This window comes from Stenotrophomonas sp. MYb57 (assembly GCF_002966815.1).
Taxonomy (GTDB): Bacteria; Pseudomonadota; Gammaproteobacteria; order Xanthomonadales; family Xanthomonadaceae; genus Stenotrophomonas; species Stenotrophomonas indicatrix.
Map to the genome: position 1 here is coordinate 2,808,749 of NZ_CP023271.1, position 113,067 is coordinate 2,921,815.

General features: G+C 65.6%; 110 protein-coding genes, 7 tRNA genes and 1 pseudogene (1 of these 118 running past the window's edge). 54 read left to right on the plus strand and 64 right to left on the minus strand.

What is annotated here, in order from left to right; translation table 11 throughout:
- Positions 1–18: 18 nt before the first annotated feature.
- The 6 genes from dld to CLM74_RS12905 all read right to left on the minus strand — a co-directional run bounded on the left by dld (position 19) and on the right by CLM74_RS12905 (position 6,860).
- Positions 19–1,725 carry a D-lactate dehydrogenase gene (dld, locus tag CLM74_RS12880; protein WP_105164255.1) on the minus strand — a complete coding sequence of 569 codons (1,707 nt, stop codon included), beginning with the start codon at positions 1,723–1,725 and terminating at the stop codon, positions 19–21.
- Positions 1,722–2,861, minus strand: a complete 1,140-nt coding sequence (gene lldD / locus CLM74_RS12885) for an FMN-dependent L-lactate dehydrogenase LldD (RefSeq protein ID WP_033831370.1) — start codon at positions 2,859–2,861, stop codon at positions 1,722–1,724. The genes dld and lldD overlap by 4 nt, the downstream gene beginning before the upstream one ends.
- Before the next feature lie 4 nt (positions 2,862–2,865).
- The gene (gene lldR / locus CLM74_RS12890; RefSeq protein ID WP_032975263.1) at positions 2,866–3,630 is read right to left on the minus strand and encodes a transcriptional regulator LldR; all 765 of its coding nucleotides are present in this window, start codon (positions 3,628–3,630) and stop codon (positions 2,866–2,868) included.
- 53 nt (positions 3,631–3,683) lie between these two features.
- On the minus strand, positions 3,684–5,342 hold the full coding sequence (lldP, locus tag CLM74_RS12895; protein WP_025878506.1) for an L-lactate permease: 1,659 nt from the start codon (positions 5,340–5,342) through the stop codon (positions 3,684–3,686).
- Between the two features lie 177 nt (positions 5,343–5,519).
- A complete protein-coding gene (locus CLM74_RS12900; RefSeq protein ID WP_032975262.1) occupies positions 5,520–5,969 on the minus strand; it encodes an MgtC/SapB family protein in 450 nt (149 codons plus the stop codon).
- A 132-nt stretch (positions 5,970–6,101) separates the two neighbouring features.
- Positions 6,102–6,860 carry an SDR family NAD(P)-dependent oxidoreductase gene (locus tag CLM74_RS12905; protein ID WP_025878504.1) on the minus strand — a complete coding sequence of 253 codons (759 nt, stop codon included), beginning with the start codon at positions 6,858–6,860 and terminating at the stop codon, positions 6,102–6,104.
- 88 nt (positions 6,861–6,948) lie between these two features.
- On the opposite strand from CLM74_RS12905, the gene CLM74_RS12910 reads away from it, so the two are divergent.
- The gene (locus CLM74_RS12910) at positions 6,949–7,317 is read left to right on the plus strand and encodes a hypothetical protein (protein WP_158684148.1); all 369 of its coding nucleotides are present in this window, start codon (positions 6,949–6,951) and stop codon (positions 7,315–7,317) included.
- A gap of 91 nt (positions 7,318–7,408) precedes the next feature.
- Entirely contained in the window at positions 7,409–8,362 is a 954-nt protein-coding gene (locus CLM74_RS12915) for an AraC family transcriptional regulator (RefSeq protein WP_025878502.1), read from the plus strand.
- 407 nt (positions 8,363–8,769) lie between these two features.
- On the opposite strand, the gene CLM74_RS12920 is transcribed toward CLM74_RS12915, so the two are convergent.
- From CLM74_RS12920 to CLM74_RS12930, 3 genes are all read right to left on the minus strand, one after another.
- A complete protein-coding gene (locus CLM74_RS12920) occupies positions 8,770–10,680 on the minus strand; it encodes a CocE/NonD family hydrolase (protein ID WP_025878501.1) in 1,911 nt (636 codons plus the stop codon).
- A gap of 202 nt (positions 10,681–10,882) precedes the next feature.
- Positions 10,883–11,269, minus strand: coding sequence for a DUF4440 domain-containing protein (locus CLM74_RS12925; protein ID WP_105164257.1), 387 nt, complete (start codon positions 11,267–11,269; stop codon positions 10,883–10,885).
- Positions 11,269–12,627, minus strand: a complete 1,359-nt coding sequence (locus CLM74_RS12930; RefSeq protein WP_105164258.1) for an MFS transporter — start codon at positions 12,625–12,627, stop codon at positions 11,269–11,271. Before CLM74_RS12930 ends, CLM74_RS12925 begins: the two co-directional genes overlap by 1 nt.
- 104 nt (positions 12,628–12,731) lie before the next feature.
- Between CLM74_RS12930 and CLM74_RS12935 the strand changes: the two genes are divergently transcribed.
- Complete coding sequence (locus CLM74_RS12935) at positions 12,732–13,637, plus strand: LysR family transcriptional regulator (protein ID WP_032975257.1); 906 nt, start codon at positions 12,732–12,734, stop codon at positions 13,635–13,637.
- Between the two features lie 147 nt (positions 13,638–13,784).
- On the opposite strand, the gene CLM74_RS12940 is transcribed toward CLM74_RS12935, so the two are convergent.
- Positions 13,785–16,580, minus strand: coding sequence for a glycoside hydrolase family 3 C-terminal domain-containing protein (locus CLM74_RS12940; protein ID WP_105164259.1), 2,796 nt, complete (start codon positions 16,578–16,580; stop codon positions 13,785–13,787).
- 336 nt (positions 16,581–16,916) lie between these two features.
- Between CLM74_RS12940 and CLM74_RS12945 the strand changes: the two genes are divergently transcribed.
- A complete protein-coding gene (locus CLM74_RS12945; RefSeq protein ID WP_025878496.1) occupies positions 16,917–17,351 on the plus strand; it encodes a glyoxalase/bleomycin resistance/dioxygenase family protein in 435 nt (144 codons plus the stop codon).
- Positions 17,352–17,619: 268 nt separating this feature from the next.
- Positions 17,620–18,324: an AraC family transcriptional regulator gene (locus CLM74_RS12950; protein ID WP_105164260.1), complete on the plus strand. Its 705-nt coding sequence runs from the start codon at positions 17,620–17,622 to the stop codon at positions 18,322–18,324.
- 8 nt (positions 18,325–18,332) lie between these two features.
- Here CLM74_RS12950 and CLM74_RS12955 read toward each other — a convergent pair whose 3' ends face one another.
- Entirely contained in the window at positions 18,333–19,211 is an 879-nt protein-coding gene (locus CLM74_RS12955; protein ID WP_234003360.1) for a sterol desaturase family protein, read from the minus strand.
- 178 nt (positions 19,212–19,389) lie between these two features.
- On the opposite strand from CLM74_RS12955, the gene CLM74_RS12960 reads away from it, so the two are divergent.
- The 7 genes from CLM74_RS12960 to CLM74_RS12990 all read left to right on the plus strand — a co-directional run bounded on the left by CLM74_RS12960 (position 19,390) and on the right by CLM74_RS12990 (position 28,105).
- Positions 19,390–20,295, plus strand: a complete 906-nt coding sequence (locus CLM74_RS12960; protein WP_059064466.1) for a LysR family transcriptional regulator — start codon at positions 19,390–19,392, stop codon at positions 20,293–20,295.
- A gap of 92 nt (positions 20,296–20,387) precedes the next feature.
- Positions 20,388–21,038 carry a DsbA family protein gene (locus CLM74_RS12965; RefSeq protein ID WP_032975254.1) on the plus strand — a complete coding sequence of 217 codons (651 nt, stop codon included), beginning with the start codon at positions 20,388–20,390 and terminating at the stop codon, positions 21,036–21,038.
- Between the two features lie 34 nt (positions 21,039–21,072).
- Positions 21,073–22,080 (plus strand): cyclase family protein, encoded by a 1,008-nt coding sequence (locus CLM74_RS12970; RefSeq protein ID WP_105164262.1) that lies wholly within the window; start codon positions 21,073–21,075, stop codon positions 22,078–22,080.
- Between the two features lie 286 nt (positions 22,081–22,366).
- Positions 22,367–22,981, plus strand: coding sequence for a translesion DNA synthesis-associated protein ImuA (gene imuA / locus CLM74_RS12975; protein ID WP_033831381.1), 615 nt, complete (start codon positions 22,367–22,369; stop codon positions 22,979–22,981).
- Positions 22,982–22,990: 9 nt separating this feature from the next.
- Positions 22,991–24,400 carry a DNA polymerase Y family protein gene (locus CLM74_RS12980; protein ID WP_033831382.1) on the plus strand — a complete coding sequence of 470 codons (1,410 nt, stop codon included), beginning with the start codon at positions 22,991–22,993 and terminating at the stop codon, positions 24,398–24,400.
- Between the two features lie 5 nt (positions 24,401–24,405).
- The gene (locus CLM74_RS12985) at positions 24,406–27,516 is read left to right on the plus strand and encodes an error-prone DNA polymerase (protein WP_105164263.1); all 3,111 of its coding nucleotides are present in this window, start codon (positions 24,406–24,408) and stop codon (positions 27,514–27,516) included.
- Between the two features lie 82 nt (positions 27,517–27,598).
- Entirely contained in the window at positions 27,599–28,105 is a 507-nt protein-coding gene (locus CLM74_RS12990; protein WP_025879224.1) for a hypothetical protein, read from the plus strand.
- Between the two features lie 10 nt (positions 28,106–28,115).
- Here the strand turns inward: CLM74_RS12990 and ptsJ are convergent, their stop codons facing one another.
- Positions 28,116–29,399 (minus strand): transcriptional regulator PtsJ, encoded by a 1,284-nt coding sequence (ptsJ, locus tag CLM74_RS12995; RefSeq protein WP_105164264.1) that lies wholly within the window; start codon positions 29,397–29,399, stop codon positions 28,116–28,118.
- Positions 29,400–29,474: 75 nt separating this feature from the next.
- On the opposite strand from ptsJ, the gene CLM74_RS13000 reads away from it, so the two are divergent.
- The 10 genes from CLM74_RS13000 (at position 29,475) to CLM74_RS13045 (ending at position 37,917) form a co-directional block, all read left to right on the plus strand.
- The gene (locus tag CLM74_RS13000; RefSeq protein WP_105164265.1) at positions 29,475–30,248 is read left to right on the plus strand and encodes a YggS family pyridoxal phosphate-dependent enzyme; all 774 of its coding nucleotides are present in this window, start codon (positions 29,475–29,477) and stop codon (positions 30,246–30,248) included.
- Positions 30,245–30,958, plus strand: coding sequence for a glutamine amidotransferase (locus tag CLM74_RS13005; protein WP_105164266.1), 714 nt, complete (start codon positions 30,245–30,247; stop codon positions 30,956–30,958). Before CLM74_RS13000 ends, CLM74_RS13005 begins: the two co-directional genes overlap by 4 nt.
- Positions 30,943–31,167, plus strand: a complete 225-nt coding sequence (locus CLM74_RS13010) for a hypothetical protein (protein WP_025879228.1) — start codon at positions 30,943–30,945, stop codon at positions 31,165–31,167. The genes CLM74_RS13005 and CLM74_RS13010 overlap by 16 nt, the downstream gene beginning before the upstream one ends.
- A gap of 68 nt (positions 31,168–31,235) precedes the next feature.
- Positions 31,236–31,763 carry a hypothetical protein gene (locus tag CLM74_RS13015; RefSeq protein ID WP_105164267.1) on the plus strand — a complete coding sequence of 176 codons (528 nt, stop codon included), beginning with the start codon at positions 31,236–31,238 and terminating at the stop codon, positions 31,761–31,763.
- Entirely contained in the window at positions 31,760–32,299 is a 540-nt protein-coding gene (locus CLM74_RS13020; protein WP_099784561.1) for a hypothetical protein, read from the plus strand. The genes CLM74_RS13015 and CLM74_RS13020 overlap by 4 nt, the downstream gene beginning before the upstream one ends.
- Positions 32,300–32,440: 141 nt before the next feature.
- Positions 32,441–32,950, plus strand: a complete 510-nt coding sequence (locus CLM74_RS13025) for an RNA polymerase sigma factor (RefSeq protein ID WP_099784563.1) — start codon at positions 32,441–32,443, stop codon at positions 32,948–32,950.
- Positions 32,947–33,870, plus strand: a complete 924-nt coding sequence (locus tag CLM74_RS13030) for a FecR domain-containing protein (protein ID WP_105164268.1) — start codon at positions 32,947–32,949, stop codon at positions 33,868–33,870. The genes CLM74_RS13025 and CLM74_RS13030 overlap by 4 nt, the downstream gene beginning before the upstream one ends.
- Before the next feature lie 79 nt (positions 33,871–33,949).
- The gene (locus CLM74_RS13035; protein WP_105165020.1) at positions 33,950–36,424 is read left to right on the plus strand and encodes a TonB-dependent receptor; all 2,475 of its coding nucleotides are present in this window, start codon (positions 33,950–33,952) and stop codon (positions 36,422–36,424) included.
- On the plus strand, positions 36,411–37,211 hold the full coding sequence (locus CLM74_RS13040; RefSeq protein ID WP_099784567.1) for a ChaN family lipoprotein: 801 nt from the start codon (positions 36,411–36,413) through the stop codon (positions 37,209–37,211). Before CLM74_RS13035 ends, CLM74_RS13040 begins: the two co-directional genes overlap by 14 nt.
- Positions 37,204–37,917, plus strand: coding sequence for an energy transducer TonB (locus CLM74_RS13045; RefSeq protein WP_105164269.1), 714 nt, complete (start codon positions 37,204–37,206; stop codon positions 37,915–37,917). Before CLM74_RS13040 ends, CLM74_RS13045 begins: the two co-directional genes overlap by 8 nt.
- Here CLM74_RS13045 and CLM74_RS13050 read toward each other — a convergent pair.
- The 8 genes from CLM74_RS13050 to CLM74_RS13085 form a co-directional block, all read right to left on the minus strand.
- Complete coding sequence (locus tag CLM74_RS13050) at positions 37,914–38,348, minus strand: RidA family protein (protein WP_025879232.1); 435 nt, start codon at positions 38,346–38,348, stop codon at positions 37,914–37,916. The genes CLM74_RS13045 and CLM74_RS13050 overlap by 4 nt on opposite strands.
- Before the next feature lie 108 nt (positions 38,349–38,456).
- Positions 38,457–39,359, minus strand: a complete 903-nt coding sequence (locus tag CLM74_RS13055; RefSeq protein ID WP_025879233.1) for a cation diffusion facilitator family transporter — start codon at positions 39,357–39,359, stop codon at positions 38,457–38,459.
- 28 nt (positions 39,360–39,387) lie between these two features.
- Positions 39,388–41,676, minus strand: a complete 2,289-nt coding sequence (locus tag CLM74_RS13060; RefSeq protein WP_025879234.1) for an Orn/Lys/Arg decarboxylase N-terminal domain-containing protein — start codon at positions 41,674–41,676, stop codon at positions 39,388–39,390.
- A 20-nt stretch (positions 41,677–41,696) separates the two neighbouring features.
- Entirely contained in the window at positions 41,697–43,049 is a 1,353-nt protein-coding gene (gene adiC, locus CLM74_RS13065; RefSeq protein WP_025879235.1) for an arginine/agmatine antiporter, read from the minus strand.
- 78 nt (positions 43,050–43,127) lie between these two features.
- Positions 43,128–44,570, minus strand: a complete 1,443-nt coding sequence (locus CLM74_RS13070) for a DcaP family trimeric outer membrane transporter (protein WP_105164270.1) — start codon at positions 44,568–44,570, stop codon at positions 43,128–43,130.
- A gap of 520 nt (positions 44,571–45,090) precedes the next feature.
- Positions 45,091–45,933, minus strand: coding sequence for a thiol:disulfide interchange protein DsbG (gene dsbG, locus CLM74_RS13075; protein ID WP_033831389.1), 843 nt, complete (start codon positions 45,931–45,933; stop codon positions 45,091–45,093).
- A gap of 30 nt (positions 45,934–45,963) precedes the next feature.
- On the minus strand, positions 45,964–46,767 hold the full coding sequence (locus CLM74_RS13080) for a TlpA disulfide reductase family protein (protein ID WP_105164271.1): 804 nt from the start codon (positions 46,765–46,767) through the stop codon (positions 45,964–45,966).
- 85 nt (positions 46,768–46,852) lie between these two features.
- On the minus strand, positions 46,853–47,920 hold the full coding sequence (locus CLM74_RS13085; RefSeq protein WP_032975236.1) for a helix-turn-helix domain-containing protein: 1,068 nt from the start codon (positions 47,918–47,920) through the stop codon (positions 46,853–46,855).
- Between the two features lie 183 nt (positions 47,921–48,103).
- Here CLM74_RS13085 and CLM74_RS13090 point away from each other — a divergent pair, with 183 nt between their 5' ends.
- From CLM74_RS13090 to CLM74_RS13120, 7 genes are all read left to right on the plus strand, one after another.
- Positions 48,104–48,502 carry a MerR family transcriptional regulator gene (locus CLM74_RS13090; RefSeq protein ID WP_099842834.1) on the plus strand — a complete coding sequence of 133 codons (399 nt, stop codon included), beginning with the start codon at positions 48,104–48,106 and terminating at the stop codon, positions 48,500–48,502.
- A gap of 142 nt (positions 48,503–48,644) precedes the next feature.
- Positions 48,645–48,720 (plus strand) — tRNA-Ala (locus CLM74_RS13095).
- Positions 48,721–48,773: 53 nt separating this feature from the next.
- Positions 48,774–48,849 (plus strand) — tRNA-Glu (locus tag CLM74_RS13100).
- A 182-nt stretch (positions 48,850–49,031) separates the two neighbouring features.
- Positions 49,032–49,107 (plus strand) — tRNA-Ala (locus CLM74_RS13105).
- A 49-nt stretch (positions 49,108–49,156) separates the two neighbouring features.
- Positions 49,157–49,232: transfer RNA gene (locus tag CLM74_RS13110), tRNA-Glu, on the plus strand.
- A 43-nt stretch (positions 49,233–49,275) separates the two neighbouring features.
- Positions 49,276–49,351: transfer RNA gene (locus tag CLM74_RS13115), tRNA-Ala, on the plus strand.
- A 49-nt stretch (positions 49,352–49,400) separates the two neighbouring features.
- Positions 49,401–49,476 (plus strand) — tRNA-Glu (locus CLM74_RS13120).
- Between the two features lie 63 nt (positions 49,477–49,539).
- Here the strand turns inward: CLM74_RS13120 and CLM74_RS21535 are convergent.
- Entirely contained in the window at positions 49,540–49,956 is a 417-nt protein-coding gene (locus CLM74_RS21535; RefSeq protein WP_025879241.1) for a GNAT family N-acetyltransferase, read from the minus strand.
- 78 nt (positions 49,957–50,034) lie between these two features.
- Here CLM74_RS21535 and CLM74_RS13125 point away from each other — a divergent pair, with 78 nt between their 5' ends.
- Entirely contained in the window at positions 50,035–50,991 is a 957-nt protein-coding gene (locus CLM74_RS13125; protein ID WP_158684149.1) for an SOS response-associated peptidase family protein, read from the plus strand.
- Positions 50,992–51,000: 9 nt separating this feature from the next.
- Here CLM74_RS13125 and CLM74_RS13130 read toward each other — a convergent pair whose 3' ends face one another.
- On the minus strand, positions 51,001–51,381 hold the full coding sequence (locus tag CLM74_RS13130; RefSeq protein WP_105164273.1) for a response regulator: 381 nt from the start codon (positions 51,379–51,381) through the stop codon (positions 51,001–51,003).
- 138 nt (positions 51,382–51,519) lie between these two features.
- Here CLM74_RS13130 and CLM74_RS13135 point away from each other — a divergent pair.
- Positions 51,520–51,605 (plus strand) — tRNA-Leu (locus CLM74_RS13135).
- Positions 51,606–51,686: 81 nt separating this feature from the next.
- Positions 51,687–52,253 carry a GNAT family protein gene (locus CLM74_RS13140; RefSeq protein ID WP_059064458.1) on the plus strand — a complete coding sequence of 189 codons (567 nt, stop codon included), beginning with the start codon at positions 51,687–51,689 and terminating at the stop codon, positions 52,251–52,253.
- A gap of 19 nt (positions 52,254–52,272) precedes the next feature.
- Here CLM74_RS13140 and CLM74_RS13145 read toward each other — a convergent pair whose 3' ends face one another.
- Positions 52,273–54,108 carry a methyl-accepting chemotaxis protein gene (locus CLM74_RS13145; protein WP_105164274.1) on the minus strand — a complete coding sequence of 612 codons (1,836 nt, stop codon included), beginning with the start codon at positions 54,106–54,108 and terminating at the stop codon, positions 52,273–52,275.
- A gap of 254 nt (positions 54,109–54,362) precedes the next feature.
- Positions 54,363–54,656, minus strand: coding sequence for a hypothetical protein (locus CLM74_RS13150; RefSeq protein ID WP_105164275.1), 294 nt, complete (start codon positions 54,654–54,656; stop codon positions 54,363–54,365).
- Positions 54,657–54,816: 160 nt separating this feature from the next.
- Between CLM74_RS13150 and CLM74_RS13155 the strand changes: the two genes are divergently transcribed.
- Complete coding sequence (locus CLM74_RS13155) at positions 54,817–55,905, plus strand: DUF5694 domain-containing protein (RefSeq protein WP_105164276.1); 1,089 nt, start codon at positions 54,817–54,819, stop codon at positions 55,903–55,905.
- A 52-nt stretch (positions 55,906–55,957) separates the two neighbouring features.
- Positions 55,958–56,248, plus strand: coding sequence for a putative quinol monooxygenase (locus CLM74_RS13160; protein WP_105164277.1), 291 nt, complete (start codon positions 55,958–55,960; stop codon positions 56,246–56,248).
- Between the two features lie 32 nt (positions 56,249–56,280).
- Here the strand turns inward: CLM74_RS13160 and CLM74_RS13165 are convergent, their stop codons facing one another.
- The 11 genes from CLM74_RS13165 to CLM74_RS13215 form a co-directional block, all read right to left on the minus strand.
- Complete coding sequence (locus tag CLM74_RS13165) at positions 56,281–56,520, minus strand: hypothetical protein (protein ID WP_100436483.1); 240 nt, start codon at positions 56,518–56,520, stop codon at positions 56,281–56,283.
- 64 nt (positions 56,521–56,584) lie between these two features.
- Entirely contained in the window at positions 56,585–58,786 is a 2,202-nt protein-coding gene (locus tag CLM74_RS13170; protein ID WP_025879249.1) for a PAS domain S-box protein, read from the minus strand.
- Between the two features lie 200 nt (positions 58,787–58,986).
- On the minus strand, positions 58,987–61,380 hold the full coding sequence (locus CLM74_RS13175) for a Tex family protein (protein ID WP_105164278.1): 2,394 nt from the start codon (positions 61,378–61,380) through the stop codon (positions 58,987–58,989).
- Positions 61,381–61,587: 207 nt separating this feature from the next.
- A complete protein-coding gene (locus CLM74_RS13180; RefSeq protein ID WP_025879252.1) occupies positions 61,588–61,803 on the minus strand; it encodes a hypothetical protein in 216 nt (71 codons plus the stop codon).
- Between the two features lie 717 nt (positions 61,804–62,520).
- Entirely contained in the window at positions 62,521–62,973 is a 453-nt protein-coding gene (locus CLM74_RS13185; protein ID WP_025879253.1) for a hypothetical protein, read from the minus strand.
- Complete coding sequence (locus tag CLM74_RS13190; protein WP_025879254.1) at positions 62,970–63,173, minus strand: PspC domain-containing protein; 204 nt, start codon at positions 63,171–63,173, stop codon at positions 62,970–62,972. Before CLM74_RS13190 ends, CLM74_RS13185 begins: the two co-directional genes overlap by 4 nt.
- 50 nt (positions 63,174–63,223) lie before the next feature.
- Positions 63,224–63,607: a YfeK family protein gene (locus tag CLM74_RS13195; RefSeq protein ID WP_158684182.1), complete on the minus strand. Its 384-nt coding sequence runs from the start codon at positions 63,605–63,607 to the stop codon at positions 63,224–63,226.
- A gap of 34 nt (positions 63,608–63,641) precedes the next feature.
- Entirely contained in the window at positions 63,642–64,184 is a 543-nt protein-coding gene (locus CLM74_RS13200; protein ID WP_105164279.1) for an SMI1/KNR4 family protein, read from the minus strand.
- Between the two features lie 62 nt (positions 64,185–64,246).
- Complete coding sequence (locus CLM74_RS13205; RefSeq protein ID WP_105164280.1) at positions 64,247–65,314, minus strand: class III poly(R)-hydroxyalkanoic acid synthase subunit PhaC; 1,068 nt, start codon at positions 65,312–65,314, stop codon at positions 64,247–64,249.
- Positions 65,315–65,317: 3 nt separating this feature from the next.
- Positions 65,318–66,376: a class III poly(R)-hydroxyalkanoic acid synthase subunit PhaE gene (phaE, locus tag CLM74_RS13210; RefSeq protein ID WP_025879257.1), complete on the minus strand. Its 1,059-nt coding sequence runs from the start codon at positions 66,374–66,376 to the stop codon at positions 65,318–65,320.
- A gap of 22 nt (positions 66,377–66,398) precedes the next feature.
- Positions 66,399–67,013, minus strand: a complete 615-nt coding sequence (locus tag CLM74_RS13215) for a phosphatidylcholine/phosphatidylserine synthase (RefSeq protein WP_025879258.1) — start codon at positions 67,011–67,013, stop codon at positions 66,399–66,401.
- A gap of 345 nt (positions 67,014–67,358) precedes the next feature.
- Here CLM74_RS13215 and CLM74_RS13220 point away from each other — a divergent pair, with 345 nt between their 5' ends.
- Positions 67,359–68,009 (plus strand): class I SAM-dependent methyltransferase, encoded by a 651-nt coding sequence (locus CLM74_RS13220; RefSeq protein WP_033831406.1) that lies wholly within the window; start codon positions 67,359–67,361, stop codon positions 68,007–68,009.
- A gap of 95 nt (positions 68,010–68,104) precedes the next feature.
- Here CLM74_RS13220 and CLM74_RS13225 read toward each other — a convergent pair whose 3' ends face one another.
- The 3 genes from CLM74_RS13225 to CLM74_RS13235 all read right to left on the minus strand — a co-directional run bounded on the left by CLM74_RS13225 (position 68,105) and on the right by CLM74_RS13235 (position 70,095).
- The gene (locus CLM74_RS13225) at positions 68,105–68,593 is read right to left on the minus strand and encodes an 8-oxo-dGTP diphosphatase (protein ID WP_080148528.1); all 489 of its coding nucleotides are present in this window, start codon (positions 68,591–68,593) and stop codon (positions 68,105–68,107) included.
- A gap of 40 nt (positions 68,594–68,633) precedes the next feature.
- A complete protein-coding gene (locus CLM74_RS13230; protein WP_025879261.1) occupies positions 68,634–69,146 on the minus strand; it encodes a DUF1249 domain-containing protein in 513 nt (170 codons plus the stop codon).
- A 127-nt stretch (positions 69,147–69,273) separates the two neighbouring features.
- Positions 69,274–70,095, minus strand: coding sequence for a pyruvate, water dikinase regulatory protein (locus CLM74_RS13235; RefSeq protein WP_089236004.1), 822 nt, complete (start codon positions 70,093–70,095; stop codon positions 69,274–69,276).
- Positions 70,096–70,240: 145 nt separating this feature from the next.
- On the opposite strand from CLM74_RS13235, the gene ppsA reads away from it, so the two are divergent.
- Positions 70,241–72,619: a phosphoenolpyruvate synthase gene (gene ppsA / locus CLM74_RS13240; protein WP_032976195.1), complete on the plus strand. Its 2,379-nt coding sequence runs from the start codon at positions 70,241–70,243 to the stop codon at positions 72,617–72,619.
- Between the two features lie 150 nt (positions 72,620–72,769).
- Positions 72,770–73,663, plus strand: coding sequence for a mechanosensitive ion channel domain-containing protein (locus tag CLM74_RS13245; RefSeq protein ID WP_105164281.1), 894 nt, complete (start codon positions 72,770–72,772; stop codon positions 73,661–73,663).
- A 74-nt stretch (positions 73,664–73,737) separates the two neighbouring features.
- Here CLM74_RS13245 and CLM74_RS13250 read toward each other — a convergent pair whose 3' ends face one another.
- From CLM74_RS13250 to tadA, 4 genes are all read right to left on the minus strand, one after another.
- The gene (locus CLM74_RS13250) at positions 73,738–74,853 is read right to left on the minus strand and encodes an alkene reductase (RefSeq protein ID WP_105164282.1); all 1,116 of its coding nucleotides are present in this window, start codon (positions 74,851–74,853) and stop codon (positions 73,738–73,740) included.
- A gap of 167 nt (positions 74,854–75,020) precedes the next feature.
- The gene (locus tag CLM74_RS13255; protein ID WP_105164283.1) at positions 75,021–75,893 is read right to left on the minus strand and encodes an EcsC family protein; all 873 of its coding nucleotides are present in this window, start codon (positions 75,891–75,893) and stop codon (positions 75,021–75,023) included.
- A 114-nt stretch (positions 75,894–76,007) separates the two neighbouring features.
- Positions 76,008–76,580 (minus strand): oligoribonuclease, encoded by a 573-nt coding sequence (gene orn / locus CLM74_RS13260; RefSeq protein ID WP_025879267.1) that lies wholly within the window; start codon positions 76,578–76,580, stop codon positions 76,008–76,010.
- Positions 76,581–76,655: 75 nt separating this feature from the next.
- Complete coding sequence (tadA, locus tag CLM74_RS13265) at positions 76,656–77,180, minus strand: tRNA adenosine(34) deaminase TadA (protein ID WP_080148523.1); 525 nt, start codon at positions 77,178–77,180, stop codon at positions 76,656–76,658.
- Positions 77,181–77,402: 222 nt separating this feature from the next.
- Between tadA and CLM74_RS13270 the strand changes: the two genes are divergently transcribed.
- Both CLM74_RS13270 and CLM74_RS13275 read left to right on the plus strand, forming a co-directional pair.
- On the plus strand, positions 77,403–78,125 hold the full coding sequence (locus CLM74_RS13270) for a hypothetical protein (protein WP_199776050.1): 723 nt from the start codon (positions 77,403–77,405) through the stop codon (positions 78,123–78,125).
- Positions 78,126–78,230: 105 nt separating this feature from the next.
- On the plus strand, positions 78,231–78,668 hold the full coding sequence (locus CLM74_RS13275; protein WP_105164284.1) for an acetyltransferase: 438 nt from the start codon (positions 78,231–78,233) through the stop codon (positions 78,666–78,668).
- Positions 78,669–78,698: 30 nt separating this feature from the next.
- Here the strand turns inward: CLM74_RS13275 and CLM74_RS13280 are convergent, their stop codons facing one another.
- Positions 78,699–79,202, minus strand: coding sequence for an N-acetyltransferase (locus CLM74_RS13280; RefSeq protein ID WP_105164285.1), 504 nt, complete (start codon positions 79,200–79,202; stop codon positions 78,699–78,701).
- A gap of 335 nt (positions 79,203–79,537) precedes the next feature.
- Between CLM74_RS13280 and CLM74_RS13285 the strand changes: the two genes are divergently transcribed.
- Positions 79,538–80,191 (plus strand): hypothetical protein, encoded by a 654-nt coding sequence (locus tag CLM74_RS13285; protein ID WP_033831416.1) that lies wholly within the window; start codon positions 79,538–79,540, stop codon positions 80,189–80,191.
- Entirely contained in the window at positions 80,188–81,507 is a 1,320-nt protein-coding gene (locus tag CLM74_RS13290) for an XVIPCD domain-containing protein (RefSeq protein WP_105164286.1), read from the plus strand. The genes CLM74_RS13285 and CLM74_RS13290 overlap by 4 nt, the downstream gene beginning before the upstream one ends.
- Before the next feature lie 61 nt (positions 81,508–81,568).
- Here the strand turns inward: CLM74_RS13290 and CLM74_RS21760 are convergent, their stop codons facing one another.
- From CLM74_RS21760 to CLM74_RS13380, 18 genes and pseudogenes are all read right to left on the minus strand, one after another.
- Positions 81,569–82,963: a hypothetical protein gene (locus CLM74_RS21760; RefSeq protein ID WP_234003366.1), complete on the minus strand. Its 1,395-nt coding sequence runs from the start codon at positions 82,961–82,963 to the stop codon at positions 81,569–81,571.
- A gap of 96 nt (positions 82,964–83,059) precedes the next feature.
- A complete protein-coding gene (locus tag CLM74_RS13300) occupies positions 83,060–84,076 on the minus strand; it encodes an XVIPCD domain-containing protein (RefSeq protein ID WP_105164287.1) in 1,017 nt (338 codons plus the stop codon).
- Between the two features lie 57 nt (positions 84,077–84,133).
- Positions 84,134–84,670 (minus strand): hypothetical protein, encoded by a 537-nt coding sequence (locus tag CLM74_RS13305; RefSeq protein WP_032952144.1) that lies wholly within the window; start codon positions 84,668–84,670, stop codon positions 84,134–84,136.
- 360 nt (positions 84,671–85,030) lie between these two features.
- Positions 85,031–85,354 carry a DUF4189 domain-containing protein gene (locus CLM74_RS13310; RefSeq protein ID WP_105164288.1) on the minus strand — a complete coding sequence of 108 codons (324 nt, stop codon included), beginning with the start codon at positions 85,352–85,354 and terminating at the stop codon, positions 85,031–85,033.
- Between the two features lie 506 nt (positions 85,355–85,860).
- Positions 85,861–86,403, minus strand: coding sequence for a DUF4189 domain-containing protein (locus tag CLM74_RS13315; protein ID WP_100436494.1), 543 nt, complete (start codon positions 86,401–86,403; stop codon positions 85,861–85,863).
- 39 nt (positions 86,404–86,442) lie between these two features.
- Entirely contained in the window at positions 86,443–87,591 is a 1,149-nt protein-coding gene (locus tag CLM74_RS13320) for a type IV secretion system protein (RefSeq protein ID WP_033831420.1), read from the minus strand.
- A gap of 61 nt (positions 87,592–87,652) precedes the next feature.
- Positions 87,653–88,504 carry a hypothetical protein gene (locus CLM74_RS13325; protein WP_105164289.1) on the minus strand — a complete coding sequence of 284 codons (852 nt, stop codon included), beginning with the start codon at positions 88,502–88,504 and terminating at the stop codon, positions 87,653–87,655.
- The gene (locus CLM74_RS13330; RefSeq protein WP_105164290.1) at positions 88,501–90,948 is read right to left on the minus strand and encodes a VirB4 family type IV secretion/conjugal transfer ATPase; all 2,448 of its coding nucleotides are present in this window, start codon (positions 90,946–90,948) and stop codon (positions 88,501–88,503) included. Before CLM74_RS13330 ends, CLM74_RS13325 begins: the two co-directional genes overlap by 4 nt.
- Before the next feature lie 84 nt (positions 90,949–91,032).
- On the minus strand, positions 91,033–91,341 hold the full coding sequence (locus CLM74_RS13335; protein WP_081323733.1) for a VirB3 family type IV secretion system protein: 309 nt from the start codon (positions 91,339–91,341) through the stop codon (positions 91,033–91,035).
- Complete coding sequence (locus CLM74_RS13340; protein ID WP_234003481.1) at positions 91,334–91,693, minus strand: TrbC/VirB2 family protein; 360 nt, start codon at positions 91,691–91,693, stop codon at positions 91,334–91,336. The genes CLM74_RS13335 and CLM74_RS13340 overlap by 8 nt, the downstream gene beginning before the upstream one ends.
- Before the next feature lie 624 nt (positions 91,694–92,317).
- Positions 92,318–92,782: pseudogene (locus CLM74_RS21810) on the minus strand (lytic transglycosylase domain-containing protein); the annotation flags it as partial.
- Between the two features lie 15 nt (positions 92,783–92,797).
- Positions 92,798–93,841 (minus strand): P-type DNA transfer ATPase VirB11, encoded by a 1,044-nt coding sequence (virB11, locus tag CLM74_RS13350; RefSeq protein ID WP_105164293.1) that lies wholly within the window; start codon positions 93,839–93,841, stop codon positions 92,798–92,800.
- Between the two features lie 13 nt (positions 93,842–93,854).
- On the minus strand, positions 93,855–95,126 hold the full coding sequence (locus CLM74_RS13355) for a TrbI/VirB10 family protein (RefSeq protein ID WP_105164294.1): 1,272 nt from the start codon (positions 95,124–95,126) through the stop codon (positions 93,855–93,857).
- On the minus strand, positions 95,123–95,902 hold the full coding sequence (locus tag CLM74_RS13360; protein ID WP_033831428.1) for a TrbG/VirB9 family P-type conjugative transfer protein: 780 nt from the start codon (positions 95,900–95,902) through the stop codon (positions 95,123–95,125). The genes CLM74_RS13355 and CLM74_RS13360 overlap by 4 nt, the downstream gene beginning before the upstream one ends.
- Complete coding sequence (locus CLM74_RS13365; protein ID WP_105164295.1) at positions 95,899–96,975, minus strand: type IV secretion system protein; 1,077 nt, start codon at positions 96,973–96,975, stop codon at positions 95,899–95,901. The genes CLM74_RS13360 and CLM74_RS13365 overlap by 4 nt, the downstream gene beginning before the upstream one ends.
- A gap of 89 nt (positions 96,976–97,064) precedes the next feature.
- Entirely contained in the window at positions 97,065–97,511 is a 447-nt protein-coding gene (locus CLM74_RS13370) for a hypothetical protein (protein WP_025878721.1), read from the minus strand.
- 416 nt (positions 97,512–97,927) lie between these two features.
- Positions 97,928–99,607 (minus strand): type IV secretory system conjugative DNA transfer family protein, encoded by a 1,680-nt coding sequence (locus tag CLM74_RS13375; protein WP_105164296.1) that lies wholly within the window; start codon positions 99,605–99,607, stop codon positions 97,928–97,930.
- 36 nt (positions 99,608–99,643) lie between these two features.
- A complete protein-coding gene (locus CLM74_RS13380) occupies positions 99,644–99,901 on the minus strand; it encodes a hypothetical protein (protein ID WP_025878723.1) in 258 nt (85 codons plus the stop codon).
- 122 nt (positions 99,902–100,023) lie between these two features.
- Between CLM74_RS13380 and CLM74_RS13385 the strand changes: the two genes are divergently transcribed.
- Positions 100,024–100,476 carry a phosphohydrolase gene (locus CLM74_RS13385; RefSeq protein WP_105164297.1) on the plus strand — a complete coding sequence of 151 codons (453 nt, stop codon included), beginning with the start codon at positions 100,024–100,026 and terminating at the stop codon, positions 100,474–100,476.
- Positions 100,477–100,554: 78 nt separating this feature from the next.
- Positions 100,555–101,763, plus strand: a complete 1,209-nt coding sequence (locus tag CLM74_RS13390) for an MFS transporter (RefSeq protein WP_033831433.1) — start codon at positions 100,555–100,557, stop codon at positions 101,761–101,763.
- A gap of 91 nt (positions 101,764–101,854) precedes the next feature.
- Here CLM74_RS13390 and CLM74_RS13395 read toward each other — a convergent pair whose 3' ends face one another.
- The gene (locus tag CLM74_RS13395) at positions 101,855–102,142 is read right to left on the minus strand and encodes a barstar family protein (RefSeq protein ID WP_032976222.1); all 288 of its coding nucleotides are present in this window, start codon (positions 102,140–102,142) and stop codon (positions 101,855–101,857) included.
- Between the two features lie 177 nt (positions 102,143–102,319).
- Here CLM74_RS13395 and CLM74_RS13400 point away from each other — a divergent pair, with 177 nt between their 5' ends.
- From CLM74_RS13400 to CLM74_RS13410, 4 genes are all read left to right on the plus strand, one after another.
- Entirely contained in the window at positions 102,320–102,568 is a 249-nt protein-coding gene (locus CLM74_RS13400; RefSeq protein ID WP_025878727.1) for a hypothetical protein, read from the plus strand.
- 9 nt (positions 102,569–102,577) lie between these two features.
- Positions 102,578–102,754 (plus strand): hypothetical protein, encoded by a 177-nt coding sequence (locus CLM74_RS21665; RefSeq protein ID WP_199776051.1) that lies wholly within the window; start codon positions 102,578–102,580, stop codon positions 102,752–102,754.
- A gap of 144 nt (positions 102,755–102,898) precedes the next feature.
- The gene (locus CLM74_RS13405; RefSeq protein ID WP_025878728.1) at positions 102,899–103,168 is read left to right on the plus strand and encodes a hypothetical protein; all 270 of its coding nucleotides are present in this window, start codon (positions 102,899–102,901) and stop codon (positions 103,166–103,168) included.
- A gap of 128 nt (positions 103,169–103,296) precedes the next feature.
- On the plus strand, positions 103,297–103,545 hold the full coding sequence (locus CLM74_RS13410) for a hypothetical protein (RefSeq protein ID WP_105164298.1): 249 nt from the start codon (positions 103,297–103,299) through the stop codon (positions 103,543–103,545).
- 38 nt (positions 103,546–103,583) lie between these two features.
- On the opposite strand, the gene CLM74_RS13415 is transcribed toward CLM74_RS13410, so the two are convergent.
- A complete protein-coding gene (locus tag CLM74_RS13415; RefSeq protein ID WP_105164299.1) occupies positions 103,584–105,119 on the minus strand; it encodes an FAD-dependent monooxygenase in 1,536 nt (511 codons plus the stop codon).
- An 82-nt stretch (positions 105,120–105,201) separates the two neighbouring features.
- On the opposite strand from CLM74_RS13415, the gene CLM74_RS13420 reads away from it, so the two are divergent.
- Together CLM74_RS13420 and CLM74_RS13425 are read left to right on the plus strand one after the other, a co-directional pair.
- Positions 105,202–105,846 (plus strand): TetR/AcrR family transcriptional regulator, encoded by a 645-nt coding sequence (locus tag CLM74_RS13420; RefSeq protein ID WP_105164300.1) that lies wholly within the window; start codon positions 105,202–105,204, stop codon positions 105,844–105,846.
- A 73-nt stretch (positions 105,847–105,919) separates the two neighbouring features.
- Complete coding sequence (locus CLM74_RS13425) at positions 105,920–108,061, plus strand: TonB-dependent receptor (protein ID WP_105164301.1); 2,142 nt, start codon at positions 105,920–105,922, stop codon at positions 108,059–108,061.
- 57 nt (positions 108,062–108,118) lie between these two features.
- On the opposite strand, the gene CLM74_RS13430 is transcribed toward CLM74_RS13425, so the two are convergent.
- On the minus strand, positions 108,119–108,400 hold the full coding sequence (locus CLM74_RS13430) for a hypothetical protein (protein WP_059064492.1): 282 nt from the start codon (positions 108,398–108,400) through the stop codon (positions 108,119–108,121).
- Between the two features lie 211 nt (positions 108,401–108,611).
- Here CLM74_RS13430 and CLM74_RS13435 point away from each other — a divergent pair, with 211 nt between their 5' ends.
- The 5 genes from CLM74_RS13435 to CLM74_RS13455 form a co-directional block, all read left to right on the plus strand.
- Positions 108,612–109,286, plus strand: coding sequence for a response regulator transcription factor (locus CLM74_RS13435; RefSeq protein WP_080148505.1), 675 nt, complete (start codon positions 108,612–108,614; stop codon positions 109,284–109,286).
- On the plus strand, positions 109,286–110,635 hold the full coding sequence (locus CLM74_RS13440) for a HAMP domain-containing sensor histidine kinase (protein ID WP_105164302.1): 1,350 nt from the start codon (positions 109,286–109,288) through the stop codon (positions 110,633–110,635). Before CLM74_RS13435 ends, CLM74_RS13440 begins: the two co-directional genes overlap by 1 nt.
- A 210-nt stretch (positions 110,636–110,845) precedes the next feature.
- On the plus strand, positions 110,846–111,379 hold the full coding sequence (locus tag CLM74_RS13445) for a hypothetical protein (RefSeq protein WP_234003368.1): 534 nt from the start codon (positions 110,846–110,848) through the stop codon (positions 111,377–111,379).
- 136 nt (positions 111,380–111,515) lie between these two features.
- On the plus strand, positions 111,516–112,706 hold the full coding sequence (locus CLM74_RS13450; protein WP_105164303.1) for an efflux RND transporter periplasmic adaptor subunit: 1,191 nt from the start codon (positions 111,516–111,518) through the stop codon (positions 112,704–112,706).
- Positions 112,703–113,067 carry the 5' end (the start) of a MacB family efflux pump subunit gene (locus CLM74_RS13455; RefSeq protein WP_105164304.1) on the plus strand. Its footprint extends 1,600 nt past the window's final position, so 365 of the gene's 1,965 nt are visible here — the first part of the coding sequence; it begins with the start codon at positions 112,703–112,705; the stop codon falls past the right edge of the window. The genes CLM74_RS13450 and CLM74_RS13455 overlap by 4 nt, the downstream gene beginning before the upstream one ends.

A 113,067-nucleotide genomic window follows, 5' to 3' on the forward strand; every position in this document is an offset into this window, starting at 1 on the left:
CAGGCGCCACGTTGCGGCTCAGTGCCCGTCGCAGTCGCAGCTGCCCCAGCCCCTCGCCTTCGACGTCTGGCCGATGCCGGGGTTGAAGGTATTGCTCGGGTCCAGCGTGCGGTAGAAGCCGGCCAGCGCCGGCTTGGCCGGATACAGGTGGCCGACGTTGTGCTCGGCCGGGTATTCCGCGCCGCGCTGGTCCAGCAACGCCCACATCGCATGCTCGATGGCCATCGGATCTTCACCCTTGCGCGCGATGTAGTCCTGGTGGAACACATGGCACAGGAAATGGCCGTAGTACAGCTTGTGCAGCAGGCGCCCATCGATATCGGCCGGCAGCTGCTCGAACCAGTCGGCGTCATCGCGGCGCAGCGCGATGTCCAGCGCGACGATGTCCTGCACCTGCCGGCGGTGCACTTCGCGGTAGCGCACCGCCGCACCGGCCACCGCGAAACGATGCAGGAAGGCCTTGCGTCCTTCGTCCGCCGTGCAATGGAAGTAGCCGCCTTCGTGGTCGTTGAAGAAGCCGCGCAGCCAGGCCTCGGTGGCAGCCGCATCCTGTGCGGACACCTTCAGCAGCAGGTGATGCTCGTAACGCTGGCGGAACTCGCCCATGCGCTTGGGCAGGTGCGAGGGCAACAGGCCGGTCAGCGCCTGCATCATGCGGTCGGTGACACCGCGCAGGCCCAGCCGTTCGAACCAGCCATCAACCCGGCTCTTCAGTGCGAATGCGGCCGGAACGCGCGCGGTACCGAGCTTGTCGATCAGCAGGAAACTGTCCTTGCCGTAGCGCTCGCCGATGTCATACGCATCACGGTGGATGTACTCGCCGGCGATGGGCAGGCGCTCGAAGCCGGTCAGCAGCTGGCGGCGGATCGCGGTCAGGCTGTCGGTGCGGTTGCTGCCGATATAGAAGACCTCGGCGGCCTCCTTCTCGAAGGTATCCAGGCGCACGGCGAACACCGCCAGCTTGCCGGCAGATCCGGCCGCCTCGAAATGGCGGCTGGGGTCGGCGTTGAAGCGTGCCGGGGTATCAGCATCGACCTTGCGCACTTCCTCGGCATAACGCGGATCGGAGGCGGCACGGCCATCACCGTCGCCGACATCGGCGGCGCTGTAGTCACCGCTCTGCAGGCGTTGCAGGATCTGCTCGGGCGTGTCGCCCAGCGCGATGCCCAGATGGTTGACCAGTTGCAGTTCACCCCGCGCGTCGACCTGCGCATACAGCGCCAGTTCGGTATAGGCCGGGCCGCGGCGCACCAGCGCGCCACCGGAGTTGTTGCAGATGCCGCCCAGCACCGAGGCGCCGATGCACGACGAGCCGATCACCGAGTGCGGCTCGCGGCCCAGCGGCGCCAGCGTCTGCTCCAGCCGGTCCAGCGTCGCGCCGGGCAGGCACAGCACCTGGCGGCCTTCATTCAACAGCTGGATGCCGGTCAGGCGCAGGGTGCTGACCAGCACGATCGGCCGGCCGTAGTCATCGCCGTCCGGGGTGGAACCGCCGGTCAGGCCGGTATTGGCCGCCTGCAGGATGATCGCGGCCGCGCCCTGCACCGCCGCCTGCAACACACGCCACAGTTCCAGCAGCGTGCCCGGGCGCACCACCGCCAGTACCGGGCCGTCACCGAAGCGATAGCCGCGACGGAAGCGACGGGTGGCCTTGTCGCCGGTCAGTACGTGGCGGTCCCCCACCGCGGCACGCAACTGTTCCAGCACCGTATCGCGATCACTCATGGCAGGCGCACCAGCGAATCACGGCCGATGTCGGCAATGCGATGCGCGCCGGTCAGGGTCATCGCCACGCGCATTTCCTTGGCGATCAGGTCCAGCAGGTTGGCCACGCCGGCCTCGCCCTGCGCGGCAAGAGCGTAGACGAACGCGCGGCCCAGCAGCACGGTGTCGGCGCCCAGCGCCAGCATGCGCACCACGTCCAGGCCGGTGCGGATGCCGGAATCGGCGAGGATCTTCAGGTCACCCTGCACGGCGTCGGCGATGGCCGGCAACGCCCGCGCGGTGGACAGCACGCCGTCGAGCTGGCGGCCGCCATGGTTGGAGACCACGATGCCATCGGCGCCGAACGCCACCGCATCACGCGCATCGTCCGGGTCGAGGATGCCCTTGATCACCATCGGGCCTTTCCAGAACTCACGGATCCACTCCAGGTCCTTCCACGAAATAGACGGATCGAAGTTGCTGCCCAGCCAGCCGATGTAGTCCTCCAGGCCCGTTGGGTTGCCACGGTAGGTGGAGATGTTGCCGAGGTCATGCGGGCGTCCGCGCAGACCCACGTCCCACGCCCAGCGCGGATGGGTGATGGCCTGGCCGATGCGGCGCATTGCAGCGTTCGGACCACTCATGCCCGAGTGTGCGTCGCGATAGCGCGCGCCCGGCACCGGCATGTCGACAGTGAATACCAGGGTGGTTACACCGGCCGCCTGCGCGCGCTCCAGCGCATTGCGCATGAAACCGCGATCGCGCAGCACGTACAGCTGGAACCACATCGGGCGCTGGATCGCCGGGGCGACTTCTTCGATCGGGCACACCGACACCGTGGAAAGCGTGAACGGAATGCCGCGGCTGTCGGCTGCACGCGCGGCCTGCACTTCGCCGCGACGGGCATACATGCCGGTCAGGCCGACCGGTGCCAGTGCCACCGGCATCGCCAGTTTCTCGCCGAACAGCTCGGTTTCCAGGCTCAGGTCGGACATGTTGCGCAGGACGCGCTGGCGCAGCGCGATGTCGGACAGATCGGATACGTTGCGCTTCAGCGTGTGCTCGGCATACGCGCCACCATCGATGTAGTGGAACAGGAACGGCGGCAGCCGGCGTTCGGCTGCGGCACGGTAATCGGTGGAGGCGGAGATGATCATGGGGTCAACCGTGTGGGGAAGGTAGACGCGAAGCCCGCGCACGCCGGGCTTCGTTGTCATCGAGGGTGCGCAGCGTGGTGTGCACGAACTCGAGGTGGGCATGCGCAGCGGCGCGCGCACGTTCGGGGTCGCCGGCCAGCACCGCATCCATCATTTCGCGATGCTGGTCGGACAGCGGCGAGAAGGTCCTGGCCGAGGTGTAGAGCTTTTCGCGGCTCTGCGAGATATTGGTCTGCAGCAGTTCGAACAGGCCGCGCATCACCTGCAGCAATACCAGGTTGTGCGAGGCCTCGGCGATGGACAGGTGGAAGGCCGCATCGGCCTGCGCCTCACCGGCGGGGTCGTCCTTGCCATGTGCATCCATCATGGTCTGGAACGCCTGGGCGATGCGCGCGCGGTCCTCGTCGGTGGCGCGCAGCGCGGCGTGCCAGGCCGTGGCGCCTTCCAGCGCGTGGCGGATTTCCAGCACATCGAAGCGGTATTCCGGGTCCCCCTGGAACAGCGGCAGGTACGGCACCAGCGGTTCATCCAGCGCCTGCCGCGCACGTGCGGCGGGCTCGCTCACGTAAGTGCCACCGCCTACCCGCGCGGTCAGCAGACCATGGCTGGACAACTGCGCGATGGCCTCGCGCAGCGCGGTGCGCGAGACCCCCAGCTGAACGGCCAGCGTGCGCTCGGCCGGCAGCCTGTCGCCCGGCTGCAACTGCTGTTCCTGCACCAGCGCACGCAGCTGCGCGGCCACCTTGTCCGAAACCCGTTGTGTGCTCATGGCGCCATTGTGGCCCGAAGCACGCCGCTGTTGGTCGGCCTGTACTGCATCGCTCAGGGAATCATCCAGGTCAACCAGTAGGCCTGGGCCAAGGTGATCAGGCCGACCATCGTGGTGAAGATCAGGCTGTGCTTGACGGTGAAGCGGAACAGGTCCGACTCCTTGCCGGCCAGGCCCACCGCCGCGCAGGCAATGGCTATGGACTGCGGCGAGATCATCTTGCCGGTGACACCGCCGGTGGTGTTGGCCGCTACCAGCAGCACGTCGGACACGCCGATCTGCTGCGCGGTGGTCGCCTGCAGCGCCGAGAACAGTGCATTGGACGAGGTATCCGAACCGGTCAGGAACACGCCCAGCCAGCCCAGGAACGGCGAGAAGAACGGGAACGCCTTGCCGGTGTGCGCCAGTGCCAGCGCCAGCGTTGCCGACAGGCCCGAATAGTTGGCGATGAAGGCGAACGCCAGCACCATGCCGATCGAAAAGATCGGCATGCGCAGTTCGCGCACGGTTTCAGCGAAGGTCTGCAGCGCCGAGCGCGCCGGCATGCGCAGGGCGATGATCGCGATGATTGCGGCAAGGATGATCGAGGTACCCGTGGCCGAGAACCAGTCGAACTTGTACACCGCCTCATAGCTCAGCGGCGCATCGACGATCGGCGGCATCTTCTGCACCATCTGGTCCAGGCCCGGCACCGGAATCTTCAGCACCCAGCCTTCAAGCGGGCCACCGGCTGCGAACAGCGACTTGAACGGCTTGATGCTCCACACGGTGACCATCGCAGTGAGGATCAGGAACGGCGACCACGCTTTGGCGATCTGGCCGACGCTGTGGCGCGGCGCCTCCATTGCCTGTGCTGCCGCCTCAGCACTGGTTTCGGTATCGAAGCGGAAGATCCGTACCGGCTTCCAGCGGCGCAGGAACAGGGTCAGGCAGACCAGCGACGCCAGCGAGGCGGTGATGTCCGGCAGTTCCGGGCCGATGAAGTTGGAGGTCAGGTACTGGGCGATGGCGAACGAACCGCCGGCCACCAGCACCGCCGGCCAGGTTTCCTTGATGCCGCGCCAGCCGTCCATGATCGCCATGATCCAGAACAGCACGATGACAGTCAGGAACGGCAGCTGGCGGCCGGCCATCTGGCCGATCTCGAAGGCATCCAGGCCGGTCACCTGCCCCGCCACGATGATCGGGATGCCCATCGCGCCGAACGCCACCGGCGCGGTGTTGACGATCAGGCACAGGCCGGCCGCATACAGCGGCTTGAAGCCCAGCCCGACCAGCAGCGCGGCGGTGATCGCCACCGGCGCACCGAACCCGGCTGCACCTTCCAGGAAGGCACCGAAGGCAAAGCCGACCATCAGCATCTGCAATCGCTGGTCCTCGGTGACCGACAGGATCGAGGCACGGATGATGTCGAACTGGCCGGTTTTGACCGAAACCTTGTACAGGAACACCGCGCCGATGATGATCCAGGCGATCGGCCACAGGCCATAGACGAAGCCGAAGCCGGCCGCGCCCAGCGCCTGCGCCACCGGCATGCGATAGAACAGCAGCGCCACGGCAAGGGCGATGGCCACCGTGATGGTGCCGGCGATCCAGCCCTTCATGCGCAGCACGGCCAGGGCGATGAAGAAGAAGGCGATCGGCAGCAGCGCGATCAGGCTCGACAACCACAGGTTGCCGGCGGGGTCGTACACGTGTTGCCAGGGCTGCATAGGGCTCTCGACAGGAACAGGGGGTTCCCCACCGGGTGGGGGCGTCGGGCCCGTCATATATTGGTCGTACCACATTGACCAACAATCGGACCACAGGCGCGAATTGAACCTCCAATCCTGCCGACAGCCTATTAGACCATAGGGCTATGCGGAATTATTGGTCGTACCATTTAGCGATTACAGCTTCTTCTCCACCCGCCGTATCAACGCCAGCACCAGCACGCACAGCACGCTGACACCGAGCGCGATCACGTACTTGCCGATGCCCACGGCAATACCGATGGCCGCGGCCATCACCAGCGAACTGGCCGTGGTGAGCCCGCTGACCTGGTCTTCGCGATTGCCGCGCAGGATGGTGCCGGCGGCAACGAAGCCCACGCAGGCCACCACCGCTTCGATCAATCGCACCGGGTCGACCTGCAGCAGATCGCGGTAGCGTTCCTGCTGGAAGTGTTCGGCCACCGAATCACCGAGGCCGACGATCAGCGCAGCGGCACCGGCAATCAGCATGTGCGTGCGCAGGCCGGCAGCGTGCTTGCCCATCTCACGTTCAACGCCCAGCACGCCGCCAAATACCATGGCGGCGGCCACGCGCAGCAGAATGGACATGTCCTGGGTAAGTTCCATGGGGAGGCTCCGGAAGTTTCCCGGAGCGTTGCTCGGCGGCCGTGGGACGGGGGTGAAGGCGATGGCACGCCCTCTTCACCGGGCGATGCCGCCTTGTTCCATGCAACGGGAGTTGCCGGCCAGCGGCCGGCACTACTGCGCCAGATAACCACCGTCGATGGCGTAGTAGGCACCCGTCGCGAACGAGGCATCGTCGCTGGCCAGCCAGGCGACCAGCGCGGCCACTTCCTGCGGCGTTCCCAAACGCTTGAGTGCATGCCGGCCCTCCAGGGTGGCACGCACTTTGGCGTCCATCTTTTCCAGCAACGGCGTGTTGATGAAGCCCGGGCCCACCGCATTGATGCGGATGCCATCGGCAGCGTGCTCCCATGCAGCCGTCTGGGTCAGGCCGACCACGCCGTGCTTGGCCGCCGCATAGGCGGTCGAACCGGCATACCCGACCTGGCCCAGGATGGAGGCCATGTTGATGATGCTGCCGCCGCTGCCCGCCGTGCGCATCGCCTGGATCTGCGCCCGCTGGCACAGGAACACGCTGGTCAGGTTCACATCGACCACGCGCTTCCAGCCATCGATGGGATAGTCGCCGCTGCTTGCCGCTGGCCCGCCGATGCCGGCGTTATTCACTGCAACATGCACGCCGCCCAGTTCCTTCACCGTGCGCTGCACCGCCGCTTCCACCGCCGCCTCGTCGGTGACATCCAACGCGACACCGATGGCCTCGGCCCCCTGGTTGCGCAGCGTGGCCACCGTGGCATCCACCGCATCCTGCTTCAGGTCCCACACCGAAATGCGCGCACCCGATGCAGCGAGCGTTTCCGCTACCGCCAGGCCGATACCGGATACACCGCCGGTGACGATCGCGGTTTTTCCGTTGAGTCGGTAATCAATCATCTGTGGTCTCCATCTGTTGGGAAATCGATGCGGACAGAACCGTCCGACCTCACCGACACTACGCCCTTCTTCGTGACGAAAGCGCTGCATGCGTGATACTTGCGCGCATGCCCGCCACCTGAGCTCCCATGCGTACAGCCTGCGTTCCACTTTCTGCCGATGCCGAACGGCGGCTGGATACCGATTCCTGCCTGGCGATCTGTACGAAGTGATGCTCAGCGATGCCACGGTCGATCTGCTGTTCGACAGCGGCTTCCTCACTACCCTCAATACGCGGTTCGGCCTGCTCTTTGACCACTACGAAGACGAATCGATCACCCGTCCCGAGCAGTTACAGTACGCACGCGCATTGCTGCGCGATCTTCAACTTGGCCGTAAATGCCAATCGATTGACCCGTTGGATATCGCATTCGGGCTGGCATTGGAGAAAATGACAGGAATCTATTTCCAACTCTGAAAGCGCAGGACCGATCCGCGCTGCAGGTGCACGATGGAACGTGCGGGCACATCGTCGCCGGCACCCATCATCCATGGTTGAGCGCCGAGCGATGTCCCGATATTTCACGTTTGCCGATTACCGCCGTTTTGGCCAGCGACACGGCTATGACTACCGTGCCGATCCAAGCCACCTGCGCGAAGAACAGTGGGCCGGTCACGGCGACCTGCACGAACAGACCCTGCGCGGCGGCATGAGCCTGCTCGCATCGGATGTGCACAACCGCATCGCCTACACCGCCACAGCGCACGAACGGCCCGGCCTGGTCATCCGCGTGATGCTGCAGGGCCAGGTCGACGTGCAGGTTCCCAACCGCAGTGACTTCAGCCTGCGCGCAGGCACCGCAGTGACCACCAGCCACCGCGACCATGTGGCAATGGTCGGCGTCCATCCCGGCAATATGCGCCTGCGTGGCATCAGCCTGATGGTGCCAGCCGATCTGGACCCGGACCTGCTGCGGCAACCGCAATTGCAGCGGGCATTGGGTTCACACATGGAATGCAGGCACTGGGCGATTCCGCACGCGATGCTGCCGCCTCTCGCGCAGCTGTTCGACAGCCCCTGGCAGGACGGCCTGGACGCGCTGTGGCGCGAGGGCATTGCCCTGCAGTTGCTGTCCACCGGCCTGCAGGCCGATGATCTGCACGCCGAAGGTGCGCGTGCGCTGCGCAGTGGCCAGCGGGCGCGGCTGGAACGCGTACGGACGTTCCTGCACGACGACCCTGGCCATGCGCACAGCCTGCTGGAACTTGCCCAACTGGCCTGCATGAGCCCCAGCGCACTGCGCCGGCACTTCGTCCAGGCGTATGGCTGCTCGGTGTTCGACTACCTGCACGAACAACGCATGCGACATGCCGAGCAGGGCCTTCGCGAATCCGGCTGGAGCGTGGAACAGGCGGCTGCGGAAACCGGCTATCGGCATCCCAGCAACTTCGCTGCCGCATTCCGCAAGCGCTTCGGGCTGGTGCCCAGCCGCTGGCGCACCGGCCCTTCGAAGGTTGGTTGAAGCGCATCTGCCCGGGCTGGTGTCGACCTTGGTCGACACGCTTTCGCGCCACCGCGTTGCCGGCCAGCGGCCGGCACTACCCCCTCGGTCCTGCAAGCGATCTGTCCGGTAGGTGTCGACCTTGGTCGACACGCTTTCGCGCCACCGGGTTGCCGGCCAGCGGCCGGCAATACCCCATCAGTCCTGCAGGCGATCTGTTCCGGTAGGTGTCGACCTTGGTCGACACGCTTTCGCACCACCGCGTTGCCGGCCAGCGGCCGGCACTACCCCGTCGGTCCTGCAAGCGATCTGTTCACGCTTTCGCACCATCGCGTTGCCGGCCAGCGGCCGGCACTACCACACCCAGCGCAACCGACATCGCGCGACCGGGGTAGCGCCGGGCCGTGCCCGGCGTCATCCCCTCTGTCTCAGTACACCGGCAGTTCGATGTAACTGGCCTGCGCGGCGCTGTGCCATACCCGCTGCGTCGCCTTCTGGTAGTCACCCGGCTTGGCCAGGTAGATGTTCGGCACGTAGGTCTGTGGGTTGCGGTCGTACAGCGGGAACAGGCTGGACTGCACCTGCACCATCACCCGGTGGCCCTTCTGGAAGGTGTGGTTGGCATTGGGCAGGTCGAAACGGTACGGCAGCACCTGGTTGGCCGCCAATGCCTTGGGGTCGCTGAAGCTCTCGCGGTAGCGGCCACGGAAGATCGCCAGCGACACCGGCAGCTCATAGCCGCCCATCTCCGGTGTCGATGCTTCCTGGTCGGGATACACGTCGATCAGCTTCACCACCCAGTCGCTGTCGGTGCCACTGGTGGACGCCTGCAGGTTCACCACCGGCGTACCTCCGATGCGCAGCGGTGCGGTCAACGGCTCGGTGATGAAGGTCAGCACGTCGGGGCGGCCATCGACGAAGCGCTGATCCTTGACCAGCCAGGTGGTCCACATGTCGCGGTCGCCAAAGCGCACCGGACGCGGCACGAACGGCACCGGCTTGGACGGATCAGACACGTATTCCTCGAAGTCGCCCTCGCCCGCCGCCGGCGCCTGGAACGCCAGCTTGCCACCGGCACGCAGGTACAGCGGCTTGCTGTTTGCCGCGCACGCCTTCTCGCAGCTGCGCGGCCAGCCCTGCAGGCGGTCCCAATGGTTTTCACCGGTGTTGTAGACCAGCACTGGTGGCGTATCGGCCTTCGGCGCGCCATCCACCAGATACTGGTCGAAGAACGGCTTGAGCACGTCGCGGCGGAACTGCAGCGCGGTATCGCCATCGAATTTCAGCGCCCCAAGCTGGCTGCCGTCATAGTTCACCTGGCTGTGCCGCCACGGGCCCATCACCAGGTAGTTGTGGGTGTTGCCGGTGTCGCGCCCTTCCATCGCCTGGTAGGCGTGGTTGGCACCCCACATGTCTTCCTGGTCCCACAGGCCCTGCAGCCACATGGTCGGCACCTTCAGCGGCGTCTTCGCCATCACCGCATCCAGCGCCTGGCCCTGCCAGAACGCATCGTATGCGGGGTGCTGTACCAGCTTTTTCCACCAGGTCAGCTGGTCCACGCCGGTAAAGCGCGCGTAGTCACCGGCCGAGCCGATGCGCAGGAAAGTGCTGTAATCGTCGTAGCCCAGCGACGGCAGCGGCGTGCCCTTGCCACGCTTCTCGGTCTGCATCGCGAAGTAGTTGAAATTGACCTGGCGGAAAGCGCCGTAGTTGAGCCAGTCGTCACCCATCCAGCCATCGACCATCGGGCTCTGCGGCGCGGCCACCTTCAGTGCAGGGTGCGGATCGGTCAGCGCCATCACCACGGTGAAGCCTTCGTACGACGAGCCGAGCATGCCGACCTTGCCGTTGGTCTCCGGCACATGCTTGACCAGCCAATCGATGGTGTCCCACGCGTCGGTGGAATGATCGACCTTGGTACCGTTCAGTGGCCCACGCAGCGGCCGCGTCATCACGTAATCGCCTTCGGAGCCGTACTTGCCACGGATGTCCTGGAACACGCGGATGTAGCCGCCATCGACGAACACTTCATCGCCCTGCGGCAGCAGATCGCGCATGCGCGGCGAATCGCTGCGGCTGGCGCGGCCCGCGGCGTCGTACGGTGTGCGGGTCAGCAGGATCGGTGCATTGTGGGCACCCTTGGGCACCACGATCACCGTGTACAGCTTGGTGCCATCACGCATCGGCACCATCACCACGCGCTTGTCGTAGTCGCGGCCCACATCGGGGGCGACGAAGGGTTTTCCGCTGATGTCCGGGGTCATCGGCGGCGTGTCGGCGGCCAGCACGGCGCTGGACAGGCTCAGGGCTACGGCAACAGCAACGGCACGCACACGCATGGACATCACCTCCCGGCAGGAAAGGCCCCAGCCTACTCCCGTAGCCCCCGGCAAAGCGTGTGCCTGCTTTGCATTCTGCGGCGTTTACAGGCAGGACTGATGGCACATGTGCGGTCTGCTGCCGCCGCGCTCACCGGGCATGGCCCGGTGCTACCCGTTCACGGCCAACCACGGTAGCGCCGGGCCATGCCCGGCGGATCCGTCACGCCACCGGTACTTCATGCAGGGCCAACCAGCGCCAGCGCCCTCCTTCCTGCCGCAGCACTGCCAGCGATTCCCGCCATTCGGTTTCTTCCCCACCCACGGCATGCCCTTCGCGATAACGCAGCACCGCCAGCGGCGACGGCGCTTCCACCGCCTGCACGGCCTCGATGGCGATCCGCAGTCCCGGCCGGGCGCCGTGTCCGCCCACGAACAGCGCCTGCACGGCGGCGCGGTCCAACCTGCGACCGGAGATGCCGACCATGCTGAAGTCCGCGCAGAAATGTTCCATCAGATCAGCCAGTGCATCGGCCTCGATCTCTGCGCGGAACCAGGCCTGCAGCTTGTCGTGCAGCAGGTGGATTTCGTGTTCGGCGGTCATGTCCATCAAGCAGTCTCCGGAGTGGCAAGGGAATGCAGCTGCGACCGGCGCAGCAGCGCCAGCGGCAACAGGGTGAGTACGGCCGCCAGGCCCAGCGCCACGCCGGTGGCATGCGCCGGCCACCACTGCGTGGCCAAGGCCAGCAGCAGAGCAATGGCGGCGGTACCCAGGCAGAAGCTGAGCTGGCGGTTGAGGTTCCACAGCGCACTGGCATCGCCCAGCGCCTCGGCGTCCACACCATGGAACGCCAACGTCTGCGCGGTGCTGCTGCACAGGCTGCCGCCAGCGCCCATCAGGGCGAACAGCGTTGCGGCCAGCGTGAAGGGGGGCTGCGATTGCAGCGCCATCAGCAGCAGACCGCTGGCCTGCAGGACCATGCCCAGCCGCAGCACCGAGCCCGGCCCGAAGCGCGCCAGCAAGCGTCGGCTGCCGGTGATTGCCAGTGCCGAGGCCAGCGCCCACGGCAACATCAAGGCGCCGATCTGCGCGGCGCTGTAACCGGCGTGGTTCAACTGCAGGGTACTGGCCAGCTGGCTGCCGATGAACACACCCGGCACCGCCAGATAGACCAGCATCGCCATGCGCAGGCCTCGATGGGACAGCAGCGACCAGCGCAGCAGCGGCTGCGGCTGCCGGCGTGCATTACGCAGGTGGGCGACGGCCAGCACTGCTGCCAGCAGCAGCAACCCTGCGCCGGCGAAGCGATGGCCGGGCTCACCCAGCCAGGTCAATGCCAGCAGCAGCGCGCCCAGCGCAGACATGGCGGTGGCCAGTGCATAGCCCTGCAGGCGTGGCGCACTGCGCAGGCCATCGGCCGGCATCCACGCCAGCACCAGGGCGATCGCCAGCACCGCCAGCGGCAGGCTGGCCCACAGCACGCCGCGCCAGGACAGCCACTGCACCAGCAGGCCGCCAAGAGCCGGTGCAAGCGCCGGCACCAGCAACGCCACCAGCAGGATGCGCCGGGTCAGCGCACCGCGTTGCTCAGGCGTGCACTGCCGGTACGCCGCCGCCTGCGCCACCGGAATCAGCAGCCCGCCAGCCAACCCCTGCAGCAGCCGCCAGCCCAGCAGCCAGCCGATGGACGGCGCGGCGCCGGCCAGGCCCGCAGCCACCGCGAACAGCAACAAGGCAGCCAGCAGCAGGCGACGCTCGCCGCAGCGCGCGGCCAGCCACGGGGCCAGCGGAATCACCACGCTCAGGCCCAGCATGTAAGCCGTGCCTACCCAGGCCAGGGTGCCGATGTCCGCATGCAGCTCGGCCGCCAGCGCCGGGTAGGCCACGGTGGCGATGAACATGTTGACCAGGTCCAGCGCGAACACTAGCAGGAAGATCGCCTCATGGCGCAGGCGTGGGGAAGGCATCAGCAGGCTCCAGCAGCGAAGGCGACAGCATCGCGGACCAGCGTTGTTGGAAAAACACGACGGCAGCTGCAACACTGTCAAACCTGTTTTGACAATCAGCCACCATGGTCAGCCTCGATCGCTTCGATATCTTCCGTGCCGTGGTCGAGGCCGGCAGCCTGACCGCCGCCGCCGAGCGCCTGGGCCTGAGCCGGGCCGTGGTCAGCTTCAACCTGAAGCGGCTGGAGCAGGAGCTGGGGGTAACCCTGCTGCTGCGCAGTACCCGCCACCTGGCGCTGACCGAGGCCGGCGAACAGTTCCTGCAGCACTGCGTGCAGGCACTGGATGCCGCGCAGGCAGCCATCGATGCCGCGCGCCGCGACCAGCATCAACTGCAGGGCGTACTGCGCCTGACCACCACCCCGGAGTACGCGCAGCTGCGGCTGATTCCAGCACTGGAAGCCTTCCGCGCGCAGCATCCAGCGCTGGCGCTGCATCTATCGACCTCGCCAGCCCCGGCCGACCTGATTCCCGAGCGCTTCGACCTGGCGATCCGCCTCGGCCGCCTGCCCGATTCGCAACTGCATGCCACCGAGCTGGAACGTCACCCGCTGTGCGCGGTCGCCGCTCCGGCATTGCTGGCGCGCCTGGGGTCCGCCGAGGCGGTGGATGATCCGGTGCTGCTGGGCACCCTGCCCCGCCTCGGCTATCCGCGCCTGGCCGATGTGCCGGTGGTCGCGCCGGATGGCAGCGATGCATTGTTCGCCACCAATCCGGGCAACGCGGTGATACGCGTGGATGGGGCCAGCAGCCTGCGCGCGTTCGCCGTGGCCGGTGCAGGAGTGACCGTGCTGCCACGCTGGCTGATCGAGGACGATCTCGCCCACGACCGCCTGCGGCCGGTGCTGCGCCAGCATCGTTTCCCGCAGCAGAGCGTGTACGCGGTGTACCCGCACAGCAGCCAGCCCTCGCCGAAGGTGCGGCAGCTGATCGATTTCCTGCGCGGGTGGTTTGGTGACGACGCCAGCTGAATCCTTCGCCCGCCGGGCATGGCCCGGCGCTACCGGGATGCCCGTAATCGGGTAGCGCCGGGCCATGCCCGGCGAGCGCAGCGGCACCCCGTAAACAGACACGGCCCCTTGCGGGGCCGTGTCTTCAACCATCAGTACCGCAGCGGATCAGCGCAGCACCTGCTCCACCAGCTGCACGTCCACCTTCTGCAGCGGCTCGGCGGCGTTGCGCGACAACTGCACCTGGTAGGTGCCGCCGGCGATCTTCCACTGGCGTGCCTGCGCATCGTAATGCGCCAGGGTCTTCGGCTCGGCTTCGATGCGGATGCGGCGCTGTTCGCCCGGCTGCAGCTCGACCTTGTCGTAGCCGATCAGGCGGATCGGCGTGGCGCTGCCGGCCGGCAGCTTCAGGTACAGCTGGGCGACGTCGGCACCGGCACGCTTGCCGGTGTTGCGGATGTCGACGCTGGCAACCAGGCGCGAACCCTCCACGCTCACCTTCAGGTTTTCATAGGCGAACGAGGTGTAGGACAGGCCGTGGCCGAAGGCGAAGGTCGGGGTCAGGCCCTTGGCCGCCATCCACTTGTAGCCGACGTTGGCGCCTTCGATATCGAAATCGAACACATCGCCGAACGGCTTGGCCGGCTTGAAGCCAAGGCCATCGATGTGCGGGCGCGGCAGCTGCGATTCGTCCACCACCCAGGTCACCGGCAGGCGGCCGGACGGATTGGCCTGGCCGGTCAGCAGTGCGGCAATGCCTTCACCGCCACGGATACCCGGGTACCAGGCCTGCAGCACCGCCGGCACCTGCGCCAGCCACGGCGTACGCACCGGACCGTTGGTTTCCAGCACCAGCACGGTCTTCGGGTTGGCCTTGGCCACCGCCGAAATCAACCCATCCTGGTTGTCCGGCAGCTGCATGTCCGGCAGGTCCACCGATTCGGCCGCCCACTGGGTGGCGAACACGATGGCCACATCCGCCTGTGCAGCAGCCTTGGCCGCAGCGGCGGCATTGGTGCCGTCCACATAGGTGATGGTGGCGTCCGGACGCGCGGCACGCAGCGATTCCAACGGCGAGGACGGATGGAATATCACCGGGCCCGGCCAGGTGGTCGGCAGCACGCCCGGCACCGCGTTGGTGCCCTTGGCCGTGACGCCCACCATCGACGAACCACCGCCACCGATCACGCCCTTGTCGGCATGGCCACCGATGATGACGATGCGCTTGGCGCTGTCGGCCAGCGGCAGCAGGCTGCCTTCATTGCGCAGCAGCACGCTGCCTTCTTCCACCGTGCGCTGGGCCACGGCGAAACCGGCTTCGGCGTCGACCTTCTGGTGCTGCGGCGGGTTGTCGAAGTTGCCGTGCAGGAACATCGTGCGCAGGATGCGCGCGACCATGTCGTTCAGGCGCGCCTGCGGTACCACGCCGCCGTGCACGGCCAGGCGCAGCGGCTCATCGAAGAACACCGCCGCATCGAACACTTCACCGGCGGACTGCTGGTCCAGGCCGGCCAGCGCCGCCTTCGAACCGCTGTGCACGCCGCCCCAGTCGGACATCACGAAACCGGGGAATTTCCACTCCTGCTTCAGCACCTGGTTCATCAGGTAGCCGTTTTCGCAGCCGTAGGTACCGTTGATCTTGTTGTACGAGCACATCGCCACGCCCGGGCGTCCGGCTTCCAGCGCGATCTCGAACGCCAGCAGATCCGACTCGTGCATGGCCTGCTCGCCAATGCGCACGTCGTGGAAGTTGCGGCGGGTCTCCATGTCGTTCAGCGCGAAGTGCTTCATCGACGAGATCACGTGCTGGCTCTGCACGCCCTGGATCACTGCGCCGACCATCGAACCGGCCAGCAGCGGGTCTTCACCAGCATATTCGAAGTTGCGGCCGTTGCGCGGGTCACGCTGCAGGTTGACGCTGCCGGACAGCAGGATGTTGAAGCGCTGCTGCCAGGCTTCGCGACCCATCGTCGCGCCACCGGCAAAGGCAACACCGCGGTTCCAGGTGGACGCCGTGGACGGGCCCGACGGCATGGCGGTGGCGAAATCACCCGGGCGGATGCCACCGGGATTGGTCACGCCCACGCCGGCGTCGGCCGACTGCTGCGACGGAATGCCCAAGCGCGCTACGCCCGGCACGAAACCGGCCGAACCCACCGCACCTTCCGGCAGCTTGCCACCGTCCTTGCCCAGCCCGAAGTAGCTGTGCAGCATCTGGAACTTCTCGTCCTCGGTCATCGCCTTCAGCAGCAGCGCAGCGCGCGCATCGGCGGTGAGCGTGGTATCCATCCACGGCTGCTCGCCGCCCTTGTCAGCCGCATAGGCCAGGGTCAGCAGGGTTGCACGCAGCGCGCTGCCTTCAACCTTGAACGGCGCACTGCTGGCGGCCTGGAAGCCATCGCTGAAATAGCTGGCATCGGCCTCCAGGGCCACGCGTGCCGGATCGAAGCCGGCCGCTTTGGCCGATTCACCGGCCACCGCGCCGAGCAGCACCGCCGGCGCGCCCAGTCGCGAACGCGACACCAGTGCCGGCAACTGCGAAGCACCGGCGCCAGCGTCGGTGTACACCGCCACTGCATGGCGGCCGTCATCCAGGCGCAGGTAGTTCAGGCCCGGCTGGTCGGGGCCGGATTCGGCGGCGATCGGCAGCCGGGTCAACACGGCCTGGCCGTGCTGGGTCTGGCCGTCATCCTTGCCGGCGGCGATGAAGCGGTACTGGTAGCCCAGGCCATCGGCCAGCAGCTGCAGCGGATCGACCTGGCCGATGCCGCGCTGTACCTGGCGAACGCTGACCGCATCCACCTGCAGGGTCTTCAACTGGGCAGCCAGGGCCGGCATCGCGTCCGCGGTCGGCGCCTGTTCCAGGGTCAGCACGGTGAAGGCGGCGGAGTCGGCCCAGGCCGGGGTGGCCAGTGCGGCAGACAGGGCCAGGGACAGGGCGAGCGGCTTTGTAAACGTTTTCATCGGCGGGCGTAATTCCGTTGCCAAGGCAATCGGTCCAGGGAAAGTGCCGCCGAAGGGTGCAGCGTCATGCCGCGCATGCGTTGCCGGGCAACGCCTTGCAGGCCAGAGGACGGGCCGGTCTGCGCGCGGGACCCTCCTCCCGTGCGTGACAACCTGCCTGTCCGGGCCGCGCAGGGCGACCCATCATGTGAAGAGTGTGCGAGGGCGTTCATCGCTGTCAACAGGACCTAAGTCACAGGCGCGATGTGCGGACTGGTTATCAGCCCATCACCGGCGGTCATCAACGGGCTGCACGGCGCTGCCGATAATGGTTCTCCCCGGCGACGATTCGAGCCCATGACCGTACATCGCGACTTCGACCATCTCTGGCGCGACCGCTGTGACACCTCCAGCCAGCGCAGCCCGCGCGTGTTGATCCGGGTGTTCGTCGCCCCCGGCGAACTGGAACGCAGCGTGGCCTTCTACGAGCAGCTGCAGGGTGTGGTCGCCGATGCCGGCTTTCCGTTTCCCGATGCGGGCCTGCGGCTGGCGATGGTCGGTGCGTTCCTGCTGATCGAAGGCTGCGACGAGGCGCTGGCGCCGTTCACGTCGACCACGGGCACGTTGCTGGTCGACGACGTTCGGCCTTATCACGACAAGCTGGTGGCCGCCGGCGCCGAGATCATCTTTCCGCTGCAGGTGGTACCGACCGGTGCGGCGTTCAATGCGGTGCATCCCGATGGCACCGTGGTCGAGTACGTGCACCACCGGCCGGACCCGCAGGGGCGGTGAGGTGGCGGCCGGGCTGCGCCCGGCACCCGTAGAGGCAACGGCCAATGCAACAGCAGAAGCAAAAGCTGGGCTCCTATGGGTAGGCGGGGTGGGTCCGGTTGCGGGGGACGCCGTGAATCCATCCATGGAGGCTCGGTCGCGCCATCCATGGCGCTCACGCCCCCGCAACCGGACCCACCCCGCCTTCGACAGATTTCCGGCGCGCAGTAGATCCACGCCATGCGTGGATGTTTTTCCCATGAACCTTTGCGGCATACGTCATCCACGCATGGCGTGGATCTACAATTCCTCCATGTCCTCCTCCGCTCTACCCTGGAATGGCACCCTGCTGCTGGATGCACACGTGGCCGTGCTGCAGGGCCACGCCGGTGACAGCGCCGCGCATGCGCACTACGCCCATCAGCTGCTGCTGAGCGACGGCGACCCTTGGCAGGTCGAGATCGATGGCGTGCAGCAGCAGGGCCAACGGCTGTGGCTGCGCTCCTTCCAATCGCACGCGATCCTGTCGGCGCCCGCTGACGGCTGCACGGTGTTCCTCGAACCGGCACATGCCGACCTCGAACAGATCCAGCAGCATCTGCAGTCGTTGCCCGGCAATGCTGCGCAGCTGCACGAGTGGCTGCCGCGACTGAGCCGCCCACAGCCCCTGGACCGCCGTGTGCAGGCGGCGCTGGCCCGCATCACCCAGCACCTGCCCGGCCCGGTGCCGGCCGCCGATATCGCCGAGGCCGCGCATCTGTCGACCAGCCAGCTGCATCGGCGCTTCCAGTCCGAGCTGGCAGTGACCCTGCGCGGTTGGGTGCTGTGGCAACGGCTGCGCAGTGCGCTGGCGCATCATCTGCGCGGGCACAGCCTGACCGACAGCGCGCATGCCGCCGGTTTCGCCGATCTTCCCCACCTCTCGCGCAGCCTGCGCCGCATGTTCGGCATCGGTGCCGCGCAACTGCAGGGCCTGCAGCTGCACGCGGCCTGACGCATCGATCACCCGCGCCTGCGCAGTCCTTCCGGAAGTTCCGGCACCTCGCCATGGGGCAGCGCGCGGAAGGGGGCCAGCAGTTGTGCGGAATACGCCTGCGGATAGTCCGGCTGGCTGCCGATGCCCAGATCACGCTGCCGCAACCGATAGCCCGGTGCATCAAACGCGGTCCCCAGCAGGTGGTCCCACACGGTGAAGAACAAACCGAAATTGACATCACCTGCAGTGCCATAGCGGATGTGGTGGAAGCGGTGCAGCGGTGCCCATGCCATCATCCGGCCCAACACACCCGGGCGCATGTCCACGTTGGAATGCTGCAGCAGCAGCTGGATCGCGATGGCGAACGCCAGCACTGCGGCCACCGGCATCGGCATGCCCAACAGCAGCAGCGGCAGTACGCCGCCCACCGCTTCGGCGGCCTGGTGCAGTGGGTGTTTCATCAAACCATTGAAGCCATACATGCGGGTCACGCTGTGATGCACCGCATGCAGCCGCCACAACCAGCCGATGCGATGGCTGGCGTAGTGCACCAGGGTGATGCCAAGGTCAGCGGCGATGATCGCCACCAGCACCTGCAGCGCGAATGGCCACTGCGTCGGCCAGACGTGCCAGGGCACGATTGCCGCCAGCATCGGCACCGTGGCGATCGACAGCAGGTTCAGGCTTTCATTGACCAGCGCATGCAGGACGTCGCGCAGGCGGTCACCCTGGTCGTGGTTGAACGCCGGATCGTAAGGCCACAGCAGCTCGGCAGCGAACGACACCGCGATGGCGACAGCCAGCAAGGCAAGCAGCCACAGCGGGTCACCGTGGGAGTGGCCGACCCAGGTGATGGCGGCGGCAACAAAACCCAGCAGGAACAACGGGGCATACAGGCGGAGCATCCAGTGCTTCATGGCTGGCTCTGAACAGTGAGGGGCCTGCATGCTGGCGCGGCATGCGGGCTACAGGCTTGAACAAACAGCGCAACCCCGCGTCCGCTCACGTTGAATGCCTACCTTGGTGGGCGATCCACGTCTGGCGTGGATCTACAATGTCGACCTCATCGCGGCCTGGACCGGCATGGATTCCTTCACCTTGATGCGCGCCTTCCGCCGCATCGTCGAACGCGGCAGCCTCGCCCGTGCTGCCGAAGACCTGGGCCTGTCGCCAGCCGGGTTGAGCAAGCAGCTGCGCACGCTGGAAACGCACCTGGGCGTAGTGCTGCTGCAGCGGACCACCCGCCGCATGAGCCTGACCGAAACCGGCCATGCCTATTACCGCGAATGCTGCCGCCTGCTCGATGAGCTGGACGCGCTGGAGCGCGGCATCGCCGAACAGCGCGGTGAAGTGAGCGGGCGCCTGCGGGTCAATGCACCGCAGTCATTCGCACTGAGCACGCTGTCGCCATTGCTGCCACGCTTCCTGCAGCAGCATCCGCAGCTTGCACTGGACCTGGTGATGGAAGACCGTCTGCTTGATGCGGTTGGCGAAGGGTTCGATGTATCCCTGCGCATCCGCGCCGAACTGGAAGATTCGCGGCTGGTCGCACGCCGCCTGGCTTCGCTGCAGCAGGTGCTGTGCGCGGCACCGTCCTATCTGCAGCACCATCCGGCACCGCAGGTGGTGGAAGAACTGCAGGCGCACAGCGTGCTTGGCTACAGCCTGTCCGATTCACCCGGCAGCTGGCCGCTGCTCGGCCCCGATGGCCAGGTCACGGTGACCCTGCCGACACGGGTCACCGCCAACAACAGTCTGCTGCTGCGTGACCTGCTGGTCGCCGGCCTCGGTATCGGTGCGCTGCCCTCGTTCCTGGCCGCACCGGCACTGGCCAGCGGCGAACTGCAGCAGGTGCTGCCCGACCATCGCTATCCGCCGCGGTTCGTCTACGCGGTCTACCCCACCGCGCGCCACCTGCAACCGAAGGTGCGCGCCTTCATCGATTTCCTGCACGCCGAACTGCCCGCCTGCGCCGGGTTGGATTCGTAACCGCCAGCGAAAACTGAGCTGCCCGCCGCGTGCTGTTTCGGCCCGGCGCCACTGCCTACTCTGCCGCCTCCCCTCTCACGGACGGCAGGCCGATGATCGCCTCTCCTTCGCTGACCACCACTGCACCGGTGGTCGATTTCTTTCATGACGTGGTCTGCGGCTGGTGCTTCGTGCTGGCCCCGCGCCTGCAGCAGGTCTCGGTCGAACTCGGCATCCAGGTCCGCCACCGCAGCTTCGTGCTGCAGGACTCGCGCGAACAGATGATCGAGGTATTCGGCTCGATGCCGCGCGCCAAGGCCATCATCCTGCGCCACTGGGCCGACTGCGCCGCGCATGACGACAGCGCGCGCATCGATATCGACGGCATGCGGGCACAGGACTTCGAATACCCTTCCGGTTGGCTGGGTGCACTGGCCTGCCAGGCCGCCGGCATGCTCGGCGGCAACGCCGCACACGGCGCGATGTTCGATGCCGTGCAGTGGGCGCACCTGCACCAGCACCGAAACATCGGTGACGTCGAGGTGCTGCTGGACATCGCCGAACAGCTGGGGCATCGGCGTGGCGTCTTCGCCGACCGGATGCGCAGCGATGAGGTGCGCCAGCGCGTGCAGGCCGACCGCGCTGAAGCTGCCGCACTCGGCATCCGCTCCATCCCCACCGTCATCACCGGCAACGGCCTGCGCCTGCAGACCCTGCCGCTGCCGCAACTGCGCCAGGCCCTGGCGCCGCTGGTCGCGGCCTGAGCCGCACCGTTCCCCCACCTTCAAGGAGATTCCCATGACCCCACGTACCCTGGGCACCGCCCTGGCCCTGCTGTTGGCCGGCGCCGCGGCTTCCACCGCCGTGTCCGCGCACGAACGCGTTCCCTCCGGCCAGCAGGTCGGCACCAGCCCCTGGGGGCCGAAGGACGAGATCGGCCGCCTCAACCTGATCACCGAGGCCTCACGCGCAGCGATCCTGTCGCGGGTCAGCGGCGGCAGAGCCTACGATCTGGCCACCGAGTACTACGTCGGCATGCCCAGCTGGCAGGATGCCGGCGACCCGCACTACCAGTTCTGGATGACCCACACCCCGCGCGGCACGGTGATGGACGACCCGATGGGCGTAGGCGAGACGATGAACCTCACCCGCAGCTACACCGGCACCGCGTTCTCGATGTACAGCCACACCGGCACCCACATCGATGCGCTGAACCACTTCGGCATCCATGGAAAGATCTGGAATGGCTTCAAGGCCGACAAGCACCTCGGCGACCGCGGCTGGAACGTCACCGGCATCGAGAAATTCCCGCCGCTGATCGCCCGTGGCGTACTGATCGACGTGGCCGGCGCCAAGGGCATGGACATGCTGCCGGACAGCTACCGCGTCACCCGCCAGGACCTGAAGGATGCGCTGGCGCGCCAGCACGTGCAGCTGCAGCAGGGCGACATCGTACTGATCCGCACCGGTCGCATGCGCCTGTTCGAACAGCCCAAGGCCTACATGGCCAACCCGCCGGGCATGGGCCTGGATGCGGCGCGTTTCCTGGTGGAGGACAGCGGCGCGATGATCGTCGGCGCCGACAACCTCAGCTTCGAGACCTTCCCTTCCGAAGTGTCCGACGACTACGTGCCCCTGCACACCTACCTGCTGGCGCAGCAGGGCGCGCCGATCATCGAGCTGGTGGCGCTGGATGAACTGGCGCGCGACAAGGTCTACGAGTTCGCCTTCATCGGTGGCCCGCTGAAGATCCGCGGCGGCGACGCCGCGCCACTGCGCCCGGTGGCCCTGCCGGTCCGCCCGTGACCCGATAGCCGGGCCAGGGTGGGCGGTGCCGACCTTGGCCGGCACCGCTTTTCCCGCATCCAGGCCCCCGTTCCCCAGCAGATCCACGCCATGCGTGGATGCTTTATTTCCTTCAGCAAGCTGAAACCCCGCCCTCCGATTTCATTAGTAATATTACTCACAAGCCGAGTAGCATGTCCGGTCTCAGCCCCTGATATCGGCCTGTCGATACTCGCTCCATGCCTGCCGTTTCCGCCCACTTCTGCCGCTTCCCGCCAGCCCGGCGCCTCCCCCGGAGGACCGGCTGATGGGCGCCGTCGTCGCCCTCGACCGCCTGCTGGACGGCCGCCAGGTCTGGCGCGGGCCGGCACGCCAGGGGCAGGCCAGCGACCATCTGGCCAGTGGCCACCCGGCGCTGGACGCGCGCCTGCCCGGCGGTGGCTGGCCAGCCAGCGGGCTGTGCGAAGTACTGCAGGCCGCACCTGGAGTCGGTGAACTGGCCCTGGTCTGGCCGGCGCTGGCAAAGCTGAGCCAGCACCCACGGCCGATCGTGCTGGTCGCCCCACCCCATCGCCCGCACGCCCCGGCATGGGCCGCCGCCGGGCTCGACCTGGCCCAGCTGCAGATCATCCACGCCGCACCGAAGCAGGCGCTGTGGGCGGCCGAGCAGTGCCTGCGCTCTGCCGCCTGCGCCGCCGTGCTGTGCTGGCCGCAGCAGGCCGACGATCGTGCCCTGCGCCGCCTGCAGGTTGCCGCCGACAGCGGCCAGTGCCTGGGTTTCGTGTTCCGCGAGGCCCGCGCCGCCCGCAACCCCTCCCCGGCCAGCCTGCGCCTGCAGCTCGACCATGGCCAGGTGCGGGTGCTGAAGTGCCGCGGCGGGCTGCCACCGGCGCAGCCGTTGCCGCTGGCCATCGCCCACTGAGGCCGCGCCATGCACTGGGCCTGCCTGTTGTTGCCGCAGCTGGCGCTGGACAGCGTGCTGCGCCTGCAGCCCGATCCACAGCGGCCACTGGTACTGCTGCAGGGGCCGGCGCAGCGTCGTGTGCTGCGTGCGGTCAGCCCTGCCGCGCGGGCAGCGGGGCTGCGCCCGGGCATGTTGCTGTCGGCCGCGCAGGTGCTGGTGCAGGACCTGCAGCTGCATGACTACGATCCCAGCGCCGAACAGCACACCCGGCAGTTGCTGGCCAGCTGGCTGTATGCCACCAGCTCGCTGGTCAGCCTCGATTTTCCGCATGCGCTGGTGCTGGAGATCGGTGCCAGCCGTGCCCTGTTCGGCGATTGGCTGACGATCGAACAACGCCTGCGCAACGGCCTGCACGACCTGGGCTTCCGCCATCGCCTGGTCGCTGCCCCCAACCCGCATGCCGCGCGCGTGCTGGCCAATGTGCACGATGGCCTTGGCATCGATGCGCAGCAGCTGCCCGCCGCACTGGCACAGCTGCCGCTGGCGCGTAGTGGCCTGCCCGTTGATGCGGTGACCGTGCTGGCACGCTCCGGTCTGCGCACGCTGGGGGCGGCCTTCGACCTGCCGCGCGAAAGCCTGGCCCGCCGCTTCGCCCCCGAGGTACTGCAGCAGCTGGATGCCGTGCGCGGTTTGGGCAACGCGCCGCTGCGCTATTACCAGCCGCCGGACCGGTTCGATGCGCGCATCGAATTCGAATACGAGATCGAATCCAGCCAGGCCCTGCTGTTCCCGCTGCGGCGCCTGCTGCTGGATCTGGCCGCATTCCTGTGTTCGCGCGATGGTGGCGTGCAGCGTTTCGATCTGCACTTCGAGCATGACCTGCTGCCGGCCAGCGTGCTGACCATCGGCCTGCTGGCCCCCGAACGCGATGCGGCGCTGCTGTTCGAGATCGCACGCAACCGCATGGAAGCCTTCGCCCTGCCCGCCGGCAGCCGTGCGTTGCGCCTGCAGGCCGAGCAGCTGCCGCCGTTCGTGCCGGCCGCACGTGACCTGTTCGATACCCGCCCGGCGCAGGCGATGCCATGGACCCAGCTGCGCGAGCGCCTGCGTGCCCGCCTCGGCGATGACGCCGTGCAGCCACTGGCCGTGCAGGCCGACCACCGCCCCGAACGCGCCAGTGGCACCCAGCCACCGGCCAAGCCACCCGCTTGGTGGCCGCTGCGCCCCGGCTGGCTGCTGGAGACGCCACAGCCGCTGCGCGATCCGCGCCTGCGCATCGTCGCCGGGCCGGAACGGATCGAATCGGGCTGGTGGGACCAGGCCGATGCACGCCGCGACTATTACGTGGTGGAAACTGCGCAGGGCCAGCGGGGCTGGGCCTTCCGCACGCGCAATGATCCGCATGCGCCGTGGATGCTGCACGGCTGGTTCGGTTGAGCCCCATGCACACCGATCTGCCCGGATACGCCGAACTGCACTGCCTGTCGGCCTTCAGCTTCCAGCGTGGCGCATCCACCGCCGAGGAACTGTTCGCACGCGCTGCCGGCCAGGGTTACCGCGCATTGGCCATCACCGACGAATGCTCGTTGGCTGGCATCGTGCGCGCATGGCAGGCGGCGAAGACGCACGGCGTGGCGCTGATCGTCGGTGCCGAATTCCAGGTTGAAGACGGGCCCAAGCTGGCCCTGCTGTGCACCAACCAGGCCGCTTATGCCGGGCTGTGCCAGCTGATCACCACCTGTCGCCGGCGGGCAGCCAAGGGCGGATACCGCTGCCTGCGCGAGGATCTGCTGGGACTGCCCGAGGGCCTGCTGTGCCTGTGGCTGGACCGGCAACCGGCGGCCACCGAACTGGAACTGCTGCGCCGTTGTTTTCCGCAGCGTCTGTGGCTGGCCGTGGAGCTGCACCACGAACACGACGACACGCGCCGGCTGCAGCAGCTGCAGGCCTTCGGCGAGCGCCACCAGTTGCCGCTGGTCGCCAGTGGCGATGTGCACATGCACGTGCGCCGGCGTCGTGCCTTGCAGGACACGCTGACCGCGATCCGCCACCGCTGCAGCGTGGCCGAGGCTGGCTGGCGCCTGTTTGCCAACGGCGAGCGCCATCTGCGCCCGCGCACTGCACTGGCCCAGCTGTATCCGCCCGACCTGCTGGCAGAAACCCTGTGCATCGCCGAACGCTGCCACTTCTCCCTGGACCAGCTGAAATACACCTACCCGCGCGAACTGGTGCCCGAAGGCCACGACCCGGACAGCTGGCTGCGCGTGCTGGTCGAGCGCGGCATTCCCTGGCGTTGGAAAAAGGGCATCGAGCCAGCCCAGCGCAAGCAGATCGAGCACGAACTGGCACTGATCAAGCAGAAGCAGTACGCCTCCTATTTCCTCACCGTGCAGGACATCGTGCGCTTCGCCCGCAGCCAGGACATCCTCTGCCAGGGCCGTGGCTCGGCCGCCAATTCAGCGGTGTGCTTCGTGCTGGGTGTGACCGAGATCGACCCAGCGCGCAGCAACCTGCTGTTCGAGCGCTTCATCTCCGCCGAGCGTGATGAACCACCGGACATCGACATCGACTTCGAGCACGAGCGCCGCGAGGAAGTACTGCAGTACGTATTCAACCGCTATGGCCGCGAGCGTGCCGCGTTGACGGCGGTGGCGATCAGCTACCGTGGCCGCAGCGCGATCCGCGATGTCGCCCGTGCGCTGGGCCTGCCGATGGACCAGGTCAACGAGCTGGGCGCGGCGATGGACCATTGGGGCGGCAACATTCCGTTGCCGGAAACCCTGCGCGAGCGCGGCTTCGATCCGGAAACACCGTTGATGCGTCGGTTGCTGGCATTGACCGCCGAGCTGATCGATTTTCCGCGCCATCTGTCGCAGCATCCGGGCGGCTTCGTGATTTCCGAGCATCCGCTGTCGACGCTGGTGCCGGTGGAGAACGCGGCGATGGCCGACCGCACCGTCATCCAGTGGGACAAGGACGACCTGGACGCCACCGGCCTGATGAAGGTCGACTGCCTTGCCCTGGGCATGCTCACCGCCATCCGCAAATGCCTGGCGATGCTGCAGCAGCACGGCCTGCACGAAGGACGCATGGATGCAATCGAGGACGATGACAAGCCGACCTACGACATGATCTGCGCCGCCGACACCATCGGCGTGTTCCAGATCGAGTCGCGCGCGCAGATGGCGATGCTGCCACGCATGCAGCCGCGTAATTTCTATGACCTGGTGATCGAGGTGGCGATCGTGCGCCCTGGCCCGATCCAGGGCGACATGGTGCATCCCTACCTGGAACGTCGGCGGATCCTGCGCGAACAAGGCCCGGATGCGTTGAACGATCCGGACAACCCACTCTATCCCCCCCAGCTCGACCGCGTATTCGCGCGCACACTGGGCGTGCCACTGTTCCAGGAACAGGTCATGCAGTTGGCGGTGGACGCGGCTGGCTACACCGCAGGCGAAGCCGATGCACTGCGCCGTTCGATGGCCGCCTGGAAGCGTCGTGGCGGCCTGGAACCGCACCGCGAAAAGCTGCTGACGGGCATGTTGAAAAACGGCTTCAGTCTGGAATATGGCGAGCACCTGTTCGAGCAGATCAAGGGCTTCGGCGACTACGGTTTTCCGGAAAGCCACGCGGCCAGCTTCGCCCTGCTCACCTATGCCAGCTGCTGGCTGAAGTGCCACCACCCGGCTGCATTCACCGCCAGCCTGATCAACAGCCAGCCACTGGGCTTCTACAGCCCCGACCAGCTGCTGCAGGATGCGCGCCGGCATGGCATCACGGTACTGCCGGTGGACGTGCGCCACAGCGACTGGGATTGCACACTGGACTTCAGCAAGGGCGCGGCGGCAATCCGGCTCGGCCTGCGCCTGGTCGATGGCTGCAGCGAACCGGCCGCGCAGATCATCATGCGTGAACGCGCACGACGCCCCTTCGACGATGTCGGCGATCTCTGCCAGCGCACCGCACTGGATCGCCGCCAGCAGGGCCTGCTCGCCGATGCCGGCGCCCTGCGCGGCCTCAGCGGCCATCGCCACCGCGCACGCTGGGATATCTCCGGCGTGGAGAACCGCCTGCCGTTGTTCGACCAGGCCCGCGCCACCGCCGAAGCGCGCGTGGCCCTGCCCCTGCCCAGCGCCTGGGAAGACATGCAGGCCGATTACCGCAGCACCGGCACCACCCTCGGCCGCCATCCGATGTCGTTCCTGCGTGCGCAGCTGCGAACCCGTGGCTGCCTGGATGCCGCGCAGCTGGCCAACCACGGCCATGGCCGGCGCGTACGCATCGCCGGCCTGGTACGCATGCGCCAGCGCCCGCAGACCGCCAGCGGCGTCACCTTCCTTACCCTGGAAGATGAAACCGGCATGGTCAACGCCGTGGTCTGGCGACATCTGGCCGACCGCCAGCACCACATCCTGGTAGATACGCAGCTGATGCAGATCGACGGCCGGCTGGAACGCGTGGATGGCGTGCAGCATGTGATCGTGCAGCGCATGCACTGCCTGGACGAACTGCTGCAGGGACTGCGCAGCCACAGCCGCGACTTCCATTGACGATACACACCGTCACACACCGAACTGGCCACGGCCGACCGGATTCCGCTATCGTCGGCCACGTCCAAGGAAGGAATACACAATGGCTCGTGCCCTGACCCTGACCACCCTGGTGGTCGCCATGCTCGCGTTGCTCGTTTCCGGCTGGACAGCCTGGAACCTGCATCGCAGCCAGTCACCGCACCGCGTGATCGAAGCGCGCGGCCTGATCATCCACGATGCCAGCGGCCAGCCGCGGGTGATCCTTGGCGCCCCGGTTCCCGACCCCCTCAGCCGGGGCCGCCCGCAGGGGCCGCGTGCCACCGCCCTGTCCGGCCTGATCCTGCTCGGCCCCGATGGCTCCGAGCGCGGCGGCTACGGCACCAGCGACCGGGGTGGCGAAGCCCTGCTGACCCTTGACGATGCCACCGGCACCACCGAAGTCTTCAAGGTGGTGGCCAACCCGGACCGCGGCGCCAGCCTGATGGTCAAGCACCAGAACAACACCGGCGCCATGCTGAGTTCCTGGCAGGGCAAGCCGGAGCTGGTGTTCCTCGACGACAGCGGCCAGTCCTACTACGTGCGCCCCGGCGCCAGCGCTGCGCCCTGAGCGCGCACGCTCAGCGCATCACCGCCGCCAGGTCATCGGCCAACCGACGCTGCTGCGGCGGGCCGAGTGCCGCACAGGTGATGCGCAACCCATGCGCCGGTGCAGACACCGCAAAGACTTCACCCCCACGCACATGCCAGCCACGCGCCGCCAGCGCCAGCACCTGCGGCGTGCTGTCGGTCGGCAGTGGCAGCCACAGATTCAAGCCTTCCATCGGCATCGGTGTCGGCAGCCCGCGCGCCTGCAGCAGGGCCTGCAGACCCTGCAGCCGCTGCTGGTAGCGCTCACCGGCGGCAGCCACCTTCGCCCGTTGCTGCGCCGACTCCAATACCGAACTGGCTGCATCCTGCAGCAGATGGCTGACCCAGCCGGTGCCCGCCGCCAGGCGCAGGCGCAGGCGCACCGCGGTCTGCCCATCGCAGGCCAACCAGGCCACGCGCAGGTCCGGGCCCAATGCCTTGGACAACGAACGCAGCAGCGCCCAACGCCGACCGTCCATCGGCAGCACCGAGTGATAGCTCTGCTGCGAGAGCAGCGCGTAGTGATCGTCGATCAGCACCGCCACCTGCGGATACCCGGCCAGCAACTGGCGTAGCGCACGCGCACGCTTCGCATCCAGGCTGGCACCGGTGGGATTGTGCGCGCGTGGGGTCAGCAGCACCGCGCGTGCACCCGCATCCAACGCCTGCCGCAGTGATTCCACCTGCATGCCGTGCGTATCCACCGCCACCGGCAACGGCACGTGTCCGGCCGCACCGAGGACATTGAGGCTGCCCAGGAAACAGGGATCCTCCACCGCGATGCGGTCCCCCGGCAGCAGCCACGCCGACAGCAGGCGCTCGATGCCATCGACCGCGCCGTGGCTCAGTTCCAGCGCATAGCCCGGCGGGCAATCGGCATCCAGCGAGGCCCGTGCCAGGCGTTGCATGCGTGGATCAACCGTCTCCACCCCATACAAGCGCGAGGACGTCGCAGCCACCCGCAGGCTGGGCAGGCAGCGCGGATCCGGATTGCCGCCGGCCAGATCGTGCAGGGCCAATCCCGGTGCACTGCCCTCGCGTGCCATCGTCGCCGGCAGGCCGCGCACCACAGTGCCGCGGCGTCCCGCCGTACTGGCCAGGCCCGCCGCGTCCAGCCGCTTGTAGGCAGCGGCTACGGTATTGCGGTTGACCCCCAGTCGATCGGCCAGATCCCGCACCGGCGGCAGCACGCTGCCGGCCGCCAGATGGCCGCTACCGATGCCCTCGCGGATGCTGTCGAAGATCGCTTCGGCGCTGTTCCCGGTGATTTTCATTTTGTCCTATGCCAAACTATCTCTTGTCCTGTGCCAGTGTATCCCACCCTGGCCACCCCGCACCGGAGGTGCCCCATGTCCCTCGCCGCCGCCGACTGGCCCGTCGCCCAGTCCGTCGAACAGATCGCCGCCAATCTCGCCACCGTGCACCAGCGCATCGCCAGCGCCTGTGCCCGCGCCGGTCGTGATCCGGCCAGCGTGCGCCTGCTACCGGTCAGCAAGACCGTCGATGAAGCACGCATCCGCATGGCCGTAGCCGCCGGTTGCCACCAGCTGGGCGAAAACAAGGTGCAGGAGGCGCAGCGCAAGGCCGAGGCCATGGCTGACCTTGGCGTGCACTGGTCGGTCATTGGCCACCTGCAGACCAACAAGGCCCGGTACGTCGCACGCTTCGCCAGCGAGTTCCAGGCACTGGACAGCCTGCGCGTCGCCGAGGCGCTGCAGCAGCGGCTGCTGCTGGAGGACCGTACGCTGGATGTGTTCGTACAGGTCAACACCTCGGCCGAGCCCAGCAAATACGGCCTGGAGCCGGCGGCGGTGGCCGACTTCGTGCAGCAGCTGCCCGCCTTCGACCGCCTGCGCGTGCGTGGCCTGATGACCCTCGCCATCTTCACCCCCGAGGTGGAACGCGTACGCGCCTGCTTCGTGCGCCTGCGCGAGCTGCGCGACCAGCTTCAGCAGACGGCGCCGGCAGGCCTGGACCTGTCGCAGCTGTCGATGGGCATGTCCGGTGATTTTGAAGTCGCCATCGAGGAAGGTGCCACCGTCGTCCGCGTTGGCCAGGCGATCTTCGGTGCACGCTCCACGCCCGACAGCTTCTACTGGCCCGCCCCGGGAGCACCGGCATGAAGCGCGCCGTTGCCCTGCAGCACGTGGCCTTTGAAGATCTTGGCACCCTGCATCCGCTGCTGCTCGCGCAGGGATGGCAGGTACATGCACTGCAAGCCGGCGTGGATGCACTCGATGCTGCCCAAGATGCCGATCTGCTTGTGGTGCTGGGTGGCCCGATCAGCGTCAACGATGGAGCGGCCTACCCGTTCCTCGCCGACAGCATCGCGTTGCTGCAGCGTCGCCTGCAGCAACAGCGGCCGACGCTGGGCATCTGCCTGGGCGCCCAGTTGATGGCGCGCGCACTGCATGCGGTCGTTGCCCCCACCGGCGGCAAGGAAATTGGTTTCGCACCGCTGCTGCTCACCGATGAAGGCCAGCGCTCGCCTTTGCAGGCATTACAGGGCATCCCGGTGCTGCACTGGCATGGTGAAGCCTTCGAACTGCCGGAGGGCGCACGCCGCCTCGCCAGTACGGCCGCCTGTCGCCACCAGGCCTTCGCCATCGGCCACCATGCACTCGCCCTGCAATGCCATCCCGAACTGGATGCGCGCCAGTTCGAGCGCTGGCTGATCGGCCACGCGCTGGAACTGGCCGCGGCCGGCATCGATCCCATCGACCTGCGCGCGCAGGCCCGTCGCTACGGCGGGCCTCTCGCCGCCGCGGCGACCGCGATGTTCCAACAGTGGCTGCACGACCTGCCGGAGACCCGCCCATGCACTACCGCCTGACCATCCAGCACAACGGCATCCACTGGGGCCATTTCGACTGTGACGGTCCCAACGCGCTGCAACGCATCGATGCCATCGCCGCACGCCTGCCCGCCGCCGAAGGCTTCAGCCTGCAACGGCAGAAGGGCATCGGTGAGGAGCGCATCCTCTCCAGCACTGCCGATGGCCTGCGCGTGCTGGCCGCGCAGATCCAGTACCGCGATCTCTGACCATCGCGCCAGGTGCCGGCCAGCGGCCGGCACTACCCGGCTACCCACTCCCATGCGAAGCTTCACGCATGTTGAAACTGTCACGCGGCACCATCGACGGCCTGCGCATTGCCCCACGCTGGCCCGCGTCACAGGTCATCGTCGAGGCCGAGGTTCTGCAGCGCCTGCTCGACGCGCAGGCCCTGCTGCCGTCCACGCTGCGTCTGCTGGTCACCCGCGGCTTCGAATGCAGCCAGGGACAGCTGGGCGGCTTCCGGCGCGTGGTCCGGCGGCTGGGCATCGCCGTGTTCCGCTGCTGCTATCGGCATCGCCATGATGAGATCGACGCCATCTTCGGCGCCAATGGCCACGATCTGGACGGGCGTCATGTGGATGTCTCGCTGGTCCTGCACGGCCAGCGCCTGCGCCTGCTTCCGCTGGGCGTGTTCACTCCACTGCGCTGGCAGCAGCAGCGCGTCAGCCGCCATGCCGACGCCGTTGCAGCGGCCAAGCATGCACTGCAGCGGTGCGGCTTCGATCTGCACCCCAACGCCACGGAGAGCCTGCAGATCCACTGCGACTATCGCGGCATCACGCTGGCGGAACCGTCGCGTTGATCGACGTTCCCCGCGTGTTGCAGGCAACCTGCACCGACCTTCAGCAACGGCTGGGCCGGATCGACAACCTGTCGGGCAATGGCGAACGAAGCCTCATCATCGAAGGCGAACTGCTGCGGTTCCCTTATCGTATCTACGCCGACGCCACGGACCTGTTCCGGCTCGCATCCCAACTGCAGGGTGATACGCGCGCCCTCTGCCTCTGCCTGCTCTCGCGTCACTGCGACGGACATGTACGGCAACGTGCGATCGAGACGCTGGGGCCCTCGCCGATGCCCTGGGTGCATGCCTTCCATCTCGCGTTGCTGGGTGAGTACGTAGACGAGATCGCATCGACCGTGGCGATCCAGGCGCGGCACACCGGCCTGCAGCGCTATGCCGCGCTCATCAGCGAGAACCACGCCTTCTTCGACCTCTGCCGACAACGCGCCGCCAGCTACTGGGATGCTTACTACCGCGCCCGCTACTCCACCCTGCGCCTTTTCCCTGCCCACAGACTGCTGCTGCAGATGGCCAACGCTGCGCGCTCGCCGTAGCGCTCTCTGCACCCGCCAACGCCCATCCGCTCGGCACCCTGCCTCCCCGCCTGTAGATGCAAATGATTCTCCTTTACTGTAAGGTAATGCCGCTGCCCTTGCCGCCGCGGGCTGTTCCCTTCCCCAGCCTTCGCCCGCCCCGTGCCCACGCCTGTCGAATCGACGGATGTCGCGCAGCTGTGCGCCGCCCATTACCGGCCGCTGCACGCCCACGTCCGTCGCAAACTCCCACAACGCAGTGACGCCGATGATGTCGTCCAGGAAACCTGGCTGCGTGTCGTCAAAGTCGCCGCCAGCGGCCTGCTCGGCAATGGCCGCGCCTACCTGTATCGCGTCGCCCACAACCTGATCGCCGACCACTATCGCCTGATCCAGCGGCGTCGCGAAGAGGCCTTGGACGACGCGCAGCTGCAGGCCATCGCCGATCCCGCCCCGTTGCCCGAGCAACGCCTGCTCGATGCCGAACAACTGCGTCACCTAGACGCGATCATCGCCGCCCTGCCGCCGCGCTCGCGCGAGGTGTTCCTGCTGGCGCGCGTCGAACAGCTCGGCCTTGCCGACATCGGCCGCCAGCTTGGCATCAGCCGGCAGACCGCGCATGGCCATCTGCTGCGCGCGCTGGTGGCCCTGCAGCAGGTGCCGACCGCATGAGCCAGGATCCGATTGCCCGCGAGGCAGCGCGCTGGTGGCTGCATGCGCACGACGAACAGCGCGACGAAGCTGCCTTCACCCAGTGGTACGAGGCCGATCCACGCCACGCGGCGCAGTACCAGCACCTGTTGCGGCTGTGGCAGGCCGGTGCAGCACTGCCAAGCCTGCAACGGCAACAGCAGCGTCGCCAGCGCCGGCGCCTGCGCGAAGCCGGCATCGCCGTGCTGCTGCTGTGTGCGCTCGGCCTCTACACCCGGCACAACGCCCTCCCGCCGGAACAGACACTGCGCACGGCATCAGGCGAAATCGAAGAGGTGCGCCTGCAGGACGGTTCTCGCCTGCAGCTCTCGCCGGACAGCGAACTGGGCGTGCGCATCGATGCCAACCGGCGTGCGTTGCAGCTGCGGCACGGCCAGGCCTGGTTCCAGGTCGCACCTGATCGCGACCGTCCGTTCCAGGTGCATACGCCGCACGGTACGGTCACGGCGGTGGGTACTGCCTTCGATATCGCGGTCAACGGCGATGCCAGCGTAGTGACCGTCACCGAACACCAGGTGCGCGTGGACAGTGGCTCGGGCAGCAGCGAAGCGGCCGCCGGCCAGCAGCTGCGCTTCGATGGCACGGCGCCCTCGGCCGCGCTTGCAGCAGCCCCGGCGCAGCTGGCATGGCGCGAACGCCGGCTGGCCTGGGTCTCCGCGCCGCTGGCTGACGTTGTCCAGGATCTGGATCGCTGGTACGGCGGCCGCACCTGGATCGCCGGCGACGCACTGCGGCGGCAGCCGGTCACGGTGCTGGCCGACGCGGATACGGCCGCGCACAGCCGCGACCAGCTGGCCGCCGAACTGCACGTGCGCGTTGTCCGTATCGGGCCCAACCTGCAGGTGTGGCTGCCGGCGAAGGCATCGTCCGATGCACGCTGAACGCATCGACCCTGACATCCGGGCCACCGCTGCGTCTTCCCAGGGTGACGACGCACTGCGTCACTCCCTGGAGCCCACGATGCTGTCCCACCGCCCCCTTGTTCTTGCACTGTCTCTTGCCTGCGCCGGTATCGCCCCCGTGCTTGCTGCCACCGCGCAGGCGCAGGCCAGCGCAACCCGCCGTTACGATATTCCCGCACAGCCGCTGGTCACCGCGCTGGACGCCTACAGCCGCCTCAGCGGCGTCGATCTGGTGATCGGCCGTGCCATGCCAGCCAACCAGAGCGCACCCGCCCTGCAGGGTGACTTCGACGACACCCAGGCATTGGCACGGCTGCTGGCCGGCAGTGGCCTGCGCGCGCGCTTCATCGATGCACGCCGTGCCACCCTCGAACCGGCGCCGGCCAGCACCGGCGACGGTAGCCGCCACACCGGCCCGCTGCGCGTGCAGGGGCGCACTGCCCATGCCACGACACCGGGCACGGGTGCCAGCCAGTACATTCCGGCCACGCAGGATGGCTTCGCGCCGAAGATCGGCAGCGAGCGGGTCGCCATGGCCGAGCGCCAGGACGGCAACAGCCTGCTGCGCTCGATGCCCGGCACGCACAGCTTCCACTCGCGCAGCCAGCCCGGCCTGCAGGTCAACATCCGCGGCATGGCCGGCGCAGGCCGGGTCAACACCATGATCGACGGCGTCACCCAGACCTTCCGCAACAACGCCGGCCATGGTTCGGGCGGCCCGTTCGCCTACGTGGACCCGTTCCTGTTGGCAGGCGTCGACGTACAGCGCGGCGCGGTCAGTGGTGGCGAGGGTGCCGGCACGCTGGCCGGCAGTGCCAACTTCCGCACCCTGGACATTGAAGACCTGGTCTCCGATGGCCGCGATTGGGGCCTGCGTGCAGGCTATCGGCATGGCAACAATGGCTATGGCAGCGGACGTACCTTCGCCGGTGCCTGGCGCCACAGCGAAGACGGTGGCGATCGCCAGTTCGGCCTGTTGGCCGCCGCCAGCAGCAGCCGCAGCAGCGAATACGCCACGTCCCATGGCCAGAAGAACGATGCCGACCCCGGCAGCCAGCAGCCCAGCAGCTGGCTGCTGAAGGCGCGCCTGCAGCCCAGCGACCAGCACCGCCTGGACCTGAGCCACATGCGCTATGAAAACGACTTCTACCACAACTATCCCTGGCAGATTTCCGCCCGCAACCAGCGCGCCAGCTACCACTACACGCCCTACTCGCCGTGGATCGACCTGCGCGCCAGTTTCGCCGCCAACAAGACCCGGCTGTTCTACCCGCCGGTGGAAGATTCCAGCTACATCGGCCGGCGTACCCACAGCAGCCTGAGCAGCTGGAACGTGGACAACACCAGCCGTTTCGACCTCGGCGCCGTACAGGCACGCTGGAACACCGGCATCAAGCACCAGTCGGACATCTTCGTTGCCGATACCCCCACCCTGCGTGGCGCCAACCCACAAGGGCGCAGCCAACTCGACAGCGTGTTCACCACGCTGGAGCTGCAGTACGACACCTACGCACTGTCGGCGGGCCTGCGCCAGGACCGCTACAACATCCGCGGCCACGTCCCCACCTGCTCGGATGTGCCTGGGCAATGCCTGGAGATCGGAGGTGGTGGCATCGACGTCGATCGCACCCAGCATGCGCTCAGCCCCAGCCTCTCACTGTCGGTGCAGGCCACTGACTGGCTGCAGCTCTTTGCCGAAGTCTCGCGCACCTCGCGGCCGCCGCGCGTGCAGGAAATGTTCTTCGAGAAGATCCCGCTGGAAGGTATGAGCGATGCCGACGGCGTCGGCGCCAACCCCTTCCTGCGCCGCGAGCGTTCGCGCAACCTGCAGTTCGGCGCCAACCTCAGCGCCAGCTCGCTGCTGGTCGACGGCGACCTGGTGCAGCTGCGCCTGACCCGCTTCGACAACCGCATCCGCGATTACATCAAGCCACAGTACCTGCTGATCGTGCATCTGCCGGAAGTCGAACCGTTCGTGGTACCGATCGACAGCGACCCGCAGCTCAACGCGTGGACCGACAGTCTGGAGGTGGACGACTTCAGCACCACCACGCGCTGGATGAACCATCCCGGCGTGGTGCGCATGCGCGGCCTGGAACTGGAAGCGCACTACGCCAGCGAGCACTACCACGCCACCCTCAGCTGGACCCGCTCGCGCACCAGCGCGCCGGCCATCGAATTCGTCAACCTGGAAGACATCACCGCCCTGCCCGACCGCTACTGGACGCTGGATGTCGGCGGCCGCTGGTGGCAGCAGCGCCTGCAGGCCGGTGTGCGCGCCGAGTACTCCGGCCCCACCGAAGAGGGTTACGACTTCTTCCAGACCCGCAAGACCGGCGGCACCGGCGTGCTGCTGGATTTCTACGCCAGCTTCAAGCCACAGGCCAACACCACGCTGTGGCTGAACATCGAAAACCTGCAGAACAAGGCCTATGACAACAACGCCTCCATCGACAGCATCTTCAGCCCGATCCTGGACCGCGGCAACGGCCGTGGCCGTACCGTCTCGGTGGGCGTCAATGTGGCGTTCTAGCCGGCGCTGGCTGGGGCTGGGTCTGATCGCGCTGGCGGCGGCAGCCGGCGCGCAGCCGATGCCCGGCAAGGTGATCGACCTGGCCAGTGGCAAGGAGCTCGACCAGGCTGCCTTCGTGCAGCGGGTTGCTGCCGCCGAGCGCGTGCTGCTCGGCGAGCGTCACGATATCGATGCCGACCATGACGCCGAACGTTGGCTGCTGCAGGCATTGCAGCAGCAGCGCCCGCAGGGCGCGCTGGTGCTGGAGATGATCGAAAGCGAACGCCAGCCGCGACTGCAGCGTGTGCAGCGCTGGCTGGACAAGGGCAACCGGGCAGAATCGCAACGGCTGGCCGAACTGCTGGACTGGGATCCCCGCTGGCCTTGGACACGCTATGGCGGACTGGTACAGATCGCCACCGATAGCGGCATCCGCCTGCAGGGCAGCAACCTGTCGCGCGCTGAAGTCAATACGCTGCTGGCGTCATCGCCCGAGGTGGTGTTCCCGGCCGACGGCGCGCGGCAACGGTTGTCAGCAGTGGTGCTGGCCCAGCACGCCGACGCTGCGCCCATGCTCGACGGCATGCTCGCCGTTCAGCACGCGCGCGACACGCGGATGGCACGGGTGCTGATGCAGTCGCCGGCACCCGCCCTGCTCGTCGCCGGCCGCTGGCATGTGCTGCGTGGCACGGGCGTACCCGGTTATCTGCCAACCTCTGCGCCAGCGCTGGTGATCGCGCTGGCCTCAGTCGACGAAGATGTGGCGAGAGATGACGCTGATCTGTTGTGGGTGGTCGGCGATGAGTGAGCGTCGGCAGCACTGGCAAGCGGTGACGATCAGCATCGGCCTGCACCTGCTGCCGTTGCTGCTGTTCGTCCACTGGGTGTCCACTCCGCCGCTGCCACCGCCTCCCGAACAGGACGTGCGCATCAGCCTGCGCCTGCTGGCGCCAGCCACGCCGCCGCAGCCGGTGGAAGAACTGCAGTCCGAACGCCTCAGCCAGGCCCAGCAATCGCGGGCAGCCGAAGCGCGGAAAACACCTCCACCACCGCGGGCCACGGCGGCACCCGAAGGCAACCTCGCCGCCAGCGAGAAGAATGGCGACGGCCACCAGCCCTTGCCCGTGGCCCCACCTGCGGCCGCGACCGATGCCCGTTCCGCACCGGCATCGATCACGGCCGCACCGCCCGCTCCGGACGCACCACCGGCGGACTTCCAGGCCGGCGCCGCCAGCGACCAGTGGGAAGCCCGTCTGATGGCGCGGCTGGAGCGTTACCGCTATTACCCCGCCGTAGCGAGGTCGCGGCGCCAGCAGGGCACCGCATGGGTCAGGGCCAGCATCGACCGCGACGGCCACCTGCGGGCATTGCGTATGGAACAGTCCAGTGGACAGCCGATGCTGGATGAAAGCGCGCTGCAGACATTCCGCCGCGCGCAGCCTCTGCCCCGGATTCCAGAAGAACTGCCAGCTCCGCAGGAACTGGTGGTGCCGGTGGAGTACTACCTGCGCTAAGCGCTGTAGGCCTCTGCCTCGATCTCGAACAGCATTCCGTCCAACGCCAGCCGCGGCACCGGAATCAACGTGCAGGTCGGCGCTGCGCGATTGGCCCAACGTCGCCGCACCTGGCGGGCGATGATGCCCAGGCGATCCTCGTCGTGGTCGACCACCAGGATCCGCAGTCGTGCAACATCGGCCAGATCCGCATGCGCCGACCGCAGCGCGGTCTGCAGATTGTCCAGTGCCTGCGACACCTGCTCCTCGAAGCTCGGCGACAGGCTTCCCTGGTCGTCCTCGCCTCCCTGTCCGGCGATATGGATCACACGCGCTGGCAGTCGCACCACCGCCACATGCGAATATCCGTTGGCACTGGGATCGTGCAGGCCGGGCGGATCGAACAGATCCAGCAGGCCATGGCTGAAGTCCGGGGTGGTCAGCAGGTTCATACCGCATGCCTTGTGGGGAATGCGATGCAGTCTGCGACCTCAACTGCTGTTGAGGTCAAACCAATTGCATGCAACAGAGCGGTCCAACGCACGCAACGATCGGAAGGATCAGGTCCACGCCGGATCCGCGGTGAAATCGATCGTCAGCCAGAACGTGCTGCTTCGCGCGTCCAACCGCACTGCAATCTCATCGCGCATCGCATCCACCTCACCCACCGTGCCCAGCGGCGTAGACGGCGACGTCAGGATGTGGATCTCGATGAAGCGCATCCGCCCCATCTTCGCTACATGGCTGGTGAAGCCGGCATAGCCATGCTCGGCCACGAATGCCTGCATCACCTGCTGCACGCGCTCGTCCAGGTCATCGGGCGCCACCTGCAGCACTTCACGCATGGCCTTCCACGCACTGCGCGCCGGCACCGGCAACACCGCCAGGCTGATCAACGCCAGTACGATCGAATCCAGATAGGGCACCCAGTGGTGCCACTGGCCACCATGCAGCACCAGCGCCAATACGAAGGCCAGCACCACCGCCAGGCTCATCAAGCCCCCCAGCAACCAGCCGCGCACATCCAGCCACAGCAATGCCGACTGCAGCCTGCGGGCCCGCTGGGCCACGAACGCGGCCATGCCCAGGTTGCTGGCACTCAGCAGCGCCGCCCACCACAGCGCCGGTCCGAACTTCACTTCGTGCCCGCCGGTGGTCAAGCCGATCACCGCGTTGGCCAGCGCATACACGCAGGCCAGCGACAGGATCACCCCGCCCAGCGCCTCGACCATCGGCTCCAGGTGCCAATAGCCGTACTGGAACCGCGGGCTGTGCTCCCGCGCCACCAGCCGCAGCACCGACAACGACACCAGGGTCAGGGCTACGTCGACCAGGCTGTAGATGCCGTCGAACAGGATGGCCTGCGATCCCACCAGCAGGCCACCGATGAAGCCGACCGCGCTGACCGCCACGGTGACCCCGATCGAGAACTTCAGGATGCGTTGCTCGCGCGCGGTATCCATCGTCCGCCGAAGGGCCGACCGTACCGGCTCAGGCCTTCAGCACCTCCACCTTGTAGGACGGCACGTCGCCATCGCGCTCGATGATAAGGCCATGCACATCCGACTCGAAGCCCGGGAAACGCGCGTTCTGCTCGCGGGCGATGCGCAGCGACTGGATGATCGGTTCGTCGCGGTCGCCGAAGCGCTCGCCCGGCATGATCGTCGGGATGCCCGGCGGATACGGCACCAGCATCGTCGCAGCGATGCGGCCGCTGATCTGCTCGATGTCGACCCGCTCGATCTCGCCCTTCACGAGATGGTTGTAGGCATCGGCCGGGGTCATCACCGGCGTCGGCAGGTCCACGTACATCTCACGCATTACCTTGGCCACGGCGAACTCCTGGTTGAACGCATGCAATGCGTCGCACAGGTCACGCAGGCCCCAGCCGGCATAGGCATGGGGATAGTCGGCGGCCAGCGACGGCAGCGCCTGGGTCAGCGGCGCGTTGCGGTCGTACAGCTCCTTGAACGCCATCAGCTCGGTAACCAGCGTGCTCCACTTGCCCTTGGTGATGCCCATCGAGAACAGGAACAGCACCGAATACAGGTTGGTCTTCTCCACGGTGATGCCGCGGCCCCACAGGAACTTGCTCAGCACCGCAGCCGGGATGCCCAGCTTGCCCATGCTGCCGTCCATCGACAGCCCCGGCGTCAACAGGGTCACCTTGATCGGATCGATCAGCACATAGTCATCGACCAGGTTCTCGAACCCGTGCCAATGCGCATCGGGCTGCAGGTACCACTCCTCGCGCTTGGCGACCAGCGGTGCCGGTGTATCGCCCTTGTCCAGGCTGCGCTCGACCTTTGTCGGTTGCCATACGCTGAACCACCAGTCATCGCGGCCCAGATCGTCGCGTACATGCAGCATCGCCCTGCGGAAGGCGATCGCCTCGTCATGCATTTCCTGCACCAGCGAACGCCCCGCATCCCCTTCCATCATCTTCGAGGCAACATCACACGCCGCGATCACGCCGTAATGCGGGCTGGTCGAGGTATGCATCATGAATGATTCGTTGAAGCGTTCGGCGTCCAGGTCGCGGCTGGCCGAATTGCGCACGTGGATCATCGAGGCCTGCGAGAACGCGGCCAACAGCTTGTGCGTGGAATGAGTGGTGAAGATGATCGCGTCCTGCTCGCGCGGCTTGCCCTTGGCCATGCCGTAGTGGTTCTCGTAGAACGGATGGAACGCGGCATACGCGTACCAAGCCTCATCGAAATGCAGGAAGTCGACCGCGCTGCCGATCTCCTCGGCGATTTTCTCGGCGTTGTAGCACAGGCCGTCGTAGGTCGAGTTGGTCACCACCGCGATACGCGGTTTGGAACCGGCCTGGTAGGCCTGGCTGGCCAGCGGATTGGCCGCGATGCTCTGCTGCAGGGCTTCCGGGGTGAACTGGTCCAGGCTGATCGGGCCGATGATGCCGTGCGCATTGCGGCTGGGCGTGAAGTACACCGGCACCGCGCCGGTCATGATCAGCGAATGCAGCAGCGACTTGTGGCAGTTGCGGTCGACGAACACCACGTCGCCGCGGGCCACGGTGCCATGCCACACGATCTTGTTGGCCGTCGACGTACCGTTGGTGACGAAGAAGGTGTGGTCGGCGCCGAAGTTGCGCGCGGCCTCGTCCTCGGCCTCCTTGATCGGGCCGGTGTGATCCAGCAGCGAGCCCAGCTCCGGCACCGAAATCGACAGATCGCTGCGCAGCGTGTTCTCACCATAGAACTGGTGGAAGGCGCGCCCGACCGGTGACTTGGTGAAAGCCACGCCGCCGGCATGGCCCGGCGTATGCCAGGAATAGTTCGACTCGGCCGCGTGGTGGATCAGCGCCTTGAAGAACGGCGGCAGCAGGTTCTGCATGTAGTCTTCGGCCGCACGCATCACCTGACGCGAGATGAAGCTCTTGGTGTCTTCGAACAGGAAGATGAAGCCGTGGATGTACTTGAGCAGCTTGCTCGGCACCTTCTCGATGGTACGGCGCTCGCCATACAGGAACACCGGCAGGTTGGCCCGGCGCGCACTCTGCTCGCGCAGGAAGGCGGTCAGGCGCTGGAACTCGCCATCGACCTCCTCGCTGCCGTCGATCGAGATCAGCACCGCCGAAGCGGCTACATAGGTACGGGCGCCGGCACGGGCATCGTCCAGGTTCAGGCCGCACAGCACGCGCTGGTCATTGCTGCGCAGCTCTTCCACCAGCGCACGGATGAGGATGCCGCCGATGCGCGGCGAGTCGTAGTCACCGTCAATGACGATGACCGGATAATCCAGGGACTTGAAATACACGTTGATTCTCCTTGTCTAACTCAGGAACGCTGGGCGCCGGACGAAATTGCCGCCGCCTCGCGGGAACGCTGCCGCTGCTGGCGACGCTCCTCGCTGAAGAAGGGATAGAACACAGTGATGAACAGCACGAACAGGAAGGCGTACTGCACGATCGTTCCCGACGAGCCGTAGATCGCCCACAGGCAGTACACCACCGTCAGGCTGGTCAGGGTCCAGAACGCACCGGTGTGCACCAGCGTGTGCGACCGCTCCACCACGAAGTAGCAGGCCACGCACGAATAGATGTACGGCAGCAGCGTCAGTACGACCGCCGCCGAAGTGATCACGTCGAACTGGGCCGAGGCCGTCTTCGAGGTGGAGGTCACCAGCACCGCCAGGGTCATCAGCACGGCCACGATCAGCACGCCCTTGACCGGCACGTCGTCCTTGTTGGTCTTGCTGAAGATGCTCGGGAACAGGCCATCATCGGAGGCCGCCTTGGCGCTCTGCGCGGTCAGCAGGATCCAGCCGCCCAGCGAACCTGCGGCGCCGATGAAGGCGCACAGGCTGACCAGCGCACCACCCCAGCCCCCGACGGCCTTGGCCGCCGCCAGTGCAAACGGCGCGTCAGACACCTGCAGCTCGCCGTTGGGCACCATGCCCATGATCACCGACGAGCTGGCGATGTAGGCGATGGCGGCCAGGAACACACCGGCCAGGGTGGCGCGGGCCACGTTCTTCTCCGGGTTTTCAACCACGCCGGCCGTGACCGAGGCCGACTCGACGCCGATGAAGGCCCACAGGGTCAGTGCCGCAGCACTGGAAATCGCACCGAAGTTCGACTCGCCGGAAACGTTGTAGGCCCCCTTGAAGATGTCGGCATCGAAGAAGAACCAGCCGAAGATGGCGATACCCAGGATCGGCACCAGCGCGAAGCTGGTGGTGACCGTCTGCACGCGGCTGACGAACGCCGGTCCGATCATGTTGGCAAAGCTCAGCGCCCACACCAGGATCAGCACCGCGATGCAGCGCACCAGCGGCTCGGACAGGATCGGGAAGAAGTAGCTGAAGTAGCCCACCGCCGCGATGGGAATGGCAACGTTGCCGATCCAGTTGGCGAACCAGTAGATGGTGTTGGTCTGGAAGCCCATGTAGGGACCGAACCAATCGCGTGCATACGCATACGGGCCACCCGCTTTGGGCGCCAGCTTGCCGAGTTTGGCGAACACGAAAGCCAGCAGCAGCGCACCGGCTGTGGTGATCAGCCACCCCCATATCGAGGCGGTACCGATCTTGGCCAGGCTGGAGGGCAGCAGGAACACCCCTGAGCCCATCATGTTGCCGGCGACGAGGAAGGTGGCTCCGACCACCCCGATTTTCTTTGCTTCTGCCATGACAATCTCCTGTACCTGGCATGGGCCCGGTGAACCCGGGCGTGGGGAATGGCTACGCTGGCGTGCTGCCGCTGGCGCCTACTTGATGAAGTTGTATTGCAGGCTGCCCTGCACCCGGACCGTGTCGCCGCGCGCTCCGCTCTGCTGCTGCAGGCGGCCGTACAGCAGTTCCATGCCCATCGTCCACGACGGTGCCGGGCTCCAGATCAGGTTGAACACGCCATAGCGGCTTTGCCGGAATGCATCACTCGGCAGCGCCGCATTGCGCTCGAGTGTCAGCTGACCGTAGATCAGGTTCGAGCGCCACAGATCCGACCAGTAGTGGGTATAGCCGACGAAGCCACCGTGCAGGTCCAGCGCATCGATGCGTCCATCGGCACCTACCACGGCGTCAAGACCGGAACCGGTGAGATCGGCGGTATAGCGGCTCAGGCCGCGGCCGCCCAGCGCGCCGAACAGCAACAGATCGCGTTCCCCCACCGAGGCCGAGCCACTGAGCTGCGCGCCACCGGCAAAGACGCGGTCACGGCGGGCATCGCCGTCGTAGGCCAGATTGCGCGCCACGACGCCCAGTTGCAGGTGGCCCCAGTCACGCTCCATGCGCGCGATGGCACTCACATCCGGCAATCGATTGACCGCCGCCATCGCATCGCTGGCGCCGGCCAGCTCGGTGTCCGGGTCTTCGGCGGCCAGGGTCAGGGTGTTGCCCTTGCCCAGTGCAAAGCTGTGATGGATGCCGGCCACCAGCAGGTAACCGGCGCCGCCGGGTCCGGCAAAATCCAGCGTGTCGGGCAGGCTGTCCGGGTCCATGAAGCTGGAATACCCGTAACCCGCATACGTGTTGCCAAGCTGGCCATAGGCATGGCGCAGGCGGAACTGATAGCCATCGCTGCTGCCGAAGAAGTCATTCTCCAGATAGAAGCGCAGGTTGCCATGGGTGGTCGGCCGCCGCGCCTCGAAACTGAAACGCGTCTGCTTGGCGTGGATGTTGAAGCTCGAAACATCGCGATGGCTGCCGCCCACCGGCATCGACGAGGGAATGAACTGATCCTCGTCCCCTGCGCCGCGCGAATCCGCAATCGCATCGAGCTTGGCATAGCCACCGATGCGGATCACGGTGTCGGTGCCGGGAATGGCGAAGAAGCCTTTCAGGTCCGGATCGGTCGGGCCGGCGGCGCTGTCCGGGCGCGAGGCCGCCGTTGACGGATCGGCCACCGACTCACGCTGTGGCAGCACGGTCGGCGACACGCCGGGAACCTGGGTCGGGTGCAGGATGCCGCTGGCGGTTGACACCGTCGTGGTCGCCTGCGATGCAGTGGACGTCGGCGTCGGCAGTACAACGGGAGCCGCAGCCGCACGCTCTTCGCGTCGTTCAAGCTGGTCCAGACGCTGCTGCATGCCCTGCAGCGTCTGCCGCATCGCGTCGATCTCCCGACGCAATGCCTGCGCATCCTCCTGTGCGTGCAACGGCATCGCTGCCATCGCCGTCAGGCACCCCATACTCAGTACCGCCAAGCGCATTGCATCCTCCCCGGACTGGAACTTCCGCCGCGCGGCCGAGCAGCGCGCGTGCGCCGCCCCGACCTCAACGAGCCGTTGCTGGAAATGCGGGTACTGCGTCGACGACCGTCGCCAGCCTGCGCGATGCAGGCAACAGGGCGATGACATTGCCCCACCTGCCCGGACAGCGCCGGAGTCGCTTCCACTGCGGCAGCGCTGCCGAAGGGGTGGCGACCGCAGGGGTCTGGGTAACAAGCGCTGGGTGAGAGTGTCGTGAATGGCATTGCGAGCACGCCCTCTCGAGGGCATGACGTGTGCGGCATCCATAGCGCAGTGACGCTGTATTCCATGCGCCAAGGCTAGTTCGACTGTCGTTTTTGGCCTTGATTGGGATCAAAGCGAAATGCTTGATGTCAGTCACGATTCAGACGTGACATCTGTTCGTGACGTGCGCAGCCCTCTTCGCCGGGACTGTCGCAGAAAGCAACAGGCCCACATGTCGCCATGTGGGCCTGTCACTCGGTTCAGCAGCCCGGGGGCCTCAGCGTGGGCCGAGTACCGCCTGCAGATCGTTGCCCTGCGGAAGGCCGGCACGTCGCTGCACCTGGCCCTGCGCATCCTGGAACAGGATGCCGGGCGTACCCTGGAAGCCCATCTCCACCATCAGCACCTGGTTGGCATCCAGTTTGGCTGCGATGTCCCGGCTGATGCTGGGCAGCGGCTTGATGCCACCGCGATCGAACTGATGCTCGTTCTCCAGCAGTGCCGCACTGGGATCGCGCGCGGCCATGATCGCCGCCGCCTTGGCCGGACTGTCTTCGCGGATCACGCCGACCATGATGTGGCGCAACTGCACCTTTCCTGCGTCCACCCAGGGCCGTGCCGCCTCCCAGAACTTGTGGCAGTAAGGACAGTTGGCATCACTGAAGGTGTACACCACGCGCGGCGCATCGGCCTTGCCATCGCGTACCCAGGCACTGGCCTCCAGCTTGCTCCACATCTTGGCCGACATCGGCGCGGCAACCAGCTTCTCCAGCGTCTCGGCTGCAACTTCGTTGCCCTCGGCGTCGAACAGGCTACCCACCAGCACATGCTTGCCATCGGCGGTCACGTAAGCCGCCGCCGGCTGCTGGCCACCAACCATGCCGGCAAAGCCGCGCAGGCCGCCCGGCGCGTCGAATTCGGAGACCACCTCGAAGCCATGCTTCTCGATGCCCTTCAGGACAGCTGGCAACTCACCCTTCCTGGCGGCTGCCGTTGCCGAAGCCGTTGCCGGTGCAGCGGCATCCTTGCCCGGCGGGGTCTGTGCCTGGCTGCAGGCAGCCAGCGCCAGCATGGCCGGCAGCATCAGCGTATGCGCGATGCGCGGGGAAATCGACAACATGGAAACTCCGTAGTGGGATGCCAGCGCAGGCTACCGCAGCCGGCGCAGTTTGTGTTCAAGACCGGCCTGCGTCAGTTCGCCGAGATGCAGTTCCTGCAACCGCCCCTGCGCGTCGAAGAAGAGCGTGGAGGGGAAAGCCCGGACGTCCAGCGAGGTAGAGGCAGCCGATGACTCATCCAGCAGGACGTTGCCCAGCGAGATGTGTTCAGCGGCTAGAAAGGTCTGGACCTCGGCAAGGGTCTCGCCCTGGTTGAGGAAGACGAACTGGATATCGGCATGCTCCTGCTGGGCCGTCGCCAGTACCGGCATCTCCCGGCGACACGGGCCGCACCAGCTGGCCCACAGATTCAGCACGAGCGGCCTGCCGTGAAACTGCTGCAGGTCGATCGCCCTGCCCTGCAGGTCGACTACCAGCAGTGTCGGCAGCGGCATCTGCTTTGCCTGCCAGTACGCGAGCCCCTGGCTTGCACCGCCCCACAGCAGCAGTCCGGCCAGCGCACCTGCCAGCACCGGCGCCCTCAACGCGCGATGCCTGCGCAGTCGCCACAGCGCCCAGGCAAATCCAGCGCCAATCACAACGGGCAGGTGATACCCACCATCGGCAATCTGCAGCACGCTCCAGGGAGCTTCACGATAAAGGCTGAAATGCGCGGCAACAAAGGACAGCCGGCCACACAGCAGGCCAACCAGCAGCATGTCCAGCACCATCCCGGCTGCAGGTGGCCGAGCCTGGCCAGGCTCAGCACGCGACCAGAACCGCGCAATGGCCATCGCCAGCAACAGGAAGATCAGGATCAACACCACCGGCATCGGCACCGGCCCAACACTCGACATCAGCTCACCCGCTCTCGCCTGCACAGACCCGCATGGTCAAAGCGTCGTGCCTGCGATGCAAGCACGACGCATCCAACAGCGTTCATCAAGCGGCGTTGCGCCCCAGCTGCGTGCCTGGCGAGGCGCGCAGCCCTCGCAGACTGCCGGCCACGGCAGGCGTCAGCGGACGGTCGCGGCGTTTATTGCTGACGTGGCGACGATAGTTGGCGGGCGTCATGCCGACGATGCGCAGGAACAGCCGGCGGAATGCGCTCTGATCAGCGTAGCCCACCCCCCAGGCAACTTCGTCGATGCTGGCGCCCTGCTGCAGCAACGTCTGCGCCTTGGCCACGCGCAGTCGCTGGCAGTACTCGATGGGCCGCAGCCCGGTCGCCTTCAGGAAACGGCGTTGCAGGGTCCGCGGTTCCAGGCCGGAGATCTCACAGATTGCTCCCAGCGTCGCCCCACGTGCAGCCGTGGTATGCAGCCAGCGCTGCGCCTTCAACACGTCACGGTCACCATGGGCGAAGTTGGCACTGAATCGCTCGAGATCCTGCTGGATCCCCACCGGCACCACTATCCCCAACTGCTGTGCCACCGCGCTGGCCACGCCCTGGCCGTGCAGCCGGTACAGCAGGCGCAGACCGAGGAAGCGCCAGGCCTGGGCCCCGCCCACGGTGAGCAGATCGCCATCATCGACGAGTGCACGCTCACTGGGTGCCCAGCTGCCGACCTGCACCTGCAGCGCCGGATGGCGGTTGAGGTCAGGGCCTGACACCGTGCGCCCCGTCAACAGACCCGCCCGTGCCAGCACACTGACCCCGTCACCTGCGGCGGCCAGCAGGCTGCCGCCGTCGTAGTGGGCCCGCAACCAGTCCAGCAGGACATCCTCGGCGCGCAGCGACGCACCGGAACTGACCTGGCCCGGCAAGGCGATCACTGCGGGAATTGCCGCGTCCAGCATTTCGGCACCGGCAATGCGATGCACGCCGGTATTGCTGGCAGGCACAATCCAGCGGGTAACCAGCACCCGCTTGCAGGGCCGTCGTTGCTGCTGCGCCAGACGATTGGCGACGTGCGCCATTTCGGCAAGCACCGATGCAGCCGACGGGTCGCCTCCGGGGTATTCAACCACCGCAACCTCGACGAATCCTTCGTTGCTGATTCCCTCCACTCCCCACCTCCTCTTCCGGTTCAGGCCGTCGAGCGGCCGGTTCAGGTTGAGGGTAGGAACTGCTTTGCCCCGGGGGCTATGAAGAAAGTTGCAAAGTGTGCTGAATGGGCGACGCAGGCAAAGCCTTGACTCTTGACCAGAGTCCAGGGATGACTATGCGCGGCAGGTCCAGAGGAGTCCGCCGTGAACATTGGTCAGTTGGCACGCCAGGCCGGCGTCCCCATCGACACCGTCCGCTACTACGAACGTCAGCAGCTTCTGCCCACCGCGGCACGTACGGCAGGTGGCTATCGCATCTTCGGCGAGCAGGATCTGCGACGCCTGCGCTTCATCCGCCGGGCAAAGACTCTGGGCTTCAGCCTCGACGAGATCGGTGAACTGCTTTCCCTCAGCGATCATCCTCCGCAGGACATGGGCAGCGTGCGTGACACCGCGCGGATTCGACTGCAGGACATCGAACTGCGGATGGCCGAACTGCAGCGCATGCATGGCGCCCTCTCGCAACTGGTCGAAGCCTGCCCCGGACATGGCGCGCTCGACCAGTGCCCGATCCTGGCCGCGCTGACCGGGGAAGACCGCTGAGCGCCTGGCGTCTGCGTCGACACATGTGCTGCCTGGCAGGCGGAAATCGCCTCCGCGCCATCGCGCGCCATGTGTAGAAAAGTGCAACAAAGCGCTTGCCAACCCCCGGGGGCACAGCTATTATTTCGCTCCTCAGCGACGTGGGGCCATAGCTCAGCTGGGAGAGCGCCTGCATGGCATGCAGGAGGTCAGCGGTTCGATCCCGCTTGGCTCCACCATACTTTCGGCATTAGGCCGTCGAAAGGTCGCAAAGAACATTGATGAGATCTGCGTCCCCATCGTCTAGAGGCCTAGGACATCACCCTTTCACGGTGGCGACCGGGGTTCGAATCCCCGTGGGGACGCCACTCATCATGAACAACGAGGACCCGGCCGATAACCGGGTCTTTTTTGTTCACCGCCCACCGGCATTCAGGTTGTGGCGTCGGAACGCTCCTGCCCTTGTGGCAATGAACGATTCGATGAAAAAGCTTCAAAAAAAGCTTCCACAAATGTGAACAGGCAGGTATGATAGGCGGCTCGGTAACACGGGGCCATAGCTCAGCTGGGAGAGCGCCTGCATGGCATGCAGGAGGTCAGCGGTTCGATCCCGCTTGGCTCCACCACTTTCGACATTAGGCCGTCGAGAGTTCTACAACTTGAAGTTTTTCGTGCGTCCCCATCGTCTAGAGGCCTAGGACATCACCCTTTCACGGTGGCGACCGGGGTTCGAATCCCCGTGGGGACGCCAGTTTCAAAGAGGACCCTGCTCCCAGCAGGAATCCTGGTTTCATGGGGCCATAGCTCAGCTGGGAGAGCGCCTGCATGGCATGCAGGAGGTCAGCGGTTCGATCCCGCTTGGCTCCACCACTTTCGGCATTAGGCCGTCGAAAGTTCTACAACTTGAAGTTTTTCGTGCGTCCCCATCGTCTAGAGGCCTAGGACATCACCCTTTCACGGTGGCGACCGGGGTTCGAATCCCCGTGGGGACGCCAATCTTTGAAACCCCGGCTTCGGCCGGGGTTTTTCTTTGCCTGCGATTCCCTGGTGACCGCGTTTCAGAACCGGCGATACATGCCGATCGAGGCTGGCGCGGTCGCCGCAAAGCCAAACTGCGCATACAGCCGATGTGCCTCGCCATCGGCCAACAGACTCACATACGCCGACGGCGGCAGGTTGCCCTGCATCCAGTCGCTCAGACGCTGCATCACCGCCTTGCCCAGACCCTGCCCCTGCAGGCGCGGCAGCACGGCGATATCGCAGACCTGCAGGTGGCAACCACCATCGCCGATGATCCGGCCCATCGCTACCAGCTCGCTGCCCTGGTAGGCACAGACACCGAAAACGGTATTGGGCAATGCCCGCGTCGCCGCCTCATGGGTCTTTGCACTGAGCCCGGCCAGCGCACGCAGCTGGCAGTAGTCCTCAACCGTCGGCACCGCCTGACGGAACTGGATCGTCTCTGGATCATTCATGCAACGTCTCCTGGAAGGTCGAGCTATCCTGCCGCATCCACGTCGCAGCCGCTGCGACCCATCTTCCGGCAGAGTCCCATGTGCTATTCCGCCCTGATCCGCGCCGACTACGCCAAGCTGGTACGCGAGTTCGGCGCCGTCCTCTCCCTGGAGGAGTTCGCCGAACTCTATGCACATGATCCCGGCAAGAAACGACCGAAAACGCCGAAAGCGATGGACGACGGATTTGCCGGTGCGCGCACTGAACTGGGCCGCGACTTCGTGGCGAAGATCCAGCAATGGCATGCACAGGAGCGGCAGCAGCTGCAGGCCGAGCTGGAGCGGCAGCTTGAGCGTCGCGACATCGCCAATGCAACCCTGGCCGCCCGTCCCACGCAGAAGGCGCGCAATGACCTGCGCGTTGCCGGCAACCGCATCGACCGCACGCAGGCACGACTGGACGACCTGCATCGGGAACAGCTGCTGCCACGCGACAACCGTATTTTTCCTGGCACCTACGCGCCGGTGATGGTCAGCGAGAATGGCCGGCGCGTGATCAAGCCGATGCGCTATCAATGCCGGCTTCCGGACAAGCCCGCGCGCAACGATGTCCTCTATCCCGGCACCTACAATGCGCGGCGGGACAGCCTGGAAGGCTATTGGCGCGGGGCCTTCGGACTGCGCCACGGCGTGGTGGTGGTACAGGCCTTCTACGAGCACGTTCCTCGCCACGCCATTGCCGGCCGCACCCTGCACAACGACGAGAAGGAACAGGACGTGGTGCTGGAGTTCCGCCCTGATCCGCCGCGCGACTTGTTGCTGGCCTGCCTGTGGGCGGAATGGGAGGGCCCGGAAGGACGCCTGTTGTCGTTCGCCACCATCACCGATGGACCGTCAATCGATGTTGCCGCTGCCGGCCATGACCGGGGCGTACTGCCGATCCGCGCCGAGCATCTGGACGCCTGGCTCAACCCGGACCCGGACAACCTGGCGGCGCAGTACGCCATCCTCGACGACCGCGAGGAGATCCGTTACGTCTACGAAGAAGCCGCCTGAGCGGTCGGATCAGGCGTTTGCGCTGGAGCGCCCCACTGCGCGGACCAATGCCTTGGACAGCTCCGCCGACAGATAGGGCTTGATCAACAGCACCCCCGATCGCATCGCGACCGGCAGTTGTTCGGCGGTCATGCCGGTGGCGAGCACGAACGGCACCCCGCGCGCGGCCAGCGCCGCAGCGACCGGTTCACTGGTCTCGTTGTGGGCCAACCGGTAATCCAGCAGGGCCACGTCATGGTTGGCCTCTTCCAGCAGGCGCAGTGCCTCGGCAACGGACGCGGCAAGACCAACGACCAGAGCACCGGAATGCACCAGCTGCATCTGCAGCAGCGCCGCACTCATCTCGTCGTTCTCCACTACCAGCACCCGCAGGTCCTGCAACGCTGACATAGGCTATCGCTCCGTGCCTGTTAAGCGTTGCCAGTATAGCCAGCAGTCGGCCGATACCGACAATTTGAAGCCATTTCGGCCCTGTTCGCCCGCACCTCTATGAACGCCCGCCCGGCTCGGGTACACTAGCCCGCTGCTGCCGGTGTGGCGGAATGGTATACGCAGCTGACTCAAAATCAGCCGGGGGTGACCCCATGAAGGTTCGAGTCCTTTCACCGGCACCACGATAAAAGGCCAGGTCTACGACCTGGCCTTTGTCGTCTCCGGTCTTGCCCTGCCCGACCAACGCCGTCGACACTGGAGCGATGGCATCGCACTCCGCTCCCTCCCTTCCCCCAGCGTTCCAGGCTCACCTGCGCGAACTGGTCCTTCCAGACGCGGTCGCCTGGTCGAACTACCTGTCGCTGCCGGGCGTGATCGAGCACACCAGCTGGGGCGATGTCTCTGTAGAAGCTCTGCAGCGGCAGATCGTCGACCATGCGCGCAACACACGATGCCGCCGCTGGGCGATCCTCGACAGTCACGATCAGTTGCTGGGCACCGTCGGCCTCAACGACATCGACATCGAGCACCACCGCGCGGAACTGGCCTACGACCTGTCCCCAGCCCACCAGGGACGCGGGCTGGCGACCGGGGCGGCGCGCGCGGTCATCGCCTGGGCGCAGGCCGCACTAGGTTGCGTGCGCATCCAGGCCACCGTGCTCGACAGCAATCTGCGATCCATTGCCGTACTGGAACGGGCAGGCATGCAACGCGAGGGATTGCTGCAGTCCTATCGCCATGTCCGTGGACGGCCGCGCGATTTCTGGATGTATGCGCACACTCACCCGCGGCTGCACTGCGGCCAGGGCGAAGACCGCGCCCACCCATAAGCCAGCGCGCGCCGGCGCCCTACACCACCCGCAGAGCCGGGGAATGCACGCCATGGCCATGCCCTGCCCCCGCGTGCACACGGAACCCTGCCACCGTCTGCAGCAGCTGCGAAGACTGCTCTTCCATGCTGCGCGCGGCCGCTGAGGCCTCTTCCACCAGCGCTGCATTCTGCTGCGTGCCCTGATCGATCAGATCCACCGCGTGGTTCATCTGCTGGATGTCATCGCTCTGCTGTTGCGCAGCCGCACTGATCTCGGTCATCAGGTCGCTGACACGCCGCACGTCGACCACGATCTCGTCCATGGTCCGGCCGGCGCTCTCGACCTGCGCCGTTCCGGCACCGACGTTGGCAACAGACGCATCGATCAGCTGCTTGATCTCCTTTGCCGCACCGGCCGAGCGATGCGAGAGCTCGCGGATCTCGGTGGCAACCACGGCGAAACCACGACCATGCTCACCGGCACGCGCCGCTTCCACCGCCGCGTTCAATGCCAGGATGTTGGTCTGGAAGGCAATGCCATCGATCACACCGATGATGTCGACGATGCGACGCGAGGAAGCATTGATCACCTCCATCGTCGAGACCACGTCATGCACCACCTGGCCACCCCGTGCGGCCACATCGGCGGCGCCGCCGGCCAGCTGGCTGGCCTGGCGCGCGTTGGTCGCGGTGCGCTGCACGGTCTCGGCCAGCCCCTTCATCGACACGGCGGTTTCTTCCAGAGAGGCAGCCTGCTGTTCGGTACGCTGGGAAAGGTCGTTGTTGCCTTCGGCGATCTCGCTCGCACCGACCGCAATGGTGTCTGCGGCGAACTTGATCTGACCGATGATGGCCGCCATCGCCTCGACCAGCGCGTTGACGCCACCGCATAGCTCGGCGATCGGGCCCGTCTTGTCGGCCATGCCGATGCTCCGGGTCAGGTCGCCCTCCTTTGCCGACGCCACCACTTCGCGCGTCTGCGCTACGGCGCGCTGCATGGCCTGGCTCTCATGCACCTGTGCGGTGATGTCGGTGGCGTACTTGACGACCTTGAACGGCCGGCCACCGGCATCAAGGATCGGGTTGTACGACGCCTGGATCCACACTTCACGACCATCTTTGCCCAGCCGCCGGTACTGGCCTGCGTCGTACTCGCCGGAGCCGAGCTTTTCCCAGAAGCGCCGATACTCGACACTGGCCCGGTAGTCGGGCTCGACGAACAGCGAATGATGCTGGCCACGCACTTCTTCCAGCGTATAGCCGGTGGCGGCCAGGAAGTTCGCATTGGCCGCCAGGATGCGGCCATCCATGCTGAACTCGATGACCGCCTGCGATTTGTCGATGGCGGCCAGCTGCCCCGCCGATTCGGCTGCCTGCTGCTTCTGCGCGGTGATGTCGGTGGCGAACTTGACCACCTTGTACGGCCGACCGTGCTGGTCAAGCACCGGGTTGTAGGAGGCCTGGATCCAGATTTCGCGCCCCCCCTTGCCGAAGCGCCGGTACTGACCTGCATCGAACTCACCGCGGCCCAGCCGCGCCCAGAAGTCGCGGTATCCGGTGCTGCGCGCGTCCTCGGGATCGACGAACAGGGAATGATGCCTGCCCTGGATCTCATCCAGGCGATATCCCACTGCCTGCAGGAAGTTGTCATTGGCCTGCAGGATGGTGCCGTCGAGGGCGAACTCGATGACCGCCTGCACCCGGTGCAATGCGGCAACCTGGGCCTCAAGCTCGACGTGCCGCCGATGCTGCTCGGCCACCTCCGTGGCGCGGCGCTGCCTGCCCAACACTCCCTGCAGCGCGCGCAGGGGAGACCAACGGGAGAGCACTTCGACCGGCGCCTGAGCACCTTCCATGGAGCCTGAAATAAGCATCGTCTGATCCTCGGTGTCCGGGTAGCGGTTGCGACCCGCCGGGCGGGATGCCCGGCGGCAACTTCGATTGCCTGGGACTGCAGACGCCGGAAGGCGTCACTCGAGCGACTGGCAGGAACAGTACGGCAGCTGCGATCGTCATCAAACAGCGGCGGAGCACACGGCACGGGCCGCCCATCGGAGGCAGCCTCGGGTCCGGCGGCGGGAGCCTGCAGCGGGCTCCAGAGAAGGTAACGGCGCGACGGCCAGCAACTTTAGGGGGCCAGCCCCTGGTCGGCAGCGCGCCGCAGAACCCAGCGCAGCAGCATCGTTGCCAGCACCGCCGGCAGGTAGCCCAGACTGCCGCAGACGACCAGCAGGGACGGCCCCGCCAGCGGCCCGCCTCCGCCCAGGATCCAGCTGCGGGTGGCGAGGATGTACAGCGCGAACGGCACCAGCAGCAACGGTGCCAGCCGCAACAGCTGCCACCGCCACCTCCCCGGCCCGATCCAGCCGGCCAGTGCACCCAGCACGGCACCTGCAGCTGCGATGGTGGCGATTTCATCCATGACGCGCTTCCGGAAGTCTTCCAGCCACCATTCTGGACCAGCGCCGACGGAAAGGGGATGCGGCAGGCACGCAGAAGGTTGCAATGACCATCGGGACATCCCTTGCCTGCGCGCTGCCGGCAGCATGCGCCCACTGAATGGATTTTTCCTGGGAGGCAGCATGCTTCGACGCTTGAACGCCATCATCTTCCTCAGCCTGTGCAGTGCCGGCGCATTGGCCAGCGACGCGGGCTTCCGCCCCAGCTTCCATCCCGACCAGCTGAAGGGGCCACCCGCCGGTCGCCACAACGAAGTACTGGTGCTTGGGACAGCACATCTGTCGGAACTGCCAAAGGCCTTCGAGCCGACCATGCTGGAGCCCTTGCTGCAGCGCCTGGCGCGTTGGCGCCCGCAGGCGATTGCCACCGAAAACCTGTCCGGCCTGCAGTGCGACTTCATGCGTCGCAATCCCAGCCGCTATGCCGAAAGCGTTGAAACCTACTGCTACGACACCGATGAGGCCCGCGTCGCCACCGGCCTCGACGTGCCCAGCGCCAACGCCGAAATGGGACGCCTGCTGTCGGCATGGCCGGCAAGCCCGACAGCCGCGCAGCGTCGGCACTTGGCCGCGGTATTCCTGGCCGCTGGCGAGCGCGGATCGGCGCAGGTGCAATGGCTGCGTCTGCCTGTGCAGGACCGGATCGCCGGCGACGGCCTGGATGCTGCGCTGGTCGGGATTCTCGACAAGAGCCTGACCCGCCGCAATGAAACCAACCTGGTGGCGGCAGTCCTCGCTGCCCGCCTGGGGCTGGAACGCCTGTGGGCCGTGGACGACCACACCGCCGATTCGCCCACCCCGCCCGAGGACAAGAAGGCGGCACGCGAAGCGATGATGAAGGCCTGGGACAACCCGCACGCAAACGCACGGCTGGACGCCGACGAGCCGCTGTATGCCAACGTCGGCAAGGTCGGTGGCGTGCTGGACCTGTATCGCGCCTACAACCGCCCCGGCGTCGGCCTGCAGGCCTACCAGGCCGATTTCGGTGCCGCGCTGGTCGAACCCTCACCCCAGGGCTTTGGCCGCAACTATGTGGGCTACTGGGAAACCCGCAACCTGCGCATGGTCGCCAACATCCGCGAAGTGCTGGGCCAGCGCCCGGGAACGCGCCTGCTGGCCATCGTTGGCGCCTCGCACAAAGGCTACTACGAGGCCTACCTCAACATGATGCACGACGTGCAGCTGGTGGATGCCGAAGAGGTGCTGCGCTGAGGCCCTGCGGCGCGCGCCTACAATGCTGTGTTTCCTGCACGGGAGTTCCAGCATGCTCAAGGTCATCGCCGAGGATTTCATACATCCTGAAGCGGTCGAAATCGTCCTGCCGCTATACCGCGAGCTGGTTGCCTGCACGCGGAGCGAACCTCTGTGCATCGCCTACGACCTGTTCGTCGACCAGAAGGATCCCGGCCACTTCATATTCATTGAGCAATGGCTGGATCGCGCAGCGCTGGACACCCATTGCGCAACCGAGCACTTCCGCCGCCTGGTCCCCCTGATCGACGCGCACCAGCGCAGTCCGGGCACGTTCCTGCTGATGGATCCGGCTGCGCTGTAGCCGTCCGCCGCCTGCCCTGCGCTGCGTGCAGATCAAGGGCGTTGCCGCGCATCACGACGCGCAGCGCGCCAGAGCACCAGGCTGGTGGCGACGATGCAGCCCAGGGTGACCAGCAGCATCAGCGCCACGCCCCACTGCACCACGGGGACCAGCATCCGGGCCTGCTGGTCGTTGCGCAGCTGCTCCAGCCGGAGCCAGCCGGAGAGAGCCAGGGACCAGCCGACAACGGCCGGTGCATAAGCACGGACTGCACTCAGGTTCCAGGACGTCATGTTGTTTTCCTGCCAAGGTGGGGCGTTGGCGCAGTATTCGCCGCGCCCCTCTCACAGGCTGAGATCAGCCGTCGCTGAGGTCGCCGCCGTCCGCCGGCGAGCTACCGGGCAGTTCGCCGGTTTCGCCCTGCACCTGCACATTGTTGCGACCCATCGCCTTGGCCCGGTAGCACTGGGCATCGGCGGCGGCGACGGCCTGGTCCACGCTCATGCCGGCGGCAAGCGGTGCGATGCCGATGCTGGCGCCGATCCGCAGCTGGTGCTGGTCCCACGGAATGGACAGGTTGGCCAGGGTATGCAGCAACTCGCCGCCGATGCGCGCCGCTCGCCGCGGGCTGCACCCGGACAGGATCACCGCGAATTCGTCACCGCCCAGGCGGGCCACAACATCCGAGTCGCGTACACCATGGCGCAATACGCTGGCCACGGCCCACAGCACGGCGTCGCCGGCCAGATGACCAAAGGTATCGTTGACCGGCTTGAACCGGTCCAGATCGATGTACATCAGTGACGCCGCCTGCCCGGTCCGCTCGACCCGGGTGATCGCCTGCTGCAGATGCACTTCGAAGCCGCGGCGATTACCCAGTTCGGTCAGCGGGTCCATCTCCGCCAGGTGTCGTGCCTCGCGCTCGCGTGCGCGCTGCTGGGTGTCATCGCGCAGGACCCACACCGCACCACGCACCTGGCCCTCGTCGTCGCGAAGCCAGGCCCGGGTCAGGTCAACCGGCACCACGGCGGTGCCCATCTGCAGCAGCAGATCGGCATGCAGATCCACGGCGTTGCTTTCCGGATCCAGCAGCACGCTGACGTCGAGCTGCGATTGCGGTGCGTATTCGGTGGTCAACGACAGCACGTCCTGCACGAGATGCCCGGCCAGCGACAGCGCTCCATCGCCGGCAAGCATTCGCACGGCGGCCGCGTTGGCATATTCGATGTGGCCATCCAGGGCCACGCTGAGTACCAGGTCGGCAACCGCATCCAGGGTGATGCGGCTGCGCTGCTCGCTTTCGAACAGGCGCTGCTCGCTGCTGCGCTGGGCGCTGACATCCTGGATCTGCGACACGAAATGCAACGGTTCACCGCGCTCATTGCGTACCAGCGATACCGACAGCCGTGCCCAGATGGTGTTGCCCTCACGGCCCAGGTAACGCTTTTCAAGGTGATAGTGCGTGCGTCGCCCCGCCAGCAGGTCCTGCACCAGGGCCAGGTCGGTCTGCAGATCGGCCGGATGGGTCAACCGCTGGAAATCGACCTGCAGCAGTTCCTCGCGCGTGTAGCCGAGAATGCGGCACAGCGCATCGTTGACATCCAGCCAGCGCCCTTCCAGCGACACCAGCGCCATGCCCAATGCCGCCGAGGTGAACGCACCGGCGAACTTTTCCGCCGCAAGACGAGCCTCGGCGCGCGCCTGCAGGATCTCGGTGATGTCGATGGCCATGCCGACATAGCCGATGCGCTCGCCATTGGCGCCATCCATGCGGCTGATTGACAGGCGTACCTGGCGACGCTGACCGTCCTTGCGCAGCAGTGTCCACTGCCGCGAATACGTCTGGCCCTCGGCACGTGCACTGAGTGCCTCGAACACACCCGGAACCTGTCCATCGGCGGTCGCCAGCGGTCGCAGCCACGCCTGCAGTTCAACCGGGTCGTGGAAGGCATCCAGGCGGCGCTCACCCACTACTTCAGCGGCGGTGTAGCCGAGCAGGCGCTGCGCGCCGGTATTGAAAATGGTGATGATGCCATCGGTGTCGGTCGCGATCACCGCGACTTCGTCTGAAGCATCCACCATCGCCTGCAGGCGCTGCCGCATTTCGGCCGCGTCCTGGCGCGCCTGCTGCAGTTCGGTGACGTCGGCATGGGCGCCGGCCATCCACAGTGGCCTGCCCTGCCCGTCCCATTCGAATACCCGTCCGCGATCGTGGATCCAGATCCATTCGCCATTCCTGTGGCGCATCCGCAACAGGCAGACATAGTGGTCGGTGCGGCCATCGAAGTGGTCCTGCAGGGCCGCATCGGACAGCGCCAGATCATCCGGATGGACCAGCGCGATGAAGGTCTTCTGGCAGATCGGTTCAAGTTCGTCCAACCGGTAGCCGACGATCTCGGCCCACCGTTCGTTGACCCGCATCTGCCCGCTCTGGACGTTCCATTCCCAGGTGCCGGCCGCGGTGCCCTCGATGATCATCGCCAGGCGACGGCGCTCTTCGGCCAGTTCCTGCAGCCGGCGCTCCAGCAGTGCGTTGCCGCTGTTGCCCTGATCGGCCATCAGCCGCCTCCCCTGCCGACGCAGCTGCCCGCAGGCCGTGGCGAGCCACAGCGGTCACGGAACAGCGCGGATGGTGCTGACGGCATGGCCTCCCCAGCGACAGCAGGGGCCCAGGCGCCCCTTCCGGCGCAAGTGTGCGCATTGCCGGGGAACATCGACAAGTCCCCCGCCCGGATCGCGCCGGGAGGGGGACGGCGGACTCAGCTGCGCTTGGCCCGGGCGAACGCCTCGGCCAGGGCATTGTTGGCTGGCGGCGCGGCCTGTGCCGGGCGTCCGCCATTGCCCGGGTTGCGCCCCTGGCCACGTCCCTGCCCGGGGTTGCCGGCGTCGCGGCGCGGCGCCTGCCCCTGGCTGCGTTCGTCACGGCTGCCCGGGCGGCTGGTGGCCTGGCCGGGCGTGTCGTCCAGACGACGGGTCAGGGCGATGCGCTTGCGCGGCACGTCCACCTCCAGCACCTTCACCTTGACGATGTCGCCGGCCTTGACCACGTCACGCGGATCCTTCACGTAGGTATCAGACAGCGCCGAGATGTGGATCAGGCCGTCCTGGTGCACGCCGATATCGACGAACGCACCGAACGCGGCCACGTTGCTGACCACGCCTTCCAGCACCATGCCCTCGCGCAGGTCCTTGATGTCCTCGACGCCATCGGCGAAACGGGCCGCCTTGAATTCCGGGCGCGGATCACGGCCCGGCTTTTCCAGTTCCTTGAGGATGTCGCGCACCGTCGGCACACCGAATGTCTCGTCGGTGAACTGCTCGGCCTTCAAGCCGCGCAGGAAACTGCCGTCGCCGATCAGCGCCTTGATCGGGCGCGCGGTGCTGGCGACGATGCGCTCGACCACTGGATAGGCTTCCGGGTGCACCGACGATGCATCCAGCGGCTCATCGCCATCGGCGATACGCAGGAAACCTGCGCATTGCTCGAACGTCTTCTCGCCCAGGCGCGACACCTTCAGCAGGTCCTTGCGACGCTTGAACGGACCGTTGTCATCGCGGTGGCGCACGATGTTCTCGGCTACCGTCGACGACAGGCCCGAGACGCGCGACAGCAGTGCAGCCGACGCCGTGTTGACGTACACGCCGACGGCATTCACGCAGTCCTCCACGCGCGCATCCAGTGCGCGCGCCAGGCGGTACTGATCCACGTCGTGCTGGTACTGCCCCACGCCGATCGCCTTCGGCTCGATCTTCACCAGTTCGGCAAGCGGGTCCTGCAGGCGACGCGCGATCGATACCGCACCACGGATCGACACGTCCAGGTCCGGGAATTCCTTGGCCGCCGTTTCCGACGCCGAATACACCGACGCCCCGGCTTCACTGACCACGATCTTCTGCGGCGCGTTGTCACCCAGCGCCTTGATGGCTTCACCGGCCAGCTTGTCGGTCTCGCGGCTGGCGGTGCCGTTGCCGATCGCGATCAGCTGCACGTTGTGCTTGGCACACAGCTGCTTGATCGTCTGCAGCGACTGCTCCCACTGCCGGCGGGGCTCGTGCGGGTAGATGGTGTCGGTGGCGACCAGCTTGCCGGTGGCGTCGACCACGGCAATCTTGCAGCCGGTGCGGATGCCCGGGTCCAGGCCCAGCACGCTTTTCGGGCCGGCCGGTGCGGCCAGCAGCAGGTCCTTGAGGTTGTCACCGAACACCGCGATGGCTTCGGCCTCGGCTTTCTCGCGGGCCTGGTTGAACAGGTCCAGCAGCAGGTGCATGTGCAGCTTGGCCCGCCAGGTCAGGCGGCAGGCGTCCAGCAGCCAGCGGTCAGCGGGGCGCCCCGCATCGCGGATACCGGCGTTGTGCGCCACGCGCCCTTCGGCATACTGATGTCCGGCCTCGGCATCCTTGCCTGGGTCCAGCTCCAGGAACAGGATCTCCTCGCGGCGTGCACGGAACAACGCCAGCAACCGGTGCGAGGGAATCTTCGCCAACGACTCGGCGTGCTCGAAATAATCGCGGTACTTGGCGCCCTCGGTTTCCTTGCCCTCGGCAACGCGGGCACGGATCACGCCCTGCTCGCTCAACCAGCTGCGCAGCTCGCCAACCAGCGTGGCGTCCTCGCCCCAGCGCTCCATCAGGATCGCGCGGGCCCCTTCCAGCGCGGCCTTGGTGTCGGCTACACCCTTGTCGGCGTCCACGAACGTGGCGGCAAAGACCTGCGGGTCCTGTGTCGGGTCGCCCAACAGGCCGTCGGCCAACGGCTCCAGTCCTGCTTCGCGGGCGATCTGCGCGCGGGTGCGACGCTTGGGCTTGTACGGCAGGTACAGATCTTCCAACCGGCTCTTGGTGTCGGCAGCGAGGATCTCGTTGCGCAGCTCATCGCTGAGCTTGCCCTGCTCACCGATGCTGGCCAGCACCGCCGCACGGCGGTCTTCCAGTTCGCGCAGGTAGGTCAGGCGGGTTTCCAGGTTGCGCAGCTGGGTGTCGTCCAGGCCGCCGGTGACTTCCTTGCGGTAGCGGGCGATGAACGGAACGCTGGCGCCTTCATCGAGCAGGCCGACAGCGGCGCTGACCTGGGCGGTCTGGGCACCGATTTCATCGGCGATGGTCTGGGCGATCTGCTGGGCGAGCTGGCGCTGGGCGTGCTTGGCGTCGTGCATTGTTTCCGGCCTGGGCCGCATTGCGGGAAAGGCCCATTCTTGCAATGCGCGGGCGGCAGGGACAAGGCGTTGACAGAGCGGCGGTTCAGGCGGCGGGTCCGGATGGGACGCCGGCATCCTGGCAAAGGGGGCTCGGACTGGCCCCGGGGCTGGGATGCCGGCGCGGACGCGCGATGGTGGAGCGCGTCCTGCCGCGTACTGCGAAGGTCAGCGGTAGTGGCGGGCGGCACGCTGCATGACGATGTCGTCACGCAGGCTCTCCAGCGCCATCAGGCGGACCTTGCCGACACCCTGCAGTTCCATGAACCGCTCCGTGTAGAACTCCGGCCCCAGCGCGGTATCGGCGCGGGATTTGCTGAAGCCGTAGGGCACCACGCCCTTCTCGCCATCCTTGCTACCACCGACATAAAGAACGATTGCCATGTGATGTCTTCCTCCAAATTGCTACTGCGTACTGCACACGATGAGCGGTACTTGTTGGCTCATCGGGATAGAGCTTACCGCGACCAAGCTGACTGGAACGTCACGAAGACTAATGACGATCGGTTGCATGCAGATGACTGCGGGATAGCAGCAGAATGCTTACGGATCTTTAACTTCCGGCTAACGAATACGGGGGTTTCAGCCAACGGCGCAGCCCCTCGTGGGTAGGTGTGGTTGGTCGCGGAATGCAAAAGCCGCAGGTGGGTCGGCCGGGTTGGGTTCGCGGGGGACGCCGTGAATCCGTCCCTGGAGGCTTGGCCGCGGCATCCATGCCGCGGACACCCCCGCGAACCCAACCCGACCGCCCTCTGACAGATTTCTGCGGTCTGCCACCCACGGAAAAGAAAAAGAAGATCAAAAGCAAAAGCGGCCTGGCTGGCCGTTTCCTGTAGAGCCGAGCCCATGCTCGGCTCTATACGAGCAAGCGCAGCGCGCGACCCGCTTCTGCTGTTCTTTTTCTTCTCCGTGGCTGGACGCACCCGGAAACTGTCAGGGGCCGGGCAGGTGGGTTGCGCAGGGGCGTGAGCCGCATGGATGCGGCGACCGAGCTTACAGGGACGTACTTGCAGCGGCCCCTGCGCAACCCACCTGCCCGGCCCAATCACATGAATCGCATTTCGCGCCCCACCCACGAGGGGCTGCGCCGTTGGCTGGAATCTACGGCCACCAGCCGTGCCCGAACCGCGCGTAATGATCGGCCGCACGCTCGAACGGATTGCGCGCACTGACACCACCACACAGCAGATACACCGGCAGGTACAGCGGCCCCAGCACCAGATACTGGTACACGTGCGCACGCTCATGGTCATCCAGCCGGATCAACGGCTCCACGCCCCACCCCGCCTGATGCGCGTAAGTACGGCAGCACATGCCCAGATCGTGGCCGGTGTGCAGGATCACGTTGCCCAGGGTGATCGCTCCGCCCGGGCCCCAGGGCCAGTGATCGAAAACCACCGCGCAATCACGACCACTCCAGCGCATCTTCGCACCACCCAGCAACCCGGCCAGACCGCCAAGCAGGCCGATCAGGGTATTGGGCACGGTCCACAGCGCGCCCAGCACCTGCAGCGCGCGCAGCCAGATCGGCCAGGGCCGGGACGCGGTGTTCAATCCGCCTCGTTGGGGATCAGCAGCCACAGCAGCAGGTAGACCAGGATGCCGGGGAAGGCGGCCGACGCCAGCGAGACCACCACGTACAGCACCCGTACCAGGGTCGGGTTCCAGCCGAAACGATGGGCGATGCCGCCCATGACCCCGGCAATCATGCGGTCGTTCAGCGAGCGCGACAGGGTGCGCGGCACAGCGTTCATGGCGAGGTCTCCCAGCTGACTGGCTGTTGCCACTGTAGCGCCTGCAATGTCTACGGCGTGCGTTGGCGCAAGGCCTGCAGGCGGGCGCCGAACCACGCCGCGGAGGTCTGTTCGGGCTTGCCGGGGCAGCGGATCCGGTACGCCTTGCCACTCATGCTGCTCTGGCTCGCGGCACGCTCGATGAACTGCTCGGCGGTGTCGACCATGTCTTTCTTCAGCAGGTAGTCGTACTTGCGCTGAAGGTGCGAACGCGCATCGGCGGGACCGTACCAGCTGCCATTGCGCTGGAACTGGCACTGGGAGCCATCCAGGCTTCCGATCAACTGCGCGATCTCGCGCTGTGCCTGCGCGCTGGGCGCGGCCAATGCGCCGGACGTCGCCAGAAGGAGTCCCGCAGACGCAACTGCGAGGCAATGAATTCGGACAAATCCCATGGTGCTCCCAATTTGCTTGCCCTGATTGTAGGTGTCACGCGATGCCACTGGAAAACCTCATGCAACGTTCCATGCCCTGAATGTTTGCACGGAAGGACGGGAAATCGGGAGCAACAACGGTCACGCCATCAGTATGGAACTCGTCCTCAGCAACTGTGAACTTCACAATTCCCGTTTGTGTATCAAGCCAATACTTGTTATCACCGCAGTCACCGGCAAAGGGGATGTGGGTTTCGAGGAATTCGCGCATTTCGGGGCAGTAAAAATGCACTGACTCAATGACTTCCGCTATCGACAACAGTCGCGGATTGGTGGGCATACCGGCCACCTCAATGTAATTGAATGCCTCCACTTCGAGCCGATTGTAATCCCCCGCAATCACTTCGTAGAATGCGTCTCGATAGAACACTGCGCCGCCGTCGAAGTAGCCGCCATTGTTCTTCGAATAGAAATCGATGAAGTCGTCTCTGCCCGGGAACCTGCCAGGTACCATGGCTGCAATCAGTTCGACCGGGACCCCTGGCGACGAATCATTGAAGGCGACGTTGCTTCTGGCGAAACCCGCTGGCTGCTCCATACACGTATCCATCTAACGGGCACTCCAGCGTATCCATATTCCGCAATCGAGCAAGCTCGACTCTACACGTCCCGGGCCTTCAGCCAGTTGTCGATGGTCGCCGGCACTTCGCGCTGTGCGCGGCCGGAGACGTAGATGCCGATATGCCCACCGCGGAAACTGGATTCGGTGTAGTCCTGCGTGCCCAGCCGGCCACGCATCGCGCGTGATGCATCCGGTGGCACCAGGTGATCCTGTTCGGCGTAGATGTTCAGCACCGGCAGGGTCACCTGCGACAGATCCACCGCCTCTTCGCCGATGCGTACGGTGCCGTTGACCAGGCCGTTGCCCTGGTAGAACTGCTTGATGAACTCGCGGAAGGCCTCACCCGCGAGGTCCGGCGAGTCGAAGATCCACTTTTCCATGCGCAGGAAATCCTCCAGCGCCGCCTTGTCATCGAGGATGTCGAGCAGGCCCACGTACTTCTGCACGTTCAGGCGGAATGGCTTGAGCATCAGGTAGCTGGCATTCATCAGATCGGCCGGGATGTTGCCCAGCGTATCCACCAGCAGATCCACATCCACCTGCTGGGCCCAGTGCGACAGCATGTTGTCGGCGGTCTGGAAGTCGACCGGGGTGACCATGGTGATCAGGTTGCCCAGCTTCTGCCGCCGCAGTGCGGCGTAGCACAGGGCGAACACGCCGCCCTGGCAGATGCCGAGCATGTCGACCGTTCCACCACTGCGCGCGCGCAGCGCATCCACCGCGCCATCGATGTAGCGCAGCAGATAGTCCTCAAGCGTCTGGTAGCGTTCGGAACGGTCCGGATAACCCCAGTCCAGCACATATACGTCCTGGCCCAATGCCAGCAGCTTCTGCACCAGCGACCGATCGGCCTGCAGGTCCACCATGTACGGGCGGTTGACCAGTGCGTACACGATCAGCAGCGGTGTGCGACGCACCGGCGCGTTCTCGCCGACGAAGCGATACAGCACCACTTTGCCATCGCGCCAGACTTCCTCGCGGGCGGTGGCGCCATAGTCGACATCCTCCACCTGCGGCAGCAGCTTCAACCCTTCCATCAGCTTGCGCTGCATGGCCAGGGTCTCCTGCATCAAGTCATCGGCATTGAAGCCCAGCGGTCCTTTCATGGCTTACGACTTCCGCGTGGTCGCGCGGGTGGCGGCCTTCTTCGCTGGCACTTTCTTCGCAGCAGGCTTCTTCGCTGCAGCCTTCTTCGCTGCAGGCTTGCGCGCGACGGGCTTGACCCTGGCAGGCGCTGGCTGGGCAACCGGATCGACGGCATCGGTACCGGCAAGCACCGCCACCTGTGCCTGCACCCGGCGCAGGCTGCGCTCGAGCTCGGCAATGCGACGGTGGGCGGCATCCATCTCGCTGCGGGTAGGCAGGCCGATACGTTCACTCATCTGTTCAACCTCGCGCTGCAGGCCTGCGCGCAGGCGCATCTGTGCGTTGCCCAGCGAGGCATACACCTGCTGGAACGGCTCGGACATGGCGACCTTGGCGTAGGCCTCCTCGGCGACTTCAATCCACAGATCGAACATCGCCCGGGCGCTGGTCAGCTGGCTGCCGGGCTGCTCGTGTTCGGCCAGGCGCTGTTCGAACAGGTCGAACGCCTCTTCCAGTGCCTGCTTGATCTGCTCGACATAGGCCTGCGAATGCTGCTGGTACTCCTCCTGCGCGCGCAGCAGGGCCTGCCACCGCGCCTGGTGCTCGCGGCCGGGCCCGAACGCCGGGCTCTGCAGCCACGGGCCAGCCAGCGTCTGCAACTGCTGGAACCACGCCGTGAACTCGGGCGGAGCAGCGTCCACATGGGTGCTGCCGCGGGCCCCCTGCAGCATCCACTGCAGCATGCCGTCGCCCTGCCCCTTCACCGCTTCACGCCAGGCCTGGGCGACCTCGGCACTGCTGGCATCGCGGCCGGCAAAGCGTGCAGCGACTTCCTGCATGGTGCCGTACCAGCTGCCAGCCTGCTCGCGGAACCGCCGCACTGCCTCTTCGGGCGCGGCAGCACCGGTCCCGGGCAGCAGTTGGCCCCACCAGTCGAACAGGCGCTTCCAGCTGCCCGGGTCGTCGCCAGCCGGGGTTCCCGGCACGGCTGCATGGCGCAAGGCATCACCCCAGGCGCCGAAGTACTGGCGGGCCAGATTTTCGAAATCGCTGCTGCCGGCGTCGTTGGCCGAGCTGGTCATCGCGCTCCTCCGCAGGGCTGGGTCATGGCTTGGGAATGCGCAGGGTCTTGCTGATCATCAGCGACCCGGACAACGCGAACAGCAGCACCAACGGATGCAGCTGCCAAGGGCCAATCTGCCACTGGCCCAGCCACAGGTCGTGGCCGATGGCATCGGTGCCGGCGGCGATCGCCAGCACGATCACCAGCGCCAGGCTGGTGGGAATCGGCGTCCCCTCGAAGTACTTCACCTTGCCTTCGTCACCGCTCATCGCCTCGGCGGTTACGTTGTAACGGGCCAGGCGGCTGACGCCGCAGCAGACGAAGTAGCTCAGCACCAGCCAGTCCCAGCCCCCCTGCATGCCACAGGCATAGGCCAGCGCTGCGGGCGCGACCCCGAAGGAAATGACGTCCGACAGCGAGTCGAGCTCGCGGCCCAGGGTCGAACTGGATTTGCGCCAGCGCGCGATGCGGCCGTCCAGTGCATCGAAAATGAAAGCCAGCGGGATCAGCGCCATGCCGAACAGCAGGTAGCCGCGCTCGCCATCCTGCAGGAAACGCATTGCGGCAAACACCGCGCCGGTGCCGCAGAAAGCGTTGGCGAGGGTGAACCAGTCCGCCAGATGGAACTCGCGCAGCATCGAGAAGTGACGTTTCATGAAGTCTCACGGGGCATCAAGGCCCACAGGGTACCGCGAGCGCCGCCACCGGCAACAGCGTGGGCTGCCCCTGTCCTTCACCCGTCACTCACCGATCCTCACCGGCGGTGAATTTTTCGCCACCCATCTTGACAGCCTAGGGGGGTGGCGCCTGTCAGCGCTTATCCACAAAGTTGCCCACGCGTAATCCACACCCCCTGTGGACAACTGGTTCTCACCGACTGCGACGCTGGACATTTCCTCATCACCACAAGCCGGGGTTTCCCTACTTCCCAAGCCGATCCGCCAGCGCTATGGTCTGCGGCGGACCCGCCGCCGCCACGTCCGACTCCTTACCGACGGACGATGTTGATGCTGGATGCACGCACCCTGGCCGCGCAGTTGCGGCAGCCCCATGGCGAGGCCGCGCTGGCCGTGGGCGAATCGATGAACCGCAGCAACGACGCCCTCAACCAGGCGGCGATCGCACTGCTGGCCGTCGCTGCCGGAGAGCAGGTGCTGGAAATCGGTCCTGGCAACGCCGCCTTTGCGCCGCTGCTGCTGCAGGCCATTGGCAGTCGCTACGTGGGTGTCGAGCTGTCCAGTGCCATGGTCGACGCCGGCAACCAGCACCTTGCCGCCAGCGGCCTGGCTGGCCGTGCCGCGCTGCGCGAGGGTGATGCCCATGCCCTGCCCCTGGCTGATGCCAGCGTCGATGCTGCGCTGGCGGTCAACACCCTGTACTTCTGGCCGGACCTGGCACCGGTACTGGATGAACTGGCACGGGTGCTGCATCGCGGCGGCCGGCTATGCCTGGCCTTCGGCGATGCAGGATTCATGCGCAGCCTGCCCTTTGCCGCCGACTTTGAGCTGCATGAGCTGGACGCAGTGGAGCTGGCGCTGCGGGTGTCCGGCTTCACCGTCACGGCATGGCGCTCGCATCGCGAATGCACGGCCGGCAATGACGGCCAGCAGCGGGAAAAGCACTTCCACCTGCTGCTGGCGCGCCGGCGCTGAAGCTCTCCCCGCCGGGCATGGCCCGGCGCTACCGAGGCTGCGCCGGATGGTAGCGCCGGACCATGTCCGGCGAGCGCAGCGGCCTCCGGAATGCCTCAAAGCCGGCTGAAGGACCAGCTCTGCATGCGTCCATCCCGGTAAGGCATCACCCCGTGGAACGGCCGCGGATCGGCATCGAACACCAGCGGCAGGAAGTTGCGGTCGCCCTCCCACATCGGCAGCTGGTCCAGCTTGTCCACGTCCACCCACTCCAGGGTGCCCTCGTGATTGCCCCCGTGCGGGGCACCCTCGAAGCTGTCGATGACGAACACGAAACCGAACCAGTCTTCACCGTGCTTGCCGAAACCCGGCCAGCTGATGGTGCCGCGCAGGCGCATGGCCGTGCAGTCGATACCGGCTTCCTCGGCGATTTCGCGGCGCATGCCGGCGGCGATGTCCTCGGTCGGCTCGACCTTGCCGCCCAGGCCGTTGTACTTGCCCAGATGGTGGTCGCCCGGCCGGGTATTGCGGTGGATCATCAGCACCTGGCGGCGATCGGGCGAGAGCACGTAGCCCAGGGTGGCGACGATCGGGGTATACGGCATGTGCGGGTCCGGCGGCGGGTCAGCCGTGGATTATGGCCGATCAACGCACCAGCGACAGGCGACGGTCGCCGGCACCCACGGTGTTGCCGTCTGGATCACGGCGCAGGGTGGCCACGCCATGGCCGCGTTCGGCCAGGTATTCCAGCCATTTGCCGAGGAAGGTGTTCATCCGCATGCGATGGCTGATCAGCTCGGCCGGCGGTGGGTACAGGCCCATCGTGTCCTGCCAGCGGCGGCCGACGTAGCAGTGGGTGGTCTCGGCCTGGCGCGCGTCCCGGTACAGGCGGACGAAGGCCGATGGGTCCGGTTCACCGGTCACCGGGTCGGCCAGGTCATAGGTCAGGCGCAGCTCGACCGTGTAGCGGTGGCACTCGATCACGTCCAGGCGCACGTCCAGGCCATCGCCCACCGAAGAGACATAGCTTCCCGCCACCAGCTCGGCCGGCGCGAACAGGCGCACCAGGTGACGGTAGTTCTCTGCGTACAGCCCCATGAGCCAGCTCAGCCGGCTCAGGCGGGGAATGCGCTCGGTACGGGGCAATGCTCGGGCCATGGGTTGATCCTACACGTTGGCCCTTCAACGTGGGGACTGATCGGCCCCGGCCAAAGGGGCCCTGTATCGACCAACGGTCGATACCCACCGCGCAGGTGGACCACGACCGTGGGTCGTAGCGCACCCGTCAATACAGCTCGCGCTGCAGCCCCAGCGTGCCGAGCACCTTGCTGGAGATCTCCTCGATCGAGGTATGGGTGGTGCTGAGGGTCGGGATGCGTTCCATCTGGAACATGACCTCCGCCGCAGCCACCTCGCGCTTGCAGGTGTCCAGGTTGGCGTAGCGCGAATTGGGCCGGCGCTCCTGGCGGATCTGCTGCAGGCGGTCCGGGTCGATGGTCAGGCCGAACAGCTTGCGCCGGTAGTTGCGCAGGCGGGGCGGCAGGCGGTCGCTCTCCAGATCCTCGTCGGTCAACGGGTAGTTGGCCGCGCGCACCCCGTAATGCAGGGCCAGGTAGATGCAGGTAGGCGTCTTGCCCGCCCGCGACACCGCCACCAGGATCACGTCGGCGTCGTCGTAATTGACCGCGATGCCATCGTCATGGGTCAGCGCGAAGTTCATCGCGTTGATGCGCCGGTGGTAGGTGTCGAAGTCGACCATGCCGTGGGCCTGGCCGACCCGGTTCAGGCGCGAGCTGGACAGTTCGCGCTCCAGTGGCTCGATGAACGGGGCGAACACATCCAGCATCAGCGCCCCGCTTTCGGACAGGATCACGCTCAGGCTCTGGTCCACGCAGGAGTTCACCACGATCGGCCGGACCTGGTAGCGCTCCCCCGCCGCCTGGATCCGGGCACAGGCTTCGCGGGCTTTTTCGGGGTCATCGACAAATGACATCCGGTCGGTAATGAAGCTGAACCCGGAGAACTGGGTCAACAGGCTATGCCCAATGGTTTCAGCGGTGATACCGGTTCCATCGGAAACGTAGAACACCGGACGGATGGTCGACATGCGCGCATTTACCCCCTACGAAGCCTAAAAGGGCCGCCAACACAAGCTTGTGCCGACGGTGGTCTGCCCGGCATCATATCGGCTTCTTCCTACGGACGCGGCCATCAAAGCCCGCCTCGGGCGATGGCCAAACGGAGCATCGCGCTTGAACGAGAACATCCTGTGGTTGCACGAACTGCGTCTGGCCGACCTGGCCCGCGTAGGCGGCAAGAATTCCTCGCTGGGCGAGATGATCGGCAACCTTGCCGGTCTGGGCGTCTCCGTTCCGGGGGGCTACGCGACCACGTCTGAAGCCTTCAAGGACTTCATCGCGCACAACGACCTGTCCAAGCGCATCTTCGACAAGCTGGCCACGCTGGACGTCGAGGACGTCAACGCGCTGACCGCAGCCGGCAAGGAAATCCGCGGCTGGGTGATCGATGCACCGCTGCAGCCGCAGCTGGACCAGGACATCCGCACCGCCTACGCCAAGCTGAGCGCCGACAACGGCGGCGGCGACGTGGCCGTGGCCGTGCGCTCCTCGGCCACCGCCGAAGATCTGCCCGATGCCTCCTTCGCCGGCCAGCAGGAAACCTTCCTCAACGTCACCGGTGCCGACGATGTCGTGCACAAGGTCAAGGAAGTGTTCGCCTCGCTGTACAACGACCGTGCCATCGCTTACCGCGTGCACCACGGCTTCAAGCACGAGGACGTGTTCCTGTCCGCAGGCGTGCAGCTGATGGTGCGTTCGGGCGTGGGCGCGTCCGGCGTGCTGTTCACCCTGGACACCGAGTCCGGCTTCCGCGACGTGGTGTTCGTCACCTCCTCGTTCGGCCTGGGCGAAATGGTTGTGCAGGGCGCGGTCAACCCCGACGAGTTCTACGTCTACAAGCCCACCCTGCAGGCCGGCAAGCCGGCGATCCTGCGCCGCTCGCTCGGCAGCAAGGCGATCCGCATGGTGTACTCGGATGTCCCCGGCGAGCGCGTCAGGATCGAGGACACCCCGGCCGAACTGCGCAGCACCTTCTCGATCAACGATGAAGACGTGGCCGAACTGTCGCGCCAGGCGCTGACCATCGAAAAGCACTACGGCCGCCCGATGGACATCGAGTGGGCCAAGGATGGTGTCAGCGGCAAGCTGTTCATCGTGCAGGCGCGCCCGGAGACCGTGAAGTCGCGCAGCCATGCCACCCAGATCGAGCGTTTCGCGCTGACCGAAAAGGGCGGCAACGTTCTCGCCGAAGGCCGTGCCGTGGGCGCCAAGATCGGTGCCGGCGTGGCGCGCGTGGTGAAGACGCTGGAAGACATGAACCGCGTGCAGCCGGGCGACGTGCTGATCGCCGACATGACCGATCCCGATTGGGAGCCGGTGATGAAGCGTGCCTCGGCGATCGTCACCAACCGCGGCGGCCGTACCTGCCACGCGGCGATCATCGCGCGCGAACTGGGCGTGCCGGCCGTGGTCGGTTCGGGCAATGCCACCAAGGTCATCGAGGATGGCCAGCTGGTCACCGTCAGCTGCGCTGAAGGCGATACCGGCTTCATCTACGAAGGCAAGCTCGGCTTCGAGCGCACCACCACTGATCTGGGCAACATGCCGCCGGCACCGTTGAAGATCATGATGAACGTGGCCAACCCGGAACGTGCCTTCGACTTCGGCCAGCTGCCGAACGCGGGCATCGGCCTGGCGCGCCTGGAAATGATCATCGCCAGCCACATCGGCATCCACCCCAACGCGCTGCTGGAATACGACCGCCAGGATGCGGCGACGAAGAAGAAGATCGACGAGAAGATCGCCGGTTATTCCGACCCGGTCGGCTTCTACGTGGACCGTCTGGCCGAAGGCATCGCCACCCTGACCGCCTCGGTCGCGCCGAACCCGGTGATCGTGCGCCTGTCGGACTTCAAGTCCAACGAGTACGCCAACCTGATCGGCGGCAGCAACTACGAGCCGCACGAAGAGAACCCGATGATCGGCTTCCGCGGCGCCAGCCGTTACGTCGATCCGAGCTTCTCGGCCGCCTTCGCACTGGAGTGCAAGGCCGTGCTGCGCGTGCGCAACGAGATGGGCCTGGACAACCTGTGGGTCATGATCCCGTTCGTGCGCACCCTGGAAGAAGGCCGCAAGGTCGTCGAGGTGCTGGCCCAGAACGGTCTGAAGCAGGGCGAGAACGGCCTGAAGATCATCATGATGTGCGAAGTGCCGTCCAACGCGCTGCTCGCCGATGAGTTCCTGGAGATCTTCGACGGCTTCTCGATCGGTTCCAACGACCTGACCCAGCTGACCCTCGGCCTGGACCGCGATTCGTCGATCGTGGCGCACCTGTTCGATGAGCGGAACCCGGCGGTGAAGAAGCTGCTGTCGATGGCGATCAAGTCGGCACGGGCCAAGGGCAAGTACGTCGGCATCTGCGGCCAGGGCCCGTCCGATCATCCGGATCTGGCCGAATGGCTGATGCAGGAAGGCATCGAGTCGGTGTCGTTGAATCCGGATACCGTGGTCGATACCTGGTTGCGCTTGGCCAAGTTGAAGGCCAAGGGTTGACCTGTTGACGTGTGATGGCTGACGTCGCTTTCATCGACGCCTGCCCATACTGAAGCTGCACGCAAGCCCCGCCTCTGCGGGGCTTGCTGTTTCTGGCGTCCGCGTACGCCATGTTCCCGTCGCACCTGTTGCCGTTGCAAAGGAGTCCGCATGATCGCCGCTGCCCCACCCTCCCCCGCCACGACCTCCTGGTTCCGCTCACTCGACTGGGAACGCCTGCTGGAGACCTACGGCGTGCCGTTGCTGGCCGCGATCATAGTGCTGCTGGTCGGCATGTGGCTGGCACGACGGCTGTCCAATGCCATGCCGCGCGCCACCTCGCGCATGGGCGTGGACCCGATGCTGGGCAGCTTCCTGCGCAACGTGGTCTACGCGGCCTCGCTGGTGATCGTGGTGATCCTGGCCATCGGCACGCTGGGCGTGCAGATCACTCCGCTGCTGGCCGTGCTCGGTACCGCCGGCCTCGCCGTTGGCCTGGCGCTGAAGGATTCGCTATCGAATATCGCCTCCGGCGTGATGCTGGTGACCCTGCGTCCGTTCCGCGTAGGCGATGTGGTGACCATCGCCGGGCAGACCGGCACGGTTCGCGAGGTACGCATTTTCCAGACCGTGATCACCGGCGCGGACAACCAGCACACCACCATTCCGAACACGCTGATCACCGCCGCACCGATCATCAACCTCACCGCAGAGCCCACCCGCCGCGTCGAGCTGGTGGTGGGCATCGGTTACGAAGACAACATCCAGTTGGCGCGTGATACCGCACTGGCGCTGATGAAGGCCGACCCGCGCGTGCTGCAGACGCCGGCACCGGACGTGGTGGTGTACGAGCTGGGCGCGCACGCCATCAATCTGGGCATCCGCTGCTACGTGAAATCGGCCGATCACTTCGGCACCAAGGTCACCCTGCTTGAACAGATCAAGCTGGGCTACGACAAGGCCGGCATCAACATCCCGTATCCGCAGCAGGACATGCACCTGTACCTGCATGGCAAGGATGGCGGCGTGGTCGAGGCCGACGCACTGGTGCGCGACAAGCCCTGATCGGCAGTGCCGACAACGGTCGGCACCCATCCGCCGTCATCGGTAGCGCCGGGCCATGCCCGGCGGGCGCTGCTTCAGGCCTCGACTGCCTCTTCCAGCACCGGATAGTCGGTGAATCCCGCCGCGCCACCACCGAAGTACGTCGCGCGATCGGGCGAATTCAACACCGCGCCGCTGCGCAGGCGCTCGGGCAGATCGGGATTGGCGATGAACGGCCGACCGAAACCGATCAGGTCGGCCCAGCCCTCCGCAAGCGCCTGCGCGGCACGCTCGGCGGTGTACTTGCCGGCGTAGATCAACGTGCCCGGATAGATCATCCGCAGCGCCTGCTTGAACGCGACGGGCATCAACGGGGCATCCTCCCAGTCGGCCTCGGCGATGTGCAGGTAACCCACACCCAGCTCGCCCAGCAGGTGTGCGGCAGCCAGATAGGTCGCCTGCGGCGTGTCATCGACCGCCCCCTGCAGCGTGGTCAACGGCGCCAGACGCACGCCGACTCGCTCGCCGCCAGCGACATCGACCACCGCCTGCACCACCTCGCGCAGGAAGCGCAGGCGATTGCGCAGCGCGCCGCCATAGCCGTCGGTACGCTGGTTGGCCTGCGAGTCGATGAACTGGTTGATCAGATAGCCGTTCGCGCCGTGCAGCTCGACGCCATCGAATCCGGCAGCCAGTGCATTGCGGGTGGCCTGCGCATAGTCGGCCACGATGCCCGGAATCTCGTCCTCGCCCAGCGCGCGCGGCATCGAGTGCTGGATCATTTCGCCCACGCCGGATTCCGGACCGGCGCCGGTCGGGTCGACGAAGACCTTCACCCCGTCGGCCAGCAGTGCCGAGGAAGAGACCGGCGCCGCGCCGTCCGGTTGCAGGGCCACATGGGAGACACGGCCGACATGCCAGAGCTGGGCGTAGATGCGCCCACCGGCCGCGTGCACGGCATCGGTGACCCTGCGCCAGCCCTGCACCTGTTCGTCGCTGTGGATGCCCGGGGTCCAGGCATAGCCCTGGCCCTGCGGGCTGATCTGGGTGCCTTCGCTGACGATCAGCCCGGCACCAGCGCGCTGGGCGTAGTACTCGGCCATCTGCGCGGTGGCGACATTGCCGGCCGCCGCACGCGAGCGGGTCATCGGTGGCATCACGATACGGTTGGGCAGCGTCAGCGCGCCCAGGCGGTAGGGGGTGAACAACATGGCGGCACTCTCTTGCGGGGGACTGCCGGCAAGGATGGGGATGGCGCTGCGCGCGCAACAGGCACGTCCACGCAAAACAGTTGTGCCTGGCAGGCAAGGGTCAGAGCCCTTCCCTGCGGCGGTCGGGGTCGGATCCCTTTCCGCAGGAAAGGGCTCCGACCCCATCGTTACAACGTCGGCTCGATCAACGCCCCGCCGTGGGCGACACGGTCATAGCAGGCGCGCACGACATCTTCGCCGTACTTCAACTCCAGCCGGCGCACGATGAAATGGCCGCGGGCCATGTCCTGGTAGTAGTCGGTGAACATGGTGTTGAGCGTCGCGCCGGCCGCCGCACCGACGATTGGTACCGCCTGCGCGGCAAACTTCTCGGTGACCACCACGCCGAAACGGGCGGCGACCTTTTCCACCAGCTTGGCCAGCAGCTTGCCGGCTTCCTTCGGCGCCACGCCCAGGGTCAGGTCACGTCCGGTCACCACGCGCCCGGCCAGTTCGGCCGAGAGGTGGCGCATGACATCGGTGGTGAAACCACGGGCGAGGTAGTAGCCGGTCTCGCTGGCATCGTCGCGCGGCGAATTGCCGCCCAGTGCGAACACCTCCAGGCAGGCCTGGCGGGTGCTGAACTGCGATAGATCGAAGCCTTCGCTGCGGGCAACGTCGGCTACCGCGCGCATCATGATCGTGGTCGACACCGGCAGCTCGATGAACAGCGCAGCGAAACCGAACGCCCCACCCACCGCGCCGGACGTCGCCGCCGCCAGCTTGTGCCAACGTGTCGAGGCGCCCTTGCCAGGAGTGTTGTCCATGCTCCACAGCGCGGCCTGCACCGATTTGGACAACGCCGCCTGCACCGCACCGTGGATGCGGTTGGACACCGAGGTGGGAAGCGCCTTCACCGCGAACTCCAGCGGCGTCCCGACCAGGTTGGCCATGCGCGCGGTGATCGTGGGGGCTTCCAGCAGTGCTACCGCCCGCTGCAGGTCAGACCAGTCACCAGCGTCGTGGGCGATATCGCGGGGCAGCAGGATGGGCTCGTTCATGCGGCCGATCTTAGCGCCAGGGAGTTGAACGCAGGGTGGTGCCGGCCGCTGGACGACAACCCTGCGCCGCCGGCTGGGATCAGGCGATTGCCGGCCAGCGGCCGGCACCAACCCTCACGGGCTCGGCAGCCCCGACAGCGCGCCCATGAACTGGCGGTAGTGGCGCAGTTCGTTGATCGAATCGTGCACATCGCTCAGTGCGGTGTGGTTGCTGTTCTTGCCCACGCCCGCAGCCACGCTTGGCGCCCAGCGCTTGGCCAGTTCCTTCACCGTGGACACGTCCAGGTTGCGGTAGTGGAAGTACTTTTCCAGCCGCGGCATCTGCCGGTGCAGGAAGCGGCGGTCCTGGCAGATGGAGTTGCCCGACATCGGTGACACGCCGGCCGGAATCCACTGCGCCAGGAAGGCCACGGTCTGCGCTTCGGCCTGGCCAAGCGTGGTGGTGCTGTCGATGACGCGCTGCCACAGGCCCGAACGACGATGCTGGTTGCGGTTCCACTCGTCCATCGCTTCCAGCGTTTCCAGGGGATGATGGATGGCGAACTCCGGGCCCTCGGCCAGCACGTTGAGCTGGGCGTCGGTGACCACGGTGGCGATCTCGATGATCGAATCGTTGTCGGTATCCAACCCGGTCATTTCCAGGTCGATCCAGATCAGCCGCTCGTTGGCCGCGCCGTTCTCTGCCATCGTGTCGCCTCGTTGCTGGGCAGGCACGAGGCCGGCCGGTAATGGAAAGTGGCGGCCATCATACCCTTTCGCCACTCAGCCCTCGCCAGCGTGGTCCTCCAGCAGCAGCGGCGGCTTGCCACGCTTGGCCCTGAAGTAGTTGGTCAGCCGGTTGCCCGCTTCCTTGGCCAGCACGCCGGCATGGACCTCCACCCGGTGATTGTGGCGGGCATCAGCGACCAGATCGAACACGCTGCCGCAGGCGCCGGTCTTGGGGTCGCTGGCACCGTAGACCAGGCGCGCGACGCGTGCGTGCACGATCGCCATCGCACACATCGCGCACGGCTCCAGGGTGACATACAGCGTGCTGCCGATCAGGCGGTGATTGGCCAGCATCCGCCCGCCCTCGCGCATGGCCACGATCTCGGCATGCGCGCTGGGATCGTGCGAGGCAATGTTGAGGTTCCAGCCCTCGCCCAGCAGCTGACCGTCGGCACCCACCAGCACCGCACCGACCGGGATCTCGTCAAACTCGCGTTGCGCACGTTCGGCCAATGCCAATGCGTGGCGCATCCAGCTCTCGTCGACGTCGTGCACCGGCACGCCCAAGGCATCAGTCATGGCGTTTCTCGGATTCAAGGAATGAGCGCGCGCGTAGTGTAACGCAGGCCTTTTGGCGCTTCCGCTGCGCGGATGCGAAGCGCCGCACCGGCAAACGCTGCATCGCCGCTTGATCTGCTGTGAAGACTCCTTCACGCTACGACCGCGTTTTCGTCATCTGACGACTGTGCACTGCTGCTTGCTGGCAGCGATTTCACCTTTCGATCTCTACAGGGGGTAGTTTTGAACGCAGTTGCAGAAACCACCGTGCAGGCCAGCCCTGCCGGAAAAGCCGCATGGATCACGCTGGCGATCGCTTGGCTGTGCTTCCTCGTCCCGTTCCCCGGCCTGGGCCTGTTCCTGGGCTGGCCGCTGAACCTGGTGGCCTTCATCCTCGCCATCGTCGCGATGGCCAAGGGCGGCGCCATGAAGGGCCTGTTCCAGCTGCTGGGCTCGATCATCGTTTCGCCGATCGTGTACTTCGTCGGCCTGGCGATCTTTGCCGGCACCGTGAGCGGCATCAGCGCGCAGAGCAAGGGCCAGTACGATGCGGCCGTTGCTGAAGCCAGCGTCTCGTCCGCCGCCACGGAGGCAGACGCTGCCGCCAAGGCTGCAGAACCGGCAGCCACTGCCGTCACCAACGATGCCGCTGCGGCCTCCGCCTCGGCTGTGGAAGTGACCGCCAACACGATGTTCAGCGACTACCAGGACAACGAGATCGCTGCCGATGGCAAGTACAAGGGCAAGGCGCTGCTGGTTTCCGGCACGGTCGACTCGATCAGCTCGGACTTCATGGACAAGCCGGTCGTGCAGCTGAGCGCCAAGCCGTTCGGCTTCGTACAGGCCAGCGACCTGCCCAAGGACGTGGCTGCCAGCCTGAAGAAGGGCCAGAAGGTCACGCTGGCCTGCACCGGCAATGGCGAAGTCATCGGCTTCCCGGCACTGTCCGCCTGCACCGTGCAGTGAGGCGCAGCGAACGGTGACATCCAAGGCCCCGCTTCGGCGGGGCTTTCTGTTTGCGGGTGTCGCACCGGTACAATCCGGGTACTGCAAAGCACCTTGGCCGATCCCATGACCACCCTGCGCCCTTCCCGCACCACCGATGGCGACGCTCTCGTCGATCTCTGGCGCCGGGCCGTCGACGCCACCCATGATTTCCTCAGTACCGAAGACCGTCAGGCTATCGATGCTGAAGTTGCCGGCTTCCTGCCGACGGCCCCGATGGTCGTGGCCGTCGGCGACCAGGACCAGCCGCAGGGTTTCATGCTGATCGACGGCTCGCACATGGAAGCGTTGTTCATCGATCCCGACGTGCGCGGAACCGGTATCGGCCGCCAGCTGCTGCAGCATGCGCTGGCACTGCAGCCGCAACTGACCACCGACGTCAATGCGCAGAATGCGCAGGCCGTGGGCTTCTATCGGCGCATGGGTTTCATCGAAACCGGACGCTCGCCGGTGGATTCGCAGGGTCGTCCGTATCCCCTCATCCACCTGCGCCATCCAGGCTGACCGGCGGTTGGAACGCCGGCCGTTCCCCGGTCAGGCAACCACGTCGAACGCCGGCGAGTAACGCACCTCCCCCTGTGCCATCGGTGGCTGCAGGCACAGAGCCTGGAAGTACGCCGCCGGCACGCCGGGCAGTACCAGATCCGGCACGGCACGGAAGCCGAAGCGCCCGTAGTAGGCCGGCTCGCCCAACAGCACGCAGCCCCGCGCGCCCTTCTTGCGCAGAGCCTCGATCGCGGCCCGCATCAATGCCGTGCCCACGCCGCGCCCCTGCTGCTGCGGCAGCACCGAAATCGGCCCGAGCCCGAACCAGCCCTGGCTGCCGTCCTGCACGCTGACCGGGGACAGCGCGACATGACCCACCAATTGGCCCGCATCCTCTGCCACCAGCGAGATGCTCAGCTCGCCACGCTCACGCAATGCGTCGACGATGTGCTGTTCGGTGCGGCTGCTGTGCGGCGCATTGCGGAAGGCCGCCTCGGTCAGGAAGTGGATTCCAGCAGCGTCTGCGGGCAGTTCAGGGCGGATGGAAAGCATCGTCGGCACGTCGTCGGAACGGAGTAAGCACCTTGATCATGCCGCATCGAGGAAGCAACGGCCCGCGCCCGATGCCTGTACCCCACGTGTGAAATCCGGATACGAATCACAGTTCGCTGCATCCTATCCAGTTTGATAGCGTCAAAATTTCGACTATTTCACTTTTCTGCCGTGAGAATCGCGCAATCTAGCCTTCCCGGGTCCGGGATCGTGGTCACCAAGGAAAGGAGACATGCCGTGATTGCCCGTCTTTCCTCGCCAGTGCGGCGCGCACCTTCGTCGCCTGCAGCGTGCCCCGTCGCGAACGCGCTCACCCCTCCGACCGGAGGCTGACGGTGCGCCGCACATCCCTCCCGTGTCTTGCCTTGCTTCTACTGATTGCCTGCAGCCCGGAGACCGCCATGAACCAGGAACTTGCTTCCGCCGAGTCCGACGTCGCCCAGGGAGGACGTGGCCTGGCCAAGCTCAACCCCTCACCGCGCAAGGCCTATGAACTGGTACTGCGCCTGCACAACCCGCCGGGCAGCTTTGCCGTGGTCGAAGGCGTTGCCCAGTACGATGTCAGCAACGAAGCGCAGTGCGGCTACATCGAGCCCGCCACCGGCGCTCCCGCCCGCATCACCAGCCAGGAGCCGGTGACGCTGCGCAGGGTCACCGATAACGAGTACCGCGGCACCGTCTACCTGGACCGCATGCTCGACGAGGACTACTACGGCCGCGGCGTCTGCCATTGGGCCTTCAGTGGCGCCGGCGCGATGTTGAAGGCGACCGGCGCCGATGGCGAGACGCGCTTCCTGTCCTTCATCGAGGCCGATCCGTTCGTCAAAGGCCAGGCTGAGACGCGCCATTATCCGCAGGGCGACTACCCACGTGTGGCGGACCTGCCCGACTATGGCGCTACCGGCCAGAAGGACGCCAGCCGGTTCCGCCCGGAACTGCAGGACACGCTGTTCTCTGCCACCTTGACGGCCGATGAGGTGCAGCCGTGACCCTCGGCAGCCAGGACTACGCCGCGCTGTCCAACGATGCCTATCGCGACCTGAAAGTCGGTCGCCGCGCCCCCGGACAGGAAGAGCATGTTTCCCTCAATGGGCATGACTACAAGGTGCTCGAGCACGTCAGCAACCGCTTCAATGGCTATCAAGGCACGATCTACCAGCGCGTGGACACGCAGGAGATCGTGGTCTCCCATCGCGGCACCGAGCAGATCGCCCGCGATGGCCTACTCGCCGATGGCGGCATGGTGGTCGCCCGCTACAACGTGCAGGCCGCCGATGCGCTGGCACTGACCCAGCGCGCCCTCGCCTACGCTGCCAAGGAAGGACGCGACCTCGGCCAGGCACCTGAGGTCACCGTCACCGGGCATTCGCTGGGCGGCGCGCTGGCCCAGATCAGCGCGCACCACTACAACCTGAAGGGCGAGACCTTCAACGCCTATGGCGCGGCCAGTCTTGGCTACCGCATTCCCGAAGGCGGCACCAGCGTTGTCAACCACGTCATGGCAGCCGACCCAGTCAGCGCCGCTTCGCCGCACTTCGGCCAGGTGCGCGTGTACGCCACGCCCCAGGAGATCGAAACGCTGGGCGACTGGGGCTTCAGCAACAGCCGTCTGCGCATCCTGATTCCCGACAGCGCGCTGGGCGCGGCCGCCACCTCCTTCGGTTCGCACAAGCTGGTCAATTTCCTCGGCGACGACTCGGTGCTGGGCAGGCCGGAGACGCAGGCGTTGGCACGCGACAACATCAAAATGATCGACGAATACCGGGACAAGATGGAGCTGTTGCGCAGTGGCGTCACCACCGGTACGCGCGGCCTGCCGGGCGGCGTCAAGGATCTCTTCGACCATCTGCGTGGTCCCCTGGAACCGGGCGAACCCGCGCGCCGTGAAGCCGAAAGGCAGGGGCGCCCGATCGGCATGCTGCGCATCGACGACGCCGGCCACGTCGGCAACCCCTTGTTCAATGATGCCCTGCGCGGCGTGCACGCACAGGACGCCCGCGTCGGCCGCACACCCGATGGCATGAGCGCGCAACTGGCAGGCTCGCTGGCTGCGGAAATGCATGCCGCCGGCGGACAGCGGATCGATGAGGTACTGATGAGTGCCGACGCGTCACGCAGCTTCGCCCTGCAGGGTGAGGGCGGCGACCCCGGCCATCTGCGCGTGTCCGTCGACACCACCCGCGCGATGAACACGCCGCTGGAGCAGAGCAGCCAGCGCATCGAGCAGCAGGCTGCCGGCCAAGCCCTTGCGCGCGAGCAGCAGCTGGAACAGACCCAGGCGACCCAGCGCAGCCTGCACGCCTGAGACGCTTGCTGGAATGAAAACGGGAGCCGGCACTGCCGGCTCCCGTCATTTCCGCGGTCGATCAGGGGCTGGAAACCGCCGAGTGCGCCGCCGGCCCTGCTAGCACGTACGCATCCGGGCCCGAGTCAGGGAAGCCGCCGCAGGCCTTGTCGCCCGGCGCCACCGGATCACACGGCCACTGCGCGCGCGTCACGGTATCGCGCAGCTCGAAGCGGGTGCCGTTCCACACCACGAAGGCCAGATGTTCGCGGTTCCAGTCACTGAAACTGTGCGGACCGGTCTTCTGCGGTGATTCCGGGTACTGCACGAACCAGCGCATGGCCGGTCCGTACTGCAACTTGCTGTGGTCGAGGCTGATCTTGCCTTCGCGGGTGCGGTGACGGGCACGATCGGCCTCGGCGATCGACGGTGCCGCCGGCATTGCCATTGCAGTGATGTCCTGCGGGACGCCATCGCTGCCCACCTGGTACACGCGCTGGCGGACGTAGGCCTGCCCGCAACTGCCGGCTGCGAGTCGGACGGGCTCTGCGGTGTTCTCGTTTGGAAGTGCGCCATCGGCACAGTCGAACGGCGCCGAGACCAGGTAGGTGGTCGTCGACGCATCCGCGCCTTCAAACGAACGCACCCAGATGTCTCCCAGGCGGGCGATGAAGTCCGGGCGCTGGCCCATGCCGGCCACAGCCTTGAACCATGCCTTCTGGCGCACTTCACGCTCGCGCCAGCTGCGCGGCAGGTGGATGTCCTGCTCAGACAAGGCCACCAGCAGCGCCGCCAGGTGCGGCGGCAACGTGCCCTGGCAGGCGCCGATCATCAGATCGCCCTGCGGTGCCAGGCGACCGGCCAGATCGACCGGGCAGCGCGCACCGAGCTGGCGCTCGGCGGCCTGGTCCGGTGCCAGCGGGATGATCGGCGGTGCGATGGGAGCCGGGGCAGAAGCTGGCGCGGTGTCGGGCGCCTGTGCGACCGCGGGTGCCGGGGCCGGCACCTGCGCGGGAGCCGGTGGAGGAGCTGCGACAGGAGCCGTTGCGACAGGCGCAGCATTGGTGGAGGCAACGTCGGCCGGCGGTGCCATCGGTGCTGCCGCAGGTGCCGGTGCACTCGCGGGTTCGGCAGAGACGGCTTCCGGAGCCACGCCCGTCGCCGGTTGCGGCTGCGGTGCGGGTTCGGGCGCCGGGGGCATGGACGGCACAGGTGCAGCTACCAGGGCAGGCACCGGCTCAGCCGCGGCGACGGGAGCCGGTGCAGCTACGGCATCAGTTGCGGCGTTAGCGGGCGTCTGCGCGTCCGCCGCGGCCACTACCGGTGCTGGCACCGGCTCCTCGACGGCGGGAGCCGCCGGGGCGTCCGGTGCCTGCTGTGCGTGGGCCATGGCGGCAGCCAGTCCCAGCGGCAGCAGCCACAGTGCCGGAGCGCGGCCACGCTGGGCCGCTTGGGAACGCAGGAAAGTGTTTCGCATGTTGTGTCCTTACAAAGAGATCCATGTAGGCACCCGAGGGTGCTCGGTGTCGTGCGATGGGCCCGCCGGTCTCCGACCTGCCGGGCGGTGCCCAGATTACAGCGATCGCGGGCGATTCTGATCCTGCTCGCGGATGACCGAAGCGGTCTGTTCCTGGCGGGAAGAGGCTTCGGCCGCCAACTGCTGGCTGCTCTGCTCGAGCGGCAGCTGGGCAGCGGCCTCACGCTGCACCATCGAGCGCTGCATCGCCGGGTCCCCCATGACGCCCTGCACCGCAAACAGCGCCCTGCCGTCGGTACCGGTCACCACATGATCGATACGGCTCATCCCTGCCTTCTGTGCGCTCAACGCCAAGGCCCCGGCCGTATTGTCCAGTTCCTGCTGGCTGCGCAGGCCACTCTGCGGCCCCATCTGCTGCAGATGACCCCGCGCCTCGGTAAACAACCGGTTGCCGGCATGGGCCGGATCGGACATATCGCGCGCGCGCTCAGGCAACTGTGCAGGTTCGCCCACTTCGCCGCGGGCAAGCCGGTCCATCACGTCCGGGGTCAGCTTCTGCTGCCACGCCTCGAAACGCTTGAGCCGGTCCTCCACCCCGTTGACGGCACCGTTGATGGCGTACGTAGCCTCGCGCACGTCCTCGCGCGCGTGTTCCGGCACACGGTTCTGCCACTGCCACACCGCGATGCGACCTGCATGTTCCGGCTGCGATGCAAGCTCGGGCTGGTTGACCAGATCCAGATCCAGCGCACTGCCGGCGCGCTCGTAGCTTTCCTTGCCGGTCAGCGGCAGATAACCGCGCCCGTGGTACTTGAGCGCATCTCCGGGCGCGTCATTGCCCATCCGGCCGCCATACATCAGCTCAGCCAGATCATCCGGACGCCCTCGCAGGGCTTCCTGGCGCGCGGACTCCAGCGCCTCGGTGCCATTGCGCCACGCCGCTTCGACCGGGATCTGCGAGATGCCCCGGGTATAGTTGAAACTCTCGTTGAGCCGGCTCAGGCCGCGCGACTCGTGCCCTGCCTGGGCCATGAAATTGGCCAGTTCAAGGGGGGAGTCGATGCCGGCTTTCGTCGCCTGCCGCAGCAGTTGCGACTCTCTATCGGTCGACACAGTGCAACTCCTGGATGTTCATCAGCGCGGATTCCTTTCCGCCGGATGGAGCTTGGCTCATGGAAGCGACACCTCGGCGACACTGGACGGGTCGAAGTCCTCGAACCGCACCCTGCCCAGTTCCGCCACCGAGAAATCCCGGATGTTGGTCGCCTCGGTCTCGATATCCACGACCTTGCGTCTCACCCCGTCCACCCAGCACGCCTTGTCCGCCGATGCGTAGCGGAACCGGTACGTGCTGCTCCAGCGCTCGCGGCTGCCGCCGTTGGTGATCACACTGAAGGTGTCTTCCTCAACCATTGCATACGCAAATGGGTCGCCAGCCAGGCCACCGCGGGTGGAACACGGCACCAGCTTGTCGTTGCGCGCGGCCAGCTGCCAGCGCCCGCGCCCGTCACCGCGCAGCAACAGCAGCACCCGGTTTGGTCCGTGCTGGCCAGGCACCAGCCCTTCCGGCGTCGGCTGGTCGATGACCAGCAGCTGGTACTCGATGCCATCGCCGTTGAGCTCGCCCCTGACGGCTTCCAGCAGGTTCGCACCGGACGGAACGAATGCCAGGGCATCGTCCATGTGTGCGCCAAACCTGTCGTCCATCCCCTCCCACTCCTTCAATGTCGTCTTGCCGATGCCCGCGTTGATGACGGGCACGGTGGCGTTGCCCGGCCGCGCCGGTCACCCTGCAGATGCGGATGATAGCTCCGGGAGTGCCGTGGCAGCGATGGTGGCAAGCGTCACCCGTCGGACGGGCAGACAGGGTCCTCATGGACGGAAAAGCTCCTGCAATCGGTAGCGCCGAAGCGTCATTTTTCTGACGCCGGGAGAGCTTAGCGCGAGGAGGTCTATTGCGTCGAAGAGCGCAAGCTTGAAATGGAGCCACCAGTCACAAAATCCGGGTCCACATCCACGAAGCAAGAGGGACGCGGGCGGCACAGCGCCCCCAAATCGCCCGTAGCCTCACATGCAGTTGTTGAATACCAGAGGACAGGCTTTCGCATCGGCATCGATACATTCTCCCACTGCCTTTTCCTCCGCTTCGGGCAGCGTCCCGGCCACGGCAGAATAGGCCTGCACAACGTCACTGCCCCTGCTGCGGGCACGGACCACTGCGGCGCACTGGCCAAGCGTGAACGCAGCCACCACTTTGCAGTCACCTGCCCCGCACTGGCTGACCGCGGTGTCACGTGCATCACGCTCGTTCAACCCCATATGGATCGCGTAGGCCTTGGGCGCACTGCCTGCAGCGATCGCGCTCCAAGACTGGGCCATGTTGGCCACCATGCGGCCATCCTTTGCGGTTCCCGTGGACGCGCCTCGCTTGTCGAGCGGCTTTGCGATGAACTCCGTGGCCCCGGGAAAAGGAACGATAAGGAAACTACGTGATGTTGAAGCTTCATTCTCCAACGTCCTCCAATCTCTCGACCGCCATCATCCGATACAGGCTGCGCACGTACCAACGTCAACTTCAGCGCTAGAGGCCCGAGGCCCGTTGCACGCGATCCGGGCCAACGTGCAGTTTCACGCGCCACCCTCAAGGCCACAATGCCTTACCAAAACCAGTTGGTTACGACGTTGGCATACCCCTCTGGCGAGAGGCCAATGGGACTCAAGCACTCCCATTGCGGGGCTTGGGATTCACGACTGTCCTTGTTCCCTCAGACCTGCTCGCGTCAGGAGTGATGCACCCGGCGTCCGGTTCAGCACACCCGGCGAGTCAGACGCGTAGCCTGCCTGGCCTCTGCCTCGTGTGCGCCATTGCGCTGACCTGCCTTGCCGTACGCCCTCTGTCAGAACTCATCAAATAATGGCTTGGTACAGTTCGAGTAGAACACCTCACATTGTCCTGCACGATCATTGCGGCACATGGATTGCGAAGCGACCTGCGCCAACTCAGGGGTAGCCCCTGTCCCAAGTCCCGCACGCCCTGCACCGGATCGCCCGCTTGGAATGACCCAGGAAATACACTGATTGAAATAGCTCATGCTGACCGTGCAGTCTCGGGCACCTGACGCTCCACACTTTGAAACTGCTTCGCGCTCGGCCTCATTCTTGGATCGCAACCCCGTTGAAACCCCAGCATCCTGAGTGCTCTTCGACTCCGCAACTGCGCCCCAGGTTTTGGTCCACTTACCGGTCGGAGTTGCGAGACGGATCTCCGAGGAGCCAGTGCTTCCAGCGCCACCTCCGGGAATCGGCGCACATCCCCGTGCACCTTGCCCGCCAATAGGGTAATACCCAGGCGGGCAGTTTCCTTCCGCCCACGCACGATCAATACCGCCCAGCAGGAGAAGACACGAGACAAGCAGCACCCAATATGCAATCAACTTCATAGCTAACGTACCTCCAACATCTCCACCCAAGTAATCGGACTAGGCAGTTCCTGAATTGGCGTTCCCCCTGACGCCAGAAGACGGCTGCTGAGGCTCATACCCGCCTTGCAATCTTGGCATTACCCCCTGCCCTCCGCCCAACTGCGATCCCGCAGCCGACGATGGCGCTTCCGGTCTGTAACTCTGACCTCCGCCCGTCGAACCCGGCGGCTGACCATTCGGGCCCGGCGATGCCGGTACTGCACTACCGCCTATCTGCGAATATGCCATGAAGCTGCCCAATGTTCCCTGGAAGAACATTGCCGCCATTGGGGGCGCAGTCAGGATCAGAGTGGTCAGGATCAGGCCCATGCCACCCTGCTGCAGTGCCATGCTCGACATACCTTCGCTGAAATTTTCACCCATCAGCGTACCCGTTAACGTGCTCCCCCAGAAGGCGAGCGCAACCTTGGACACCATCTTCATCGCGATGCCGGTCATAGCCGCTAGAACCGCCATGGAAAACATCGTGCCTATGCCGTAGAGCAGCCATTTCTGGAACAGCTGCTTGGTCTGGTCAAACAGCAAGCATAGGATGAACAATGGCCCTAGGCCGATGAACAATGCCAGCGCGACCTCGTATAGCAAGAGCATTGAGCCAGCCGTGACTGCCGGCCCCCCCGTGCCCATGCCAATAAACCACATGGCGCGGGTCTTCGCGTTGTCCAGCGTCACATCGCTCATCACGTCCAGCGCGTCAACACTGGATAGCGCCAGCTGCATGTAACCCAGGTTCTCATCGATCAGATCTTCCGGCGAGTCTTTCTTCCCGGTCACGACGTAAGTAATCTCGTTCTTCACGTCATTGATGAGAAAGCCATGCATCTCGCGACCGAACATGCCCATGGTCGTGGCAACCGACACGATCAGCGCAGCCTTGGCCATGTTGGTCACCAGCACCATCATCGAGTCGCGGCTGCGACCGGTGGCAATACGGAAGCCCTGAATCAGTACCCAGAGCGTCATGAGAGTCAGTGCGATGCCACCGACCCATGCCATCATCCGTCCCAATAGCTTGACGCCATACTCCGCGATTTCCTTATGCAGGTAATCGAGAATAAGTCGGAAAAATACAAAGTCACCAATTGAGGATGACGCGTGCAGATTCTGCAGCATGTGCAGCGGGCCTTGCCCCAACATGCCATCCATCAGCCCAAGATCCATAACTTCACCTAGTATGTGATTGCAGCTCGACCGGAGCAGCGTCTAATCAGTTGGAGAGCGCTGCCTTCAGTGCCGCCGCCTTCACTACGGTGCCGAGAGGTGACTGGCCGGTACCCTTCAATGCACGCTGCGCAAGTATCTGCTGCATTTTGGTCAGCGCCTGGATCTGCTTGTCATAGCCTTCAGTCTGCTTTTCCCATGTGGCAAAGTCAGCCTGCATATACGCGTCAGACACGACTGCGTTGGCGGACGCCTCTGCCATCGCGCCCTCACCGCTCCACAAAGTGCGGATATCCTTGATCTTGTCGAGCACTCGCCGCATATCTGGCATTGTCTTCTGCACAACCTCGACGGTCTCGTTGTATTTTTGGTTCTCCAGCACCTGAATTGCCGCACATATATTGCGCTGCTGGGCAATGATGTCGCCGCCCGGGCTGAGATCCAATGCCGTCAGGATCCCACTCAGACTCATGATATTTCCCGCACCGCATCGCTCCGCAACGTTCCACTCAAGCGGCACCGGCTCTAGCTTCACACCCTTAGGCATCAAAGGCGATGCAATAATCTGATTGAATTTAGCGAGCTTTTGCAGCCAATTCTGCGTCGTATCGTAGAAGCGCTGATACTGCAGGCCGTATTCTGCATATGCCTCCGCTTGGCTAGCCAGTGTATTTATTTCGGTCAGCGTACTGTTAAAAGTGTTCAAGCCGACTTCGACCACTGGAAACGTGTAGCCCCTCACAGGAAAACTGAGCATTGCGGCAATAGAAATCGCCACTACCGTGCAGCGGACCCGTGAGACTGCGCATGACGTTTTGGTGATACGGGCAATGGTTTCCATGTTTTTCTCCATCGAATTCAAGGGGCTTGCTGCGTTCACGTCCGTTGCGACAGTCATGCTGCAACCTCCTTATTGTTGGATGCGGGCTTTCCGGAGCCCTTACGGTTCTTGTAGAAATCTTCCAGCCACTGTTCCGGCGTCAGTTCATCCACCGTTACCCGCGCGCGTACCGCTGCGGTCTGCAGCACGCGGTGCATGATGTCGATGTTGTCGGTCGAGGCCGAGATCACCGACAGGATGTCATCCATCCCACGTAAATTGAGTTGACACACGCTGGACGCGTGCCCCTGCTTGACCAGGAAGCAGCGCGAACGCTCGTCCAGGGCGGTGACCACCTTGAACTCGGCCTCGGTCAGCTTCAGCCCGTCCATGTAGTCGCTCTTGCTGGCATTGGGGTTGGGCAGCAGAATCAAGGTGGCGGTCTGCTCGATCAGCGCTGCGGAGATATCGCTCTTCAGCGCGTCCTCCGGGCTCTGCGTCGCGAAAATCCCCATACCGTTCTGCTTACGGATGGTCTTCTGCTTGTTCTTGGCGAATTCCTTCAGGCCACCCTCACCGTCCAGAATTTTCCAGAATTCGTCCATCACGTAGATCAACGGACGACCGTCGATCAGCGACTCCAGGCGGTGCAGCAGGTAGTTGATGACCGGCACGCGCACTTCGGGGTTGTCGATGATGTCGGTGTAGTCGAAACCGATGATGTTTGCCTTGCTTAGGTCCACGGTATCGACCGGGTTGTCGAACACCCAGCCCAGCGAGTTGCCTGAGGTCCAGCGACGCATGCGTGCGTACAAGCCGTCATCACCCATGTTGGGCAGGCTCTTCTGGAAATTGGTCATGCTGCGTAGATGCATCGGCGTGTCGAGCATGCTCTCCACTGCGCGGTAGATGTCCTCTTCTTCGCGTGCGCTGTACTCGCGCTTGCCGGCCAGCACCTTGATCAGGTCGGCGAGGAACTGCACGTTGCCTTCGTTGTTCTCGCACTGGAAGGGGTTGAAGCCGGTCGGCGCACCGTTCTCCAATGCAAGGTAGTTACCGCCGCAGGCGCGCACGAAAATTTCGGCACCGCGGTCCTTGTCGAAGAAGAAGATGGTCGGCGACGGCTCGTACTTCTGCACCTGACTGAGCAGGAAATTGATCAGGGCGGTCTTACCGGTACCCGACTTACCAATCACCATGGTGTTGGCAATCGCCTTTTCACCCAGCGAGTTCTCTGACGGGTGGGTGGCATGGAAGTTGAAGTAGTACGGCTGGCCGTTGGTGGTCTGCAGCGTGGTAACGCAGTCGCCCCATGGATTATTGTGCTGCTTGCCGGTGGCGAAGTTGTGCAGCGGCGACAGGCCGAGGAAGTTCAGCGAGCTGACGTTCGCTAGACGGGTACGGAAACGCCAGTTGGCCGGCAACTGGGAATAGAACGACGAGGTGACTGCAAGGTCTTCCTTGGTGGATACGAAACCGGCATTGGACAGTTCTGCGCGGGTCGTGGCCACGTTCTGGGACAGCTTGGCCTGACTGTCGCCGTAGACGGCCATGATGAAGTGGTATTCACCGAGCACGAAGTTGCCCGAGGACAACTGATCCATCGCCTGGTCAAGTTCAACGATCTGACTGACCGCCTTGTCGCCAGAAGAAATCATCATGCCCTTGGTACGGTCCAGCACTTTGAGCGCGTCTTGACGTCCCATAGGGCTGAACGAATGGGTGATGACGTACTCAAAATCCAGATACTTTAGACCGTTGAGGATGCCCGGGTAGGTGCCCTCGGCATACTCCTTGATGTTGAGGATGGCGCCGAAGTGATTGACGCCGTTGGGCGTGTTGATCACGAAGTCACCGGTCTTGGCCGAGAACATATGCCGGCTGACCGGCAGGTAGTCCTTCACTGGTGCTGACAGCACCGGCACGGGCTCATCGATGCGATTGATCAAGTAGCCGAAGAGCTCCAGGGTTTCGGAGAACACCACGCCGTTCTTGGCTTCGTACATGCCCAGGCGGTACGGCGCGTAGTCGCGGATGACGGCTTCGACGTTGCCAGCCAGTTCCATCAGCTTCTCGACGGCCTGTTCCTGCTCTGCGCGGAGCTTGTCGACGTTGGCCGACTTCTCCACGAAGCGCTTGCCGGCCACTACCGGCCGGTAGAGCATGGTCAGGTACAGCTCGTTCTGCATGATGCGCTGCGAGGAGAGCATGCCCATGTACTGGTCGGACACGTCCTGGTTGAAGCGCTGCTTATAGTTGCTCTTGCCCTTCAGCGTGCGGCGACGGCGGATGTCATGCACCCAGAAGGCGACGTTGACGAAATCCGGCGCGCGCAGGGTCTGCAGCAACCGATTGAAGGTGTTGTGCCGATGTTCCAGCTCCCACTCCTCACGCCCCACGAACGGCAACCCTTCCAGGTGCCAGGTCAACAGATAATCTCCGCCCGTGGTCTTCACCACGTTCGGGGCTACATGCGAGGACAGAGGAATGAATTCGCTGATGGACGTATCTGGGCTGAACATACGACTGCTTCCAAAGGGTACTGCCGACGAAGATTCGGAGTGGACCAGGTGGGTGTCTGACGCCCACCTGGTCCGATCCAGCCCTCAATCCATTCGGGCCGGTTTGTTGCGGTAATGATTCGGGTTGAACACCCACATGCCATCGTGTTCCTGTACGTTGCGGACCCGCAGCTTGAACAGCAGTCGCAGGCCCAGCAGACGGAAGATCATCTCGTCGCGCTTGGCCATCTGGCGCATGATGAAGATGGCAACCGGAATGGTCAGCAGGAACCAGAAGTTGGTGTACATGCTCAGGAGCAACAACCCGCCGGCCACCATGAAAAAGGGCAGATAGGGAACGCCCAGAAACATCGCTGGGCGTGTGCACCCCCGAAACAGCACGTTCTTATGCACTGTAGTACTGGACAGCGTGCTTGATCATTTCGAAGGCCATACCGCCTTCACCGCCACCGCCGGCCTTGCTGCAATCGCCGAAATCATCGCCCAGCAGCATCTTGGCGATCTGGCCAGCAGCGCCGATCAGCACGCCACCGATCAGGATCGGTGCGACGTCGCCAATACGCTTGTGGGCGAAAGCAATCTGGTAGCCAGCGAAGATCACCGCAATGGTTACCACAGCGATGGACGCCATGTTCAGCAGACCATTGACGTTGTCGAAGAAACCACACACCTTCTTGTCGGTGCCACCGAAGTTTGTTGCGAACACCTGCGGGGCGAATACCGCACCCACGAATACAGCGGCCATCAGCATCGTTTTCAACGTACGCTGGGCCTGGACGAGGTCAATACTGGAACGCTTCATGGATTTTTTCCTTGTTGATGAACTAACACAACCGAATCGACCAGCCGGGGGACTGGCCGAACCACGACTTCGTCAGAACACGAAGGCCGCATCCCCTGGGGGAATCTGCTGCGCCGGCAGCTGTTGCGCCGGCGCGTTGTACATATTGTTGGTCGCTGCAGCCGGAGCATCCTGCTCGCCCCATGGCTGCAGCATGACCGGACTTTCGACCCCGCCGGCGATCGCGCCGGGCAGCTGTTGCGGCATCATCGGCGGTTGGCCCGCCTGTGCTGGAGCGGTCTGCTGCGGATAGCCCTGCTGCGGCGGGTAGCCGCTCTCCGGCTGCGCCTGCGGCTGCATCATGCGGTCAACCGAGCCGAGCACAACCCGCGACAGCGCCTGGTCGGCGAGGTTGACCAGACTGCCGCGCGCCATCGCTCCGGTGGATGGATAGACGGTGTAAGCACGCGCCGGATCATTGGAGGGCACATAGACCGGCCCATTGGCCTGGGCGACGATGCGCGCCTGCGCTGGCGAGGCCAACTGCGGATGGTGCTCGACCTTGACGGTACGGCGTTCGCCGCGGCTCACCACATCGATCGGCGCGACGCCATTACTGGCCACCTGCTGCCCTCGCCGCATCGAGTCATAGACCTTCTGCACGTAACCGTGGCGGAAGCCGGTCTCGAAATTGCCCGAGTAATAGCAGCTGAAAGACTTTCCCCAATCCTTTCCGGAACGCTTATAGCATTCGGCGAGGATGCGCGACCCGGCCTGCAGGTTCGGGCACTGCTGGAAGGCTTTCTCGTAAGAGTCCAGACCATACTTGGCCAAGTTGTAACGGTTCACCTGGGCCAGACCGATGGAGAAGTTGTAACCCTTTTCCTCCAGCATGCGCACGGTGGCCAGTGCTTCGTCCAGTGCCTTGGGCTGACGCACCAGTGCGCCGCCAACCACGCCAATTGCGTACGGGTTGCGCGAGGATTCGACGTTGATCACGTGTTGCATCACGTCCATCGAGACGGCCATCTCCGGGCACGCCATCATTTCCAGTCCTGGCAACATAGTTCAGCCCTCCTGCCCCTGGGCGCGCCCAGGATTGAAGTCGATGCCGGTGATGTAGCGGGCACCAGCATGCGCCTTGATATGCACGACGATATCGATGGTCATCATCAACAGACGCTTGATGACGTTGAATTCCAGACCTGAGCCCTCAGTCGACGCTTTCACCATCAGCGCCAGCTGGTCCCACGTCTGCTCCGGGCTGCCGGCGTGGCAGCTGGTGATCGAACCGGGGTGACCCGAGGCGCAGTTGCGGATGAAGTAGAACGCTTCATCGCCGCGCAGCTCGGCCAGGATGATGCGCTCGGGCTTCATGCGCAGACAGGCTTCCATGCAGCTCTTGGCCGTGACGTTGCTGGCGCTCTGCCCGCCTTTCGAGTACAGCAGGTGCACCACGTTGGGCTGGGTCAGGAACAGCTCGCGCGCGTCCTCGATAGTGACCAGACGCTCGCTGTCCGGGATATGGTTCACCAACGCTTTCATGAAGGTGGTCTTGCCGCTGCCGGTAGCGCCAGACACCACAATATTCTTGCGGTACATGACCGCTCGCCGGAAGAACTCGGCGTATTCGCGAGTGTGCCGCAATTCCAGCAGTTCACGATCCTGCTCACTCAAGCTGCCATCCTGTTCAAGGATCTGGGCGAAGAAGCCATCCTCGTGATACTGGGTGAGCGACTTGGTGTGCTTGGACGGAAGACGGATGGTGATCGACACCTTGCCAGCGTCGCAGGCAGGCGGGATCACGAACTGCGCGCGTTGCCCGGTCGGGAAGGTCAACGACACCACCGGGTCTGCATCGGTGATGCGCTGGCCTGTGTTGCTTTCGTTGACCACCGCGGTACAGAACTGCCGCGCACGTTCGAACGTCAGAGTTGGCACATTCACGCGCTGCCACCCTGCCCGCGTCTCCAGATACAGCTCACCCGGACGGTTGATGCAGATTTCCGTCACTTCGGGCGAAGTCATGTACTCGGCGATGCCCAGCACTTCGTACTGATAGCGCAGGAAATCGCTGGAGACGAGGGCGAGGGGTGACACTTCGGCGTCCATGGTGGCTCTTGGATTACCTGCGGGTGTTCAGCACGCTGGTGAAGTCAACGTCCTTTGCGACGTAGACATTCACGATGGTGCCTTGGTTGATGGTGACCGTCGGCGGACGGCGGCTGCTGCTGAGCGCTTCGTTGGCCAGACGCTCCATGGTGCGGGCAGTGGCGCTTTCATACGGCGACTGGATTGTCATGCCGTTGTTGGCGACAGTGGTGGTCTCGGGCCCGTGTTCGGCGGCAGCGTATTTGAAGGCATCGGCGATCAGGCTGATCATCAGTGCCGAGGCAATGCGTGCGCCCCAGTGCGCACTGTACTGACCCGGGTGACCGGCACCACCCAGGCCGTCCACGCCAGGGCTGGACATCGCCACGTCGAGACCATTCGGGGTCGTGATGCGATCCCAGATCACTTCCACGCGCTTGCCGGCGGGACCGCCGCCATAGGCGCCATAGATCTTCGAACCCTTGGGCAGCAGCAGGGTGCGGCCATTGATCGAATAGACCGGCTCGGTGAGCAGGCACGAGGTATACCCGGCCAGATCGGTGATGATGCGGGTCTCCAATACGCAGCGCAGGTAGGTACCACGCACCAGCAGGGCATCGGGGCTGCGGATGAAGGACGCCGTGGAGATGTCTTCGACATCCGGGCCGCGACGGACCTTCTGCGTTCCCTGCTGGTTCGGCATCATATTCGCGAGCAGCGCTTGGCGGGTCTGTTCGTCCAACGCGCTGCGCTGGGACTGCGGCGCACCACCAGGGCGGTTACCTGCCCCGACGGCGGCGTCGTCGACACCGGCGATCCGGCGCTCCAGCAAGGTCGGACCACGCGGCGCCATTGCCTCCTGACGCGGCGCGACCGGCACCAGTTGCGGGCCGTCGTCCTGCGGCAGCGTCGGCAACATGGGAATGGGCGCTGCTGCTGCAGGCGGCGCCTGCGGCGGTGGTTCCACGTTCGGAAGATCAGGCGTGGTGACGCGGGCCACTTCACGCGGCGTGTCCTGCGCCCCCTTGTCGTCCTGCCCCTTGCGGAACAGCAGGAAACCCATGGCCACCAGCAGAACAACAATGCCGCCAAGGAACAGAAGCGCCTTGCGATTCAGGCGCTGCTCCTCGGCCGAACGCAGTTGCGGTGCGCCAGCGTCCAAGTCGGGTGCCGGCTCAGCCTGGGCGGTTCCGAAGTAAGGATTGGACGATGCCTCGGGAGCGGCACTAGGGCTGCCGCCGTAAGGGCTGTTGGCCTGGTCCCGCTCGTTGTTCGGATCGTTTCCGGGAGTGTTCTGCTGGCTCATTTCTTCACGTTCCTTCGCAGACCAACGACGTAATCGCCGTGGCGGATGACCAGGTACGGGTAGGTCCCGTGGACGATCAAGGTGTTGCCTTCAACGGTGGTGTTAACTACGAAGTCCTCACCGTACTCTTTCTCGCGCCCAAACACGGCCGGGAAAATGCCCGTCTTGTACTCGGGCGAATTCGGCAGTTTCAGATAGGTGAAGCTACCGTCGTCGTAGGCATTGACCGGGATCAGCCACCCCATCTTCTTCGCCTTGCTGGTCGAGTAGGAGTAGTTGAAGTTGTACTGGCGATCCTTGGCCAGCTCGGTGCTCAGGAGTGGCTTGGCCTCCTCCTCGACCGCCTCCTGTGCCAACCCGAATTCGGTGTCGCTCGGGTAGGTGAAGGCGATCTTGTACTGCACACCGGCGCGACGGGCCTGTTCCAGCTGACGCCAGTCCGTTGCCACGACCTTCAATTCGAAGATGTAGGAATGAGTCTCGGTGCGCACCATCATGTTGGTGTCGACGTCGACATTCTTCGGCTTGATGTAGAACACGTTCTCGCGACGTGTAAGCTCCCAGCCGTTGCTGAAACCAGTGCTGTAGTCGAGGATCTTTTCGTTCGGGCTCAGTTCGATCTGGGTGGTCAAGCCCAGGCCGGTGCGAACCGGATAGATGCGATCCTTCTCATACTCGTAATGGTCTACCGCCTGCGCCATCGCCGCGGTGGAAAACACCAGCGACAGCAACGACAGCAGCGCCAATGCGCTCCCCCTGACTTTTCGACTACTCATCGGTTGCTTGCTCCATCAGCATTTCCGGTGGAATTGTTCTGTACCGGCCTCATGGCCGGCTGACCGGGCATTGCCTGCCCCGGCACTGCTTGCCCCTGCATGGGTTGCCCCTGGATCGGCTGGCCCTGCATCGGTTGCCCTTGGATCGGCTGCCCCTGCATCTGTTGCATCTGGCCATTGACCGGTGCCGCAACAGGCTGCCCGGTAGCCGGATCGATCATCGTCGCCGCGGCCGGATTGTTCGGGTCGTAGATGCCTTGTGCCTGCTGCGCGGCCAGCTGCGCCTGCTGTGCGGCCTGCTGTGCCTGGTCCTGCATGGCACTGTCGTCCGGCACCGGCACGCCACGGGCGTAATCGTTGTCGACGCGATACTCGGTGACCTGGAAGGCCAGCGGGTTGAGCACGCGATCCTGCTCGGACAGAGCCAGGTTCTGGTTGTACTCGAAGCGCATCGTTACCAGCTGGTTATCCAGATAGGTAGAGGCACCCGTGCGCTTGTCCAGCAGGCTGCGCTGGATGCGTACCGATGCGCCACGGAAGCCACCATTGGGCTGCGGGGCCAGCGGCGTGATGCTCAGGACCTTGACCCGGATCGCCTTGCCGCGACCGTACATAACGAACGGGTTCTGCGGATTATTGCCGGCATAACGCAGCTTCATGCTCTGCGCCACCGGATCACTTGACATCACAAACACCAGCTCCCAGTCGCGCAGACCCATCACCGCCGAGTCATACGACTCACGTGCCAGCACATATTGGGCAACGTTGCTGCGATTGACCGCTTCGTTGGTGGTAATGGTTTCGCCCTGGAACGTGCCGCGCAGGCGCGCAACCGTGGCCGTACCCGTATAGGCATCAGCCATCACCAGGAACGGCACCTTCTCCTTCAACGGCAGCATGTAGTAGTAGCCACCGGCCAGCGCCAGCGACATCAGCAACGAACCGGTGGCGACCCACCAGGCACGACGCTCGCTGCGCCGGGCCATGTCGGCCACGGTGATCTCGTAGCTGACCGCCTTGGCGACCGACTGCTCGACCTTGGGGCTGTTGCCTGCATCCTTCTTGCGGAACATGGGTTCTTCCGTACTGCTGAAACATCAATGGGCGCGACGCCCCTGCGCCAGGCGCGGGGTGCGGCACGTTCGATGATTTCGACGCGGTCTCAGCTGCCGCTGCTGGCTTCGGGATCCTGGGCCGACGCGGTCGGCGTCGATCCAGCGCTCTGCACGACGATCTGGTTGCCGACGATGGAGACGGAAACGCCCTGCGCCGCATAGGCCGCCGTGAGATCGATCACGGCCTGCTGTGCGTTGGTGGTGTCGATCTCCGACACCGCGCCATACAGGGTGAAATCCGAACTGAGGCGATAGTCCAGCGTGCGGCCGGAATCCTTGGCCCAGCGCTCGAGCATGGCCTTCAGCGTGCGATCCATTGGCGACGCCTGATAGACGTAGCTGGAGTACAGCGGAATCTCGGTCGGAGCCGTCGCGAAACGGTTGACCGGCTTCCAACGCCCTCCAAAGTCGGGTGCGGGCTTGGTAGCACAACCTGCCACCATCAACGCCGCCACTGCGGCGATGGACATTTTTGCAATAAACGCCTGATTCATACGGGCTTCACTTTGACGTACGAAAAAGCAGTCCCGATGTTGGTCCCTTGGTCGTCCGGCACTGCGCGATGCACGCCGGAAACGTAACGAATGCACTGCTTAACAGCACATGGGCACGGTTCCCCTGCAGCTCGAAAGCTGCCAACCAAGTCGCGTGAAGCAACCTCATCCGAGGCCCCTCTCACGCACCCTCACCAACGTCGGAACCATCCCTGTTCCCATGGCTGAAACTCCTGGCCACTCTGAAAGCATGACGAATCACACAGATCCGCAAGCCACGCATAGAGTCGCACAACTACGCGTCAATTCGATGTCAGACAAATCTGAATTTTGACCAACGTATGGCGCTTCTTTGACGCGCTTCACTAATTCACCTCAATGAATGCGTGCATGCGTCACACTTTCAAGGCTTCAACTTAGACATCAAGCATAGGCACGTCAACCTTTGGCAGTAGACGTGACGTGAAATAGCGATCCTTGTAATAGCGAATCTTGTCGCACTTGACCGGATGCGGGATGCCTTCGTACAGGAACACCTCCTTGTCCGGCCCCATCGCCTTGAGCTCCTGCGGCAGCATCAGCGCGCGACGCTCCTCGGTGAAGCTGTGGGTCTTTTCGCGCGCGTGGGTGACGTTCTTCTTGCGGATGGTGGTGTAGCCCAGCATGTCCGAATAGTCGTTGGCATCCTGCTGTTCGCGCGGGGCGTACAGGATCTGCAGCGCATGGTTGGTGATGATAGTGCGTGAGACCTCGCGGCCGTAGGTGGCATCCAGCTGCGACATGCTCTGGATGATCGGCAGCAGGCGCACGTTGTAACCGGCCATGTAGGACACCGCCGAGGCGATGATTTCGACCTTGCCGATCGAGGTGAATTCGTCCATCAACAGCAGGCACTGATACTTCAGGTCCGGATTGGACTTGGGCAGTTCCTTGGTGTTGAGGTTGATCAACTGGCTGAAGAACAGGTTGATGATCAATCGGCTTTCGGCCAGCTTGTTGGGCTGGATGCCGATGTAGATGGTCATCTTCTTCTTGCGCACGTCGGTGAGCAGGAAGTCGTTGGTGCTGGTGGCCTTGTCCAAGACCGGGTTGATCCAGGGGTTCAGCGGTTCCTTGAAGGTACCCAGGATCGAGGCGAAGGTCTCGTCGGCCTGGGACAGCATGTTGGCGAATGCCGAGCGCGCGTTGCTGCTTAGGAATGGGCGCTCGGACAGGCCCTTGAGGAACTTCTTCAGGTCGCTGCCATCGCCGGAGGACAGGCGGTAGACCGCACCCAGGGTCGGTGTGCCCTGCCCGCCCGGGAAGCCGCTGCTGCGCTCGTCATCCCAGTTCTCGAACAGGTACAGGGTGAAGGCGATGAAGGCATTGCGCGCCTGGCTGATCCAGAACTTCTGGTCTTCCGAGCCATCGGGATACAGCATCGCGCCGATGCTCATCAGGTCCGAGACACGGAACGCCGGGTCGTCTGAGACATAGCTGAGCGGGTTCCAGCGATGGGTGCGGCGATCTTCGGCGAAGGGGTTGAACAGGTAGATCTCCTGGCCCTGGCTGGCGCGCCAACCACTGGTCAGGTCGAAGTTTTCCTGCTTGATGTCCAGCACCACCAGCGATTCGCCGTACTCCAGCAGGTTCGGGATGACCACGCCGACGCCCTTGCCCGAACGGGTCGGGGCCGCCAGGATCACGAATTGCTGGCCGTCCAGCCGCACCAGCTTGCCGCCATGGCTGCCGACCACGATGCTCTGGCCGCTCTTCTTGAACATGCCATGCTTGGCCAGATCGGCGCTGGTGGCAAAGCGCGCGTCACCGTGCAGCGAGCGCTTGTCCTTCTTCAGCAGCACGACCAGGCCGACGATGGCCAGCACCAGCAGCGGCAGGCCGAAGCCGAGGTAGCCGGCCCATTTGATCTTGCCCACGAACGGGGCAACCTGCGGTTGGCCGAGGGCGTGGAAATACTGGTAATAGGTATTCCAGGTGAGCAGCTTGGTATCCAGACCAAGCAGCAGCAGCGTCAGGTAACCGGAAAGCACGAACCCGAGCAGCAGGGTCGCCAGCGTGATGATGGCGATGAGCAGATACTTCTTACTGGACAACACCCGAATCCTCCATGATGCGCCCGAGGGCGCGACGGCTTAGCGGCGGCGTCGCTGCGACGCCTTCCTCCGCAGGTTGACTTCATTCTCCAGCCCGGGCTCCACGCCCTCTTCCCGCACCAGTTCCTCAAGGTACCGGCGCGCATCGGCCAACGACATCAGGTCGGTCAGACGTTCCCCACCGTCGACGATGACCGCATGGCCGACCACATCGCCGGGAGCGTACACCGGCTCGTGGGTCACCGCTACCAGACGGAAGCGGCCGCGTAGTTCCAGCTGATGGGTGTATTCCTGCATGTCTCATCTCCCTGATGGAATCCAGATGCCATTCCTGCAGCGTCCGATGATGCCTGCACGGCCGTGGTGGCGACATGCAGACAGTCCGTACGACAATACACGCTTGCACCGGGGAGATCGCAATGGACTGGGTAGAACGTGCACGCATGCTGGCGCTGGAGGCCCATGCCGGCCAGGTCGACAAGGCAGGGCACCCCTACATCGGCCACGTTGGCCGGGTGGCCGCTGCCGTGCGCGGCGATGATGAAGCAGAGGCGGTGGCCTGGCTGCATGATGTGATCGAGGACTGCCCGGCCTTCGCTGGGCAGGTGCAGGCTTTTCCCGCCCCGTTGCAGGACGCGGTCCGGCTGCTGAGCCGGACGCCTGCGGCGGATGCCGACACGTACTACGCACGAATTTCGGCGGATCCGCTGGCACTGAAGGTCAAGCTGGCCGACATCGCCGACAATGCCGATGAAGCGCGGCTGGCATCGCTGGATGCCGCCACCGCCGAGCGCCTGCGTGACAAATACCGACGGGCCTTGGCGGCGCTTGGCCAGCCGGCCACGCCGGCAGCACCACCCATCGAACACTGATTTACCCCCAGCCCGGCTGATGCCTGTTGCGGTGCAGCAGTACAATGGGGCGCTTCCCCCGCCCTTTTGCGCCCCCGAATGAGCCCCAACTCCCCTCTGGCCGCTCGGCTGACGCCGCGCCAGCGTACCCTGATCATCCTCGCCCTGTCGTTGGGCGGCTTCGCCATCGGCACCAGTGAATTCGCCAGCATGGGCCTGATGCTGGAGATCAGCCGCGGCCTGTCGATCAGCGAGACGCAGGTCGGCCACCTGATCAGCGCATACGCCATCGGCGTGGTGGTGGGCGCACCGATCCTGGCCTTCGTCGGCGCAAGCTTCCCGCGCCGCAAGCTGCTGCTGGCGCTGATGGGGTTCTATGCCGTCGGCAACCTGGCCAGCGCGTTGGCGCCGAACTACGGCACGATGCTGGTGGCGCGCTTTGTCGCTGGCCTGCCGCATGGTGCCTACTTCGGCGTGGCGATGCTGGTGGCCGCAGCGATCAGCCCGGCCGGGCAGCGCGGCCAAGCAATGTCGCGCGTGCTGTTGGGGCTGTCGGTGGCGATCCTGATCGGCAATCCGCTGACCACCTGGCTGGGCCAGCAGCTGAGCTGGCGCACCGCCTTCGCCCTGGTCAGCGTGCTGGCCATCGCCACGGTGGCGATGATCGCGCGCTTCTTGCTGCCCGATCCGGATGAGGTGCGGACCTCGCCGATGCGCGAGCTGCGCGCATTCAACACCACCCAGGTTTGGCTGGCGCTGTCGATCGGCGCGGTGGGCTTTGCCGGCATGTTCTGCGTGTTCACCTACCTGGCACCGACCCTGGTGCAGGTGACCGGCGTGGCCGAGTCGTGGATGCCGCTGGCGGTGGGCGTATTCGGCATCGGCGCGATCATCGGCAACATCGCCGGCGGCTGGCTGGTCGACAAGTTCCACTTCAAGGCCGCCGCCGTGGTGCTGGTGTGGTCGATCGTGATGCTGCTGCTGTACCCGCTGGCCGCCGAATCGGTGTGGACCATCGGCCCGATGATCATCACCGTGGGCACGATGGGCGCCCTGGCTGCGGTACTGCAGACGCGCCTGATGGACGTGGCCGGCGAGGCGCAGACCCTGGCCGCCGCCTCCAACCATGCGGCGTTCAACACCGCCAATGCACTCGGCCCGTGGCTGGGCGGCATGGCGATCAGCGCCGGCTTCAGCCCGGCCACCACCGGTTACGTAGGTGCGGCGACGGCGGTCGGCGGCCTGCTGCTGTGGTGCGTGTCGGTGATGCTGGAGAAGCGCAGGGTTGCCATCGCCGGCAGCCGCTGAACTGCGCACGGTTCGTCAGCCGTCGCCCAGGCGACGGTGTTGCCCTGGAGGCAACAGGCAGCACCACGCTGGTAGCGGCTGCACACCGAACCTACCGCAGGCAATAGCTGAAGCGTTCGTCCAGTGCCATGGCCTCATCCTGGCGCTGCACCCGCTCAAGCACGTCGACGATCTGCTGGAAGCGAGGCCCCAGCGCCTCTCTGGAAACCTGATGGCCGTTCCAGGTCAGCTGCAGCGGGCGCTCGACGCTGGCACTCAGCAGATCCCAGAGGGCGTCGAGATTGTTCCCATAACCGCGCTCGACACCCAGTGCGAGCGCCAGCGTCTCGTGGAATGCCCGCTCGCTGTGGATGCGGTTGCCGTCCAGTTCGATGTCCATTGCGGGCTACTCCGTTGCCAGCGGCGAGTGGAAATTCAACCTGCATGCTATCCCAGCCGCATGCGCAGTCCTGAAGCGTAGCAGCGGACCTCGTTGACTTCGCCACCGCGCTGGCCTGACAGCCTCATCACGGTGGGAAAACGAGGATGGAGACACCTGTCTGCAACCGAGAACACCATGCCGGACACCGGCCACTTCGCCATCCATGCCTTCGAGGCCGCGTTCAATATTTCCGGCGACGTGGAGCGCATCATTTCGCTTACCGTGTCATGCCGTCATTGTGCGGAAATCACCTGCGCCCAGGATGCAAACCTGTTGCACCTGCCGGGCGGTACGCTGTTCCGTTGTGATGCCTGTGGCTGCCATCAGGCCATCAGCAATGCGCGCCTTTCGGACTGGCAACTGCCGCCCCTGCTGGGCGTATGAGGACGTACCATGCCGTTGACTGAAGAACAGTTCACCATCCTGCGCGCCATTGCCGATGCGCACCCTGTGGGAAGCGATGCGGCGACGTGGGCCGTGAAGGAAGGCCTGGCGGTGCAGGCGGAAGATGCGGATATCGATCTGACCCCACACGGGCGCGACATTCTGGCCTCCCAACCGGCACGCTGACCGGGCAGCACTGGCATGCAGTATGCACATGCCGTGGTCAGCTCATCACGGCATTTGCGCGCTGGCGGTGCGACGAACACGCGGCGTAGATCCGCCTTGCTGCAGAGTTGCGCACGCCAGCTCCCAAAGCCCGACACAGCCCTCATGCACCGCCAGCTTTCCCCCACCTGCCACGATGCGATTGCCCTGCGGGCCGGCGCGCTGGGCAGCGTGCTGGGCGTGGCGCTGTTCAAGGTCTTTGCGCTGTCTGCCGCAGCGGCCGGCTCGATGATGACGGTCGGGCTGTGGCTGCTGGGATGTGCACTGCTGGCGGCCTGGGCGTTGGCGGCCTGCCTGACCTGCCTGGCCTTGAGCCGGCGCGTGTTCGTGCTGATGCTCGCGCTGTCGACGGTGTTCCTGATCTGCATCGCCTGATAGGCAATCGCCCGCCTCTGAGCATTCCCACAATTGTTACTCAATAACAAGTGCTGCCAGTCGGATTGCGCGTGAGCCAGGTCACGGATTGAATTCGATAGCCAGACCGGCCCTTTTGAGATCTCCCCATGCGCCTGCTGCAATCCCTGCTCCGCTCCGCTCTCTGTGTCCTTGCACTCGCTTCGATCAGCGCCTGTGCCACCTATGACGATTCGGCCATGCACGCAGCCTGCCAGGAGTCGCCGCATGTGAAGGACCTGCCGCCTGAGGTCGCCGCCCGCGAAAGCCGATGCAGCAAGAGCGTTGAGGTCTGGTCGAGCGAGCGCAAGGGCAGTGATCAGCCGCTGGACCTGAGCGGCAAGAAGAAGGATCTCTGAAAGACGGCGGCGCAGCCCTGCGCGGGCTGCGCCGGAACTCAGGCAATCGCTTCCCTGCCAGCTGAGCCCGTCCATTCCTGTACCGCCTGCGCCAGTCCTGCCGCATCGGCGCCATCACTGGCCCAGGCGACAATGCCGTCCGGACGAACCAGCAGCGCCGACAGGCCCAGCGAATCGACAGCGGGCTGCGCGATGGACAGGATGCGGGCCCGTTCAACATCAACCGCCTCGTACAACGAGGCAGCAGCATCGAACACCAGCAGCACCGCTTGCCCCGCCCGCAGCAGTTCACCCATGCGGCGGCCATCGACCAGCAGGAAATCCGGCGTGCTGCGGCCCGCCAGCGGATGGGTATGGCCGAGGTCCAGCTGCTGGCCCACACCCCACACGCGCTCGGCGAGATACGTGGCGCCATCACGTGTTTCTGCCAGATCGGCCACGATGGCAGCCAGTGCACGTGAGCCCGCGCTTGGGCGCATCAATGCGACCTGCGCGCGCGACCATTCCAGCACGCGCGCGCCGATCGGATGGCGTTCGGCCTGATAGGTATCCAACAGCGCATCAGCTGCCTCGCCGCGCACGACGGCGGCGAGCTTCCAGCCAAGGTTCATCGCATCGCCCAGGCCCAGATTCAGACCCTGCCCACCCAGCGGCGAATGCACATGTGCGGCATCGCCGGCCAGCAGCACGCGGCCACGACGATAGGCGGTGGCCTGCCGTGCGCCGTCGGTCCAGGTGGTGGCCAGATGCAGCGCGGTGATCGTTGCTTCGCGGCCGGAGATGCGGCGCAGCAGCGCCTGTGCCGATTCGCGATCAAGTGGCTGGCGGTGGCCCGCGCCGCCGTCGAAGTCGGCCAGGGCGATCGTGCCCGGCGGATTGAAGTTGCACATGCCCTGCGCGGTGGTGTTACGCCCCGGGCTGAGTGCCGTCGGATCTTCCAGTTCAACACTGAGCGAGTGGCCTGTGAACTCTGGATCGGTACCAGCAAAGCTGAAACCGCACTGCTTGCGCACGGTGCTGCGGCCTCCATCGCAGCCGACCAGCCAGCGCCCGCGGAAGGTCTGCCCACCCGCCTCGATCTGGACCTCGTCGGCCCCCATCTGCACACTCTGCACGCCCGCACCACGCAGGATCACTGCGCCCAGCGCCTGCGCGCGCTCGGCCAGCACGGCCTCCAGCGCCTGCAGTTCCACCGCCATCTGCGTGCCGACCGGGCTGGGCAGGCGCCAGGGCCAGCGACCGCTGTCGACGTTGTCCAGTGCAAACGGAATACCCGCGAAGTGACCACCCAGCTTGCGTGGCTGCGAGAGCCAGTGCGCGGTTCCCGGCGGCGGCGGGCCCTTCTCCGGCTTCAGCACCTGGCCGGCTGCCACCGCGTCCAGCACACCGCGCCGGTCGAGCGCCTCCAGCGTCGGGGCATTCAAACCGCGCAGCCCGAACGGCAGGCGCTTGAGCGGCGAATCCGGCGAGGCCGCCTGCTCCAGTACCAGCACCGCGCTTCCTGCCTGACACAGTTCACAGGCCAGCAGCAGTCCCACCGGGCCAGCCCCGGCAATGACGACGTCGTACCGCATTGGCAATCCTCGTGAGCACCCGGTCGGCACTCTGGCGGCCTCAATGTTACACTCGGTGTACTTTTCCACAAGTGACCCGCCCATGCCCCCGCCACCCGGCCGCCGCGAGCAGCGCAAAGCCGAGACCCGACAGACGATTTCCGACGTCGCCACCTGGCTGATCATCGAGCGCGGCTTCGAGGCGGTGTCAATGAGCGAGATCGCCGACGCCGCCGGGGTTTCGCGCAAGACGGTATTCAACTACTTCGCCAGCAAGGAACAGCTGGTGTTCGACCGTGACGAGGAAGCGCGCCAGTTGCTGCGCGAGGGCATGGCCGCGCGCACGTCGATGACGCCGCTGGCCGCCTTCCAGGCACTCGTGCGGGAACTGCTGGACACCGGCCATCCGCTGCTGCGGATCAACGCCGGTGCGGCGTCGTTCTGGGAAACCGTGGCCCAGAGCACGGTACTGGTGGCCCATGCGCGGCAGCTGCAGGCGCTGCTGACTGATGAGCTGGCGCAGTTGATGGCTGAGTCAGCGGGGCGACCCGTCGGCGACGCCGACGCACGACTGGGTGCGACGATGCTGATGGCGTCGATGGTGGCCGCCTACGAACAGGGGCTGCGCGCCCTGTCGTTCGGCGGCGATCCGCGGCAGGCGATGGTGCCGCTGATCGTGCGCGGCGCCACCGGCGTGCTGGTGGCTTTGGCCGGTACGCCGTATACGGATCCGTCCGCGCGTCCATGACGCAATCGGGGGATGGGCACCCGCTAATTGCAAATGCTAATCTTTCTCATTTGCAGACAAGCCTGATACGCCCATGCCCCACTTCCTGCCCCGCCGCAGCATTCTGTGCCTGGCGACGACACTGGCTTTTGCCACCCCCGGATACGCCGCCGACGCCCAGCCCAGCCGCGTGCAGGAGCTGGACAAGGTGGAGGTGCGTGGCCGCGCACAGACGTTGTACCGGGTGGATGACGCGGCTGTCGGCACCCGCACCGATACACCGCTGGAACTGGTGCCGCAGTCCATCCAGGTACTGCCGCGCGAGCTGATCGACGACCAGGCTGCACGCCAGGTGACCGATCTCTATCGCAGCATCAGCGGCATCAGCTACTTCAGCTATGCCGGGGTGACCCTGCGTGGTTTCCGCCAGGAGAACGTGTTGTATGACGGCCTGCGGGGCGACCCCTATGCGGGATTCTCGGTACCGCAGTTGTTCAACATCGAGCGGGTGGAGGTGCTGAAGGGACCGGCCGGTGCGCTGTACGGGGGCGGCGACGCTGGTGGCGTCATCAACTATGTGACCCGCAAGCCGAAAGCCACTGCCGAACGCCGCGTTGAACTGCAGATGGGAAACAAGGATTTCCGCGCCGGCTCGATCGAAGGTACCGGGCCGTTGAATGCAGCCGGCACGGTGCGCTACCGCGCCGGCCTGTATGGCGACAACGAGCAGGGCGTGCGCTGGAACACCGACAGTGAAAGCGTGATCGGCGATGCCTCGCTGGCCTTCGACGTGGGCGACACCGGCGAGCTGGTGCTGCAGTTCACCGACATTGCCCAGAACCTGGGCGGCAATCGCCTGCGCGGTGTTCCGGTCGATGACAGGGGCAATTTCCTGACCGACCGCCGCTGGAACCACAACGAGGCCAGCGACTTCCTGGACATGCGGGCCAAGGTGGCGCTGGCACAGTACCGTTTCGCGCCGCGCGACAACCTGGACGTGGATATTGCCGCGCGCTGGTTCAGCAACAACGAACACCAGATGTACCACGAGCCGATGGGCCTGATCGACCGCGACCGCGATGGTGTGGCCGAATGGATGACCCGGCAGCTGCGCAACCAGATCCGCGACAACGAGGCGTTCACCGCCAACGCCAATGCGGTGTGGCGGGTAAGCACCGGTCCGGTGGAACACAAGGTGCTATTCGGTGCGGACGTGTACCAGCTGGATGCGGACTTCACCGCGCAGACCGCCAACAGCGCCGACCTCGCGCGCGGCGCCGGCCCGGTGCGTGGCATCGACCTGTTCAATCCGGTGTATGGCGCCAGCACCTGGCACGATTACAACCTGTCCAGCCTGCCCTGGCGCAGCACCAGCACGCGCAGCAGGCGCTATGGCGGTTACCTGCAGGACGAGCTGGCCCTGACCCCGCGCTGGCACGTGCTGGCCGGCCTGCGCTGGGATGGGTTCAAGGACGATGACCGCCTTGCCGGCAGCAGCGTGGATGGCAACGACATCAGCTGGCGCCTGGGCAGTACGTTCACCGTTCGCGATGGACTGAACCTGTATGCCAACGTGGCCAGCGGCTTCGTGCCGCAGTCGGCGGCCAACCAGAATTCCGCCGCAGGCGGCCCGTTCGATGCCGAGCGCAGCAGGCAGTGGGAAGTGGGCATGAAATCGCTGCTGGCCGAGCGCCTGAGCCTGAACCTGGCGGCCTACCGTATCGACCGCAGCAACATCGTGCAGGCCACTGGCGAGGTCATCAATGGAGTGAACCAGCTGGCGGCGTTGGGCCTGGTGCGCAGCACCGGCATGGAACTGGATCTTCTGGCCGACGTGACCGAGCGCTGGGTGCTGAACCTGACCTACGCCTACAACGACGCGCGGGTGAAGGACGCGGGCCCCAATGGCATCACCAATGCCTCTGGCGATCGCTTCGCCAATGCACCGCGCAACAAGCTGGGCCTGTGGACGCGCTACGACCTGCCGGCGATCAACTCGGCCGTTGGCTTCGGTGCCGACTACGTGGATGAGCGCATCAGCCTGGATGGCCAGCGCGTGAAGCCGTACACCGTGTTCGACATGAGCTGGAAAACCACGTGGAAGCAGTGGCAGCTTCAGGCCAACGTCAAGAACCTGTTCGACAAGGTGTATGCCGCCAGCGGATTCATCGAGCGCAACGGCCATTTCCCGGGCGAGCCGCGCCGGGTGTACGTACAGGCCGGTTACAGCTTCTAGGCCAGCGCTGCAGAGCAACGCGACGGGGAAGTGGCATGGCCACTTCCCCGACCGGCGTCAGCCCGAGCAGGACACCAGCATCGAGCGGGTGGCCATCTGGGTGGAGGTGAAGCCGTTCTTGTTGCCGACCGCGATGGCATTGCCCTCATCGCCATCCTTGCTGAAGACCACGTAGCCGCCCGGGCACATCTGCCCGGCCTTCTCGTAGCAACCGCTCCAGGAACTGGAGCCGCTGCAGTCGATTGAAACGCCACGACGGCCGTCGGGGGTGACGGTCATCTTGGCGGTGGTGCAGCCGGTCAGCGTGGCGAGCAACAGCAGCGGAACGAACAACTTCATGGTGACTCCGGGGATGGGAACTGCGAATGGGCGCCAAGGGTGGAGCGCCTGGATTGCGTGAACCTTGCGCCGAACCTTCGGCTTCATCACCTGCAGCCATGGCCTTCCGGCAGATGCGGAGGCACGCCATGTTCACGCAATGTTCCTGTAATACGGTGCCGGCGCGTGCCGAACCGCCCTTCTGCGGCCTCTCCCTGCCCAAGCCCTGCTGATGCACATCCTGCTGATCGAAGACGAAGCCGAACTGGCCGCCACCCTCAAGTCCGCCCTGCAGCGCGAGCGCTATGTGGTGGACGTGGCCAATACCCTGGCACTGGCCCGGGAGGCGGCCCTGTGCGGCCTGCACGATCTGGTGCTGCTGGACCGCACCCTGCCCGATGGCGATGGCCTGGCGTTGATTTCCCTGCTGCGCGAGCGCAATCCCGGGGTGCCGATCATCGTGCTGAGCGCGCTGGGCCAGTTGCCGGACCGGATTGCCGGGCTGGATGAAGGCGCCGATGACTACCTGGCCAAGCCCTTCGCGCTGGAGGAGCTGTTCGCGCGGATCCGTGCTGCGGGCCGTCGCCCAAGCGGATTGCAGGTGGAGTCCATCAGCATCGGCCGATTGGTGTTCGACCCCGCCTCGGGCGAGGCCAGTGTGGGCGGCCAGCGGCTGGAGCTGCCGCGGCGCGAGATCCGGGTGCTGGCCGCCCTCGCACGGCGCCTGGGCCGCACCGTGCTGCGCGAATCCATCGAGATGGCGGTGTATGGCTTCGACGACGGCATCCATTCCAACACCCTGGATTCGCACGTCTCGCGCCTGCGCCGAAAACTCGCTGACGCCGATGCGGGCGTGGAGATCCACGCCATTCGCGGGGTTGGCTATCTGATGCGGGAAAGCAAGTGATGGCGCGTCGCCCGTCGTTGAAGCGCCCACTGATCGTCAAGACGCTGATCTACCAGTTGCTCGCACTGCTGGTGGCCTTCTTCGCCCTGCTGATGGTGCTGGTTCGTGCCGACAGCGGTGGCTACTACACCATCCAGACCTTCGCACCGGTGGCGGCCGAGGCGGTGCACCGCGACCGCAACGGCGAACTGTACGTGCAGCACACGCCGGAGCTGTCCGAACTGCTGAAGATCGTCCCTGGCGCATGGTTCATCGCCGAGGACGAGCATGGGCACCACGTCACCTTCGGTCATGTGCCACCGGCCTATGCCTCGCTGGTCGGCGCCCTCGATGGCATCCCCTATGGCGACCTGCGCGGGCGTGATCGCAGCGATGGCCTGGCCGTGGTGGTACGCCAGCACAGCGGACCGGCCGGCAAGCTGACCATCATGGCCCATGGCGAAACCGATTCGCTGACCATGCAGATGGCGTTGGCCGCGCACATCATCACCCTGCCGATCTTCCTGCTGCTGGCGCTGGCTACCATCATCCTGACGCCGATCATCGTGCGGCGGGCACTGGCCGGTGTCGAGCGCATCGCGCAGGAAGCCCGCAACATCTCGGCCAGCCGTCGTGGCATCCGCCTGACCGAGACTGCGGTGCCGGTGGAGATCGCGCCGCTGGTGACCGCCGTCAACGATGCATTGGACCGGTTGGATGAAGGACACGAGCGGCAACGCCGTTTCATCGCCGCAGCGGCGCATGAGTTGCGCACGCCGATCGCGATCCTGCGGGTGAAGATCGATGCCGCTGATGATTCGACTTCGCGCAGCCTTGCCGTGGAAGTCGCGCGTCTGGCAACGTTGGCCGAGCAGCTGCTGGACCTTCACCGCATGGAAGAGGACGGTCCAAAGGAAACCCTCAACCTGGCCCGGGTGGCCAAACGGGTGGCCGCCGATCTTGCGCCCCTGCTGATCCAGTCCGACAAGACGGTGGCGGTGGCGGTGGAACCACACTTCCCGGTGCTGGGTGAGGCTGGCGCGGTCGAACGGGTGATCTCCAACCTGGTGTTGAATGCCGCCGAGCACGGTGGCCGCCAGATCATCGTGCGGGTGCAGGGCAGCTGCCTGGAAGTGGAAGACGATGGACCCGGCATTCCGGTGGACCAGCGCGAACGTGTGTTCGAGCCGTTCCAGCGACTGCGCCCACGCCAGACCGGCGCGGGCCTGGGACTGAACCTGGTGCGGCAGGTGATCGACCGTCACGGTGGCCATGTCACGATTCTGGATGCCCCCGGTGGCGGCGCGCTGATCCGCGTCGAATTCCCACAGCACCCGGGCGTTGCCTCCGCACCATCGCTAGAGCACTGAGGACGTCCGCACATCGGTGACTGCCGCCTGTCCGTGCGCTGCAGACAGCGATGACAGGCAAGGTTGCGGCAATGTTCGCTGCGCAGCATCGAATCGATGGCATCTGCGGTGCCATCGCGTTCCATCCTGACAGGAAGCCTGCACGTGACCGAAGGAGTTCCTCCACCCTCCTCTTCTACCCGATCCCGCGCGACACCAGCTACATCTGGTTTGACCGCGGCTGCGTGGAATAGACGCTCGCATGCCGATCGCGCGCGCGGACTGCCGCATTGGCCACAGTGGCTTCGCGCGATCCCTGCGGTGAAGCGTCCGAACGTGCTGATGCGCCTTTTTGCCGCGCTGTTCCTGTTGCTGCCCGGCAGTGCACTGGTGGTTTCGACGCACCACCATGCACACGCAGCCCTGACCAGCGCAGTGCTGCTCTTCGTCGTCGCACATGCCGTGCTGCACGCGCTGTCCGCATGGCGATCAACTACAGCGCGAACCCTCCCTGCTGCTCTGCGCAACGTAGACAGGCATGCAGCGTGGATGATGCTGGCCAGCGCTTGGGTCCCGCTGGTGATACATCGCGTGCACGCGCAGCCGACCAGCACACTCGCTGCCGCAGGGCTGGTGATCGGCACGCTGTGCCAGCTCTGCAGCCTGCGCATGACATCCGACCGTCTGCGCAGCGCGTTGCTGGTGCTGGGCAGTGCCTTGCAGTTCGTCGCCGTGGCGCTGGTCATCGCCATGGAAGTGACCTGACAACCACGACAGCGCCGCAAGGTTCACGCAATCCATCACCTTGAGACTCGACGGCCATCCACGCCCGGCACCCGGCGCGTGCATCTCTCCTGCCGCGAGGACCACCGATGACCTGCCCCTTCTGGACGCTGTGCGAATGAGCACGGCACCGCGGAAACACCGCCGACTGCTGATGACCGCCGGTGCCGTACTGTGCACTGCCATTGCCGCCTGGTTCTGGCTCCGACCGGCACCGCCACCACCACTGCAGCTCGCGCCCGTGGTGCGTGGGAACATCGAGCAGGTGGTGGAAGCCACCGGCACCCTGAAGCCATCGCGACTGGTGAGCGTGGGCGCGCAGGTTTCCGGACGAATCGAAACCCTGTACGTGAAGCTGGGCGACAAGGTGAAGGCAGGTGACCCGATTGCCGACATCGACTCCCGTACCCAGCGCAATGCACTGCTGAGTGCGCAGGCAGCACAGCGCACCGCACGCGCCAACCGTGATGCACTGGCCACCGATCTACGCCAGTTCGAACTGACCCTGCAGCGGCAGCAACGACTGGTCGCATCGCAGCTGGTTGCCCGCGCCGACTTCGACGCGGCCAACGCCAAGGTGGAGGCAACCCGCGAACAGATCAAAGCGCTGGATGGGGAGATCGTGCAGCGGCAGACCGAGGTGGACATCGCGCAGACCAATCTGGAATACACCCGCATCACCGCGCCTACCGATGGCACGGTGCTGGCGGTGGTCGCCCGTCAGGGGCAGACGGTGAACGCGGTACAGAGCGCACCCACCATCGTCATGCTGGGCAACCAGGACGTGATGACTGTCTATGCCGAAATCTCCGAGGCCGACGTTGTGCACACCACGGTCGGCCAGGAAGCCTTCTTCACCATCCTTGGCGATGCGGGCCGCCGCTACAGCAGCACGCTGCGCGACATTGCGCCAGCGCCCGAATCGATCACCAACGAAGATGCATCCAGCCTCACGTCACCGGCGTTGTCCGCCGGCAGCCGCACCGCCATGTACTACAACGGCCAGTTCGACGTGGACAACAGTGATGGGCGCCTGCGCAGCTACATGACCGCCCAGGTACGCATCGTGCTCGGCCGTGCCAACAATGTGCTGACCATCCCCTCCGCCGCGCTGGGTGCGCGGGCCGGCGATGGCAGCTACAGCGTGCAGGTTCGCGGTGCAGACGGGCGCGCCGTGGCGCGGCGCATCGCCATCGGGCTGGATGACCAGATCCAGGTGGAAGTACGCAGCGGCTTGAAGCAAGGCGAGCAAGTGGTTCTGGCTCAAGCCGGCGACGAAGACGCCGCCGCACCCGCGCAGCCCCGATGAGCGCCCCCATGAGCGAGCCTCTGCTGAGCGTACGTGGGCTGCGCCGTGAATTCGCCGCCGGCGAGCAGACGCTGGTGGTACTGGACGGTGTGGACCTGGACATCCATGCCGGTGAACTGGTGGCCATTGTCGGCCAGTCCGGCTCGGGCAAGTCGACGCTGATGAACATCCTCGGCTGCCTCGATCGCCCCTCTGCCGGCGAATACCAGATTGCAGGACGCCAGACCGCGCAGATGTCGCCCGACGAACTGGCCGAACTGCGCCGCGAACACTTCGGCTTCATCTTCCAGCGTTACCACCTGCTGGCCGACCTGACCGCGCTGGGCAACGTGGAAGTGCCGGCGATCTATGCCGGCATGCC

Bases quoted from the DNA above. Each gene is read 5' to 3' on its own strand.
- CLM74_RS13395 (WP_032976222.1), bottom strand. From the start codon at position 102,142: ATGGACATCGAACTGGACGGCAACCGCATCCACAGCGAGCGGGCATTC.
- CLM74_RS13380 (WP_025878723.1), bottom strand. From the start codon at position 99,901: ATGCAGGAATACACCCATCAGCTGGAACTACGCGGCCGCTTCCGTCTG.
- CLM74_RS13400 (WP_025878727.1), top strand. From the start codon at position 102,320: ATGCCGGACACCGGCCACTTCGCCATCCATGCCTTCGAGGCCGCGTTC.
- CLM74_RS13160 (WP_105164277.1), top strand. From the start codon at position 55,958: ATGCTCAAGGTCATCGCCGAGGATTTCATACATCCTGAAGCGGTCGAA.
- CLM74_RS12900 (WP_032975262.1), bottom strand. From the start codon at position 5,969: ATGGAACTTACCCAGGACATGTCCATTCTGCTGCGCGTGGCCGCCGCC.
- CLM74_RS13140 (WP_059064458.1), top strand. From the start codon at position 51,687: ATGGCATCGCACTCCGCTCCCTCCCTTCCCCCAGCGTTCCAGGCTCAC.
- CLM74_RS13360 (WP_033831428.1), bottom strand. From the start codon at position 95,902: ATGAGTAGTCGAAAAGTCAGGGGGAGCGCATTGGCGCTGCTGTCGTTG.
- CLM74_RS13315 (WP_100436494.1), bottom strand. From the start codon at position 86,403: ATGAAGTTGATTGCATATTGGGTGCTGCTTGTCTCGTGTCTTCTCCTG.
- CLM74_RS12985 (WP_105164263.1), top strand. From the start codon at position 24,406: ATGCACACCGATCTGCCCGGATACGCCGAACTGCACTGCCTGTCGGCC.
- CLM74_RS21665 (WP_199776051.1), top strand. From the start codon at position 102,578: ATGCCGTTGACTGAAGAACAGTTCACCATCCTGCGCGCCATTGCCGAT.
- CLM74_RS13255 (WP_105164283.1), bottom strand. From the start codon at position 75,893: ATGAACGAGCCCATCCTGCTGCCCCGCGATATCGCCCACGACGCTGGT.
- phaE (WP_025879257.1), bottom strand. From the start codon at position 66,376: ATGACCAGCTCGGCCAACGACGCCGGCAGCAGCGATTTCGAAAATCTG.
- CLM74_RS12915 (WP_025878502.1), top strand. From the start codon at position 7,409: ATGTCCCGATATTTCACGTTTGCCGATTACCGCCGTTTTGGCCAGCGA.
- lldP (WP_025878506.1), bottom strand. From the start codon at position 5,342: ATGCAGCCCTGGCAACACGTGTACGACCCCGCCGGCAACCTGTGGTTG.
- CLM74_RS13425 (WP_105164301.1), top strand. From the start codon at position 105,920: ATGCCCCACTTCCTGCCCCGCCGCAGCATTCTGTGCCTGGCGACGACA.
- CLM74_RS13180 (WP_025879252.1), bottom strand. From the start codon at position 61,803: ATGGCAATCGTTCTTTATGTCGGTGGTAGCAAGGATGGCGAGAAGGGC.
- CLM74_RS13005 (WP_105164266.1), top strand. From the start codon at position 30,245: ATGAAGCGCGCCGTTGCCCTGCAGCACGTGGCCTTTGAAGATCTTGGC.
- CLM74_RS13055 (WP_025879233.1), bottom strand. From the start codon at position 39,359: ATGGATACCGCGCGCGAGCAACGCATCCTGAAGTTCTCGATCGGGGTC.
- CLM74_RS13330 (WP_105164290.1), bottom strand. From the start codon at position 90,948: ATGTTCAGCCCAGATACGTCCATCAGCGAATTCATTCCTCTGTCCTCG.
- CLM74_RS13250 (WP_105164282.1), bottom strand. From the start codon at position 74,853: ATGTTGTTCACCCCCTACCGCCTGGGCGCGCTGACGCTGCCCAACCGT.
- CLM74_RS12965 (WP_032975254.1), top strand. From the start codon at position 20,388: ATGATCGCCTCTCCTTCGCTGACCACCACTGCACCGGTGGTCGATTTC.
- CLM74_RS12940 (WP_105164259.1), bottom strand. From the start codon at position 16,580: ATGAAAACGTTTACAAAGCCGCTCGCCCTGTCCCTGGCCCTGTCTGCC.
- CLM74_RS13355 (WP_105164294.1), bottom strand. From the start codon at position 95,126: ATGAGCCAGCAGAACACTCCCGGAAACGATCCGAACAACGAGCGGGAC.
- CLM74_RS13015 (WP_105164267.1), top strand. From the start codon at position 31,236: ATGTTGAAACTGTCACGCGGCACCATCGACGGCCTGCGCATTGCCCCA.
- CLM74_RS13245 (WP_105164281.1), top strand. From the start codon at position 72,770: ATGATCGCCGCTGCCCCACCCTCCCCCGCCACGACCTCCTGGTTCCGC.
- CLM74_RS13340 (WP_234003481.1), bottom strand. From the start codon at position 91,693: ATGGCCGCTGTATTCGTGGGTGCGGTATTCGCCCCGCAGGTGTTCGCA.
- CLM74_RS13325 (WP_105164289.1), bottom strand. From the start codon at position 88,504: ATGACTGTCGCAACGGACGTGAACGCAGCAAGCCCCTTGAATTCGATG.
- CLM74_RS13215 (WP_025879258.1), bottom strand. From the start codon at position 67,013: ATGAAACGTCACTTCTCGATGCTGCGCGAGTTCCATCTGGCGGACTGG.
- CLM74_RS13035 (WP_105165020.1), top strand. From the start codon at position 33,950: ATGCTGTCCCACCGCCCCCTTGTTCTTGCACTGTCTCTTGCCTGCGCC.
- ptsJ (WP_105164264.1), bottom strand. From the start codon at position 29,399: ATGAAAATCACCGGGAACAGCGCCGAAGCGATCTTCGACAGCATCCGC.
- CLM74_RS13230 (WP_025879261.1), bottom strand. From the start codon at position 69,146: ATGGCCCGAGCATTGCCCCGTACCGAGCGCATTCCCCGCCTGAGCCGG.
- CLM74_RS13195 (WP_158684182.1), bottom strand. From the start codon at position 63,607: ATGGGATTTGTCCGAATTCATTGCCTCGCAGTTGCGTCTGCGGGACTC.
- CLM74_RS12980 (WP_033831382.1), top strand. From the start codon at position 22,991: ATGCACTGGGCCTGCCTGTTGTTGCCGCAGCTGGCGCTGGACAGCGTG.
- CLM74_RS13405 (WP_025878728.1), top strand. From the start codon at position 102,899: ATGCACCGCCAGCTTTCCCCCACCTGCCACGATGCGATTGCCCTGCGG.
- CLM74_RS13390 (WP_033831433.1), top strand. From the start codon at position 100,555: ATGAGCCCCAACTCCCCTCTGGCCGCTCGGCTGACGCCGCGCCAGCGT.
- CLM74_RS13385 (WP_105164297.1), top strand. From the start codon at position 100,024: ATGGACTGGGTAGAACGTGCACGCATGCTGGCGCTGGAGGCCCATGCC.
- CLM74_RS13275 (WP_105164284.1), top strand. From the start codon at position 78,231: ATGACCACCCTGCGCCCTTCCCGCACCACCGATGGCGACGCTCTCGTC.
- CLM74_RS13170 (WP_025879249.1), bottom strand. From the start codon at position 58,786: ATGGCCGATCAGGGCAACAGCGGCAACGCACTGCTGGAGCGCCGGCTG.
- CLM74_RS13165 (WP_100436483.1), bottom strand. From the start codon at position 56,520: ATGACGTCCTGGAACCTGAGTGCAGTCCGTGCTTATGCACCGGCCGTT.
- CLM74_RS12920 (WP_025878501.1), bottom strand. From the start codon at position 10,680: ATGCGTGTGCGTGCCGTTGCTGTTGCCGTAGCCCTGAGCCTGTCCAGC.
- CLM74_RS13235 (WP_089236004.1), bottom strand. From the start codon at position 70,095: ATGTCGACCATCCGTCCGGTGTTCTACGTTTCCGATGGAACCGGTATC.
- virB11 (WP_105164293.1), bottom strand. From the start codon at position 93,841: ATGGACGCCGAAGTGTCACCCCTCGCCCTCGTCTCCAGCGATTTCCTG.
- CLM74_RS13050 (WP_025879232.1), bottom strand. From the start codon at position 38,348: ATGAACCTGCTGACCACCCCGGACTTCAGCCATGGCCTGCTGGATCTG.
- dsbG (WP_033831389.1), bottom strand. From the start codon at position 45,933: ATGTTGTCGATTTCCCCGCGCATCGCGCATACGCTGATGCTGCCGGCC.
- adiC (WP_025879235.1), bottom strand. From the start codon at position 43,049: ATGGCAGAAGCAAAGAAAATCGGGGTGGTCGGAGCCACCTTCCTCGTC.
- CLM74_RS13175 (WP_105164278.1), bottom strand. From the start codon at position 61,380: ATGCACGACGCCAAGCACGCCCAGCGCCAGCTCGCCCAGCAGATCGCC.
- CLM74_RS12945 (WP_025878496.1), top strand. From the start codon at position 16,917: ATGACCGTACATCGCGACTTCGACCATCTCTGGCGCGACCGCTGTGAC.
- CLM74_RS12960 (WP_059064466.1), top strand. From the start codon at position 19,390: ATGGATTCCTTCACCTTGATGCGCGCCTTCCGCCGCATCGTCGAACGC.
- lldR (WP_032975263.1), bottom strand. From the start codon at position 3,630: ATGAGCACACAACGGGTTTCGGACAAGGTGGCCGCGCAGCTGCGTGCG.
- CLM74_RS12930 (WP_105164258.1), bottom strand. From the start codon at position 12,627: ATGCCTTCCCCACGCCTGCGCCATGAGGCGATCTTCCTGCTAGTGTTC.
- CLM74_RS13205 (WP_105164280.1), bottom strand. From the start codon at position 65,314: ATGAAAGGACCGCTGGGCTTCAATGCCGATGACTTGATGCAGGAGACC.
- CLM74_RS12990 (WP_025879224.1), top strand. From the start codon at position 27,599: ATGGCTCGTGCCCTGACCCTGACCACCCTGGTGGTCGCCATGCTCGCG.
- CLM74_RS13450 (WP_105164303.1), top strand. From the start codon at position 111,516: ATGAGCACGGCACCGCGGAAACACCGCCGACTGCTGATGACCGCCGGT.
- CLM74_RS13155 (WP_105164276.1), top strand. From the start codon at position 54,817: ATGCTTCGACGCTTGAACGCCATCATCTTCCTCAGCCTGTGCAGTGCC.
- CLM74_RS13070 (WP_105164270.1), bottom strand. From the start codon at position 44,570: ATGCGCTTGGCGGTACTGAGTATGGGGTGCCTGACGGCGATGGCAGCG.
- tadA (WP_080148523.1), bottom strand. From the start codon at position 77,180: ATGACTGATGCCTTGGGCGTGCCGGTGCACGACGTCGACGAGAGCTGG.
- CLM74_RS13305 (WP_032952144.1), bottom strand. From the start codon at position 84,670: ATGGACGACAGGTTTGGCGCACACATGGACGATGCCCTGGCATTCGTT.
- CLM74_RS13320 (WP_033831420.1), bottom strand. From the start codon at position 87,591: ATGGATGGCATGTTGGGGCAAGGCCCGCTGCACATGCTGCAGAATCTG.
- CLM74_RS13080 (WP_105164271.1), bottom strand. From the start codon at position 46,767: ATGTCGAGTGTTGGGCCGGTGCCGATGCCGGTGGTGTTGATCCTGATC.
- imuA (WP_033831381.1), top strand. From the start codon at position 22,367: ATGGGCGCCGTCGTCGCCCTCGACCGCCTGCTGGACGGCCGCCAGGTC.
- CLM74_RS21535 (WP_025879241.1), bottom strand. From the start codon at position 49,956: ATGAATGATCCAGAGACGATCCAGTTCCGTCAGGCGGTGCCGACGGTT.
- CLM74_RS13225 (WP_080148528.1), bottom strand. From the start codon at position 68,593: ATGCCGTATACCCCGATCGTCGCCACCCTGGGCTACGTGCTCTCGCCC.
- CLM74_RS13220 (WP_033831406.1), top strand. From the start codon at position 67,359: ATGTTGATGCTGGATGCACGCACCCTGGCCGCGCAGTTGCGGCAGCCC.
- CLM74_RS13040 (WP_099784567.1), top strand. From the start codon at position 36,411: ATGTGGCGTTCTAGCCGGCGCTGGCTGGGGCTGGGTCTGATCGCGCTG.
- CLM74_RS13430 (WP_059064492.1), bottom strand. From the start codon at position 108,400: ATGAAGTTGTTCGTTCCGCTGCTGTTGCTCGCCACGCTGACCGGCTGC.
- CLM74_RS13045 (WP_105164269.1), top strand. From the start codon at position 37,204: ATGAGTGAGCGTCGGCAGCACTGGCAAGCGGTGACGATCAGCATCGGC.
- CLM74_RS12925 (WP_105164257.1), bottom strand. From the start codon at position 11,269: ATGGACATGACCGCCGAACACGAAATCCACCTGCTGCACGACAAGCTG.
- CLM74_RS12970 (WP_105164262.1), top strand. From the start codon at position 21,073: ATGACCCCACGTACCCTGGGCACCGCCCTGGCCCTGCTGTTGGCCGGC.
- CLM74_RS13030 (WP_105164268.1), top strand. From the start codon at position 32,947: ATGAGCCAGGATCCGATTGCCCGCGAGGCAGCGCGCTGGTGGCTGCAT.
- CLM74_RS13125 (WP_158684149.1), top strand. From the start codon at position 50,035: ATGTGCTATTCCGCCCTGATCCGCGCCGACTACGCCAAGCTGGTACGC.
- CLM74_RS13145 (WP_105164274.1), bottom strand. From the start codon at position 54,108: ATGCTTATTTCAGGCTCCATGGAAGGTGCTCAGGCGCCGGTCGAAGTG.
- CLM74_RS13130 (WP_105164273.1), bottom strand. From the start codon at position 51,381: ATGTCAGCGTTGCAGGACCTGCGGGTGCTGGTAGTGGAGAACGACGAG.
- CLM74_RS12905 (WP_025878504.1), bottom strand. From the start codon at position 6,860: ATGATTGATTACCGACTCAACGGAAAAACCGCGATCGTCACCGGCGGT.
- CLM74_RS13190 (WP_025879254.1), bottom strand. From the start codon at position 63,173: ATGAACGCTGTGCCGCGCACCCTGTCGCGCTCGCTGAACGACCGCATG.
- CLM74_RS13435 (WP_080148505.1), top strand. From the start codon at position 108,612: ATGCACATCCTGCTGATCGAAGACGAAGCCGAACTGGCCGCCACCCTC.
- CLM74_RS13420 (WP_105164300.1), top strand. From the start codon at position 105,202: ATGCCCCCGCCACCCGGCCGCCGCGAGCAGCGCAAAGCCGAGACCCGA.
- orn (WP_025879267.1), bottom strand. From the start codon at position 76,580: ATGGCAGAGAACGGCGCGGCCAACGAGCGGCTGATCTGGATCGACCTG.
- CLM74_RS13410 (WP_105164298.1), top strand. From the start codon at position 103,297: ATGCGCCTGCTGCAATCCCTGCTCCGCTCCGCTCTCTGTGTCCTTGCA.
- lldD (WP_033831370.1), bottom strand. From the start codon at position 2,861: ATGATCATCTCCGCCTCCACCGATTACCGTGCCGCAGCCGAACGCCGG.
- CLM74_RS13280 (WP_105164285.1), bottom strand. From the start codon at position 79,202: ATGCTTTCCATCCGCCCTGAACTGCCCGCAGACGCTGCTGGAATCCAC.
- dld (WP_105164255.1), bottom strand. From the start codon at position 1,725: ATGAGTGATCGCGATACGGTGCTGGAACAGTTGCGTGCCGCGGTGGGG.
- CLM74_RS13365 (WP_105164295.1), bottom strand. From the start codon at position 96,975: ATGTTCCGCAAGAAGGATGCAGGCAACAGCCCCAAGGTCGAGCAGTCG.
- CLM74_RS12955 (WP_234003360.1), bottom strand. From the start codon at position 19,211: ATGCTCCGCCTGTATGCCCCGTTGTTCCTGCTGGGTTTTGTTGCCGCC.
- CLM74_RS13370 (WP_025878721.1), bottom strand. From the start codon at position 97,511: ATGAATCAGGCGTTTATTGCAAAAATGTCCATCGCCGCAGTGGCGGCG.
- CLM74_RS12935 (WP_032975257.1), top strand. From the start codon at position 12,732: ATGGTCAGCCTCGATCGCTTCGATATCTTCCGTGCCGTGGTCGAGGCC.
- CLM74_RS13310 (WP_105164288.1), bottom strand. From the start codon at position 85,354: ATGGTGGCCAACATGGCCCAGTCTTGGAGCGCGATCGCTGCAGGCAGT.
- CLM74_RS21760 (WP_234003366.1), bottom strand. From the start codon at position 82,963: ATGCGAAACACTTTCCTGCGTTCCCAAGCGGCCCAGCGTGGCCGCGCT.
- CLM74_RS13415 (WP_105164299.1), bottom strand. From the start codon at position 105,119: ATGCGGTACGACGTCGTCATTGCCGGGGCTGGCCCGGTGGGACTGCTG.
- CLM74_RS13200 (WP_105164279.1), bottom strand. From the start codon at position 64,184: ATGGAGCAGCCAGCGGGTTTCGCCAGAAGCAACGTCGCCTTCAATGAT.
- CLM74_RS12950 (WP_105164260.1), top strand. From the start codon at position 17,620: ATGGCGTGGATCTACAATTCCTCCATGTCCTCCTCCGCTCTACCCTGG.
- CLM74_RS13150 (WP_105164275.1), bottom strand. From the start codon at position 54,656: ATGGATGAAATCGCCACCATCGCAGCTGCAGGTGCCGTGCTGGGTGCA.
- CLM74_RS13000 (WP_105164265.1), top strand. From the start codon at position 29,475: ATGTCCCTCGCCGCCGCCGACTGGCCCGTCGCCCAGTCCGTCGAACAG.
- CLM74_RS12910 (WP_158684148.1), top strand. From the start codon at position 6,949: ATGCGTGATACTTGCGCGCATGCCCGCCACCTGAGCTCCCATGCGTAC.
- CLM74_RS13440 (WP_105164302.1), top strand. From the start codon at position 109,286: ATGGCGCGTCGCCCGTCGTTGAAGCGCCCACTGATCGTCAAGACGCTG.
- CLM74_RS13010 (WP_025879228.1), top strand. From the start codon at position 30,943: ATGCACTACCGCCTGACCATCCAGCACAACGGCATCCACTGGGGCCAT.